The sequence below is a fragment of the Nocardioides sp. NPDC057767 genome (genome assembly GCF_042798275.1).
Lineage (GTDB): Bacteria > Actinomycetota > Actinomycetes > Propionibacteriales > Nocardioidaceae > Nocardioides.
Window position 1 is genome coordinate 1 of sequence record NZ_JBHVKJ010000015.1, and the last position, 101,474, is coordinate 101,474.

The 101,474-nt window shown below is 70.0% G+C and carries 97 protein-coding genes and 1 tRNA gene; 55 read left to right on the forward strand and 43 right to left on the reverse strand.

Annotated features, from left to right (window positions below):
- Positions 1-281: 281 nt before the first annotated feature.
- Positions 282-2,099: a hypothetical protein gene (locus ACFVDI_RS09830; RefSeq protein ID WP_378903613.1), complete on the reverse strand. Its 1,818-nt coding sequence runs from the start codon at positions 2,097-2,099 to the stop codon at positions 282-284.
- Positions 2,100-2,136: 37 nt separating this feature from the next.
- Between ACFVDI_RS09830 and nudC the strand changes: the two genes are divergently transcribed.
- Complete coding sequence (nudC, locus tag ACFVDI_RS09835; RefSeq protein ID WP_378903616.1) at positions 2,137-3,048, forward strand: NAD(+) diphosphatase; 912 nt, start codon at positions 2,137-2,139, stop codon at positions 3,046-3,048.
- An 18-nt stretch (positions 3,049-3,066) separates the two neighbouring features.
- On the opposite strand, the gene ACFVDI_RS09840 is transcribed toward nudC, so the two are convergent.
- Positions 3,067-3,312, reverse strand: coding sequence for a mycoredoxin (locus ACFVDI_RS09840; protein WP_045551315.1), 246 nt, complete (start codon positions 3,310-3,312; stop codon positions 3,067-3,069).
- Between the two features lie 90 nt (positions 3,313-3,402).
- Here ACFVDI_RS09840 and ACFVDI_RS09845 point away from each other — a divergent pair, with 90 nt between their 5' ends.
- From ACFVDI_RS09845 to ACFVDI_RS09860, 4 genes are all read left to right on the forward strand, one after another.
- A complete protein-coding gene (locus ACFVDI_RS09845) occupies positions 3,403-5,454 on the forward strand; it encodes an ATP-dependent DNA helicase UvrD2 (RefSeq protein WP_378903619.1) in 2,052 nt (683 codons plus the stop codon).
- A 139-nt stretch (positions 5,455-5,593) separates the two neighbouring features.
- On the forward strand, positions 5,594-5,809 hold the full coding sequence (locus ACFVDI_RS09850; protein WP_378903622.1) for a hypothetical protein: 216 nt from the start codon (positions 5,594-5,596) through the stop codon (positions 5,807-5,809).
- A gap of 104 nt (positions 5,810-5,913) precedes the next feature.
- Positions 5,914-6,231: a WhiB family transcriptional regulator gene (locus ACFVDI_RS09855; RefSeq protein ID WP_378903625.1), complete on the forward strand. Its 318-nt coding sequence runs from the start codon at positions 5,914-5,916 to the stop codon at positions 6,229-6,231.
- A 165-nt stretch (positions 6,232-6,396) separates the two neighbouring features.
- Positions 6,397-6,561, forward strand: a complete 165-nt coding sequence (locus tag ACFVDI_RS09860; RefSeq protein ID WP_229788002.1) for a hypothetical protein — start codon at positions 6,397-6,399, stop codon at positions 6,559-6,561.
- 109 nt (positions 6,562-6,670) lie between these two features.
- Here ACFVDI_RS09860 and ACFVDI_RS09865 read toward each other — a convergent pair whose 3' ends face one another.
- The gene (locus tag ACFVDI_RS09865) at positions 6,671-8,317 is read right to left on the reverse strand and encodes a GMC oxidoreductase (RefSeq protein ID WP_378903628.1); all 1,647 of its coding nucleotides are present in this window, start codon (positions 8,315-8,317) and stop codon (positions 6,671-6,673) included.
- Positions 8,318-8,419: 102 nt separating this feature from the next.
- On the opposite strand from ACFVDI_RS09865, the gene ACFVDI_RS09870 reads away from it, so the two are divergent.
- The 3 genes from ACFVDI_RS09870 to ACFVDI_RS09880 all read left to right on the forward strand — a co-directional run bounded on the left by ACFVDI_RS09870 (position 8,420) and on the right by ACFVDI_RS09880 (position 10,249).
- A complete protein-coding gene (locus ACFVDI_RS09870; protein ID WP_378903631.1) occupies positions 8,420-9,526 on the forward strand; it encodes a dihydrodipicolinate reductase in 1,107 nt (368 codons plus the stop codon).
- Positions 9,523-10,005: a carboxymuconolactone decarboxylase family protein gene (locus ACFVDI_RS09875; protein WP_378903634.1), complete on the forward strand. Its 483-nt coding sequence runs from the start codon at positions 9,523-9,525 to the stop codon at positions 10,003-10,005. The genes ACFVDI_RS09870 and ACFVDI_RS09875 overlap by 4 nt, the downstream gene beginning before the upstream one ends.
- A 79-nt stretch (positions 10,006-10,084) precedes the next feature.
- Positions 10,085-10,249 carry a hypothetical protein gene (locus ACFVDI_RS09880; RefSeq protein ID WP_186348934.1) on the forward strand — a complete coding sequence of 55 codons (165 nt, stop codon included), beginning with the start codon at positions 10,085-10,087 and terminating at the stop codon, positions 10,247-10,249.
- Between the two features lie 8 nt (positions 10,250-10,257).
- On the opposite strand, the gene argS is transcribed toward ACFVDI_RS09880, so the two are convergent.
- The 3 genes from argS to ACFVDI_RS09895 all read right to left on the reverse strand — a co-directional run bounded on the left by argS (position 10,258) and on the right by ACFVDI_RS09895 (position 13,379).
- Positions 10,258-11,967 (reverse strand): arginine--tRNA ligase, encoded by a 1,710-nt coding sequence (gene argS, locus ACFVDI_RS09885; protein ID WP_378903874.1) that lies wholly within the window; start codon positions 11,965-11,967, stop codon positions 10,258-10,260.
- Between the two features lie 146 nt (positions 11,968-12,113).
- A complete protein-coding gene (locus tag ACFVDI_RS09890; RefSeq protein ID WP_378903637.1) occupies positions 12,114-12,881 on the reverse strand; it encodes a hypothetical protein in 768 nt (255 codons plus the stop codon).
- A gap of 339 nt (positions 12,882-13,220) precedes the next feature.
- A complete protein-coding gene (locus ACFVDI_RS09895) occupies positions 13,221-13,379 on the reverse strand; it encodes a DUF5679 domain-containing protein (RefSeq protein ID WP_091051197.1) in 159 nt (52 codons plus the stop codon).
- Between the two features lie 544 nt (positions 13,380-13,923).
- On the opposite strand from ACFVDI_RS09895, the gene ACFVDI_RS09900 reads away from it, so the two are divergent.
- Both ACFVDI_RS09900 and ACFVDI_RS09905 read left to right on the forward strand, forming a co-directional pair.
- Complete coding sequence (locus ACFVDI_RS09900; RefSeq protein ID WP_378903640.1) at positions 13,924-14,949, forward strand: PHP domain-containing protein; 1,026 nt, start codon at positions 13,924-13,926, stop codon at positions 14,947-14,949.
- An 11-nt stretch (positions 14,950-14,960) separates the two neighbouring features.
- Positions 14,961-15,506, forward strand: coding sequence for a M48 family metallopeptidase (locus ACFVDI_RS09905; RefSeq protein ID WP_378903643.1), 546 nt, complete (start codon positions 14,961-14,963; stop codon positions 15,504-15,506).
- Here ACFVDI_RS09905 and ACFVDI_RS09910 read toward each other — a convergent pair.
- Positions 15,425-16,084, reverse strand: a complete 660-nt coding sequence (locus ACFVDI_RS09910) for a dihydrofolate reductase family protein (RefSeq protein ID WP_378903646.1) — start codon at positions 16,082-16,084, stop codon at positions 15,425-15,427. The genes ACFVDI_RS09905 and ACFVDI_RS09910 overlap by 82 nt on opposite strands.
- Positions 16,085-16,149: 65 nt before the next feature.
- On the opposite strand from ACFVDI_RS09910, the gene ACFVDI_RS09915 reads away from it, so the two are divergent.
- On the forward strand, positions 16,150-16,986 hold the full coding sequence (locus tag ACFVDI_RS09915; protein ID WP_378903649.1) for a helix-turn-helix domain-containing protein: 837 nt from the start codon (positions 16,150-16,152) through the stop codon (positions 16,984-16,986).
- On the opposite strand, the gene ACFVDI_RS09920 is transcribed toward ACFVDI_RS09915, so the two are convergent.
- The gene (locus tag ACFVDI_RS09920) at positions 16,983-17,522 is read right to left on the reverse strand and encodes an NUDIX hydrolase (RefSeq protein ID WP_378903652.1); all 540 of its coding nucleotides are present in this window, start codon (positions 17,520-17,522) and stop codon (positions 16,983-16,985) included. The genes ACFVDI_RS09915 and ACFVDI_RS09920 overlap by 4 nt on opposite strands.
- Complete coding sequence (locus ACFVDI_RS09925; protein ID WP_378903655.1) at positions 17,519-18,868, reverse strand: zinc-dependent metalloprotease; 1,350 nt, start codon at positions 18,866-18,868, stop codon at positions 17,519-17,521. Before ACFVDI_RS09925 ends, ACFVDI_RS09920 begins: the two co-directional genes overlap by 4 nt.
- A 56-nt stretch (positions 18,869-18,924) precedes the next feature.
- On the opposite strand from ACFVDI_RS09925, the gene ACFVDI_RS09930 reads away from it, so the two are divergent.
- The 6 genes from ACFVDI_RS09930 (at position 18,925) to ACFVDI_RS09955 (ending at position 24,498) form a co-directional block, all read left to right on the forward strand.
- On the forward strand, positions 18,925-19,362 hold the full coding sequence (locus ACFVDI_RS09930) for a molybdenum cofactor biosynthesis protein MoaE (RefSeq protein WP_378903658.1): 438 nt from the start codon (positions 18,925-18,927) through the stop codon (positions 19,360-19,362).
- 192 nt (positions 19,363-19,554) lie between these two features.
- Positions 19,555-19,791 (forward strand): hypothetical protein, encoded by a 237-nt coding sequence (locus ACFVDI_RS09935; RefSeq protein WP_160027430.1) that lies wholly within the window; start codon positions 19,555-19,557, stop codon positions 19,789-19,791.
- Positions 19,792-19,824: 33 nt separating this feature from the next.
- Positions 19,825-20,871, forward strand: coding sequence for a PDZ domain-containing protein (locus ACFVDI_RS09940; RefSeq protein ID WP_378903661.1), 1,047 nt, complete (start codon positions 19,825-19,827; stop codon positions 20,869-20,871).
- Positions 20,868-21,476, forward strand: coding sequence for a PPA1309 family protein (locus tag ACFVDI_RS09945; RefSeq protein WP_378903664.1), 609 nt, complete (start codon positions 20,868-20,870; stop codon positions 21,474-21,476). Before ACFVDI_RS09940 ends, ACFVDI_RS09945 begins: the two co-directional genes overlap by 4 nt.
- Complete coding sequence (locus ACFVDI_RS09950) at positions 21,473-24,370, forward strand: UPF0182 family protein (RefSeq protein ID WP_378903667.1); 2,898 nt, start codon at positions 21,473-21,475, stop codon at positions 24,368-24,370. Before ACFVDI_RS09945 ends, ACFVDI_RS09950 begins: the two co-directional genes overlap by 4 nt.
- Positions 24,371-24,424: 54 nt before the next feature.
- Positions 24,425-24,498 (forward strand) — tRNA-Met (locus ACFVDI_RS09955).
- A gap of 72 nt (positions 24,499-24,570) precedes the next feature.
- Here the strand turns inward: ACFVDI_RS09955 and ACFVDI_RS09960 are convergent.
- The 3 genes from ACFVDI_RS09960 to ACFVDI_RS09970 all read right to left on the reverse strand — a co-directional run bounded on the left by ACFVDI_RS09960 (position 24,571) and on the right by ACFVDI_RS09970 (position 28,913).
- Entirely contained in the window at positions 24,571-25,707 is a 1,137-nt protein-coding gene (locus ACFVDI_RS09960; RefSeq protein WP_378903670.1) for an alkaline phosphatase PhoX, read from the reverse strand.
- A 234-nt stretch (positions 25,708-25,941) separates the two neighbouring features.
- Positions 25,942-28,119: an alpha/beta fold hydrolase gene (locus ACFVDI_RS09965; RefSeq protein WP_378903673.1), complete on the reverse strand. Its 2,178-nt coding sequence runs from the start codon at positions 28,117-28,119 to the stop codon at positions 25,942-25,944.
- A complete protein-coding gene (locus ACFVDI_RS09970; RefSeq protein ID WP_378903676.1) occupies positions 28,116-28,913 on the reverse strand; it encodes an SGNH/GDSL hydrolase family protein in 798 nt (265 codons plus the stop codon). The genes ACFVDI_RS09965 and ACFVDI_RS09970 overlap by 4 nt, the downstream gene beginning before the upstream one ends.
- A gap of 153 nt (positions 28,914-29,066) precedes the next feature.
- On the opposite strand from ACFVDI_RS09970, the gene ACFVDI_RS09975 reads away from it, so the two are divergent.
- Positions 29,067-30,260: a PucR family transcriptional regulator gene (locus tag ACFVDI_RS09975; RefSeq protein WP_378903679.1), complete on the forward strand. Its 1,194-nt coding sequence runs from the start codon at positions 29,067-29,069 to the stop codon at positions 30,258-30,260.
- Positions 30,261-30,415: 155 nt separating this feature from the next.
- On the opposite strand, the gene ACFVDI_RS09980 is transcribed toward ACFVDI_RS09975, so the two are convergent.
- Both ACFVDI_RS09980 and ACFVDI_RS09985 read right to left on the reverse strand, forming a co-directional pair.
- Positions 30,416-31,075 (reverse strand): hypothetical protein, encoded by a 660-nt coding sequence (locus ACFVDI_RS09980; protein WP_378903682.1) that lies wholly within the window; start codon positions 31,073-31,075, stop codon positions 30,416-30,418.
- Between the two features lie 92 nt (positions 31,076-31,167).
- The gene (locus ACFVDI_RS09985; RefSeq protein WP_378903685.1) at positions 31,168-31,581 is read right to left on the reverse strand and encodes a hypothetical protein; all 414 of its coding nucleotides are present in this window, start codon (positions 31,579-31,581) and stop codon (positions 31,168-31,170) included.
- A gap of 177 nt (positions 31,582-31,758) precedes the next feature.
- Between ACFVDI_RS09985 and ACFVDI_RS09990 the strand changes: the two genes are divergently transcribed.
- The 4 genes from ACFVDI_RS09990 (at position 31,759) to ACFVDI_RS10005 (ending at position 35,971) form a co-directional block, all read left to right on the forward strand.
- A complete protein-coding gene (locus ACFVDI_RS09990) occupies positions 31,759-32,412 on the forward strand; it encodes a hypothetical protein (protein ID WP_378903688.1) in 654 nt (217 codons plus the stop codon).
- Positions 32,409-34,262, forward strand: coding sequence for a YhgE/Pip family protein (locus ACFVDI_RS09995; RefSeq protein WP_378903691.1), 1,854 nt, complete (start codon positions 32,409-32,411; stop codon positions 34,260-34,262). Before ACFVDI_RS09990 ends, ACFVDI_RS09995 begins: the two co-directional genes overlap by 4 nt.
- A 150-nt stretch (positions 34,263-34,412) precedes the next feature.
- A complete protein-coding gene (locus ACFVDI_RS10000; RefSeq protein ID WP_378903694.1) occupies positions 34,413-35,105 on the forward strand; it encodes a hypothetical protein in 693 nt (230 codons plus the stop codon).
- Positions 35,106-35,200: 95 nt separating this feature from the next.
- A complete protein-coding gene (locus ACFVDI_RS10005) occupies positions 35,201-35,971 on the forward strand; it encodes an enoyl-CoA hydratase/isomerase family protein (RefSeq protein ID WP_378903697.1) in 771 nt (256 codons plus the stop codon).
- Positions 35,972-35,985: 14 nt separating this feature from the next.
- Here ACFVDI_RS10005 and ACFVDI_RS10010 read toward each other — a convergent pair whose 3' ends face one another.
- Positions 35,986-36,570 carry a hypothetical protein gene (locus tag ACFVDI_RS10010; RefSeq protein ID WP_378903700.1) on the reverse strand — a complete coding sequence of 195 codons (585 nt, stop codon included), beginning with the start codon at positions 36,568-36,570 and terminating at the stop codon, positions 35,986-35,988.
- Positions 36,571-36,624: 54 nt separating this feature from the next.
- Between ACFVDI_RS10010 and ACFVDI_RS10015 the strand changes: the two genes are divergently transcribed.
- The gene (locus tag ACFVDI_RS10015; RefSeq protein WP_378903703.1) at positions 36,625-37,071 is read left to right on the forward strand and encodes a MarR family winged helix-turn-helix transcriptional regulator; all 447 of its coding nucleotides are present in this window, start codon (positions 36,625-36,627) and stop codon (positions 37,069-37,071) included.
- 7 nt (positions 37,072-37,078) lie between these two features.
- On the opposite strand, the gene ACFVDI_RS10020 is transcribed toward ACFVDI_RS10015, so the two are convergent.
- Positions 37,079-38,128 carry an Lrp/AsnC family transcriptional regulator gene (locus tag ACFVDI_RS10020; protein WP_378903706.1) on the reverse strand — a complete coding sequence of 350 codons (1,050 nt, stop codon included), beginning with the start codon at positions 38,126-38,128 and terminating at the stop codon, positions 37,079-37,081.
- Positions 38,129-38,261: 133 nt separating this feature from the next.
- On the opposite strand from ACFVDI_RS10020, the gene ACFVDI_RS10025 reads away from it, so the two are divergent.
- Positions 38,262-39,437: a dipeptidase gene (locus ACFVDI_RS10025; protein WP_378903709.1), complete on the forward strand. Its 1,176-nt coding sequence runs from the start codon at positions 38,262-38,264 to the stop codon at positions 39,435-39,437.
- 28 nt (positions 39,438-39,465) lie between these two features.
- Here the strand turns inward: ACFVDI_RS10025 and ACFVDI_RS10030 are convergent, their stop codons facing one another.
- Both ACFVDI_RS10030 and ACFVDI_RS10035 read right to left on the reverse strand, forming a co-directional pair.
- Positions 39,466-40,365, reverse strand: a complete 900-nt coding sequence (locus ACFVDI_RS10030; protein ID WP_378903712.1) for a MerR family transcriptional regulator — start codon at positions 40,363-40,365, stop codon at positions 39,466-39,468.
- 8 nt (positions 40,366-40,373) lie between these two features.
- Positions 40,374-40,811: an SRPBCC family protein gene (locus ACFVDI_RS10035; RefSeq protein ID WP_378903715.1), complete on the reverse strand. Its 438-nt coding sequence runs from the start codon at positions 40,809-40,811 to the stop codon at positions 40,374-40,376.
- A 103-nt stretch (positions 40,812-40,914) separates the two neighbouring features.
- On the opposite strand from ACFVDI_RS10035, the gene ACFVDI_RS10040 reads away from it, so the two are divergent.
- The 6 genes from ACFVDI_RS10040 to ACFVDI_RS10065 are packed head-to-tail and all read left to right on the forward strand — an operon-like array spanning position 40,915 to position 48,668.
- Entirely contained in the window at positions 40,915-42,186 is a 1,272-nt protein-coding gene (locus ACFVDI_RS10040; RefSeq protein WP_378903718.1) for an NAD(P)/FAD-dependent oxidoreductase, read from the forward strand.
- The gene (locus tag ACFVDI_RS10045) at positions 42,183-42,938 is read left to right on the forward strand and encodes a DUF1365 domain-containing protein (RefSeq protein ID WP_378903721.1); all 756 of its coding nucleotides are present in this window, start codon (positions 42,183-42,185) and stop codon (positions 42,936-42,938) included. The genes ACFVDI_RS10040 and ACFVDI_RS10045 overlap by 4 nt, the downstream gene beginning before the upstream one ends.
- Entirely contained in the window at positions 42,935-44,203 is a 1,269-nt protein-coding gene (locus ACFVDI_RS10050; RefSeq protein WP_378903724.1) for a class I SAM-dependent methyltransferase, read from the forward strand. Before ACFVDI_RS10045 ends, ACFVDI_RS10050 begins: the two co-directional genes overlap by 4 nt.
- Positions 44,200-45,540: a cryptochrome/photolyase family protein gene (locus ACFVDI_RS10055; RefSeq protein ID WP_378903727.1), complete on the forward strand. Its 1,341-nt coding sequence runs from the start codon at positions 44,200-44,202 to the stop codon at positions 45,538-45,540. The genes ACFVDI_RS10050 and ACFVDI_RS10055 overlap by 4 nt, the downstream gene beginning before the upstream one ends.
- Positions 45,537-46,541, forward strand: coding sequence for an SDR family NAD(P)-dependent oxidoreductase (locus tag ACFVDI_RS10060; protein WP_378903730.1), 1,005 nt, complete (start codon positions 45,537-45,539; stop codon positions 46,539-46,541). Before ACFVDI_RS10055 ends, ACFVDI_RS10060 begins: the two co-directional genes overlap by 4 nt.
- Positions 46,542-46,589: 48 nt before the next feature.
- Positions 46,590-48,668, forward strand: a complete 2,079-nt coding sequence (locus tag ACFVDI_RS10065) for an MMPL family transporter (RefSeq protein WP_378903733.1) — start codon at positions 46,590-46,592, stop codon at positions 48,666-48,668.
- On the opposite strand, the gene ACFVDI_RS10070 is transcribed toward ACFVDI_RS10065, so the two are convergent.
- From ACFVDI_RS10070 to ACFVDI_RS10095, 6 genes are all read right to left on the reverse strand, one after another.
- The gene (locus tag ACFVDI_RS10070; RefSeq protein ID WP_378903736.1) at positions 48,652-49,692 is read right to left on the reverse strand and encodes an isopenicillin N synthase family dioxygenase; all 1,041 of its coding nucleotides are present in this window, start codon (positions 49,690-49,692) and stop codon (positions 48,652-48,654) included. The genes ACFVDI_RS10065 and ACFVDI_RS10070 overlap by 17 nt on opposite strands.
- A gap of 122 nt (positions 49,693-49,814) precedes the next feature.
- A complete protein-coding gene (locus tag ACFVDI_RS10075; RefSeq protein WP_378903739.1) occupies positions 49,815-50,522 on the reverse strand; it encodes a dienelactone hydrolase family protein in 708 nt (235 codons plus the stop codon).
- A 49-nt stretch (positions 50,523-50,571) separates the two neighbouring features.
- A complete protein-coding gene (gene catC, locus ACFVDI_RS10080; RefSeq protein ID WP_355229621.1) occupies positions 50,572-50,850 on the reverse strand; it encodes a muconolactone Delta-isomerase in 279 nt (92 codons plus the stop codon).
- Positions 50,850-51,725 (reverse strand): catechol 1,2-dioxygenase, encoded by an 876-nt coding sequence (gene catA, locus ACFVDI_RS10085; RefSeq protein ID WP_378903743.1) that lies wholly within the window; start codon positions 51,723-51,725, stop codon positions 50,850-50,852. Before catA ends, catC begins: the two co-directional genes overlap by 1 nt.
- Before the next feature lie 38 nt (positions 51,726-51,763).
- On the reverse strand, positions 51,764-52,867 hold the full coding sequence (locus ACFVDI_RS10090) for a mandelate racemase/muconate lactonizing enzyme family protein (protein WP_378903747.1): 1,104 nt from the start codon (positions 52,865-52,867) through the stop codon (positions 51,764-51,766).
- The gene (locus tag ACFVDI_RS10095; RefSeq protein WP_378903749.1) at positions 52,864-53,775 is read right to left on the reverse strand and encodes a LysR substrate-binding domain-containing protein; all 912 of its coding nucleotides are present in this window, start codon (positions 53,773-53,775) and stop codon (positions 52,864-52,866) included. The genes ACFVDI_RS10090 and ACFVDI_RS10095 overlap by 4 nt, the downstream gene beginning before the upstream one ends.
- Before the next feature lie 194 nt (positions 53,776-53,969).
- Between ACFVDI_RS10095 and benA the strand changes: the two genes are divergently transcribed.
- The 7 genes from benA to ACFVDI_RS10130 all read left to right on the forward strand — a co-directional run bounded on the left by benA (position 53,970) and on the right by ACFVDI_RS10130 (position 64,551).
- Positions 53,970-55,337 carry a benzoate 1,2-dioxygenase large subunit gene (benA, locus tag ACFVDI_RS10100; RefSeq protein ID WP_196873071.1) on the forward strand — a complete coding sequence of 456 codons (1,368 nt, stop codon included), beginning with the start codon at positions 53,970-53,972 and terminating at the stop codon, positions 55,335-55,337.
- Between the two features lie 2 nt (positions 55,338-55,339).
- Positions 55,340-55,864, forward strand: coding sequence for a benzoate 1,2-dioxygenase small subunit (gene benB, locus ACFVDI_RS10105; protein ID WP_196873073.1), 525 nt, complete (start codon positions 55,340-55,342; stop codon positions 55,862-55,864).
- Between the two features lie 8 nt (positions 55,865-55,872).
- A complete protein-coding gene (gene benC / locus ACFVDI_RS10110; protein WP_378903753.1) occupies positions 55,873-58,572 on the forward strand; it encodes a benzoate 1,2-dioxygenase electron transfer component BenC in 2,700 nt (899 codons plus the stop codon).
- Between the two features lie 69 nt (positions 58,573-58,641).
- Entirely contained in the window at positions 58,642-59,928 is a 1,287-nt protein-coding gene (locus ACFVDI_RS10115) for an MFS transporter (protein ID WP_378903756.1), read from the forward strand.
- Between the two features lie 20 nt (positions 59,929-59,948).
- The gene (locus ACFVDI_RS10120; RefSeq protein ID WP_378903759.1) at positions 59,949-62,615 is read left to right on the forward strand and encodes a LuxR C-terminal-related transcriptional regulator; all 2,667 of its coding nucleotides are present in this window, start codon (positions 59,949-59,951) and stop codon (positions 62,613-62,615) included.
- Positions 62,612-63,823: a benzoate/H(+) symporter BenE family transporter gene (locus tag ACFVDI_RS10125; protein ID WP_378903761.1), complete on the forward strand. Its 1,212-nt coding sequence runs from the start codon at positions 62,612-62,614 to the stop codon at positions 63,821-63,823. The genes ACFVDI_RS10120 and ACFVDI_RS10125 overlap by 4 nt, the downstream gene beginning before the upstream one ends.
- Positions 63,820-64,551 (forward strand): alpha/beta hydrolase family protein, encoded by a 732-nt coding sequence (locus ACFVDI_RS10130; protein ID WP_378903764.1) that lies wholly within the window; start codon positions 63,820-63,822, stop codon positions 64,549-64,551. Before ACFVDI_RS10125 ends, ACFVDI_RS10130 begins: the two co-directional genes overlap by 4 nt.
- Here the strand turns inward: ACFVDI_RS10130 and chrA are convergent.
- Genes chrA through ACFVDI_RS10145 form a run of 3 tightly spaced genes read right to left on the reverse strand, consistent with a single transcriptional unit; the run spans position 64,538 to position 66,861 of the window.
- Positions 64,538-65,902 (reverse strand): chromate efflux transporter, encoded by a 1,365-nt coding sequence (gene chrA / locus ACFVDI_RS10135; protein WP_378903767.1) that lies wholly within the window; start codon positions 65,900-65,902, stop codon positions 64,538-64,540. The genes ACFVDI_RS10130 and chrA overlap by 14 nt on opposite strands.
- 34 nt (positions 65,903-65,936) lie before the next feature.
- Positions 65,937-66,650 (reverse strand): aquaporin, encoded by a 714-nt coding sequence (locus ACFVDI_RS10140; RefSeq protein WP_378903770.1) that lies wholly within the window; start codon positions 66,648-66,650, stop codon positions 65,937-65,939.
- 43 nt (positions 66,651-66,693) lie between these two features.
- Positions 66,694-66,861, reverse strand: a complete 168-nt coding sequence (locus ACFVDI_RS10145; RefSeq protein ID WP_378903773.1) for a hypothetical protein — start codon at positions 66,859-66,861, stop codon at positions 66,694-66,696.
- Positions 66,862-66,888: 27 nt separating this feature from the next.
- Here ACFVDI_RS10145 and ACFVDI_RS10150 point away from each other — a divergent pair, with 27 nt between their 5' ends.
- Complete coding sequence (locus tag ACFVDI_RS10150) at positions 66,889-67,368, forward strand: low molecular weight phosphatase family protein (protein ID WP_378903776.1); 480 nt, start codon at positions 66,889-66,891, stop codon at positions 67,366-67,368.
- Positions 67,369-67,409: 41 nt separating this feature from the next.
- Complete coding sequence (locus tag ACFVDI_RS10155; protein WP_378903781.1) at positions 67,410-67,859, forward strand: arsenate reductase ArsC; 450 nt, start codon at positions 67,410-67,412, stop codon at positions 67,857-67,859.
- On the opposite strand, the gene ACFVDI_RS10160 is transcribed toward ACFVDI_RS10155, so the two are convergent.
- On the reverse strand, positions 67,846-69,183 hold the full coding sequence (locus ACFVDI_RS10160) for an NAD(P)-binding domain-containing protein (protein WP_378903784.1): 1,338 nt from the start codon (positions 69,181-69,183) through the stop codon (positions 67,846-67,848). The two genes, ACFVDI_RS10155 and ACFVDI_RS10160, sit on opposite strands and share 14 nt — an antisense overlap.
- An 89-nt stretch (positions 69,184-69,272) precedes the next feature.
- Between ACFVDI_RS10160 and ACFVDI_RS10165 the strand changes: the two genes are divergently transcribed.
- On the forward strand, positions 69,273-69,626 hold the full coding sequence (locus tag ACFVDI_RS10165) for an ArsR/SmtB family transcription factor (protein WP_378903787.1): 354 nt from the start codon (positions 69,273-69,275) through the stop codon (positions 69,624-69,626).
- Positions 69,627-69,749: 123 nt separating this feature from the next.
- On the opposite strand, the gene ACFVDI_RS10170 is transcribed toward ACFVDI_RS10165, so the two are convergent.
- Positions 69,750-70,334, reverse strand: coding sequence for a TetR/AcrR family transcriptional regulator (locus tag ACFVDI_RS10170; protein ID WP_378903790.1), 585 nt, complete (start codon positions 70,332-70,334; stop codon positions 69,750-69,752).
- 51 nt (positions 70,335-70,385) lie between these two features.
- Between ACFVDI_RS10170 and ACFVDI_RS10175 the strand changes: the two genes are divergently transcribed.
- Together ACFVDI_RS10175 and ACFVDI_RS10180 are read left to right on the forward strand one after the other, a co-directional pair.
- Positions 70,386-71,129, forward strand: coding sequence for an ABC transporter ATP-binding protein (locus ACFVDI_RS10175; RefSeq protein ID WP_378903793.1), 744 nt, complete (start codon positions 70,386-70,388; stop codon positions 71,127-71,129).
- Complete coding sequence (locus ACFVDI_RS10180; RefSeq protein WP_378903796.1) at positions 71,126-71,890, forward strand: hypothetical protein; 765 nt, start codon at positions 71,126-71,128, stop codon at positions 71,888-71,890. Before ACFVDI_RS10175 ends, ACFVDI_RS10180 begins: the two co-directional genes overlap by 4 nt.
- A 6-nt stretch (positions 71,891-71,896) precedes the next feature.
- On the opposite strand, the gene ACFVDI_RS10185 is transcribed toward ACFVDI_RS10180, so the two are convergent.
- Entirely contained in the window at positions 71,897-72,355 is a 459-nt protein-coding gene (locus ACFVDI_RS10185) for a MarR family winged helix-turn-helix transcriptional regulator (RefSeq protein ID WP_378903799.1), read from the reverse strand.
- 57 nt (positions 72,356-72,412) lie between these two features.
- Between ACFVDI_RS10185 and ACFVDI_RS10190 the strand changes: the two genes are divergently transcribed.
- Positions 72,413-72,748, forward strand: coding sequence for a hypothetical protein (locus ACFVDI_RS10190; protein WP_378903802.1), 336 nt, complete (start codon positions 72,413-72,415; stop codon positions 72,746-72,748).
- Positions 72,749-72,799: 51 nt separating this feature from the next.
- On the opposite strand, the gene ACFVDI_RS10195 is transcribed toward ACFVDI_RS10190, so the two are convergent.
- Positions 72,800-74,383, reverse strand: coding sequence for a 4-hydroxyphenylacetate 3-hydroxylase family protein (locus ACFVDI_RS10195; protein ID WP_378903805.1), 1,584 nt, complete (start codon positions 74,381-74,383; stop codon positions 72,800-72,802).
- 35 nt (positions 74,384-74,418) lie between these two features.
- On the reverse strand, positions 74,419-74,994 hold the full coding sequence (locus ACFVDI_RS10200) for a flavin reductase family protein (protein ID WP_378903808.1): 576 nt from the start codon (positions 74,992-74,994) through the stop codon (positions 74,419-74,421).
- Between the two features lie 190 nt (positions 74,995-75,184).
- Between ACFVDI_RS10200 and ACFVDI_RS10205 the strand changes: the two genes are divergently transcribed.
- Entirely contained in the window at positions 75,185-76,147 is a 963-nt protein-coding gene (locus ACFVDI_RS10205) for an AraC family transcriptional regulator (RefSeq protein WP_378903811.1), read from the forward strand.
- Between the two features lie 20 nt (positions 76,148-76,167).
- On the opposite strand, the gene ACFVDI_RS10210 is transcribed toward ACFVDI_RS10205, so the two are convergent.
- The 9 genes from ACFVDI_RS10210 to ACFVDI_RS10250 form a co-directional block, all read right to left on the reverse strand.
- Positions 76,168-77,052, reverse strand: coding sequence for a LysR family transcriptional regulator (locus ACFVDI_RS10210; RefSeq protein WP_378903814.1), 885 nt, complete (start codon positions 77,050-77,052; stop codon positions 76,168-76,170).
- Between the two features lie 243 nt (positions 77,053-77,295).
- Positions 77,296-78,114, reverse strand: coding sequence for a YceI family protein (locus tag ACFVDI_RS10215; protein WP_378903817.1), 819 nt, complete (start codon positions 78,112-78,114; stop codon positions 77,296-77,298).
- 6 nt (positions 78,115-78,120) lie between these two features.
- The gene (locus tag ACFVDI_RS10220) at positions 78,121-80,559 is read right to left on the reverse strand and encodes an MFS transporter (RefSeq protein WP_378903820.1); all 2,439 of its coding nucleotides are present in this window, start codon (positions 80,557-80,559) and stop codon (positions 78,121-78,123) included.
- Between the two features lie 21 nt (positions 80,560-80,580).
- Positions 80,581-81,054 (reverse strand): MarR family winged helix-turn-helix transcriptional regulator, encoded by a 474-nt coding sequence (locus ACFVDI_RS10225; protein WP_378903822.1) that lies wholly within the window; start codon positions 81,052-81,054, stop codon positions 80,581-80,583.
- 98 nt (positions 81,055-81,152) lie between these two features.
- On the reverse strand, positions 81,153-81,908 hold the full coding sequence (locus ACFVDI_RS10230; protein ID WP_378903824.1) for a class I SAM-dependent methyltransferase: 756 nt from the start codon (positions 81,906-81,908) through the stop codon (positions 81,153-81,155).
- A 61-nt stretch (positions 81,909-81,969) separates the two neighbouring features.
- Entirely contained in the window at positions 81,970-83,427 is a 1,458-nt protein-coding gene (gndA, locus tag ACFVDI_RS10235; protein ID WP_378903827.1) for an NADP-dependent phosphogluconate dehydrogenase, read from the reverse strand.
- 43 nt (positions 83,428-83,470) lie between these two features.
- On the reverse strand, positions 83,471-84,511 hold the full coding sequence (locus tag ACFVDI_RS10240; RefSeq protein ID WP_378903830.1) for a diiron oxygenase: 1,041 nt from the start codon (positions 84,509-84,511) through the stop codon (positions 83,471-83,473).
- 84 nt (positions 84,512-84,595) lie between these two features.
- Positions 84,596-85,261 carry a DUF2470 domain-containing protein gene (locus tag ACFVDI_RS10245; protein ID WP_378903833.1) on the reverse strand — a complete coding sequence of 222 codons (666 nt, stop codon included), beginning with the start codon at positions 85,259-85,261 and terminating at the stop codon, positions 84,596-84,598.
- 62 nt (positions 85,262-85,323) lie between these two features.
- On the reverse strand, positions 85,324-86,499 hold the full coding sequence (locus ACFVDI_RS10250; RefSeq protein WP_378903836.1) for a 4-hydroxybenzoate 3-monooxygenase: 1,176 nt from the start codon (positions 86,497-86,499) through the stop codon (positions 85,324-85,326).
- 181 nt (positions 86,500-86,680) lie between these two features.
- On the opposite strand from ACFVDI_RS10250, the gene ACFVDI_RS10255 reads away from it, so the two are divergent.
- The 3 genes from ACFVDI_RS10255 to ACFVDI_RS10265 all read left to right on the forward strand — a co-directional run bounded on the left by ACFVDI_RS10255 (position 86,681) and on the right by ACFVDI_RS10265 (position 90,435).
- Complete coding sequence (locus ACFVDI_RS10255; protein WP_378903838.1) at positions 86,681-88,543, forward strand: AMP-dependent synthetase/ligase; 1,863 nt, start codon at positions 86,681-86,683, stop codon at positions 88,541-88,543.
- A 96-nt stretch (positions 88,544-88,639) separates the two neighbouring features.
- Positions 88,640-89,512 carry a ribonuclease HI gene (locus tag ACFVDI_RS10260; RefSeq protein ID WP_378903841.1) on the forward strand — a complete coding sequence of 291 codons (873 nt, stop codon included), beginning with the start codon at positions 88,640-88,642 and terminating at the stop codon, positions 89,510-89,512.
- 11 nt (positions 89,513-89,523) lie between these two features.
- Complete coding sequence (locus ACFVDI_RS10265) at positions 89,524-90,435, forward strand: amidohydrolase family protein (RefSeq protein ID WP_378903844.1); 912 nt, start codon at positions 89,524-89,526, stop codon at positions 90,433-90,435.
- On the opposite strand, the gene ACFVDI_RS10270 is transcribed toward ACFVDI_RS10265, so the two are convergent.
- Positions 90,324-91,484 (reverse strand): galactosyldiacylglycerol synthase, encoded by a 1,161-nt coding sequence (locus ACFVDI_RS10270; RefSeq protein WP_378903847.1) that lies wholly within the window; start codon positions 91,482-91,484, stop codon positions 90,324-90,326. The two genes, ACFVDI_RS10265 and ACFVDI_RS10270, sit on opposite strands and share 112 nt — an antisense overlap.
- 177 nt (positions 91,485-91,661) lie before the next feature.
- Here ACFVDI_RS10270 and ACFVDI_RS10275 point away from each other — a divergent pair, with 177 nt between their 5' ends.
- A complete protein-coding gene (locus tag ACFVDI_RS10275) occupies positions 91,662-93,845 on the forward strand; it encodes an Eco57I restriction-modification methylase domain-containing protein (RefSeq protein ID WP_378903850.1) in 2,184 nt (727 codons plus the stop codon).
- A gap of 96 nt (positions 93,846-93,941) precedes the next feature.
- Here ACFVDI_RS10275 and ACFVDI_RS10280 read toward each other — a convergent pair whose 3' ends face one another.
- Positions 93,942-94,790 (reverse strand): acyl-CoA thioesterase domain-containing protein, encoded by an 849-nt coding sequence (locus ACFVDI_RS10280; protein ID WP_378903853.1) that lies wholly within the window; start codon positions 94,788-94,790, stop codon positions 93,942-93,944.
- A 134-nt stretch (positions 94,791-94,924) separates the two neighbouring features.
- On the opposite strand from ACFVDI_RS10280, the gene ACFVDI_RS10285 reads away from it, so the two are divergent.
- From ACFVDI_RS10285 to ACFVDI_RS10315, 7 genes are all read left to right on the forward strand, one after another.
- Positions 94,925-96,307 (forward strand): NAD-dependent succinate-semialdehyde dehydrogenase, encoded by a 1,383-nt coding sequence (locus tag ACFVDI_RS10285; protein WP_378903856.1) that lies wholly within the window; start codon positions 94,925-94,927, stop codon positions 96,305-96,307.
- A 43-nt stretch (positions 96,308-96,350) separates the two neighbouring features.
- Entirely contained in the window at positions 96,351-97,109 is a 759-nt protein-coding gene (locus ACFVDI_RS10290) for an alpha/beta hydrolase family protein (RefSeq protein ID WP_378903859.1), read from the forward strand.
- 83 nt (positions 97,110-97,192) lie between these two features.
- Positions 97,193-97,882 (forward strand): hypothetical protein, encoded by a 690-nt coding sequence (locus tag ACFVDI_RS10295; protein WP_378903862.1) that lies wholly within the window; start codon positions 97,193-97,195, stop codon positions 97,880-97,882.
- Between the two features lie 282 nt (positions 97,883-98,164).
- The gene (locus ACFVDI_RS10300) at positions 98,165-100,372 is read left to right on the forward strand and encodes a DEAD/DEAH box helicase (protein WP_378903865.1); all 2,208 of its coding nucleotides are present in this window, start codon (positions 98,165-98,167) and stop codon (positions 100,370-100,372) included.
- 83 nt (positions 100,373-100,455) lie between these two features.
- Positions 100,456-100,596, forward strand: coding sequence for a hypothetical protein (locus ACFVDI_RS10305; RefSeq protein ID WP_328529202.1), 141 nt, complete (start codon positions 100,456-100,458; stop codon positions 100,594-100,596).
- Positions 100,597-100,703: 107 nt separating this feature from the next.
- Positions 100,704-101,072 carry a thioredoxin gene (gene trxA / locus ACFVDI_RS10310; protein ID WP_378903868.1) on the forward strand — a complete coding sequence of 123 codons (369 nt, stop codon included), beginning with the start codon at positions 100,704-100,706 and terminating at the stop codon, positions 101,070-101,072.
- A gap of 43 nt (positions 101,073-101,115) precedes the next feature.
- Positions 101,116-101,415: a chorismate mutase gene (locus ACFVDI_RS10315; RefSeq protein WP_378903871.1), complete on the forward strand. Its 300-nt coding sequence runs from the start codon at positions 101,116-101,118 to the stop codon at positions 101,413-101,415.
- Positions 101,416-101,474 lie beyond the last annotated feature (59 nt).

Genomic DNA, 101,474 nt, shown 5'->3' on the forward strand with positions numbered 1-101,474 from the left:
GTGCTATCGGCGTGGAGCAGCCCTCTCCCGTAGGTGATTGTGCCGCGGCCACACTGGGGCCGCCGCCCCTGATAGCCAGCCAAATCTTTCTCGACGTGGTCCGGTGTCAAGGATCGCCGAAGGCGACCGGCGAAGCCGGCGGCCGAAGGCCGTCCTTTACTCCGGGCCAGGTCGAGAAGACCCTCAAGGAAAGGGTCGGCGGCCCACTCCAGCCAGAAAGATCAGTCCTCTACCGACGCCAGACCCGACGCAAACTCGAAGACGACGCGATCAGCAAAAAGCTACTTCACCGTCCGAGCAACCTCAGGCAGCTCCCCGGACTCACGCAGCGAGTCGAGCAGATCACCGGGAAGGATCCAGACGGTGGCGTACGGGAAGGGCCGCTCTCGCAACATCACCGCGCCGGTGACGAAGGCGGGCTCGCCCTGCGGGCAGGAGAAGACGATGTCGTCGCCCCACTCCCACTCGCGCTCGACGATGGTGGGGAGCATCCACCACATCAACCAGTTGCGCTCGGAGTTCATCGCGGAGCGCCGTCGGGGGCAGTTGTCGTCGTAGGCCACGACCGCGTCGGGGTGCTCGGCGAGGATCGAGCGAAGGTCGTCGACCACCGGAGTGGCGTGGTCGAAGCGGTCGTGGAACTTGTCGGAGGCCACGTCGGCGACGGCAGAGCCGGCGGTGCCCACGGCCAGGACGAGGGCGGTGACGACCACCGAGCGCACCCGGTCGGAGAGCCACAAGCTGCGCCGGGAGAGGGCCGAAAGGAGCGTCCAGATCGCCAACGGCACCAGCGAGCAGAGGGTTGCGATCAGCCAGAAGCGGTTGTCGTTGGTGAAGGACGGGATCGGCCCGGGCTGCGGGAACTGGCCGCCGGGAAGTGCCCACCACCACGGGATCGCGCCCGGGATGTGCGCCGGGGTGGTGTAGGCCCAGGTGGGTGCGTCGGGGGCGACGACGAGGATGGTCACCAGCGAGATCCCGGCGACGATCACCCAGGTCCAGACGAGGACGGCCCGGGAGCGTACGGCCTGGATCGCCGCGCAGACCCCGGCCAGCACCAGGACCGCGAAGACCGGGTCGATGTAGCGCCCGTAGATCCAGTAGTCGAAGCGCCGCCACTCCATGGTGAACAGCGAGTACTCGTTGCCCCAGTTCAGGCAGCTGAGGACGTACATCGAGCCGGCCGCGATCAGCACGAACCCGGCAGGCCCCACCTGCCGCCCACGAAGCTCTTTCCAGAACGCCGCGGTCACCACGACCAGGCCGACGACCACGACGCCGAAGCTGCCGATCATCTGCGTCCAGGCCTCACCGGCGAAGGTGTCGACCCAGTACCGCGGGTTGGCCTGCGTGACCTTCTCGAAGAAGCCCTGCGCCTGGATGAACTTCCACGGCACCAGCTGCGCGTGGAACCAGAGCGCAGCCTTGTTGGCGACCACGGCGAGCCCACCGGTGGCGACCAGCCCGACGAGGGCGACGAGGGCGACCTGCCGCTTGCGTACGAGGAGGCCGTGCGCGAGGAGGCAGATCAGCCACAGCGCGACCGCGGCGACGAAGACCTGCATCCGGGCGTGGGAGAAGAGAGCCAGCGCGGTGACCAGGCTGAGCAGAAGTACGCCGCGGTAGGTCGGCTTCTCCCAGAGCCGGAACGCGACCAGCGTCGCCACGACGACGAGCAGCGTGACCAGCCGCTCGGAGAGGATGTAGTCGGCCTGGATGGCGCGCGGTGGCAGGGCGGTCACGATGGCGCCGGCGACCACGCCCTGCGCCGGGGTGACGCCGCTGAGCCGCACCGCGACCCGCGCCAGCGGCCAGATCGTGAGCATGCTGATCACCAGACCGACGACGATCGCCAGCTGGTAGAAGACGAAGACATTCGACGTGATCAGCCACAACGGTGCCAGCAGCACGCCCCAGCCGGGGTAGTAGCCGGGGGTGTTCAGCTGCGGCGAGTCGAGGCCCAGAACGGTCCGGCCGTGGATGACGGTGCCGATCTCGTCGTACATGAACGAGAGGTTCGAGCCCCAGGCGACGTAGACGTTGATCGCGAGAGCGACCACGACGGAGACGACAGCGGCGATGCGCCAGAACCGATCCACGCCGCGGAACATATACCCACCTCATAGGCTCTGACGGGTGGACTCCCCGAAGCTGCCCATCCATCTGAGAATCACCCAGGACCCCCACGACCGATCCGGCCATCTGCGTGCCGACGACGGCTGGGTCGAGAAGGCCTGGACGGACGAGACCACGAGGGTGCTCGTGGTCGCCGGCAACCGGGTCGAGCCGTCCGGCGAGACCGGAGTGAGGTGGCGTACGCCGGCGGAGTCTCCGGAGGGGATCCGGCTGCTCCTCGGAGACACCTCCGAAGGAGCCAGGTTCGCCGTGCTCACCGGACGCGAGGAGGCCGGGGAGAGCTGGCGCGACCTGCGCGGACTCTTCCCGGCGATGCTCGCCGACACCACCGAGGCGAGCTTCCTGATGCACGCGATCGGCCTGGCCGAGTGGCACCGGGCGACCCGGTTCTGCTCGCGGTGCGGCGGCAGCCTGATGCCCCGCGCGGCCGGTCACGAGCTGGCCTGCCCGGAGGGCCACCTGACCTTCCCGCGCACCGACCCGGCGGTGATCATGCTGGTGACGTCGGGGGAGCCCGGGACCGAGGAGGAGCGCTGCCTGCTCGGCAACCACACCCGTTGGCCCGCCCCCAACTTCTCCACCCTCGCCGGCTTCGTCGAGCCGGGGGAGTCGCTCGAGGACGCGGTCCGTCGCGAGGTCGCCGAGGAGGTCGGCGTACGAGTCGGGCAGGTCGACTACTTCGGCAACCAGCCGTGGCCGCTGCCGGCCAGCCTGATGCTCGGCTTCTTCGCACGTGCGGCGTCGACCGAGATCACGGTCGACGAGGACGAGATCCGCGAGGCGCGCTGGTTCACCCGCGCCGATCTCGCCGCGGTCGCGGAGAGCGGCGAGATCAAGCTGCCCAGCGGCATCTCGATCAGCCGGTCGCTGGTCGAGGCCTGGTACGGCGGCGAGCTGCCCGGGTCGTGGTGACGGGAGCCCGAGCAGGGATCAGACCAGCTCGGCGAGCTTCGCCTTGACCTGGGCGATCGACGGGTTGGTCATCGCGGTGCCGTCGGAGTAGACGAGGGTGGGGACGGTCTGGTTGCCGCCGTTGACCTGCTCGACGATCTGGGCGGCCTCGGGCACCTGCTCGATGTCGACCTCGTCGAAGGTGATGTCCTCACGGCCGAGCTGTCCCTTGAGTCGCTGGCAGTATCCACACCAGGGCGTGGTGTACATGGTGAAGCTACTCATCGGGACTCTCCTCATCAGAACTGTCGGTGCGAGCCAATAGTGTTGACCCGCAAGGCACAACGTTCCCACCCCGAGGAGTTCTTCCCGCCCATGACCCCCGAGTCCCTCCTCGCCGCCCTCGACCCCGAGCAACGCCGGGTGGCCGAGGCGCTGCGTGGTCCGGTCCGGGTGCTGGCGGGTGCGGGGACGGGCAAGACCCGGGCGATCACCCACCGGATCGCCTACGGCGTCGCCACCGGCGTCTACGCGCCGCAGGAGGTCCTCGCGGTCACCTTCACCACCCGGGCCGCGGGGGAGATGCGGCAGCGGCTGCGTGCCATGGGCGCCGGTGCGGTCCAGGCGCGCACCTTCCACTCCGCCGCCCTTCGCCAGCTGCGGTTCTTCTGGCCGAAGGTCTACGGCACCGAGCTGCCCACCCTGACCGAGTCGAAGATCCCGCTCATCCGCGCGGCCGCGCAGCGCCAGCGGGTCAATGTCGACCAGGCCCTAGCGCGCGACCTGGCCTCGGAGATCGAGTGGTCGAAGGTCTCCAACGTCCACCCCGACGACTACCCGAAGTCGGCCGAGGCGCGGGGCCGGGAGGTCGGCGGGCTGACCCCGTCGATGGTGGGACACATCTACGCGGCCTACGAGGACGTCAAGCGCACCCAGGCCCGCATGGACATGGAGGACGTGCTGCTGCTGACCGCCGGGCTCCTGGAGCACGACGAGCGGGTCGCGGCGCAGGTCAGGCGGCAATACAAGTGGTTCACCGTCGACGAGTTCCAGGACGTCTCGCCGCTGCAGTCGGCCCTGCTCGACCTGTGGCTGGGCGGACGCAACGAGATCTGCGTCGTCGGCGACCCGGCCCAGACGATCTACACCTTCGCCGGCGCCGACGCGGCCTATCTCCGTGACTTCCCGAAGAAGCATCCCGGCGCCACCTCGGTCGAGCTGGTCCGCAACTACCGCTCCTCGCCCCAGGTGGTGCGAGCGGCCAACAAGATCCTGGAAGGCACGCCCAGCGCCGGTGTCCAGCTGCAGGCGCAGCGCGACGCGGGACCGGCCGTGGAGCACGTCGAGCAGCCCGACGAGGTCGCCGAGGCCGAGGGCGTCGCCGCCGAGATCCTGCGTCTGCACCAGTCCGGCAAGCCCTACAACGAGATGGCGATCCTGTTCCGGATCAACGCCCAGTCCGAGGCCTACGAAGACGCCCTGACCGCCCGCCGGATCCCCTACGTCGTGCGCGGCGCCGCCAGGTTCTTCGACCGGCCCGAGGTCCGCGAGGCGGTGACCCGGATCCGAGGCGCGGCGCGAGGTGGCCAGGGAGCGGTGATCGGTGACGAGCTGCTGGAGTCGGTCCACGGGATCCTGGCCGGGATGGGCTGGACCTCGGAGCCGCCGGACGGCCGCGGCCAGACCCGGGACCGCTGGGAGTCGTGGCAGGCGCTGATCGACCAGGCGCGTGCCTTTGCCGCGGCCGGCGGCGACCTGGCGGGCCTCGTCGCCGAGCTCGATCGTCGCGCGGCCGAGCAGCATGCACCGGTGCCGTCGGGCGTGACCCTGGCGACCTTCCACGCCGCCAAGGGACTCGAGTGGGACTCGGTCTTCCTGGTAGGGCTCCAGGACGGCACGATGCCGTTCATCCTCCGCGGGGAGGAGCCGACGCCGGCCGAGATCGAGGAGGAGCGACGCCTGCTCTACGTCGGCCTCACCCGGGCGCGGGTGGACCTGACCCTGTCCTGGGCACTGGCGCGCCAGCCGGGCCAGGCCGCGCGGCGCCGGCCGTCGCGGTTCCTCGATCCGCTGCGCCCGGCGCGTTCCACGGCTCCGGCACGGCGCCCGGGCTCCGGGAAGGCCCGGATGTGCAAGGCCTGCGGCGGGCCGCTCGGCTCGGCCGCCGAGAAGCGGATGGGCCGACACGACGGCTGTGACGCGCCCTACGACGAGGAGCTCTACGGCCGACTGAAGCAGTGGCGCAAGGACACCGCCGAGGCGATCCGCAAGCCTGCCTTCGTGGTCTTCACCGACGCGACCCTGGAGCAGATCGCCGAGCAGAAGCCGGGCACGCTCCAGGATCTGCAGCGCATCGCCGGCATCGGCCGCGGCAAGGTGGAGGCGTACGGGTCGGAAGTCCTTGATGTGATCGCCGCCGAAGCCTGAAAACCCTCCAGAGAAATTCCTCGAAATCAACCGGTTTAATCGTTTGCGGCCGACCTGCCCGGCCGGTTACTGTTCTTTCATCAAGTAAAGCCCGCGTGCCTGTTGAGCGCGCCCGACAGCCCCGAAGGAGGTGGCCCCAGTGAAGATCAACACGATCCAGACGCCGATCAATGGCATCGCCATGTCCGCGTGCGGCCACCCCGAGCTGTCCGGTCCGACCTGGGCCACCCCGGCTACCGGTGCCTTTATGGGCGCCGGTTACGGCATGCGCGTCGAGGGACTCGTGTCCCCGCAGGCGGATGCCATCAAGGTCAAGTCCCACGGGATTCGAGCCTGGAGCTGTCCGACTACGTAGAACCACGTAGTCACAGCAGCCTCCAGGCCGCGGAACCCGAAACCCGGGATCCGCGGCCTTTCTGTTTCTCAAAACCCGCGATCAGTCACAAAGGAGGTGTACATATGACCAGCACTCTCGAACCATCGGTGCTCGAGCCCGTCGAGACCACTCTCGGTGTTCTCCATGACCGCGCCAACCGCTACGACGAGGACCTGCTGCCCTGCCGGGCCAACAACCCCGAACTGTGGTTCGCCGAGTCCCCTGCCGACGTCGAGTTCGCCAAGGCGCTCTGCGCGACCTGCCCCGTGCAGCCGCTCTGCCTCGCCGGCGCCCTCGACCGGCGTGAGCCCTGGGGCGTCTGGGGTGGCCAGCTGCTCCTGCAGGGGAAGGTGATCCCGCGCAAGCGGCCCCGTGGCCGGCCCCGCAAGGACGCCGCCTGATCGACCGAACAGCACCGAAGCACAGACCGCCGTTTCAACGACGAAAGGCAACAGCTATGAACACGATTGTGATGACCATGGGCGCAGGAGCCCGCTGACCAGCAGGTCGGCATTCGAAGAGGGACGACAACAGACATGAACACCAACCGAGTACGGAGCACTCAGATGAACTTGCTTTACGAAGACCTGGCGCGCGCGCAAATGTCCGCGCGCCTGGGAGAGGCGCGTGAACTGCGGCGAGGCCATGCCCTCGTCAAGGCCGCTCGCCTGGGCCGCAAGGCCGAGCGAGCCGCCGTCCAGGCGAAGCTGGCTCTTGCCCGCGCGCTGTAAGTCCCCCATGGGACATCAGGCCTCACCCCTCTGATCGCGGGTGTGGAAGATGACCGGCCAGTCCGAGAAACCCTCGGACTGGCCGGTCCTATATTTCAGCCGAGCCCCGTCAGAGGTCGGTCGCGATGATCCTCTCGATGTTCCGCTCCGCGAGGGCGGTGATCGTGACGAACGGGTTGACGCTCGTGTTGCCGGGGATGAGCGCGCCGTCGATGACGTAGAGCCCGTCATAGCCGTGCAGTCGGCCGTAGTTGTCGGTCGCCTTGTTCAGGACCGCACCGCCCAGCGGGTGATAGGTCAGGTGGTCGCCCCAGATCTTGTTCGTGCCGAACAGGTCGGTCCGGTAGATCGTCCCTTCGGTCTTGTTGATCTTGTCGAAGATCGTCTTCGCCATCGTGATCGAGTCCTGCTTCCAGGCGGTCTGCCAGGACAGGTCGACCTTGCCGCTCGTCGGGTTGTAGCTGAACGCGGCCCGCCGCTGGGTCTTGGTGATCGCGAGATAGAAGGACGCGAACGTCTCGAGACCGGCAGGCAGAGGCGCGACCTCGGCGAAGGCGCCGCCGGCGTCCCAGTTGTCGATGCCCGAGCACGGGATCGTCGACTGCACGTCACCGGTCGGGTCCCACATGTGGTTGGCGCGTCCGACCATCACGTTGCCGTTGTCGCCCCAGCCCTGGCCGATCTCGCCGTTCAGCGCGGGCAGCGCGCCGGTCGCCTTCAGCTTCACCAGCAGCTTGCTCGTACCGACGCTTCCGGCCGCGAAGAACACCTTCCCCGCGTTGACCGTCTTCGTCGTCACCACGTCGCCGGCGGTGTTGATCTGTTCCAGGACGACGTCGTACCCACCCGTCGCCGCGGGCCGAACCGATGTGGCCCGGTGCAGCGAGGAGATCGTGACCTTCCCGGTGGCGGCTGCCTGGGCGAGGTACGTCTTCGGCAGCGTCCTCTTGCCGTGGTTGTTTCCGTAGATGACCTCCTGGGCCAGCGCCGACTTCGGGACGCTGCCGTTGTCCTCGGCCATCATGTAGTTCCAGTCGTACACGTCCGGTACGAACGTCCACGCGAAACCCGAGCGCTGAGCATGCTTCCGGCCCACACGTGAGTACTGGTAGTACGAGGTCCGTTCGAACCAGTCGGGGTCGACCGATCCGACGCCGAGGGCTGCATTGGCGCGCGGGTAGTAGGTGGAGTACATCTCCGCGGCGTCCACCGAGGGCAGGACGGCTCCGAAGTTCTCCCGCTTCGGGGTGACGGCCATGCCTCCGTTGACGAGTGAGCCGCCGCCGACTCCTCGTCCCTGGTAGACGGAGATACCGGCGAAGTCCTCGGCGTCCAGGATGCCGGCGTACTTCGGGACGTCCTTGTCGATGGGAAACCCCAGGAAGTTGCTGAGTGGCTGCTTGGTCCGCGTACGCATCCAGAAGGACCGATAGTCCGGAGCGCTCACCTTCGGATGGATCTTGCCGTCCGGGCCGGGCGCGACCGTGGCCCAGTCCTGGCCCATCTCGACCATGTGGACGTTGATGCCTGCCTGGGCCAGACGCAGGGCGGCGACCGAGCCGCCGTAGCCGCTCCCGATGACCAGCACCGGCACCTGTGCGCCGTTGCCGATCGACGACGCGGCTGCCGACGCCCAGGTCGGGCTGGTTCCGAATGCTCCTCCCAGCATCCCGACCCCAGCCAGCGAGCCCGCGCCGAGCACGAATCCCCGGCGCGAGAGCCCGCGCGACCGGTCGTGTCGTGGTGTGTTGCTCAAGATGACCTCCCTTTTCATCACTGATTGCTAGAACATGTTCTAGTATGCCGGTGGGGGTGTCAGGGGTTTCGCAACATTCACGCAGAGCGACAGGGAGGTCGCATGGTCACCGCATGCGTATGGGGCACGGGAAACATCGGTCGACTCGCCATCCGGGCCGTCGATGCACATCCACGACTCGAGCTCACCGCCGTGCTCGTCCACGACCCTGCGAAGGTCGGTCGTGACGCGGGTGATCTCGGAGAGGTCGGCCGCGAAATCGGCGTCGCCGCCACCGACGACATCGACGCGGTGCTCGCGACGCGTCCGCAGGCCATCGTGTACGCCGCGTCGGGCGACATCCGTCCGGACGAGGCCCTCGCCGACATCGTGCGAGCGCTCCGGTCCGGCGCGGTGGTCGTCACCCCCGCTCTCTACGCGCTCTACGACCAGCGCAACGCCCCGGCGGAGATGCGCGAGCCGGTGCTGGCCGCGATCGCCGAGGGCGGCGGATCCCTCTTGGTCTCCGGGGTCGACCCCGGTTGGGCCAACGACGTGCTGCCGCTGCTGGTCAGCGGTCTGGGAAGCACCGTGGACGTCGTCCGGTGTCAGGAGATCTTCGACTACTCGACCTACGACCAACCCGACTCCGTCCGCTATCTCGTCGGGATGGGCCAACCGATGGACTACGACGCGCCGATGCTGGCCGAGACCGTGCCGACGATGGTGTGGGGCGGACAGGTCAGGCTGATCGCCCGCGGGCTCGAGGTCGAGCTCGACGAGATCCGGGAGACGGTCGAGCGGCTGCCGCTGGACGAGACCGTGACGACCGCGTCGATGGGGGCGTTCGAGAAGGGCACCCAAGGTGCGGTGCGCTTCGAGGTCCAGGGGATCGTCGGCGGCGAGCCGCTCATCGTCGTCGAGCACGTCACCCGCATCCATCCTTCCTGTGCCCCGCACTGGCCGACGCCGCCCGACGGCGACGGCGCCCACCGGGTGATCATCGAGGGCGACCCGCGGATCGAGGTGACGGTCGAGGCGACCGACAAGGCCGGCAACCGGGCGGCCGGCGGCAACGCCACCGCGGTCGGGCGGCTCGTCGGCGCGATCGAGTGGCTCATCGATGCAGGTCCCGGACTCTACGACGCGCTGGACGTGCCGCTGCGTCCGGCGACGGGCAGGCTCGGCGCGGCCAGGGCCGCCGCCGTTCAGGAAGGTGTGACCGCATGATCATCGACGTCCCCGAGGGGCAGGAGCCGATCGCGTACGTCTGGGGCCAGATGGTCCCCGGGATCGGCCCGGCTGCGGCCGGTCTCTCGCTCGCCGTCTACGAGCACACCACCCTCGGGCTCCGCGAGTTCGAGGCCGCCCGGCTGCGGATCGCGCAGATCAACGGCTGCGTCTTCTGCCTCGACTGGCGCACGGAGCGTGACGGGGAGAAGGTCGAGGAGTCGTTCGCCGAGGCGGTCGAGGAATGGCGTACGACCGACGCATTCGACGACCGCACCCGCCTCGCCGCCGAGTACGCCGAACGCTATGCGATCGACCATCACGGCATCGACCAGGACTTCTGGGACCGGATGTCGGCCCACTACACCGATGCCGAGATCGTCGAGCTCAGCATGTGCCTCGGATCGTGGCTGGCGTTCGGTCGGCTCAACCACGTCCTGGGCCTCGACACCGCCTGCATGCTGCCCGCCCGGAGGTAACACGGCCCTGACAATCAGGTGATGCAGAATTTCGGTGTTGCGCCCTCTGAACCGCAGGATCTCGACCTATCGTTGAGGCATGAAGACCTGCGATTTCTGCGGATGCTACGAGGCCGACCCCAACCGCCTCCTCGCATGGACCACCGCGGTTGAGCGTGGGCGCTCGAAGGCGTTCTGCGAGGCCTGCTCGCGACGTCACGTGCGCTCCATGGAAGCCAAGCTCGACTCCGACTGGTGGGCCTAGACACCCAGTCACAACCGTTGTGGCGCCTCGATGCCGAGGAGCCCGAGTCCCTCTGACAGCACTCGCCGGGTCGCCTCGCACAACGCGAGCCGGGTCTGCCTGACCTCACCGTCCGCCTTGAGCACGGGACAGTTCTCGTAGAAGGCGGTCAGCGCTGTCGCCAGACCGTAGAGGTACGCCGTGAGGTGATGCGGTTCCAACGTGTCCACGACCTTGGCGACCACGGCTGCGAACCCGGTCAGCTCCAGTGCGAGCCGCTGCTCGGCCGGGTGGGACAGGGTGCCGACGGCGCGATGTCCTGAGCTTGTCGAAGGGTACGTCTGCTGCGGTGTCTGCGCGAGGATGCTGCACACCCGGGCGTGGGCGTACTGCAGATACGGGCCGGTCTCGCCGGTGGTGGCCGACATCCGGGCGACGTCGAAGGCGTAGTCGCGGGCGAGGTGGTTGGAGAGGTCGGCGTACTTCACGGCGGCGTTGGCCACGGCGCGTACGGCCTCGGGGTTGTCGTAGCGCGCGGCGACGGCCTCCTCGGCGTCGTCGAGGAGCGAGGTGAGGGTGACCGTCTCACCCGAGCGGGTCTTGAAGGGCCGGCCGTCGGCGCCGAGCACGGTGCCGAAGCCGATGTGCTGGACGTCCACCGAGTCGGGCAGCCAGCCGGCGGCGCGGGCGACGGCGAAGACCATGTCGAAGTGGTGGCTCTGCCGGTGGTCGACCACGTAGACGACCCGGTCGACCGCCAGGTCGTCGATGCGGTGCCGGATCGTGGCGAGGTCGGTCGCGGCGTAGCCGAACCCGCCGCCGGCCTTCCGCACGATCAGCGGCAGCGGCGTGCCGTCGCGACCGGTGAAGCCGTCGGGGTAGACGACCTGGGCGCCGGCCGACTCGGTCAGCAGCCCCGCTGCCCGAAGGTCCTCGACGACGCCGGGAAGCCGTGGGTTGTAGCGGCTCTCGCCGTCGAAGTCGTCCCTGGTCAGCAGTACGCCGAGCCGGCTGTAGGTGGCGTCGAACTCGGTCAGCGACGCGTCCACGAGCGCCTGCCAGAGCGCGAGCGTGGTCGGGTCGCCGGACTGCAGCGCCACCACCCGACGCCGGGACGAGTCGGCGAAGCCCGGGTCGTCGTCGAAGCGCGCCTTGGCCCGCTGGTAGAGGGCGAGCAGCTCGCTCATCTCCAGGTCGGCGACGGCCGCAGGGTCGTGGAGCTCCTCGCCGAGCAGCTCCTCGACCAGCATCCCGAACTGGGTGCCCCAGTCGCCGAGATGGTTCTGTCGCACCACCTCGTGGCCGGCGTAGGCCAGCACCCTGGCCAGGGAGTCGCCGATGACGGTGGAACGCAGGTGGCCGACGTGCATCTGCTTGGCGACGTTGGGGGAGGAGTAGTCCACGACGACCCGCTGCGGGACCTGCGGCGTGGGTACGCCCAGCTGCGGGTCGGTCAGCATGTCCTCGACGGCCTCGCCGAGGACGGCGGGGGACCAGGTGAGGTTGAGGAACCCGGCACCGGCCAGCTCGAGGGTGGCGAGCTCGTCGACGTCGACGGCGTCGACGAGACGGGCGCCGATCTCCCGCGGCGGCAGGCCGAGCAGACCGGCCAGCCGGAGCGGGAGGTTGGACTGGAGGTGCCCGAACTCGGGCCGGGTGGTTGGTCGCAGCTCGGGATCGATGTCGGCGTAGGCGTCGCCGAAGCAGGCGACGACGGCGTTCTGAAGGTGTGCGGACAGGGCAAGGGTGTGCTCGTGCACGAGAGGGTCCTAGACGGTGAAGAGGGCAGGCTGACGCGAGGGCGGGGTCAGAGACCCATGCCTCGTCGTCGCAGCGCGCTCTTCGTGACCATGTCCGCAAGGGTGCCGGAGGGGTGAGTCGAAGGTCAAGCCGGTTCGCCCGTCTCCGCCCTGGCCGAGGCGATCAGGTCCCACGCACAGCCGCAGTAGGGATGTCGCAGCCACGGTCGCAGGGTGGGCTCGTCGTCGCGGGTGAGGACCACCGACGTCGACCACGATGCGGGGGTGCGCCCGGCCAAGTAGGTGCGGGCGTCGCGTACGGCCCAGGAGAGCGCCAGCGACTGCAGCAGGGCGTCGCTCGGCACCTCGTTGCCGACGAGCTGGCTCACCACCACCGCCCGTCGGTCGTCCTCCTCGGCGAGGGTCGCGTCGACGCAACGCAGGCAGGCGGTGACGCCGGGAACGACCAGCGGTCCCACGGTCCAGGTGTCGGGGCCGCTCTCGACGACAAGGTGTGCCCGGCCCGCGCGCACCATCTCATCGGTCCGCTCGCGGTCCAGCGGTCCGTCGGAGAAGAACACGACGAGGTCCGGCTGGGCGGTGAGGTCTGCCCCGATCAGCGCCCGCGCTGCCGAGACCAGCGTCGGCGGTCCGTCGAAGCCGACCCGTGGTGGCGGCTCGCTGCGCTCGGCGTCGATCACCAGTCCGGCGTTGGCAAGCTGCTGCATCGCATGCCGCCCGGGCAGATGATCGGGCTCGGTCGCTCGGCCGGCGGCGAGGTCGGTTAGCAGGCGGCGTACCTCCACGCTGTCCTGCACGATCGCCCGCCGAGGCGGGTCGATGCCGATCTGAAGTCGGGTCTCATCACGTCGTACGGCCACATACCCCGGCCGAATCCGGTAGCGCGTGCTCATGTCAGGGAGTCTCACACCGCCCGAGATTCCGCGCATCAACAATCCACAACCCCTGTGGATAACCTGCCGAGACGTCGCTCGCGTCGGTCGAGTCGGCACCAGCGTGACGCTTCGGCCGACGGGGCCGACGCCTCGGCAAAACGTGGCAGCGGCGCCGCCGGACATGCCGGGGGCGCCGCCGCCAGTCGTGCACTGGTAGGTCTCGAGCTGCGCTGGGCTAGCGCTCCGGGAAGCGTGGATCTCGACCCGCTTCGCGGGTTCGCAGGCTCACCCGCTGCGCTCGCTCGATCCCCTCGCGTTGCGACCCCGCTCCTTCGTCGCGGGGTCGCAGGCTCGGGCTCAGGCCTTACCGAGGATGCGGTTGAGGTTGGTGCTGCAGACGGGGCAGACGGCCTTGGCCATCTTGGTGCCCTTGTCGTTCACCCGGATCTCACCGGTCGCCTCGCGCTTCTCCTTGCACTTCACGCAGTAGAACTCGCCGCTCCAGGTCTCCGCCATGACGGCCTCCTTGCCTATGTGTCACTGGTCGTCGCGACGGGGTTGTCAGGGAAGCCCGTCGGAAGCTCGTCATGACGAGCCGACTCGACCCTACGACACGCGGCGCTTTCTGCGGCAACACGGGCTGTCGAGCGAGTGTCGGCGTGTTGGCGTCATACCGGGGGATTCGGGGGTTTCGAGGTTGCATCGAAGGCTCCCGCGAGGCCTGGGAGGCGATCGAAAACTGGAGGGACCCCCGGTGCCTGGATCGTCCTTCGCCTTCCCCTTGCGAAGGCCGTCCGGCGGCGCCGGGGGTCCCACTGACATCGAACTTAAAGAGGATGTGGGAGCCCGTCAACGTCCCACTCCGCGAGCCTTGTGGACAAGATGTGGACAACCCCGCTTTGCTTGGGGACAGCCGGTGGAAGACATGCCCGTTTCTGTGGGTAACCAGGGTGAACGGATGGAGAATGATCGGTTGAATACAGACCGTGACCTGCGAAAAGCATTCTCCACCGGCTGTGGAGGATAAAAATAGTTGGAGGAAGATTTGGTAGGCGAGGCGTTGTCCCCCGTCGCAGCCCTGCGACGGATCGCGTTCCTGCTCGAGCGCGGCCGTGAGGACAGCTACAAGGTGAAGGCCTTCCGCACCGCGGCGGCCGCGATCCTTCCGCTCCCCGAGGAGGAGGTACGCCGCCGCGCGGCCGAGGGCACCCTGACGGAGCTGAGCGGGGTCGGAGCGAGCACGGCCAAGGTCATCACCGAGGCCGCGCGTGGCGAGGTGCCGCAGCGGCTGGCGGACACCGAGCGGGTCCACGGCGGTCCGCTGACCGACGGCGGGGCGGGGGAGGGGCTGCGGACCAGGCTCCGCGGCGACCTGCACAGCCACTCCGACTGGTCCGACGGCGGCTCCCCGATCGAGGAGATGGCCTTCACCGCGATCGAGCTGGGCCACGAGTACCTCGTGCTCACCGACCACAGTCCGCGCCTGACCGTCGCCAACGGGCTCAGCGCCGCCCGCCTCGAACGCCAGCTCGGTGTCGTCGACGCGGTCAACGACCACCTCGCCGGGCGCGGGTTCACCCTGCTGAAGGGGATCGAGGTCGACATCCTCGACGACGGCAGCCTCGACCAGTCCGACGAGATGCTCGCGAAGCTCGAGCTCCGCGTCGCCAGCGTCCACTCCAAGCTCAAGATGGACAGGGAGCTGATGACCAGGCGGATGGTCACAGCGGTCTCCACGACGCGGATGAACGTCCTCGGCCACTGCACGGGCCGGCTGGTCACCGGCAACCGCGGCACCCGGCCCGGCAGCCAGTTCGATGCCCGCAAGGTCTTCGAGGCGTGCGCCGAGCACGAGGTCGCTGTCGAGATCAACTCCCGGCCCGAGCGGAGAGACCCGCCGACCAAGCTTCTCGAGCTCGCTCGCGACATCGGTTGCCTCTTCTCGATCGACTCGGACGCACACGCTCCGGGGCAGCTCGACTTCCTCGTTCTGGGGTGTGAACGAGCCGACGCGGCGGGTATCGAAGAGGAACGGATCATCAACACCTGGCCGCGGGACCGCCTGCTGGCCTGGGCGAACAGGTAGTTTTTTGAACTATGGACGGCCCGGAGATCGAGGTACGGCGCAGCAAGCGGCGTCGGCGTACGGTCTCTGCCTACCGTGACGGCGACCGCATCATCGTGATGATCCCGGCCGCGATGTCGCAGCGCGAGGAGGCCGAATGGGTCGAGCAGATGGTCGCACGGCTGGAGAAGGCCGAGCGGCGGCGCAAGCCCAGTGACGATGACCTGATGCGACGGTCGGCCGCCCTGAGCGACCAGTACTTCGGCGGTCTGGCCAAGCCCGACTCGGTCCGCTGGGTCGACAACCAGAACAGTCGCTGGGGTTCGTGCACCCCCGGCGACCGCTCGATCCGGCTGAGCGACCGGCTGCGGGGCATGCCGGGATGGGTCGTCGACTACGTGCTCGTCCACGAGCTCGCCCACCTCTTCGAGGCCAAGCACAACGACGCCTTCTGGGCCTGGGTCGACCGCTACCCCCAGGCCGAGCGCGCCAAGGGCTACCTGGCCGGCTGGTCCGCCGCCGCCAAGCTCCCCCCTCCTCCTGGCGAGGAGGAGGACGACGTCGAAGAGATCGACTGACCCACGGCATAGGTGAGCGCCACGGTCCCGAGGCTCGTCGAGGCGATGTCCACGAGCTGCAACGAGCTCGGCAGCGGCAGGCCGCCGAAGAGCCGCTTGCCGGTGCCGAGCAGCAGTGGGTGCAGGAACAGCCGCAGCTCGTCGACCAGCCCGGCTCCCATCAGTTGGCGGACGAGGTCACCGCTGCCGAGCACGACGACGCTGCCCGAGCCGTCGGCCTTGAGGTCGCCCACCGCCTCGAGGACGTCGGTGTCGAGCACGGTCGCCCCGCTCCAGGTCAGGTCGCGGAGCGTGCGAGTCGCGACGTACTTCGGGGTGGCGTTGAGACTCGCCGCCATCGGGTCCGTGTCGGGCTGGGCCGGCCAGAATGCGGCCATCTTCTCGTAGGTGCGCCGTCCGAAGAGGTAGGCCGACGTCTGGGCGCCGATGTCGGGGGAGAGGACCTCTCCGAGGGCGGCCCCGAACGGTCCGCCCCAGCCGCCGTGCTCGAAACCACCGTCCCGGTCCTCGTCAGGGGAGCCCAGCCCCTGCATCACTCCGTCGACGCTCAGGAACTCCACGATCGAAAGTCTTCGCATGACCACATCCTGCGCCGCGACCGAATCGACTGGCTTGAACGAAATCGACCGGCGATGATCGGTCCATGACGGGCGTGAACCATGAGCTCGTACGACTCCCCACCCACCCAGGCCTGCGGGGACTGGTGGCGGGTGTCGTCGGTTTCAGCGAGCAGTCGGACGTTCCGCTCGAGCGGCGCCAACCCGCCGGGACGCTGCTGCCGCTGCTGCTCTCCTTCGGCGACCCCTTCGAGATCGTCGACGTCGCCGCCGGGGTGGGGGAGGGGACGTACGGCTCCTTCCTCTCCGGCTTCATGCCCGGGCCGGTCTCGACCCGATCCGGCCGCAGCCACGCCTGCGTGCAGGTCTACCTGACGCCGCTCGGCGCCACCCGGCTGCTCGGCGTGCCGGGCCGGGAGATCGCGGCCAGCGTGGTGACGGTCGAGGACCTGGTCCCCGGACTCGGAACGTCGTTCTCGGAGCGGCTCGCCGAGGCCGGTACGTGGCGGCAGAGGTTCGATCTGGTCCAGTCTGCCCTGCTGGCGCGAGCCGGTGACCCGGCCGACCCGCTGGTGTCCTGGCTCTGGGACCGGATCGCCGAGTCCGGGGGCCAGGCGCGCATCCGCGACCTGGTGGCCGAGACCGGCTGGAGCCACCGCCACGTCACGACCCTGTTCCAGCGCAGCGTCGGGCTCACCCCGAAGGCCGCCGCGGGCGTCCTACGTTTCGAACGGGCCGCCGCCGATCTCGGCCGCCTGCCCGTCGCCGAGGTCGCGGCCCGCCATGGGTATGCCGACCAGAGCCATCTGACCCGCGACACGGTCAGGTACGCCGGCGAGCCGCCCGCCGTTCTCGCCGCCAGTCGGCGGCCGACCGCGCATACAGCGCTCGGGACCACCCCGGCCGGCTCGCGTGTGGGCTAGAGCCGAGCCTGCGCGAGCTTGATCAGCTCGATCAGGCTGTCCTCGGGATCGGGGATCGCGTCGACCGGCCACCAACGTACGTCCAGGGACTCCTCGCTCACCTCCGGAACCGCACCGGCAGGAGCGACGGCCATGAAGCGCACGTCGAGGTGATGGACGTCCCCTGACGGAGCGCAGAAGGGCACCGGGTGCTCGGAGAGCTGCACCAGCCCGGGCAACGGCACCAGGTCCGGCACGCCGGATTCCTCACGCAGTTCGCGGGCCGCGGCCGCCCACAGGGTCGGGTCGCCCTGCTCGAGATGACCACCGAACTGGAACCAGCGCCGCGCCTTGCGGTGATGGGTCAGCAGCACCGCGGAGCCGTCGTCGGAGAGCACCACGCACGAGGCGGTCAGGTGGTCGGGGACGCACGACTTGAAGACTCCGGTGGGCTCGGCCTCGAGGTGGGCGACGTAGCGCTTCCGCAAGGTCTCCTGCGGAGCCGACGGAGCAGCCCACGCCCGCAGGGCCGCGAGCGCGTCAGCGTGCAGGCTCACTCCTCGCCCGGGTTGTCGGAGTCGGTCCCGCCGAGCAGCTTCTTGAGCTCCTCGTCGAAGTCGATCGACTCGACGTCGGGGGCCTCGGCACCCTCACGGAAGCCGAGGGGGTCGTCGAGATCTGCCGAGGTGGGCAGCAGCGCCGGCGACATCCAGACGCCGTCGCGGGCCTCGATGCCCTGCCGGGTGCGCAGCGAGCCCCACAGCGCGGCCGCGTCCCGCAGGCGTCGCGGACGCAGCTCGAGCCCGACCAGGGTCGCGAAGGTCTGCTCGGCCGGACCGCCGGCAGCGCGGCGGCGGCGTACGGCCTCCTGCAGCTGCGCCGCGACCGGCATCCGCTCGGCGGTGGCCAGGGCGACGACCTCGTCGACCCAGCCCTCCACGAGCGCCAGCACGATCTCGAGCCGCTCCAGCGCGGCCTTCTGAACCGGCGAGTCGGGCACCTCGAACATGCCCTCCTCGAACATGTTCTGCAGCTGCGTGGGGTCCTGCATCGCGGAGAGGTCGAGGCCGCGCATCTGCTCCTCGATCCGCTGCTGCATGGCCTCCATGTTGAGCTCGACGCCCTGCGCGTAGTCGGTGACGGCGGTGACCACATGGTCGCGCAGCCACGGCACGCCGGCGAAGAGCCGCTGGTGGGCCGCCTCGCGCAGAGCCAGGAAGAGCAGCACGTCGTCGGTGCTGACCCCCAGACCCTCGGCGAAGGGCTCGACGTTGACCGGGAGCAGCGCCGCCTGGCCGGTCTCGGCCAGCGGGATGCCGATGTCGGAGACCGAGATGACCTCGCCGGCGAGGTGACCGAGGCCGGTGCCGGCCTGGTTCGCGTACAACGCGCCCATCGCCTTGCCGACGAACCCGATCATCGGGCCCATCTGCGCCTTCATCTCCTCGGGCAGCTGACCGCTCATCGCGGCCGCCGTCGAGGCCGCGACCGGCTCGATCAGCGGCTTCCACGCGTCCAGCGTGTTGACCAGCCACTCGGCCTTCGACCAAGCGGTGGCGGACTTCACGCCGGACGGGAAGGAGGTGGTGTCCTCCAACCAGTGGTCGGCCAGCTGGATCGCGTCGGCGACCGCGTCCTTCTGCTTCTGAGAAGGCGTCGGGTCGGGCGTGGACGCGGCGACCTTTCGGGCGAGGTCCATCGCGACGTCCCAGTTCAGCGGGCCGTCATAGGGCTGTAGCAGCGACTGGATCTGACCGAAGATCTGGCTCAGGTCAGGCATGCCGCCGGGGCCGCCGCCGACGCCGCCGATGGGGAAACCACCGAAGAACGCTTCAAAGGGCGTGCCCTTGAAGGGGTTCTCCGGCTCCTCCGGCTCGTCGGGGCCACCTGGGGTCTGACTCATGTGTCCAGCCTACGCGGTTACGGAAGCCCGCTGTCAGCAAGCACTACGCTGTTCCCATGGCTGAACCGAAGAAAGGCGCCGTCAAGCTTCTGGACATCCGGGAGACCCCTCTCGATGTCACCGAGGTGATGGACGCGCTCGACGACGACGCATCCGGCGGGGTGACTCTCTTCGTCGGCCGCGTACGTGACCACGACGGGGGCAAGGGCGTGACCGGCCTCGACTACCAGGCCCATCCCACCGCCCTCGCGCGCCTGGCCGAGGTCGCCGAGAAGGTCGCCGCCGACCACGGGGTCGCGGGTGTCGCCGCCGTCCACCGTGTCGGCCATCTCGACATCGGCGACATCGCCGTCATCGTCGCCACCGCCTCCGGCCACCGTGGCGAGGCCTTCGCCGCGTCTCGCGACCTCATCGACACCCTCAAGGCCGAGGTGCCCATCTGGAAGCATCAGGCCTTCACCGACGGCACCGACGAATGGGTCGGCACGCCGTAACTTTGCGATTGCTTCGCAATTCGCGAGCGCCTCTGCTTGATCCTCGTCTTCCTCCGCTGCGCTCAGTCGCTTCGCTCCCTCGCTCCGCTGCGTCCAGACGAGGACCGCTCCGGCGCTGGGATGTTGCGCTGGCGGGTCTTGGGTCGGCGCGCCATGGTGCGCGGCGTTGGGGCGACCAAATAGGCTGCGTACGTGGACATCCTGCTGTGGCTCGTGCCGTCCGCGGTCATCACCGTGCTGGCGATGGCGTGGGTCGCATTTCTCGGCCGTGAGGGGCGCGAGCAGGACCGCGAGGAGGTCGTACGCCGCCTCGGCATCGCGCTGGAGAAGGAGAAGACCCGCGAGCGCTCGAGAAGGTACGCAGCGCCTCAGCCGCCGCCCGACAGGTCGACCGGAGTCGCGGTCCGTGTCAACCGCGACGCCTCTTAGGATGCACTTGGTCTTGAATGAGAAGGTGACGCTATGACGCAGCGCACCTTGGCCGGCCTAGTCGCCCTGCCGCTCGTGGTCGCCCTGATCGTGATCGCCTGGGTGGTTCCGCTGCCCTACACGATCTACAGCCCCGGGCCGACGGTGAACGTCCTGGGCGAGTTCGACGGCAAGGACATCGTCCAGGTCGAGGGCCACGAGAGCTACCGCGACAAGGGGCAGCTGCGGATGACCACGGTCTCCGAGACCACCCGCGAGGCGCGGCTCGGACTGTGGACGCTGCTGGGCGCATGGATGAGCGATACCGAGGCGGTCTATCCGCGCGAGGTCGCCTACCCCGACCAGGGCACCGTCGAGGACGACCGCGAGGCCGGGCAGGTGCAGATGGCCAGCGCCCAGGACGCGGCGATCGCGGCGGCGCTGACCAAGCTCGGTGAGGACGTCGACGAGGTCTCGGTCGCCGCGGTCAGCGAGGATGCTCCCGCCGCGGGCAGGCTGAAGGCCGAGGACGTGGTCACCAAGGTCGGCGACAAGGCCGTCGACACCCCCGAGGAGGTCGTCGCCGAGGTGCAGAAGGTCGAGCCCGGCGACACGATCGAGCTGACCGTCGAGCGCAAGGGCAAGACGCGCACCGAGTCGATCAAGACCGGTGAGAAGGAGGGCAAGGCCTTCATCGGCGTCTCGCTGGGAGCGACCTACGACTTCCCCTACGACGTCAAGATCACGCTCGACCCCGCCATCGGCGGACCGAGCGCCGGGCTGATGATGGCGCTCTCGGTCTACGACACCCTCACCGAGGGCCCGCTGACCGGCGAGAAGAAGATCGCCGGCACCGGCACCATCGACGGCTCCGGCAACGTCGGCCCGATCGGCGGGATCCAGCAGAAGATCCCGGGTGCGGCCTCGGACGGAGCCAAGCTCTTCCTGGTGCCCGCCGGCAACTGCCAAGACGTCGAGGGCGCCGAGAACGGCGACATGCGTCTGACCCGTGTGGAGAACCTCGATGACGCCATCAAGGCCATCGAGACCTGGACCGAGGACCCGAATGCCAAGCTGCCGACCTGTGGGAGCACGAAGTGAACGACACCCCTGAGCCCACGCCCGGGCCCACCCCTGAGCTCAGCCGCGGTCTCGACCTGGAGACCGATCCGGCTCTGGCCGCGGCCGTCCTCGAGATCGAGGCCCACGTCGCGAGCGAGGGCTGGGACGGTCCGGCGAGGCTGTTCGCGCTCGTCGACACCGCCGCGCTGGTCAAGGCCGAGCCCGCGCTCGCCACGATGATGGGCCTGGACAACCCGGATCAGGATGGGTCGCTGACCCCGATCGAGCAGGACCAGGTGCCTGTCACGACCCAGCTGGAGGAGGTCCTCCAGACGACGGCCTGGCCCGCAGGGGTCACCGGCTGCGCCGCGGTGGTCGAGCGTCTGGTGCTGCCGCCCGACGCCGACGGCAAGATCCCCGAGGACGCCGAGGCGGCCGCGGAGTTCGCCAAGGCGCACCCCGACCGGCAGGAGGTACGCATCGTGGCCGGCGCGACACGTGCTGGTGCCACCTACTGTGCTCTGCGGTTGAAGGCGCACGACGACGACCAGTCGGTCATCGGCGGCGTCGACCTGGTCCCCGAGCTCCTCGAGCTGCTGCGTGTCACTCTCGAGGAGAACCCTGACAGCGAGGGTGAAGCATGAGTCTCTTTGACGACGACGACCCGGCGCAGGCGCCGGCTCGCACACAGAGCACCGGCCGCAACCGATGGCTGGCGATCGCGGCCGTCTCGGTCATCGTGCTCTTCTTCGGCATCAGCGCCTTCGCGGCGGTCTACACCGACGCGCTGTGGTACGACGCGATCGACTTCAGCAGCGTCTTCGGCACGGTCTTCTGGACGCGTACGGCACTCTTCGTGATCTTCGGCGTGCTGATGGCGATCATGATCGGGCTGCCGGCCGCGCTCGCCTACCGCACCCGCCCCTACTTCCACCCGGCCGACGACATCGGCGGCCTGGACCGCTACCGCGATGCGATCGCCCCGATCCGTACGTGGCTGCTGGTCGGCATCGCGGGAGTGTCGGGGATCTTCGCCGGCTTCTCCGGCGCGGGTCACTGGCGTACGTACCTGATGTGGCGCCACGGGCGCGACTTCGACAAGGTCGACGAGTTCTTCAAGAAGGACATCGGCTTCTACGTCTTCGACCTGCCGTGGTGGCACTACCTGGTCAACTTCGCGCTGACCGGGCTGATCCTCGGCACCATCGGCGCGATGATCGTGCACTACGTCTACGGCGGGATCCGGCTCACCGCGCAGCGTGACCGGTTCACCCGCTCGGCACAGGTCCAGCTCAGCGCCATGCTCGGGCTGATCCTGGTGGTCAAGGGGCTCGACTACTGGGTCGACCGCTACGACCTCGTCAACGGCTCCGGCCCACGACTGGACGGGATGACCTACACCGACGAGCACGCGGTGCTCCCGGCCAACCAGATCCTGCTCGCGATCGCCGTGATCTGCGGGATTCTGTTCCTGCTGAACATGTGGCGGCGCAGCTGGCAGCTGCCCTCGATCGCGATCTCGCTGTTCGCGATCTCGGTGCTGCTGATCGGGATGATCTGGCCCGCGGTCGTGCAGGGCTTCCAGGTCCGGCCGAGCGAGCAGGACAAGGAGAAGCCCTACCTCGCGGCCAACATCAAGGCCACCCAGGACGCCTACGGCATCTCCAAGGACAAGCTCGAGGTGACCGAGTACACCTCGCAGGCCGAGGCCGACGGCGCCTCGCCCGAGCAGCTCGACGAGACCGCGTCCTCGCTGCCGATCGTCGACCCGGCGGTCGTCCATCGCGAGTTCGAGCAGGTCCAGCAGGGTCGCTCCTACTACTCGGTGCACGAGCCGCTCGACATCTCCACCTACGAGGTCGGTGGCAAGGAGCGGGCGGTCGTGCTCGGCGTACGCGAGCTCAACCAGGCCGGCATCTCCGACTCCGACCGCACCTGGACCAACCTGCACACGGTCTACACCCACTCCAACGGCGTGATCGCCTCCTACGCCAACATGCGCGGCGCCGACGACAAGTCCGAGTCGAACCAGATGCAGTGGGCCGAGGGCGACCGCACCGGTCAGCACGACCTGACTTCGGGCCAGGGCGAGTTCCAGGACAAGGTCTACTTCGGCGAGGACTCGCCGGAGTACTCGATCGTCGGCAAGGTCGCCGGCGGCGCCGCTCGCGAGCTCGACTACAACTCCGAGGACGGCGAGACCAGGACGACGTACGAAGGTGCCGGCGGTGTCCCGATCGGCTCCAACTTCCGCCAGCTGATGTACGCCATCCAGTTCGGCTCCACGAACTTCCTGCTCTCGTCGAGTGTCAACGAGAACTCCGAGATCCTCTACGACCGCTCCCCGAAGGAGCGGGTGCAGAAGGTAGCGCCGTGGCTGACGCTCGACGATGACGTGTACCCCGCGGTGGTGGGCGGGCGAATCCAGTGGGTTGTCGACGGCTACACCACCACCGACCGCTACCCGCAGGCCGCGCGCGACTCGTTCGCCTCGATGACCGACGACGCCACCCAGAGCTCCACCGGGGTGCAGACGCTGCCGACCGACGAGATCAACTACATGCGCAACGCGGTGAAGGCGACCGTGGACGCCTACGACGGCACGGTCACCCTCTACGAGTGGGATGAGGCGGACCCGATCCTGCAGACGTGGGAGGCGGCCTTCCCCGGCACCGTGATGCCCAAGTCGTCGATCCCGAAGGAGCTCATGGAGCACCTTCGCTACCCCGAGGACCTCTACAAGGTGCAGCGCTACCAGTTGGCGCGCTACCACGTCTCCGACCCGGACGTCTTCTTCTCCGGCAACGAGCGCTGGGCCGTGCCCGAGGACCCGAACGACGACAACCACCAGCAGACGCCCTACCGGATGTTCCTCGACGACGGCTCGGGCACCGCTCGCTGGTCGCTGACGTCGGCCTTCGTGCCCTACAACCGCCCCAACCTGGCGGCGATGATGTCAGTCGACTCCGACGCCACCTCGGAGAACTACGGGAAGATCCGGATCACCACGGGCTTCCCCGACGACACCCAGGGCCCGGGCATGGTCTCCAACGAGTTCCGTACGGACAAGGCGATCGCCGACGAGGTCGCCTCGTTCAACCGCTCCGGATCGGCGCCGGTGTGGGGCCAGGTCATCACCTACCCGACCGCGAAGAACGGCATCCTGTACGTCGAGCCGATCTACGCCCGCCGGGCGACCGCCTCCACCTCCGGCTACGCCCAGCTCGCCTTCGTGCTGGTCTCCTACGACGGACGGGTCGGCTATGGAACGACGCTGAGCGAGGCCCTCGAGGTCGCGCTGACCGGCGCCTCGCCGACACCCCCGGCGGAAACCGATCCCGACGAGGAACCGGCCGAGACCCCGCCGTCCTCCGGTGACTCGCCGGGCGAGGTCGGCCAGCTCCTCGAGGACGCGCGCTCCCTGTTCGCCCAGGCGGACGAGGCCGGCAAGGCCGGCGACTACGCTGAGCGCGAGCGGCTCATCGCGGAGGCCCAGGACAAGGTCGACCAGGCCGCCGAGCTGATCTCGGGAGGCTGAGGACATCTCCGATTAGGGGTTCGTTTCCCCTCGCGTGTAATGTTCTTCTTGCGACGCGGGGTGGAGCAGCTCGGTAGCTCGCTGGGCTCATAACCCAGAGGTCACAGGTTCAAATCCTGTCCCCGCTACTCCAAGACGAAGGCCCGGACCGAAAGGTCCGGGCCTTCGTGATTCCCAGCTATGGCAGGCGGTTCTGCCGGCTACGCGCGGAAGGGACCGCTGATCTCGTAGGTGATGCCGCCGCTGGACGAACCGGTCGTGCCGCGCTGGGACGAGAAGTACATGCGGTTCCCGGCAGGGTTGAAGGCAACGCCGCACAGCTCCGAGGAGCTCTGTCCGGTGACCCGGAGGAAGGGCGCCACGACGTCGTCGGGGGTGATGATGCAGATCTCCATGTTGCCACCGTCCTCGGCGACGTACAGGTCTCCGGCCGCGGCGCCGGTGAGGTTGTCGACGCCGGTGAGCGGCGGGTTGCTGGTCAGGTTGTCGTCGTAGACCACGTCGAGGGTGCCGGCGGCGGCGTTGTAGGCCCACACCTTGTTGTCGCCCTTGGTGGTGAAGTAGCAGATGTCGTTGCGGTAGTAGGCGCCTTCACCGCCGTTGAAGAGCTTCATGTTCGACACCTGGTCGCGGGTGGGCGTCGGCGAGCCGTCGGGGTCGGGGACGTCGGCCCAGGTCAGATTCGTGGTGAGGACCTGCAGCTTTCCGGCGGAGAGGTCTCCCCAGGTGGTCGGGACGAAGCGGTAGAAGCCGCCGTCGCTCTTGTCCTCGGTCTGGTAGACGACCTTGCGGACCGGGTCGCAGGCTGCGGCCTCGTGCGTGAACCGGCCCATCGCGGCGCGGCGTACGGCGGGCTTGACGCCCCACGGGTCGGTCTCCCAGCTGTAGCCCGTGTCGTGCTCCTCGCACGAGATCCAGGTGTTCCACGGCGTCGGTCCACCTGCGCAGTTCCGGGTGGTGTTGCCGAGGATGCGGTAGGCGCTGGTGATGTTGGCGTTGCTGTCGAACTTGATGGCGCTCACGCCGCCGGCGCCGCTGCTCATCTCCGAGTTGGAGACGTAGATCCAGCCGGTTCCGTCGGCGAAGCAGACCCCGCCGTCGGGAGCGCTGTGCCAGGTGTACCCGGTGTTCGCCACCGTCCTCGTCGAGCGGGCGATCACCCGGCTGGTGAACCCTTGGGGCAGCATGATGCCGTTGGCGTCGGCGGCGAGCAGAGCGCCGTACGGGCTCGGGCCGGTCTTGGCGGGGTAGGCGATGGCGGGACGAGTGACGCTGAACCCGAAGGCGACGGTTCCAGCGCCGACAACGGCGGCACGGAGGAAGTTGCGACGATCCATGGGGGAGCCCTTCCGGAGTCTCGGCAGATGGAGATGTGCGCGACATACCCTAGTGATCAGGGCCCTCGTCGAGGCGTCTTCGGAACGAACAGTGCCCGACACCCGAATGCTGGCGGCGAAGGCGGGCAGGCGCTGGCCGGCGGCGACGACAAGGACTGGGATCACGTGCCGGCGAACCAGGACAGCACGCCGTGGCCGGGCCCCATGCTCGGGACCCGGCCACGGTCATCTGAGTCAGACTGTCGCGCAGCTGGATGCGGGTCCCTCGCCGCGGAACCGCCCGTCCAGGAAGTCCATCGCGTACGGGTAGAAGCCGAAGGCTCCACCGACGTGTCCTGGTGCCAGGCCGGCGCGGAACGACACCGTCGCGCCTTGGTCGCACCAGCGCTTCGCTGCGTCGCGACCGGCGGCGTACGCCACCACGTCATCCGTCTGGCTGTGATAGACGAAGGCGGGGATGACGGGCTTGCGCCCGTTGCCGATCTGCTGTTCGTCCAGCATCGTGGCGTACTGCGGGTCGCGCAGCGTCTGCGGCAGGCTGCGTCCGTCCTTCGTCAGGGTGCTCGACTGTACGAACGGGTGCTTCAACAGCGTCTCGATGACGCACTCCTCACGTACCGCCTGCATCAGCGCCGTCCCGCGATCGTTGAGGAACGAGCTCGTATCGATGCCGTAGGTGGCCTCACCGACACCGACCGTGGCGTAGGCGAGGAATCCGACCGCAAATGTGCCGTCGAGCTTGTCCGCCACCGTGAAGAGGTCACCGGGGATCCCGCCGGCGGCGACCCCGACCAGGTTCAGCTCCGGGGCGTAGCCGGCTGCGATCTCCGCGGCCGCGGCTGCCGCACCGCCGCCCTGGGAGTAGCCCATGACGGCGACCGGGGTGGAGTCGGTCACCCCTGAGCCGGACACGTTCCCGGCGGCCCGCACCGAGTCGAGGACCGCTCGGCCCTGGACCTCCCGGCTCATGTACGTGTGCAGCCCCGGGGTGCCCAGACCCTGGTAGTCGGTCACCACGACGGCGTAGCCCTTGGCGAGCAGGCCGGCGAGGAAGACGTTCTCGTACTCCAGGCCGCCACCGTCGGAGAGCCGCGAGGGCGCGCACTGGTCACCGAGTCCCTGGGTGCCGACGGCGTACGCGATCAGCGGCCGGGCTCCGCCTCCCGACCAGGCCTTGTTGGGCACCACGAGCTGACCGGTGACCGCGATCGGGGTGTCGTTGCGGTCCGTCGAGGTGTACATCAACCGGGTCACGGTGGCATCGACCGGGACGATCTTCAACGGCGTGACCCAGAACTGCGACGGTTCCGTGCGGACCAGGGTGCCTCTGCCGGCGGGCAGGATCGAGGGTGGGGTGTAGAAGGCCGTACCCGTGGCATCCGCGCCGCAGACCAGACGCGCGTCGGCCCAGTCCGCGTGGTCGTAGTCGACGCCGTCCCCGGTGTCGTCGACCAAGAGGTCGAGACGCCGTGCTCCGGCGGTCTGCGCGGAGATGGTCTTGGTGGCGGTGCCGTTGAGCATCTTGCCGGTGTCGGCCACTTCCACCCCGTCGGCGAACACCCGGAACCGGACGGAGCCGAGCCAGCCCTGTGAGTCGTCGACGCCGACCTTCGCGGTGAACGCGGAGCAGTTGCCGCCCAGGTGATAGCTCACCCACGATCCGGCGTGGACGCCGAGACCCTTGGCGTACGTGATGCCGTTGAGCCTCAGCTGGCCACCGTCGCCGGCGGCAGCCCCGCCGTTGGCCTGATTGCGCTCGACCGGCCCCCATCCGTTGGTCGGGGTGCCGAGGAACGGCCAGTCGCCGGCGTCGACGGACGTCGTCGGCGCTGCCGGGAGCGTCGCCGCGGATGCCACACCGTCGCCGGAGCAGCGGAACTTCGCGCTGGCCCAGTCGGCGTGGTCGTAATCGGCACCGCCCTCGGCCCGGGAGACGATGAGGTCGACGGTCTGCGCGCCGTCGATGCCTGCGTAGATCGTGATCGGCTCCATCGAACCGCTCACCGTCTTCGTCTGCGCGACCTGGATGCCGTCGGCCACCACCGAGAAGACCACGCTGCCCCGGTCGCCGACCTCGTCGTCGATGCCGACCTCGGATTGGAAGTACTCACAACTGCCGCCGATGTCGAAGCGGACCGCCGAGTCGGAGTGGACGCCCAGGCCTTTGCCGTGGCTGTCGCCGCCGACCGAGATCGTACGACCGTCGCCGCTGGCTGCTTCACCGTTGGACTCGTCACGCTCGACGGGTCCGTAGCCGTTGACGGCCGAGACGAAGGGCAGATCGGAGGCCCAGACCTGGCCGGTGAGCGTCGCTGCGGCCGCGGGGCCGGCGATCAGGGGAGTGGCCGGCGCCGCGACGACCAGGGCCAGCGCGGCGAGCACACCCGCGCGGCGGACCTTCCGGGGGCTCATCCGATCACTGCCCGGACCGCGGGTGCCATGGCCTCGGCGTAGCCGGCCCTGGTCGGGTGGTAGCCGTCAGCCGCGCTCCATGACTTGCCGTTGACGTACGGCGTGCTGGCGCACACGTCGTGCCGGGTGAAGGAGGCGATCGAGCTCTTGTAGGTGAATCCTGCGGCCCCCGCCCGGTCCGAGATGGTGGCGTCCAGCAGGTCGGCGACCTCGTTGGACCAGACCGCTTCCTGCGCGGTGATGCCGTCTGCGGCGGCGCAGGTGAGGTCGCTGCCGAAGAGGCGGGGGTAGCCGAGGACCGCCACCGTCGCGTTCGGCGCCTTCGCCCGGATCGCAGCGTAGGCGCGATCGAGCTTGGCAGGTAGCTCGTTGGTGATCTTCGCCTTCGTCTCGTTGGTCGCGTTCTCGCAGTTGAAGGAGAGGCTGCCGGCACAGTTGAAGATCAGGTTCGCGAAGCCGACATCGTTTCCGCCGATCGTGATCGACACATAGTCGGTTTCGGCGGTCAGCGAGTTGACCTGTGAGTTGACCACGTCGTCGGTGACCGCACCCTGGCAGGCGACGAAGGTGAGATGCGTGTTGAGACGGGACTGGGCGACGAGGTACGGGTAGGCGTACGTGTTGCGCCCACAACCCACGTTCAGGTTGGCGCTGAATGCGCCGTTCCCAGCGGAGTAGGAGTCGCCGAGACCGGCGTACTCGTCGGGGGTGGCAGCGCGGGCCGGCGACAGCTGCGTCGTCGTCAGTGCGAGTGCGGCCAGGGCGATCGCAGTGCGGATGAGGAATCTGAGCATGGCAGACCTCCAAAGAATGTGAGGGACGTCACAGAAAGGTAAGGACCGCCGACGTATTGGGGAATCGTCGCGCTTCCCCAACTTGGTCCCTGTGCCTTGTGACTGCTCACAACGTCGCTTGCGGGCGCCGTCCGGGTAGGCGACCATCCCGATATGCCTCGCGTGCTTTTCCGGTCACGGACGAATCTGCGTACCCGTCTGGCCGCCCACCTGCCCGGGATGGTGGATGCCACGCTCGAGCGGCTCGCGTCCGACGTGCCCATCTACCAGCAGCTGTCGCGTGACCAGCTGGAGAACGACGTCGCCGAGGTGGTCCGCCTCAACCTCGAGCTGTTCATGCGGTTGCTGCGGGAGGGGCGCGCTCCCGAGCGTGGCGACCTCGAAGCGATGCTGCGCTCGGCGCGGGTGCGGGCGGAGGAGCAGATCCCCCTGCCTGCCGTGCTGTCGGCGTACTACAACGGCTTCCGTGCCTGCTGGGAGGAGACCAACGGTTTGGTGGCCGCCGACGACGTCGAGGAGTTGATCGACATCGGGTCCCTCGTGCTGCGCTACCTGGAGCTCGTCACGACCGCGGTCACCGAGGTGTACGTCGAGACCGTCACGGCGATGACCGGTCGTGACCGAGCGGTGAAGGACCAGCTGCTCGCCAAGATCGTCGCCGGCGAGGAGACTCCGGCGTTGTGGCACGGTGCCGGCCTGGTCCCGTGGACGCACCGCACCCTGGTGCAGCTCCGGGTGCGTGCGCCTCGTCACCCCCACGACGTGACCGTGACGGTTGAAGCGAGGCGGAGGGTGCGGGCCCTTCGGGAGTCGCTTGCCGAGGTGAGCGGGCACGAGGTCCTCGACTCCCTCACCCTCACCGGCGGCCTGATCGTGCTGTGCGGGACCATCCCCGCCGTTGACATCCGTAAGGCCCTGGCCCGGGTGCTCCAGGGACGCTGGCATGCAGGGCTCGCGCATGCCGAGGGCGCCGCGGCGACGGCTGACGCTGCGTTGGCTGCAGAGAACTGCGCCGAGGTCGCCCACCGCCTCAGGCTGCCGACGGGCATCCATCAGATCGCGGACCTCGCCCTGGAGGTCCAGGTGACCCGGCCGGGTCCCGCCCGCGACGTTCTCGCGAACGTTCTCCGGCCGCTCGACGATCAGCCTGACCTTCTCGACACACTGAGGGCGTACGTCGCCGCGTCCGGGCGTCGGGCAGAGACCGCCGAAGCGCTGCACGTCCACCCCAACACGCTGGACTACCGGCTGCGGCGGGTCCACAAGCTCACCGGCGTCGATCCCACCCACCCCCAGGGAAGTCAACTGGTCCGTGCCGGTCTGGTGGTCAGGCGCTATCTCCGCTGACCCATTCCGTACGGCGACGGGCGATGACCAAGGACCTGGTCAGCGTCAAGCCGATCCTCGAGGCCTGACGAGTCCGGCTGCTCGCGGTCTCGACACCGCCCGGTGGCGCAGGGACCTGTCCTCGTGATGATCCGGACGGATCCCTGCGCCTTCGGTCAGTGGCCGTGCGAGGAGTGACCGTCGTCGGTCGGTTCGACGGGTGCCTCGGTCGGCCGCTCCTGATCGACGACCGGGTCGGTCGGCTCCACAGGCGTCTCGCTCGGGCTGTGGTCGTGGCTGTGTCCGTCGGAGGCGATGGTGCCGGCCAGGGCGGTCATCCCCAGCCAGGCGAGAGCGGCGACGAGGACGACGACTGCGGCGAACGGGCTGATCAGATGGTGCCAGCGGCCCTTGGAGTCCTTGGCGACGAACGCGGCGTACGACATGAGCAGACCGATCGGCGTCATCAGGGCGCTGCGCTCGGGGAACTGCTCGAAGTGCTGGATGCCGCCACCGACGAGACCGACGCCGAAGGAGAGCAGCAGCGAGAAGGTCACGAGCGGCAGAGCCTGGCTGAGAGCGGGGCGCTCGTCGGCGAGGAAGAACTCGTTGACGAGCGTGCCGAGCAGGAACACGAACGCACCCACTGCGCAGATGATCGTGTACAACGACGGGTTGACCGGGTAATGGACGACGGCGCCGGCGATCAGGGCGGCGCCCATGAAGTAGAGCATCTGGCCGCTGTATCGCGCAGGCAGGGACTGTTTGTCGAACGCCCGCCGGTGCGCCTTGGAGGGTCTGTTCTGCTGCACGTCGGGGTCGAGAACGGTGGTCATGGTCTGAATGGGTCCTTTCGGTTCTGGGTTGTGAGCGCAGGGCAGCACCGCGCCGGCACCAGGCGTGGTCGGCGTGACGCTGGGCCGGTCGCTCAGCAGCGCAGGGTCGAAAGACGGTGGAGACAGGGTGGGTCAGCGGTGCGGCCCGATGAGAAGGCTCGCGACTCGGCCCACCGAAGTGCGACGCAGAGGACGTGGCGTGGGATGCCACGTCGGAGCGCGAGGGCTATCAGCGCCGCCAGGAGGCACAACAGAGCCAGGCACAGGTCGCCGGCCCCGCCATCATGATCGGGCGAGGGAGCGGGGCTCTCCGGTGTCTCGCTGTCGAGCCCGTGACCCGTACCTGCATGGTCGTGCGCCGCCGTGTCCATCGCCAGCACCGTGGCAGCGTGCTCGCTGTGCGCCTGCTCATGGGAGGTGAGCCCATGCAGCGTGAAGACCGCGAAGACGACCCCGAAAAGGGTCGCGAGCAGCAGCACGCCGCGGGGCCCCCTGATCGAGATCATGGTCCGGCACCCTAGGCGGACAAGGTGGCGAATGGCCCAACGGAGGACGCCCAAAACCAGGAAATGCGACGAGCATCACATCGTCGCCTGGTCATGTGAACAGCACGGCAGCGCCCGTATCCCTCCGGATCGCTGCGCCTGACCGTGATCGGCTGCATTTGGTGACAGGGTTCGACCATGAGGGAAGACGCGGTCGACGAGGAGGCCACGACGCTGCGGGCCACCGGCGTACGTGTTCGGCAGGGGGCGCGGGATCTGCTTCCGCCCACGTCGTTGATGCTGCGCGGGGGAGAGGTCGCGGTGGCTGTCGGCCCGCCGGGGGGTGGCCACACGTCGCTGGCCCTGGCGCTGGCCGGGCGGCTGCGGCTGGATGCGGGCAGGGTCGCGCTGGACGGCGACGCGTCGCCACGGGTCCTGCAGGGCGCGGTGGCGCTCGTCGACGTGCCGGGAGTCTCAGAGCCGGACGAGATGGTGCCGTTCCGTACCATCCTCGGCGAGGAGCTCGCCATGGCGAGGCACAAGCCGAGCGCCGCCGCGATCGACCGCTGGCTGGGGGAGTACGACCTCGCGACCGACATCACCACGGAAGCCGTCCCGCCGAGACCACGGCTGGAGATCCTCGGCCGGATGGCGTCGCTGCGGCCCGGCACCCGCTTCCTCGTCCTCACCTATCCCGAGCGGCTCGGCCTGCCCGTCGGGGACTGGCTCGACATCGCCTCCGACCTCGCCGGGGCCGGGCCGAGGCCCGGCGTCCTGATCACCGCCAGTCGCGCTGCGGTGATCCCGAGCGGAGTGCGTACGTTCACCATCGGCCCGACGGAGGAAGCATGAACTCGCTGCGTATCGCTCTGACCGAGCTGCGCCGAATCACCGCCGGCCGGTTGGCGAAGCTCGTCATCGTCGCGCTGGTGATCGTGCCCACGCTCTACGCCGGGCTCTACCTCTACGCCAACCACGATCCGTACGCTCACTTCGACGAGCTCCCGGCGGCGCTGATCGTCGAGGACGCCGGCGCCACCACGACCGACGGCACCGAGATCGACGCGGGGCGCCAGGTCGCCGACAAGCTCCTGAAGTCCGGCGACTTCGACTGGACGGAGACCTCCACGGCCAAGGCGGAGAAGGACATCCGCGAGGGCGACTACTACTTCGCCCTGCGCATCCCGGAGGGCTTCTCCCGGACGCTGACCGGCGCGGAGCGGCTCGACCCGAAGCAGGCTCAGATCCAGGTCATCACCAACGACGCCAACTCCTATCTGTCCACCACGATCGCGACCAACGTCACCGACAAGGTCCGCGATGCCATCGCCAGCGAGGTCTCCGAGCAGGCCGCGGCCAACTTCCTGCTCGGCATCTCCGACCTCCGCGCGGGACTGGTCAAGGCCGCCGACGGCGCCGCGAAGCTGGAGAAGGGCGCGGTCTCGCTCCGCGACGGCGCCGGGAAGCTGGCCACCGGAGCGGGCGAGCTCGAGGACGGTCTGAACACCATCGAGGGCAAGGTCACCGACCTGCCCGCAAAGACCCGTGAGCTCGCCACCGGCGCCCGGAAGGTCGCCGACGCCAACGGCGAGATCGCCGCCACCGGGCAGCGTGCGGCGACCGCCGTCGACGACGCGGTCGCCGCCTACGAGGCGAATCGGGCAGACCTCGACGCCCGCCTCGAGGCGCAGGGCCTGGACGAGCAGCAGCGAGCCGAGGTGCTGGCGATCTACGACCGCGGGGCCGCCCCGCTCGATCGCGTCGACCAGCGCGTCGGGGACGTCTCCGGTCGGCTCGACGAGCTGGCCGCCGGTGCCGACCAGGTCGCCGACGGCAACGAGCAACTGGCCTCGGCGATGCCCGATCTCGTCGCCGGGATCTCCCAGGCCGCCGACGGGGCCGGTCGGCTGCGTACGGGAGCTACCGAGCTGCGTGACGGCGCCGCGAAGCTCGTCACCGGCGCCGGCGACCTGAAGAAGGGGCTGCAGGACGGCGTCGCGCAGGCACCGGCCACCGACGAGGAGCTCCGCGACCAGATCGCCTCGACGATCGCCGACCCGGTCGCGATCGACTCCGTCTCCGAGGCGAAGGCTTCCTCCTACGGCGCCGGGCTGGCGCCGTTCTTCCTCGCCCTGGGCGCGTGGATCGGCGGTTACGTCCTCTTCCTGCTCGTCCGGCCGATCTCGACCCGCGCACTGGCCGCCAACCAGACCCCGTTGCGGATCGCCCTGGGCGGCTGGCTCACCCCGGCGCTCATCGGCGTCGCCCAGATGGTCGTGGTGCTCGTGGTCGTCGGTCTCGCCGTCGACATCACCCCGGTGAACTGGCTCGGCACGCTGGGCTTCCTGCTGCTCACCTCCGCGACCTTCATCGCGATCGTGCACATGCTCAACGCGCTCCTCGGGGCGCCGGGCCAGTTCCTCGGTCTGGTCCTGATGGTGGTCCAGCTCGTCACCGCCGGCGGCACGTTTCCCTGGCAGACGATCCCCGAGCCGTTGCACCCGCTCCACCACGTACTGCCGATGAGCTATGCCGTCGACGGCCTGCGGCAGCTGATGTACGGCGGTCTGTCCGGGCGGGTCGTCTCCGACGTCCTGGTCCTGGCCGCCTTCCTCGTCGGCGCCCTGCTCCTGACCGCCTACGGCGCCCGCCGGCAGCGGGTCTGGACGCCCAAACGGGTCAGGCCCGAGATCGTCCTCTGACCTCGGTATGCCGCACGGCCACCACACCTGATCCCGGTATGTGCGGTGATAAGGCCTCCTTATGACCATGGTCGCTGCGTACCGCATCGACCTGGCCGACTACGGCAACGATCGCACCACCGACAGGCCGATGAGGTCTAGCCTGTGAAGATGAAGCCACCGCGTGAGTACGCCGAGGAGTCCGAGCGACACCCGGAGCTGCCGCCGGGGTCGGAGGAGCGGGTCGCCGGTTACGGCGTGATGGGTCAGACCTTCGAGTCGGGACATGTGCTCGGACTGCGTCGGTGGACGGCGTCGTCCGTGGGGGAGCAGTTCACCTCCATCTGGCACCGCGAGCCGGACGGTTCCTGGCACTTCTACGAGTCGGCCCAGCCGCAGTTCGCATGCTCGCGGTGGTTCGGCCATGGCGTCCAGGAGTCTGTGGTCGTCCCGATCGACGTGACCTGGGACGGGCCCACACAGCTGCACGTCGTAGCCGAGGGACGCGTCGACTGGCACCTCACCCTGGCGGCGTCGCCGATGACACGAGTGATGAACGCGATGGACGGCGGGATGCCGTTGGCAGCCTGGCGCTCGACCGCCATGCTCAAGGCCATGGGTGCGATGGCATCGGCCACCCTTGGAGTCGGCAAGGTCTCCATGACCGGACTCACCGCGAACGGTCTTCCGTTCGACGCCAATCCACTCCGGATCTGGCGGGTCGTCGACGCGGTAGCCACGATCGACGGCACCGATGCAGGTCCGCCGGCGCCGCTGCCGCAGCAGGCGCGCCTCGGCGACTTCTGGATCCCTCAGAGCGGCATCTTCGCCATGGGCCGCGTGTTCGTCGGCGCTCCCGGCTGACCTCGCCGGGCCATGATCGTGGGACCGGGGCAGGTCCTCTAGGTTGGTGACGCGTCGCTCGACGTACTCGTCTTCGAAGGGAAAACTGCGAAGCCATGAACGTGAACGATCCAGGTGTCGGTCTGAGCGTGGACGGAGCGGTGGCGACCGTGCTGCTGGATCGTCCTGACGTACGCAACGCACAGCATCCGGCGATGTGGGCGGCGATCGCGTCGTTCCTCGAGTCGCTCCCGGACGAGGTCCGGGTCGTCGTGGTGCGTGGGGCCGGCGGCACCTTCTCGGCAGGGCTGGATCTGTCGCTGGTCGACCCGGGGCAGGGCGAGGTGGAGGGCAGTCTGGTTGCGACGTTGGCGCGCAGCGACCAGGAGGTCGTCGATCTGATCGGCGACTACCAGCGGCCGTTCGTGGCGCTGGCTGATCCGCGGTTCATCTCGATCGCGGTCGTCGACGGGTACGCGATCGGAGCGGGTTTCCAGATGGCGCTGGCGTGCGACCTGCGGATCATGGCCGAGGACGCCTGGGTCTGCATGAAGGAGCCGGCGCTCGGGTTGGTTCCCGATCTGGCCGGCACCAAGCCGCTGGTCGAGGCTGTGGGCTACTCACGAGCCCTGGAGATCTGTGCCACCGCGCGCAAGGTGGGCGCGCACGAGGCCGAGCGGATCGGGCTGGCGCAGAGCGTGGTGCCGGCGGTCGAGCTGGACTCGACCCTCACCGAGCTGGTCGCGGCGCTCGTCGCCCACGACGCGACCGCGGTGCGGCGTACGCACGAGCTCCTGGCTTCCGCGCGCGGCCGGAGTCTCGACGAGCAGCGCCTCGCCGAGCGCACCGCTCAGGTGGGACGGCTCCGCGCGATGCTCGGTCGCTGAGTCGGCTACGCCGGCTAGGAGACCGGCCGGCCGTTGTCCACGAACTCGATCCCGAGGGCCAGTTGCCGCAATCGGGTGCCGAACCAGGCGGCTGCCAGGCAGATGACGAGGTACATCGAGACCGCCTGGGTCGCGTAGTTGGGGTAATGGAGCACCCAGACCACGTGGTCCTCGGGTGAGGCCGGGTCGGCCCAGATGTAGGGCATCATCCAGGCGATGAAACCGCCGGTCAGCTGCGACGCCACGAAGAGCAGCAGGGCCTCGCCGGCGCGCCCCCACCACTGACGGGGCACCTCGCGGCGGAGTGCGGGGCCGACCTTGCGGACGAGTCCCGGGCGCCATCCGGTGCCGGGTGCGACCCGCGCCGAGAGTCGTGGCGCGACCGCGATCAGCAGGAACGACAGGACCAGGAACGCCGCGATGCCGAACGAGGTGATCCCGGGCACCAGGGCGACCCGGCTGCGCATGAGCCCCGGGGTCAGCAGCAGCGCGGCCAGCGGAGCCCCCACGACCAGGGCGGCGAGATAGCACCGGAGCAGGGCGCCGGCGAAGGTGAGGGAACCAGCGGCCGTCCGGGGTGGCGAGAGCTCGATCTGCATGGAAGCAGGCTAGCCTGTTATTTCACTTTGGTGAAACAAATTTGAGAGGTTCACATGTCGGAGGACGGCGACCGGCTCGGCGTTGAGCTGAGCCTCCGTGTGGTGATGTTCCACGAGGCCATCGCCCGCCGGCTGGGTGTAAGCAACAGCGAGCACAAGATGCTCGATCTCGTCGCCCGCCACCCCGACGGCATCACCCCGGGCGAGCTCTCGGCCGCCACCGGTCTGAGCAATGCGGCGGTCACCAAGATCATCGACAAGCTGGTCGATGCGGACTACGTACGTCGCGAGCGCAGCGCCCGCGACCGCCGGTCGTTCCGGATCCACACCACCCTGCACTTCCAGCAGACCTCGCGTCCGACGGCGGCCGGGCTCGCCCGGCGGATCGAGCAGATGAACGAAGACTTCGACCAGGACGAGCTCGCCGCCATCGGGCGCTGGGTCGCGGGTGTCATCGACGCGCTACGGGTCGAGACCGAGCGCTTGGAGTCCGGCGACTGAGTAGGCGTCAGCCGGCGTCGGGCACGAAGCTGCCGGCGGGGTCGGGCGGGTAGGGGACCAGCGTCCCGGTGGAGCGGCCGAGCTCGTCGAGCTTCCAGCCGAGGCGCTTGATTTGGCGCAGGACGATCGCGGACTCGACCACCGTGAGGGCGAGGTCGCGCTGGAGGTGCTCGTGGAGGAGCATCGCGCTCTCGACCGAGCGCGTCCAGGTGCCGATCAGCAGGTTCGTCGGTCCGGGCAGGCCGACGACCTGGCGTACGCCTGGGGTGGCCCGTAGCCGGTTGACGCACTCCGTGACCGCGCCGACCGGCACCTTGCACCAGGTCTGCACGACGATCGGCAGCGGGGTCAGCCCCTGGGCGACCTCGCAACGGAAGGTGAGGGCGTCGGAGGCGAGCAGCTGGCCGAGCTGGCGGCGAGTGGTCGACAACGGTCGGCCGGTCTGGCGGGCGATGTCGGCGGCGCTGCTGCGTCCGTTCCGGATGAGGGCCTGGGTGAGGGCGGCGTACGGCTCGGCCCAGGGGTTGACCGAGGTGGGCCTGGCGTCGCCGGCGCCGCCGTGGTCGGGGATCCGGGCGACCGCCCGGGCGTGCTCGTGGTCGAGACCGCCGACCCGCCAGCTGCTCGCGTCGAGGTGGAGCCGGGCGACGTGATGGGCGCGGACGCCCAGGACGCCCGGCAGCGCGGACAGGTCGTCGAGCAGCAGCTTGGGCATGTCCCCGGGACCGAGGCCGACGGCCGTCACGATCAGGCCGTAGTCGCGGGCGGCCTCCTCGATGGTGATGATCATCGGCCAGGCGGCCAGCTCCTGGGCGAGCGTGCCGGCCCGTCCGCTGACGCAGGAGATCTCGGCGACGGCGAGGCTGGCTCCGTCGTGGCCGCGGACGCGCGGATGGGCCATGACCCAGGCACTGCCGTCGGCACGCAACCTCTCCCAGCGTCGGCTCAGGGTCGTCGGCGAGGTGCCGAGCGCGGTGGCGAGGTCCGCCCAGGAGGCCCGTGGCCTGATCTGCAGCGCGTGGATGAGCGAAAAGTCGTCCTCATCCAGTGTCGCCATGGTCACATCCTGTCCGATCGCCCCCTCGGGCGGGCGAATCGGGCCAATTCGCCGGCCGCCGGCGCAGCCGCCGTGATACTCGTCCCCGCCCGTGTGCTCGGTCTCCGAGCCTGCCCCGAGAGGACCTCGATAGATGACCCGCTGGACGAAGCCCCTGCTTCTGGCCGTAATCGCCGTGCTCCTCGTCGGCGGCGCCGGCTTCTTCGCCTTCGCACCCGGGATCGTGGAGAACGGCCAGAACAAGATCCGTCCGGCCAGTCTGCCGGAGGTCACGCCCGAGACGCGGCGCCTGCACGACTCGCTGCAGGTCATCGACATGCACAGCGACACCCTGATGTGGGACCGCGACATGCTGGAGCACTCGGACCGGGGTCACATGGACCTGCACCGGATGGAGGACGGCAACGTCGCGCTGCAGGTGTTCTCGTCGGTGTCGAAGTCGCCGAAGGGGCAGAACTACGACAGCAACACCGGCGACAGCGACAACATCACCCTGCTGACCTTCGCCCAGCTCCAGCCGCCCCGCACCTGGACCTCGCTCCTCGACCGCTCGCTCTACCACGCCCAGAAGCTCGACAAGGCGGCGGCGGACTCCGACGGCAAGCTGCGGCTGATCCGCACCCGCGCCGACCTGGACGCCCTCGTCGCCGATCGCGAGGCGGGGAAGCAGGTCACCGGTGCGCTCTTCTCGGTCGAGGGCCTCCAGAACCTCGAGGGTGAATTCGACAACCTGGACACGCTCTACGACGCCGGCATGCGGATGGCCGGGTTCACCCACTTCTTCGACAACGAGGTGGCGGGCTCCATGCACGGGGTCGAGAAGGGCGGCCTCACCGACCTCGGGCGCCGCGTGCTCGCCGAGATGGAACGTCGCGGCATCATCGTCGACATCGCCCACGCCAGCCACACCGCGGTCGCCGAGATGCTCGCGATGGCGACCAAGCCGGTGGTGCTCAGCCATGGCGGCGTACAGGCGACCTGCGACGTCAACCGGAACCTGACCGACGCGGAGGTGCGCGGGGTCGCCGCGACCGGTGGTGTCGTCGGCGTCGGCTACTGGGACGCCGCGGTGTGCGACCTGACCGTCGAGGCCGTCGTCGACGCCATCGACCACGTCGTCGAGGTGGGCGGTATCGAGACCGCGGCCCTCGGCAGCGACTACGACGGCGCGACCACCGTCGGCTGGGACGCCGGCGACCTCGCCGCCATCACCCAGGAGCTCGTCGACCGCGGCTATGACGAGACCGAGGTGGCCGCGATCATGGGCGGCAACACGCTGCGCGTGCTCCGGGCCACCCTGCCCGAGTAGGTCCGAGAAGCGGCCGTGCTCGGGCCGGTCAGCGCTGCTGCGCGATCATCGTGGCCAGCGCCTTCGCGCCGGCGGCGATGTCGTGGCCCAGGGGGACGGCGGGTTTGGGAGCATGGCTCTGCTGTGCGCCGCCGACGGCCACGACGAGATCGGAGCGGTGGTCACGCAGCGCGGTGATCACCGCGGCGGTGGCGGTGATGTCGGCGGTGGTCGGGATGGCGAGCACCACCGCGGCCAGAGTGGAATCGGCGACGACGCCGAGCCAGTCGTCGATCGGAAGATCGGCCCCCAGGTAGTCGGTGTCCAAGCCGTGCCGCCGGGCGGCGACGGCGAAGGCGAGAAGACCGATCTCGTGGCGGGTTCCGGGGGCCATCCCGAGGGCGACCCGGGGTCCGTGGCCGTGGGAAGCGGCCGCCTCGTAGGCGACCGCGAGGCGGCGCATCACCGCGTTCGAGGCCAGGTGCTCGCCGGCGATGCTGACCCTGCCGTCCGCCCAGGCGTCGCCGAGCTCCTCCAGTGCGGGGAAGACGTGGTCGGTCATCACCGTCTCGAAGCCGCCGAGGGTGAACACCTCGTCCAGGGTCGCCGCCAGGTCGGTGGTGTCGAGCGCTGCCGCGGCGGTGGCCATCCTTCCCCCGAGGTCGTGGGAGGGCAGAGTCCTGCTTCCGCTGTCCACGGCCTCCGCGGTCGCGTCGTGCACAGGTCGCGCATGGGCGAGCCGGATCGCCTCGGCCGCGGCCAGTCCGGCCGACCAGCCCTGGTCGACCAGATGCTTCATCGAGCGCAGCACGGCGACGTCGCGCTCGCCGTAGAGCCGGTAGCCGCTCTCGGACCGGTGCGGCGCGATGACTCCGTAGCGGCGCTCCCAGGCACGAAGTGTCGCGGTGGTGATGCCGACCCGCTCCGCCGCGTGCTTGATGGTGAACATCTGGTCGGCTACCGGCCCAGTCGGTCCAGGGTCGCGCGCAGCTGGGCGGACGCCTTGTCGCCCAGGCGGGTGAAGGCGGGGGTCAGCAGTGGGGCCACCATCCTGGCCATGCCTTTCAGCTCGAACTCGGCCACGTAGCGTACAGATGTTCCGCCCGTGGCTGTCGGTACGAAGGTCATCGTGTCATGGGCGACGACGGTCTTGTTCTCGCCACGTAGTGCGACCCGGGTGCCGGGCTCGTAGGCCTCCACCACATAGGTGAGATCGGTCTCGCGTCCGAGGAATCGAGAGGTGTTCGCGTACGCCGTCCCGACCCCGCCGTCGCCGGAGATGCGTTCGGTGCGCACGGTCCCCGGATCCCACTCCTCGGTGGTGGTGAAGTCGGCCAGGAAGTCGAAGACCTCGCTGGTCGATGCGGAGGTCTCCACGGTTCGATCGATCTTCATCATCTCGCGCCCTTTCAAACCTTTGACATACCTTGAACAAAGATTGTACATTCGATCACCGGAACTAGCCAGTGGAAACGCTGTTGCCTGACGAGGAGTACTCATGAGCCGAACGGCCCAGACCCAGCGGCCGAGCGTTGCCGTGATCGGGGGCGGTGTCTCCGGTCTGACCGCGGCCCATCTCCTCGGCCGCACCCACGACGTCACCCTCTTCGAGGCGGAGAGTCGCCTCGGCGGCCACGCGCACACGCACGACGTCTCGTCCGCCTCGGGAGCCCGCCTCCGCGTGGACAGCGGCTTCATCGTGATGAACGAGCGCACCTATCCGAACCTGCTCCGCCTGTTCGCGGAGCTCGGTGTCGAGACCCGGCCGACCGAGATGAGCATGAGCATCGTCTGCGACGACTGCGGCCTGTCCTACGCCGGTGGCAAGGGGCTGAGCGGCATCCTGGCCGACCCGCGTCGGCTCCGTGACCCACGCTTCGTCCGGATGCTGGCGCAGGTGCCGCGGTTCCACCGTCGTGCCCGTCGCCTGCTCGAGTCCGGGAGCGACCTGACCTGGGGCCGGTTCCTCGCCGAGGGCGGTTTCAGCGACTACTTCGTCCAGCACTTCGCGGTGCCGCTGGTCTCGTGCGTCTGGTCGTGCGGCGACGAGGACGCGGCCGCCTACCCGGCGAGGCATCTGTTCGCCTTCCTCGACCATCACGGGATGCTCCAGGTCACCGGGTCGCCCACCTGGCGCACGGTCGTGGGTGGCTCTCGCACCTATGTGGACAGGATCGCCGAACGGCTGGACGACGTCCGTGCCGGTGAGCCGGTCACCGCTGTCGAGCGGCACGCCGATGGTGTGGAGATACGCACCCAGGCCGGGTCCCGGCACTTCGACCGTGTGGTCGTGGCGACTCACGCGGACCAGGCCCTGCGGCTGCTGGTCGACGCCACCCCGGAGGAGAAGACGGACCTGGCCGCCATCAGGTACTCACGCAACGAGACCTGGCTGCACCGCGACGCCACCCTGCTGCCGGAATCGCCACGCGCCCGGGCATCGTGGAACTACCGCCTCGCCTCGTGCGGCGGTGGCGCCGACAAGGTGGTCGTGAGCTACTGGATGAACCGGCTCCAGGGTCTCGAGGATCGCGACGAGCACGTGGTGACGCTCAACGCGACCGAGCACGTCGACCCGGCCACGGTCACCGCGCGGATGACCTACGAGCACCCGGTCTTCACCACCGAGGCCGTCGCGGCGGCCGCGCGGCTGCGTACGGCCGGCGGGCCTCGGCTGGCCTTCGCGGGCGCCCACCTCGGCTGGGGCTTCCACGAGGACGGCTGTCGCTCCGGCGTGGAGGCAGCCGAGTCGTTCGGGGCGACGTGGTGATTCCGTCACCGGTCTTTCCCGAGGCGCCGGCGCTGGTCGTCGGCCACGTCAGCCACGCCCGAGAGGTGCCGTTGCGGCACTCCTTCCGCCACCGCAGCTACCACTGGCTCATCGATGTCGACGATCCGCCGCGGCTCCCGTTCTGGCTGCGTCCGCTGGCAGGGTTCCGGGTCGAGGACCACCTCGACGCAGGCGCGTCGGGTCGTGGCGTACGTGGCGATCTCGGTGTGTTCCTCGAACACCGCGGCGTCGACCTCGCGCCGACCGATCGGGTGCTGATGCTGGCGAACGCCCGCGTCCTGGGTCATGTCTTCAACCCCCTCACGGTCTACTGGGTGCAGTCCGACGACGGCGTGCTGCGCGCGGTCGTCTTCGAGGTGCACAACACCTACGGCGAACGCCACGCCTACCTGCTCGACGTCGATCGACGCGGACGTGCCCGCACCGGCAAGGCCTTCTACGTCTCGCCGTTCAACGACCTGACCGGCACCTACGAGATCCAGCTGCAGATCGACCCGGGACAGGTCGCGGTGACCGTCGGTCTCGACCGCGACGGTGCTCGTGTGCTGACGGCGACCACTCGGGGGACGCCGGAGCCCGCGACACGTCGCGCACTGGTGCGGGTGAGTCTCTCCCATCTGCTGATGCCTCATCGGGTCAGCGCTCTCATCCGGTTCCACGGGATCTGGCTGTGGCTGCGCAGGTTGCCCGTCGTCCCTCGTCCGGCCCCTCCGAAGGAGACCACATCATGACTGCAGAGCCTGTGACGCTCGATCTTCCGGCGCACAAGGCGCCGACCGCCACCAAGAGTCTGCGAGCAGGCGTCGCCAAGCAGATCCTGCGCCTGGCGACCCGGCAGGTCCCGGTCGATGTCGTGCTCCCGGACGGCAGCCTGCTCAACCGTCGTGCCGGCTCGCCCACCGCGGGAAGGCCGGGCATCGTGCTGAGGCGTCCCGAGTCGCTCTATGGCCGGCTCGCGGCGAACCCGAAGATCGGCCTGGGCGAGGGCTACACGGCGGGGGACTGGCACACCGCGGACGGCACCGATCTGGCCGATGCGCTGACTCCGTACGCCGAACGCCTCTCCGGGCTGCTCCCGGGCTGGATGCTGCGGCTGCGTCGTCTGGTCGACCAGCCCATACCCGCCGACCAGCACGGCGCCGTGGAGGACTCCCAGGAGAACATCTCCGCCCACTACGACCTGGGCAACGACATGTTCGCCGCCTTCCTCGACCCCAGCCTCAGCTACAGCTCGGCACTGTTCGACCGCAGCCGTCCGCTCGCCGAGCAGGACCTGGAGGAGGCGCAGCTGCGCAAGGTCGGCGCCGCCCTCGACCTGGCGGGCGTCGGTGCCGGTGACGACGTGCTGGAGATCGGCACCGGGTGGGGCACCCTTGCGATCGAGGCGGCCCGTCGCGGGGCCCGGGTCACCACCGTCACGCTGTCGGTCGAGCAGGCGGCGCTGGCCAGGCAGCGGATCGAGGAGGCCGGCTTCAGCGACCGGGTCGAGGTGCTGGTGCAGGACTACCGGCACGTCGTCGGCACCTTCGACGCCGTGGTCAGCGTGGAGATGATCGAGGCGGTCGGCGAACGCTACTGGCCTGAGTACTTCGCCGCCCTGTCGCGTCTGGTGCGTCCCGGCGGAGCCGTGGCCCTCCAGGCGATCGTGATGCCGCACCAGCGCTACCTGGCGACCCGCCGCTCCTACGGCTGGATCCAGAAGCACATCTTCCCCGGCGGGCTGATCCCGTCCGAGACCGTCATCTCCGAACAGGCCGCCGGTGTCGGGCTGAGCGTGACCCGCACCGACAGGTTCGGAACCGACTACGCCGAGACCCTGCGCCGCTGGCGCTCCGCCTTCCTGGCCGCGTGGCCGACGATCCGGTCGGAAACCTTCGACGAGGAGTTCCGACGCACCTGGGAGTTCTACCTGGCGTACTGCGAGGCGGGCTTCCGCACCGCGTGCATCGACGTCGCCCAGATCCGTCTGGAAACCGACGAGGGGAAGCGCACATGACGACGTCACTGATGTGGTTCCGGCGGGACCTGCGGCTGGGAGACCATCCTGCTCTGCAGGCGGCGGCAGCCGCCGGGCGCGTGGTCCCGCTGTTCGTGCTCGACCCGCGCCTGGCCGGCACCGGGCCACGGTGGGGGCGGCTCCTCGCCTCGCTCGCCGCGCTGCATGAGGAGACGGGTGGCGCGCTGGTCATCCGTCATGGCGACCCGGCCGAGATTGTGCCTCGGGTCGCCGCGGAGGCCGGGGCGAGCCAGGTGCACGTCTCGACCGAGACGACCCCTTACGGCCGGCGCCGCGACGCGGCCGTTGAGCAGCGGCTCGCGGCCGACGGCATCGAGATGATCGGCACCGGCAGCTCCTACGCCGTGACCCCGGGCAGGATCCGGAACACGTCCGGAGCGCCCTACCGCGTCTTCACCCCCTTTCTGCGGGCCTGGCGTGAGCACGGCTGGCGAGCGCCCGCCGGGGATCCCGAGGTCGAGTGGACGACCGAGATCGGATCGGACCCGCTGCCGGACCACCCCGACGAGGAGGCCGGCGAGCGCGCTGCACTCCAGCGCTGGGAGGACTTCTGCGAGGAGGACCTGGCCGGCTATGCCGAGGCCCGGGACCGACCCGACCTCGATCGGACCAGCCGCATCTCGACGGCACTGAAGTTCGGCGAGATCCATCCACGTACGCTCCTGGCGGATCTGGGCGAGCCCGCGCACGGCGCCTCCGGAGAGGATGTCGAGCGCTACGTCGCGGAGCTCGCCTGGCGCGAGTTCTACGCCGACGTGCTCTGGCACGATCCCCGATCGGCCTGGCGCGACCTGCGTGACGACCTGCGCGGTATGCGCTATGACGAGGATCAAGCGCTGCTGGAGGCCTGGAAGTCGGGCACCACCGGCTACCCGTTCGTCGACGCCGGCATGCGCCAGCTGCTCGCGGAGGGCTGGATGCACAACCGGGTGCGGATGGTCGTCGCGAGCTTCCTGGCCAAGGACCTGCACATGTGGTGGCCGCTCGGGGCCCGGCACTTCATGGACCACCTCCGCGACGGAGACCTGGCCTCCAACAGCCACGGCTGGCAGTGGGTCGCCGGCACCGGGACCGACGCCGCACCGTACTTCAGGGTCTTCAACCCGGTCACCCAAGGACGTCGGTTCGATCCGGACGGCGACTACGTCCGACGCTGGGTCCCCGAGCTTCGGCACCTTCCCGGCGCGGCGGCCCACGAACCCTGGCGCCACTCCGATGGAATGGCCAACGGCTATCCGGAACGCGTCGTGGACCATGCCGAGGAGCGTCGCGAGGCGCTCGCCCGGCTGGCAGAGGTGAAGGATGAACGCACATGAGTCAGGCATCTCCGGCACCGGACCACGGCATCGACCGTGTGCTCGACCGTACGGTCCTGCTCGGCTACTCCCGTCTCGGCTACGCGGTCCGGCGCCGCGGCTGGGCCGAGGGTGACCCTCGCCCGAAAGCGCTGACGGGGCGGACCGCCATCGTCACCGGCGGTGCCGGCGGACTCGGCGAGGCGACCGTGCTGGGGCTGGCCCGTCTCGGTGCACGCGTGCACGTCCTCGTGCGCTCACCCGAGCGTGCGACGCCCGCGGTGGCGAGGATCGAGCGGCTGCTGCGCGCCGAGGGACTGGCCCCCGATCTCCGGGTGGAGCACTGTGACGTCTCCGACCCGGCGATGATCGACGCGTTCGCCGACGACTTCTGTGCGCGTACGGACGGCACCACCGCGCTCGACGTGCTGGTGCACAACGCGGGGGTGATGCCGCCCGAGCGGACGGAGTCGGTCGACGGCCACGAACTGTCCGTCGCCACCCACGTGCTCGGACCGATCCGGCTGACCGAGCGCCTGCTGCCGGCGCTGCGCCGTTCGGAGCGCGGCGCCAGGGTGATCTTCGTCGCCTCCGGCGGGATGTACACCCAGCCGCTTCCGGTGGACGACCCCGAGTTCGAGCACGGCACCTACCAAGGTGCCGTGGCGTACGCGCGGTCCAAGCGCATGCAGGTGGAGCTAGCGCCGATCCTGGACCGGCGATGGTCCCCGGACCGGATCTCCACCTCGGTCATGCATCCCGGCTGGGCGGACACGCCGGGCCTGGCCCGATCGCTCCCGATCTTCCGTACGGCGACCCGGCTGCTGCTGCGTACGCCCGAGGCGGGCGCGGACACGACGGTGTGGCTCGCCGCCACGGATCCCGCTCCGCCGTCGGGCGCCTTCTGGCACGATCGCCGGCAGCGTCCCACGAGCTATCGGACGTCGACGCGTCCTGGTCGCAGCGAGACCGAGGGGCTGTGGAGGTGGGTGGCAGCGGCCGCCGACCTGGAGAGGCCCTAGCCACTGATGTCACCCGACGAATCCTCATCTCTACCGAAAGGCCCGACCATGCGGTCCGCGCTGGCACGTCTCGCCCACATCACCACGAGCAAGGCCTCGGCGTGGGTGGTCCTGGTGATCACGGTCGTCCTGACCGGCGTCGTGATGGCCCTGGGTTCGTCGCTGGGGTCCACCAGCTCGGCCCCCGACCCGCTGCCGGCGGATGCCGAGTCGGCCCGGGTCGCGGAGCTCCAGCAGAGCTTTCCGGGAGGGGACGTGCTGCCCGCGGTCGCCGTGGTCGAGCGTACGGGTGGGCTGAACGCGGATGACCGGGCCTGGATCGCCGAGGTGTCGCAGCGCTGGGCCGAGATCACGGGGAACGAGGTCTCCCCGCCGATCCCCGCGACGGACGGCGACGCGCTGATCGTCGCCATCGACGTCGACGCCGACGTCACCGGCCTCGACCTCACCGAGCTCGTCGGCGAGCTGCGGGACACGGTCGACGAGGACCGGCCCGAGGGCCTCGTGGTCGAGCTCACCGGCGGTGCCGCCTTCGCCGCCGACATCTCCTCGGCGTTCGAGGGAGCAGATCTGCGGCTGCTGCTCGTCACGGCCGGTGTCGTCGCTCTCCTGCTGATCCTGACCTACCGCTCGCCGGTGCTGTGGCTCGTGCCCCTGATCGTGGTCGCGGTGGCCGACCGCACCGCGTCGGTGGTCACCCAGATCGTCGCGGACTGGACAGGCAGCGGGCTCGACGGGTCGACCTCGGGGATCACCAGTGTGCTCGTCTTCGGTGCCGGCACGAACTACGCGCTGCTGCTGGTCTCGCGCTACCGCGAGGAGCTCCGTCGGCACGCGCACCACCGCGAGGCTCTCGCCGCGGCGGTCCGCGGTTCGGGCGAGGCGATCGTGGCCAGCAACCTCACCGTCGTGCTCGCGCTGCTGGTGCTCGTGTTCAGCGTCGCGCCCAACACCCGGTCCCTGGGGGTCTCGGCTGCGATCGGTCTGCTGGTCGCCCTGCTCTTCGCGCTCTTCGCTCTGCCCGCCGCGCTGTCGTTGTTCGGTCGTGGCCTCTTCTGGCCGTTCGTACCCCGCAACGGCGAGGACGAGAAGACCCGCGACGGGGTCTGGTTCCGGATCGCCCGCACCGTGGTGAGCCGCCCGGCAGCGGTGCTGGCGGTGGCCGCGGTGATCCTCGGGGTCCTCGCCTCCGGGCTCCTGGGCGTCAAGGTCGGGCTCTCGCAGACCGACCAGTTCCGTGTCGAGGCCGAGTCCGTCGACGGTCTGGACACCCTCTCGAAGCACTTCCCCCCGGGCGCCTCCGACCCGGTGACGATCGTGGTCGGAGCCGACGAGGCCAACGCCGTGCTCGCGCAGGTCAACCAGATGGACGGCGTCGACAGCGCGCGCCCGTCGGGCGAGAGCGGCGACCTGGTGAAGATCACCGCGACGCTTGATGACGCACCGGCCACACCGGAGAGCATCGAGACGATCGAGACGATGCGCAGCGAGCTGGCCGGGACCGGTGCTCTGGTCGGCGGCAGCGTGGCCAAGGACCTGGACAGCCGGAACGGTGCCGAGCGTGATCTGAAGGTCGTCGTGCCGATGATCCTGCTGGTGGTGCTGCTGGTGCTCTTCGCGGTGCTGCGGTCGATCGTGACGCCTCTGGTGCTCGTCACCATCAGCGTGATCGCCACCTTCTCCGCCCTCGGCCTGGGTGCATGGATGAGCACGCATGTCTTCGGGTTCCCCGCGCTCGACGTCAGCACACCGATCTACGCCTTCCTGTTCCTGGTGGCGCTCGGCGTCGACTACACCGTGTTCCTCGTCCTGCGTGCGAAGGAGGAGACCGCCGAGCACGACACCGTCGATGCGATGGTCATGGCGGTCGGGCTGACCGGTGGTGTCATCACCAGCGCCGGCATCGTGCTGGCCTCGGTGTTCGCGGTGCTGGGCGTGCTGCCCCTGATCACGCTGACTCAGGTGGGTTTGATCGTGGGTCTGGGCATCCTGCTGGACACCTTCCTCGTCCGCACCGTGGTCGTGCCCGCGGTCTTCGCGCTGGTCGGCGACAGGATCTGGTGGCCGGCGGCGATCGCGCGCCGGCACACCAAGAGGGCCGAGCCGCCGGTCAACGACCCGCGGTGAGCACCCTCGCGGCCTCGCGCCCGGCGGTGGCGTTGAGCACGCCGGCGCGCGAGCCCGCGAGCTTGGCGGCGATGTGCTCGTCGACGGTGACGTCGCGGTAGAGGCGCGGGTGCTCGTCGTCGACGAATCCCGGCAGCGGACCGATCACCGCCTCGGCGTCGCCGTCGAAGAAGTACGCAGCCGACCGGCGTCGCCGGATGGTGCCACCGACGATCGGCGGCTTGACCCGGTGCAGGGTCGAGAGCCACTGCTCGTTGGTCAGCCTGGTCGTGAGGTCGCCGAGGTTGACCAGGAGCGCCCCGTCGGCCGGGCTGACGTCGTGCCACTCGCCACCGTGCAGGACCTGCAGACCCTTGACCCGGTCGGCCCACAGGATCGTGACGATCCCGAAGTCGGTGTGCTCGCCCATCCCGATCATGTCCTCGTCGACCTCGACGCGGGTGCCCTCGGGCAGGGCGTAGTTGTTCATCCGCAGGACCTCGATCGGATGGGCCGCCAGGTCCGCGATCGTGCCGCGCTCCAGGTCGAGCGCGTCCTCGAAGATCGTGACCATGGTGCGCGCGACCCGGGCGGCCTCGGCGCGCCAGGCGTCGACGCGTTCCTGGAAGCCGGAGACCGTGGGCCAGGTGTTCTCCGCATAGTGCGCCTCGACGAGGTCGGCCTCGGGATGGTCGGAGACCGACGAGCCGACGTTGAACGCCTCGAAGAAGTCCTTCATCCGGGTCTCGGACTGCACGCCGGCGCTGAGCGCGAGCGTCTCCGACTTCGGCGGGGTGTAGCCACGGTTCTCGGCGGCGGGCCGGCGCCACCGGCTCTTCTCGGCCGACGGCAGGGCGAAGAAGTCGTCCATCGCCGAGGCGAGCCCGTCGGCCACGGACGGCGCGACGCCGTGACCGAGGATCTGGATGAAGCCGACCTCACGGCAGGCGGTGTCGATCGCGGCGGCCACGGCCGCCTTCTCCTCGGGCGTCCCGCCCCGGACGTACGCAGCGATGTCGACGGCGGGGACGTGAAAGGTGCTCATAGTGCTCTCCTGGCAAGGCGCAGACGGTTGGTCGTGCCCGGAGGTGTCCGCTTTCCCGGCCTGGAGGCCTCGCTGTCCGTTGAACTCGGGCCCGACCACAGTAGAGCGCCGAGGTTTCGGTGCTATTTCGGGCCGAGGTGCTCGTCGAAGAAGGCGAAGATGCGTCGCCAGGCATCCTCCGCCTCGGGCTCGGAGTAGTTGTAGCCGACCACCCGTTCCAGGGTGGGGACCGGGCGGGGGAAGCCCCATTCGTTCATGAAGCTGTGGCCGACGTTTGGGTACTCCTCGAGGTCGCGGGGCACGCCGCCCGCGGCGAGCGCCGCCTCGACCTTGTGCACGGCGCCGGGCAGCAGGCGGTCCTTGGCGCCGAAGCTCGCCACCATCGGGCACGAGGTGCTCAGCGCGGACAGGTCCCGCGGCAGCACCCCGTAGTTGGGTGCGGCCGCGTCGAAGATCCCCCGGGGAGCCAGCAGGAGCGTGAAGCCGCCGCCCATGCAGAAGCCGACGATGCCGACCTTGCCGGTGCAGCGGGGGTCGGCGGCGAGGTGGTCGCGGGCGGCGATCAGGTCGTCGACCGCGGTGCCCTTGCCGGTCACCAGCGACTTCATCGTGCTGACGACGCAGCCGACCTTCGGGCCGCGATGGTAGAGCGACGGGGTCAGCGCCAGGTATCCGTTGGCGGCGATCCGATCGCCGATCCGCTGGACGTCCGACCTCACGCCCATGAGGTCCTGCACGACGACCACCCCGGGCCACGGACCGTCGCCCTCGGGCACCGACAGGTGGCCACGGGTCGGCCCCGCGGGAGCCGCATAGTCGATCATCGACATCTCATCACCTCGGGCGCTCATCCTTGCAGGTCGAGCGCCCGAGGTGCGGTCAGTCCACCTTGGAGGGGTGCTTGGCCAGCGGGGTGACCTGCACGTCCATGTAGGGGAACAGCGGCAGGCCGGAGAGGATCTGGTGCAGCTCGTCGTGCGAGTCGACGTCGAAGACCGAGAAGTTCGCGTACTCCCCGGCGATGCGCCACAGGTGCGGCCACTTCCCGGCGCGCTGGAGCTCTTGGGCGTAGGCCTTCTCGCGGGCGATCGTGTCGTCGCGGACGTCCGGATCCAGGTCGTGCGGGATCCGGACGTCCATGCGTACGTGGTAGAGCATCAGCCGCGAACCGGGTCGAGCACGAAGCCGTAGTCGACGCTCACCGAGCCGTCCTCGTTGGCGACGGGCGCGAGCACGAGCTCGGGCTTGACCGCAGAGGCGATGTCGTCGTCGTTGTGCTCGTCACCGGGGAAGTAGAGCTGGGCGGTGAGGAGCTCGTGGCCCGGGGCCGACACCTTCACGTGCAGGTGGGCCGGACGCCAGGCGTGCCAGCCGGCGGCGGCGATGAGCTTGCCGCAGGAGCCGTCGGTCGGGATCTGGTAGGGCGCCGGCTGGATCGTGTGGATCTCGAAGGCGCCGTCGGCACCGACGGTGAAGCTGCCGCGCAGGTTCCACTCCGGGATGCCGGGAGCGAACTGGGAGTAGAAGCCGTCGGCGTCGGCGTGCCAGAGCTCGACCTTGGCGCCGTCGAGCGGGGTCCCGTCGGTCGAGGTGATCGTGCCGGTCCAGGTCAGCGGGGTGCCGGACTCGCCCTCGCGCATCGGGATGGTGCCGTTGGCACCCTGCTCCGGGGCGGCGGGGACGTAGTAGGGGCCCTCGATGGTGCCCTTGTTGCCCTCGCGGTGCTCGGTGGCGACCTTCTCGATCTCGTGCTCGACCCAGACGTCGAGGAAGAGCGGCCACTCGCCGTCCTTGCCGACCTGGATCAGCCACGCCTTGAGCGCGTTGTACTCGTCGTAGCTGACCTTCTCCTCGCGGATCGTGTCGTAGACGGCGTTGAGCACGCGCTTGGCGAGCCGGTCGACGCGCTCGGGCGGGGTGTCCTTGACGGCGTCGAAGGGCGACTTGTCGGCGGCGAACCGCTCGGTGGCGGAGGCGCCCGAGGCGGCCGCGGTGGCTGCCTCGGCGGACTCGAGGGTCTGGTCGGTGGTCATGAGTGTGTCCTCTCGTGTTGCGGTGTGGGGTCTGGTGTTCAGTTGTCGGTGCGGTAGTGATCGAGCTTCTCGGCATCGATCTCGACCCCGAGGCCGGCACCAGGACGTACGGCGAGCTCGCCGTCGCGGATCTCGAGCGGCTCGGTGAGCAGGTCATCGGCCATGTCGAGGAAGTTGGAGAGCTCGCCGGCCCGGCGGGAGGTGAGCCGGTGGGCAGCGCCGAACGCGATCGAGCAGGCGCTGCCGAGCTGGCCGTCGATCTGGTTGCCCATCACGACCTCCAGGCCGAGGCCCTCGGCGAGATGGAGCACCTGCTGCGAGCCGGTGAAGCCGGTACGCGCGGTCTTGATGCTGATCGCGGTGGCGGAGCCACCGAGCACCTCGCGGGTGACGTCGGCCGCCGTCGGCACCGACTCGTCGGCGATGAACGGCACGTCGACCTGGCTGACCAGCCAGCGTCGACCGAGCACGTCGTCGGCCGGGTTGAGCTCCTCGGCGAAGAGCAGGTCGAGGTCGGCCATCTGCCTCATCGCGCGGGCGGACTCGGCCGCGGTCCAGCCGCGGTTGCCGTCGACGTACAGCTCGATCTCGGCGCCGAAACGCTCGCGCAGCGCACGGACGACGGCGGTGTCGAGCTCGATGGGGGAGCGGCCGACCTTCACCTTGAACGTCGAGATCCCGTACGTCTCCCGCATCCGCTCCGCCTCGGCGACCATCGCCTCGGGGGTGTCGAAGCCGAGCATGTGCGAGACCCGCATCCGGTCGGTGAAGGCACCGAGGAGGTCGACGACCCGCAGGTCGAGGGTCTTGCCCAGCGCGTCCCACATCGCCATGTCGACGGCGGCCTTCGCGGTGGGGTTGCCGACGGTGCGCTCCATCAGGGCACGGGCGGTCTCGCGCTCGAGCAGGGTGAGTCCGGCCAGCTGCGGCGCGAAGAGCTGGTCGATGACGGCGATGATCCCGGCCTGGGTCTCGCCGTAGGTGAACGGTCTCGGCGGCGCCTCGGCGATGCCCACCACACCGTCGTCGGTGTGGACCCGGACCAGCACGTGCTGAGCGGTGTGGACCTCGCCGGAGGCGAAGCGCAGCGGTTTGCGGTAGGGGATGGCGAACGGGATCGCCTCGACCTTGGTGATCTTCATGACCGGGGAGCTTCCAGACGGGGTGCGGTGAACAGGTCGGCTGCCTCGAGGATCTCGATGACGGCGTCGACGACGGGGTTGTCGTCGTCGGTGCGGTAGGCGAGGGAGAGCTCGACGCTGCCCGCGTCGAGCAGGTCGCGGAAGACGACCCCCTCCAGCGGGAGGGAACGGACCGAGGCGGGGACGATCGCGACGCCGAGGCCCGCGGCGACCAGCGCCAGCAGGACCGCGGTGCTCGGCGCCTCGTGCTCGCGGCGCGGCACGAAGCCGGCCTCGCGGCAGCTGCGCAGGACAGCCTCGTTGACCGCCGAGTCGCGGGCGCTGTAGGCGATGAACGGCTCGGTGCGCAGGTCGGCCATCGCCACGACCGGCTCGACCGCGAGCCGGTGGTCGACGGGGATGGCGAGGGCGAGCGGCTCGACCTCGAGGGTGCGCAGGGTCAGGCCTTCGCCGACCGCGGGCGGCCGGAGTACGCCGAGGTCGAGCGCCCCGCTCCGCAGCCGTTCGCACTGGGCCGGGGTGAGCAGGTCGGCGTGGATCTCCAGCGCCACCTCGGGCAGCTCGCGCTTGACCACCCGGGCGATGCCGGGCAGGTGCGAGAACGAGGCGGTGCCGGTCAGCCCCAGGCGGATAAGGCCGTGGCGGCCGGCCCCGATGCGGCGTACGCCTCGGACACTGTCGTCGATGGCGGACAGCACCCGGGCGGCCTCGGTGCGCAGGAACTCGCCGGCCGGGGTGAGGGAGACCTGGCGGGTCGTCCGGGTGAACAGGGTGACGTCGAGCTCGGACTCGAGCTGGCGGATCGCCTGGGAGAGCGCCGGCTGGGCGATGTGCAGCTGCGCCGCGGCCTGTCCGAAGTGACAGGTCTCGGCGACCGCGGCGAAGTACCGCAGGTGGCGTAGCTCCATGGAAGCGCTCCTCAGAAGGTGGTGACGACCGCCACACTAGGCGGGCGATAGATAAACAACAAGGACGAAACAGACGCCTATTGATTGATCAGAATGATCAATGGATGCCTAGGTCGGAACTGGGCATTCGCCTGGTGTGACGGCCGCCACTCCTTGCGAAGGTGTGGTGACCGTCACCCGTTGGAGGCATAACCATGACCGCACCGCTCACCGAGAGCCTGGGCCACATCGAGAACGTCCTGTCGGACGCCGTGGTCGAGGACCGCGAGGCCGGGATCTACCGCGCCAACCGCCGGATCTTCACCGACGAGGAGATCTTCGAGCTGGAGATGAAGCACATCTTCGAGGGCAACTGGATCTATCTCGCCCACGAGAGCCAGGTGCCCAACCCCGGCGACTACCTCACCACCTACATCGGTCGGCAGCCGGTCGTGATCACCCGCGACAAGGACGGCGAGCTGCACTGCATGATCAACGCCTGTGCCCACCGTGGCGCGATGCTGTGCCGGCGCAAGACCGACAACCGGATGACGCTGACCTGCCCGTTCCACGGCTGGACGTTCCGCAACGACGGCACCCTGCTCAAGGTCAAGGACCCCGACGACGCCGGCTACCCGGAGAGCTTCAACACCGAGGGCTCCCACAACCTGACCCACGTGGCCCGCTTCGACAGCTACCGCGGCTTCCTGTTCGGCTCGCTCAACGAGGACGTCCTGCCGCTGGATGAGCACCTCGGCGACACCGTCAAGGTGATCGACATGCTCGTCGACCAGTCGCCCGACGGCCTGGAGGTGCTGCGCGGCGCCTCGACCTACACCTACGACGGCAACTGGAAGGTCCAGGCGGAGAACGGCGCCGACGGCTACCACGTCACCGCCACCCACTGGAACTACGCCGCCACCACCTCGCGCCGCAACACCGGCGAGTCGAAGAACACCACCAAGACCGTCGACGCCGGCAGCTGGGGCAAGGCCGGGGGTGGCTACTGGTCCTACCCGAACGGGCACCTGTGCCTGTGGACCTGGGCCGCCAACCCCGCCGACCGGCCGCTGTGGGACCAGATGGACACGCTCAAGGAGAAGTTCGGCGACGCCAAGGGCGAGTTCATGGTCAAGGGCTCCCGCAACCTGCTGCTCTACCCGAACGTGTATCTGATGGACCAGTTCTCGACCCAGATCCGGCACTTCCGGCCGATCTCGGTCGACAAGACCGAGGTCACCATCTACTGCATCGCCCCGAAGGGCGAGAGCCCCGAGTCACGGGCCTGGCGGATCCGGCAGTACGAGGACTTCTTCAACGCCTCCGGCATGGCCACGCCCGACGACCTGGAGGAGTTCCGCTCCTGCTACGTGACGTACCAGGCCTCCGCCGCGCCGTGGAACGACATGAGCCGTGGTGCCGAGCACTGGCTCACCGGGCCCGACGAGGTCGCCGAGGCGCTGGAGATGCCGGGCGTGATCTCGGCCGGTGCGAAGAACGAGGACGAGGGCCTCTACCCGGTCATGCACGCGCAGTGGGCCGAGCAGATGCGTACGGCCATCGCGAACGAGAAGGGGAAGTGACCATGACGCTCACGCAGAACGCGCCCGCCGGGGCGAAGCTGATCACGCAGAACGCGATCGAGCAGTTCCTCTACCGCGAGGCGCGCTTCCTCGACGACCGCGAGTTCGAGAAGTGGCTCGAGTGCTACGCCGACGACGTCGTCTACTGGATGCCCTGCTGGGACGACGCCGACCTCCTCACCGAGGACCCGCAGACCGAGATGTCGCTCATCTACTACCCCAACAAGGGTGGCCTGGAGGACCGCGTCTTCCGGATCCGTACGGAGCGGTCCTCGGCCACCTCGCTGCCCGAGCCGCGTACGTCCCACAACATCAGCAACGTCGAGGTCATCGAGCGCCGCGGCGACCTGGTCGACGTGCGCTTCAACTGGCACACCATGTACTTCCGCTACAAGACCGTCGACCCCTACTACGGCACGTCGTTCTACACCATCGACTTCTCCGGAGAGCAGCCGCTGATCCGCCGCAAGACCGTGGTGCTGAAGAACGACTACATCCACCACGTCGTCGACATCTACCACGTCTGAGGCACGCGATGACTGCAACAGAGACCGAGCCGACCACCGGGGTCGCGACCCACCAGGTCGCGCTGTCCTTCGAGGACGGGGTGACCCGCTTCATCACCGTCCGCGAGGACCAGACCGTCGCCGACGCCTCCTACCGGCAGCGGATCAACATCCCGCTGGACTGCCGCGACGGTGCCTGCGGGACGTGCAAGGCGCTGTGCGAGTCGGGGGAGTACGACGGCGGCACCTACATCGAGGACGCGCTGTCGGAGGCGGAGGCCGCCGAGGGGTACGCCCTGCCGTGCTCGATGAAGCCGCGCTCGGACCTCGCGCTGCAGATCGCCACCACCTCAGAGGTCGCCAAGACCGGGGCCGCGAGCTACACCGGCACCGTCGTCGGTCTGGACCGGCTGAGCCCGACCACGGTGGAGCTGTCCCTCGACATCCCCAACCGCGGCGAGCTCGCCTTCCTGCCGGGCCAGTACGTCAACATCGCCGTCCCGGGGACCGATGTGACCCGGTCGTACTCCTTCGCGAACGCCCCGCACGAGGAACGGCTCGTCTTCCTGGTCAAGCTGACCGAGGGCGGGGCGATGTCGACCTGGTTGACCGAGCGGGCCGCCGTCGGTGACGAGGTCACCTTCACCGGGCCGAACGGCTCCTTCTTCCTGCGCGAGGCGCGCCGGCCGGTGCTGATGCTGGCCGGTGGCACCGGGCTGGCGCCGGTGCTCTCGATGCTGCGCCAGCTCGAGGTCGACGGCTGCGACCGCGGCGGCCGTCTGGTCTACGGCGTCAGCACCGACGACGACCTGGTCAAGCTCGACGAGGTCGGCGAGCTGGTCTCGCGGCTGCCCGGGTTCACCTGGGACCACTGCGTCTCCGACCCCGCCTCGACGGCCGCCAACAAGGGCTATGTGACGAGCCTGATCGGCGAGGAGGACCTGCACGACGGCGACGCCGCGATCTACCTGTGCGGCCCGCCGCCGATGGTCGAGGCGGTGCGTACGCACGTCGCCGGTGCCGGCATCGAGCCCACCGGGTTCTACTACGAGAAGTTTGCCCTCGCCGTCCCCGCCGCTGCCGAGGCGTCAGCCCCGTCGGCCGAGACGTCGCCCGCGTCGGCCGAGACGTCACCCGTACGTATCGATCTGGAGACGCACCCTGAGGCACGCGCCGTCGCGGGGCAGCAGATGCTCCCGGCAGTCGACCTCGGTCCCGCGGGATACGCCGCCCCCGCGCGGGACGACGGAGATGTCGTACGCCGCATCGCCGGTCAGCTGGTCGCGCAGGCTGCGCTCGACGGAGCCAGCGGCGCGGTGGTCGAGGACGACAGCCTGAGCGTGGCCGGTGGCGGCCGCCGGATCGGTGGCCAGGAGGTCTTCCCGCCCCAGGGTGACCTCTCGACCGACGTACCTGACGCCTCGGCCGACGCGGGCGACGTCTCGACGACGGCCGACGGCTACACGATCGGTGAGGAGCACCCGGACATCTCCGCGTCGGATGCGATCTTCGAGGCCCGGGCGGCGCTGGAGGTGGGGGCGCTCGATCTGACCATCGGGCGGCTCGACTCCCAGCAGCTGGCCGGCTACCGGCTGCTCGCCGAGTCGACCCTCCCGTACGTCGACGGCGACCGCTTCCTCGACGCCCACGGTTACACCGAGTCGAACGCGGCCTTCCACGACTACCTGTTCACCCTCACCGGAAACGGCCACCTGCTGGCGGCCTACCAGGCGCTCGGGGTCAAGGGCCGGATGGAGGACGTGCTGCGCAACGCCACCTGGTGCCACCCGCAGTGCACCCAGGACCACCTCGACATCGTCGAGGCCTTCGAGCGCGGCGACCGGATCGCCGCCCGCGACCTCATCAAGGCCCACAGCGAGCGGTCCAAGGAGACGATGCGGCGCGCGATGGCCGAGACGGCCGCCGCGACGAGGCCGAGGTTCATCACCCCGGGCCGGTTCGCCGGCCAGGTCGTGGTGGTCACCGGAGCGGCCCAGGGCATCGGCGCCCAGGTCGCCCGCCGGGTGGCCGCCGAGGGCGGCAAGATCGTCCTCGCCGACCGCTCCCCGCTGGTCGCCGAGGTCACCGACGAGCTCACCGGCCAGGGCGCGAGCGCCAGCGCGGTCGAGTGCGACCTCGAGCACTACGAGGGCGCTGCCGCCCTCGTGGAGCGTGCGCTGGCGACGTACGGCCGGATCGACGTGCTCGTCAACAACGTCGGCGGCGCGATCAACTTCAAGCCCTTCACCGAGTTCACCGCCGAACAGATCGACGCCGAGATCACCCGCTCTCTGATGACGACGCTCTACGCGTGCCGGGCCGTGCTGCCGGGCATGGTCGAGCGTGGCCGCGGCGTGATCGTGAACGTGTCCTCGGCCGCGACCCGTGGCATCCACCGGATCCCGTACTCGGCCGCGAAGGGCGGGATCAACGCGATCACCGCCTCCCTCGCGCTGGAGTACGCCGGTGCCGGCATCCGGGTCACCGCGACGGCCCCGGGAGGTACGGAGGCACCGCCACGCCGGATCTCCCGGGGCACGCCGACGCCCCGGACCGATGCCGAGAAGGCGTGGTTCCAGGCCCACATCGACCAGACCCTCGAGACCTCACTGATGCACCGCTACGGCACGCTCGACGAGCAGGCCGCCGCGATCTGCTTCCTCGCCTCCGAGGAAGCCTCCTACATCACCGGCACGGTCCTTCCCGTCGCCGGCGGTGACCTCGGCTGAGCCACCAGGTTCCTCTCTCGGGGCCGTTCCCCCTTCGCGAGTGCGCTCGCGTCACCCATGGAGATCACCATGTCCGAAAACACCGACGAAACCGCCCGGGCCACCACCGGGCGCCAGCTGTCCTGGGTCGTCGCGCTCTCCGCGCTGGCCCTGATGTTCGACGGCTACGACCTCGTGGTCTACGGCACGGTGCTGCCGACGCTCATGGCCGACCCCACCCAGATCGGCCAGCTCTCCGCGGGCCAGGCGGGCACGCTGGGCAGCTACGCCCTGGTCGGCGTGCTCGTCGGTGCGCTGAGCGCGGGCGCGGTCAGCGACCGGATCGGGCGCCGCAAGGTCGTGCTCGCCAGCATCACCTGGTTCTCGCTCGGGATGGCCGCGACCGCGTTCGCGCAGTCGATCGCGGTCTTCGGCATCTTGCGCTTCCTCACCGGCATCGGGCTGGGCGCGATCCTGGCGACCGTCGGTGCCCTGGTCGCCGAGTTCGCGCCGCCGGAGCGGAAGAACCGGCTCAACGCGATCGTCTACAGCGGCATCCCCGCCGGTGGCGTGAGCGCCTCGCTGATGGCCCTGATCATCGACCCGAGCGGCTCCAACTGGCGGATCCTGATGGCGATCGGCGCCGCCCCGCTGGTCCTGCTGCTCCCGTTCGCCGTCGCCAAGCTGCCCGAGTCGCAGCTGTGGCTCGACTCCCGTGGCCGGGTCGCCGCGACCAGCACCGCCCAGGACGCGGTCGGCTTCGGTGCGCTGGCCCGCCGACCGCTCGCCTTCCCGACCCTGGTGCTCGGCCTGATGAGCTTCTCCGGCCTGCTGCTGACCTACGGCCTCAACACCTGGCTGCCGAAGATCATGGAGGACAACGGCTACGGCAAGGCGTACGCCCTCACCTTCCTGCTGGTGCTCAACGGCGGCGCCATCCTCGGTGGCCTCCTGGCTTCGTACGTCGCCGACCGGACCGGCGCCAAGAAGGTGGTCTCGACGACCTTCGTGCTCGCCGGCCTGATGCTCCTGCTGCTGCCTCTCGGGCTGCCCCTCGCCGTTCTGTTCCCGGCGGTCGCGATCGCCGGGGTCGGCACGATCGGCACCCAGGTGCTCATCTACGGGCTCGTCGCCAACTACTACCCGACCCGGGCCCGCGGCGCGGGCGTCGCCTGGTGCGCCGGCTTCGGGCGCCTCGGCGGCATCGTCGGACCGATCATCGGCGGTGCCCTGGTCGCCGCCGGTGTCGGAGGAACGACCGCCTTCCAGATCTTCGCGGGTGTCGCGGTGCTCGGTGCGGTGGTCACCGTCGCGGTGCCGCGCTCCCCGGAGGAGCCGGTCGTGACCGTCGCCCTCGACGAGGGCCTGCCGGCATGAAAGGGGCCTAGGGTGTGACCGTGCTCATCGAACGAGCTGGATGTGTCGGTCGCGAGGACGAGCTCGTCGAGCTCACCTCGCGGCTGGCCCTGGCTCGCACCGAAGGCTCCGCCGCCGTCCTGGTCCTCGGGGACCCGGGGCTGGGGAAGACCGCGCTGCTCCGCGGTCTGGCGGACCGGGTCGCCACGCCGGCCCTGAAGGCTCGCGCGGGTGCCTGGGAGCAGGACTGTCCCGGTTCGGTGCTCCGCCAGCTGCTCGGCGGGGCTCCGCCGGCCGACCCGGTCGCCGCGGCCGACGCGCTGATCGCGCGAGCCCTGGCCGATGGTGCCGAGGAGTCCGGTCTGGTCCTGGTCGACGACGCCGACCTCGCCGACACGCTCTCGCTGCAGGCGATCGCCTCAGCGCTGCGCCGACACCGCGGCGCCCCCGTGCTGGTGGTGCTGGCGGCCACTCGCAGCACCCCGTTCCTCGGCGAGATCGCCGCCGAGACCGTACGCATCGAGGGGCTGGACGCGGCCGCGGTCGGCGAGCTCGCCGCCCTGCGCGGACGGGTCCTGCACCCGGCGATGGCCGAGGTCCTCGCCCGCCACACGGCCGGCAGTCCGCGCGACGCGGTCGCCCTGCTCGACGAGCTCCCGCCGAGCCGCTGGGCTCGGCCGGACACCCAGCTGCCCGCCCCTGTCCACGTACGCGACGAGGTCCAGCTCGCGCTCGCCGGCTGCGGTGCCGACGGGCGTGCGCTCGCCGAGGCCTTCGCGATCCTGGGGGAGTACGCATCCCTGGGGCAGGCCGCTGCCCTCGCCGGGCTCGAGGACCCGCTGTCCGCCGTCGACGCCCTGGTCGCGGCCGGCCTCGTCGAGACGACCCGCGACCACCGCCCCCGCTGGCGTACGCCGCTGGTCGGTGTCGCCGTGCTCGGCACGATGGGCGCGCGCCGCGCCGCCGACGCGCACCAGCGCGCGGCAGCGATCGTCGACGACGAGGTCCGGCGGGCCCGGCATCTGGTCGCCGCGACCCCGGTGCCCGACGCCGCGCTCGCCGACGAGGTCGCCCGGCTGGCGCAGCGGCGCGGCGACGAGGGCGCCTGGGCGCAGGCCGCTGCGCTCTACCGCGACGCCAGCCGCCTCACCGAGGACCCGGTGCGGCGCGACGACCGGCTGATCCGCTCGGTCGACGCCCTGGTCGCGGCGGGCGACGGCATGGGTGCGGCGGCGCTGGTGCCGGTCGTCGAGAGTCTGCGCGAGACGCCGCTGCGCGACGCGGTGCTCGCCTACCTGGCGATCCTGCGCGGCCGCGCCACCGAGGCCGAGGTGCGGCTCACGCGCGCCTGGGACATCGTCAACGCCGACCGGGAGCCGGAGACTGCCGCCCTGATCGCCACCCGCCACGTGCTGCACTCGTTGGCCCTGTGCCGCGGCGAGGAGCTGGTCACCTGGGCCGACCGGGCGATCTCGCTCGCCGGCCGCGACTCGGCGGCGGGCGTCGAGGCCGCGGCGATCCGCGGGCTGGGGCTGGCGATGTCGGGCCGGTTCGGCGAGGCCCACGAGGCGTACGCCCTGGCCGCCCGCCGCGTCGGTCACGGCGCCCAGACCCAGCGGGTCACGATGGGCCGCGGCTGGCTCGGTGTCCTCACCGACGAGCCCGACGAGAGCCGCAGCCGCCTGGAGGGGGTCACCGACCCGCGGATCCTGGGCGGCTCGACCCGGATCGCGATGTGGGCGCTGGCCTGGCTGGCGCGGGTGCAGTTCCTGACCGGGGAGGGCGACGCCGCCCTGCAGACGGTCGCCGCCGGGCGGGCGCTCGCGACGACGTCGGGCATCGCCCTGGTCACGCCGTTGCTGGAGTGGACCGCCACCGAGACCCACCTGCTGCGCGGGAGCTGGGAGGACGCCGCCCGCACCGCCCGAGCTGCGGAGATCGGCGCCCAGGGCTACGAGATCATGCGGGTCCCCGCCCTGCTGGCCCGCGCTCACATCGCCGAGGCGCGCAGCGACTTCCGTGCCGTGCTCCGTATCCTCGAGCCGCTCACCCAGGCCCCGGCCGGCAGCGCGCTGACCGAGCCGGCGATCTGGCCCTGGGCCGAGACGTACGCCGCCGCCCTCGTCGCGGAGGGCCGCCTGGACGAGGCCGACGAGTTCCTGCGGCCGCACGAGACCCGAGCCCGCGAGGAGGAGCACCGCTCCGCCCAGGCCAGGCTCGCCACCGCTCGCGGGCGCTGGCACGGTGCGCGTGGCGACCTCGCCGGGGTCCGCGACACCTTCGACCGCGCCCTCGAGCTGCTCGACGGGCTGCCGTTGCGCTACGAGCGCGCCCGGATCACCTTCGCCTACGGCCAGGCGCTGCGCCGTGCCGGCCGCCGTCGCGACGCCGAGGCGCTGCTCTCGTCCGCGCGCGACCTGTGGGACGGTCTGGGCGCGTCGATGTACGTCGACGCCACCGAGCGCGAGCTGCGCGCCGGGGGAGTGCGGGCGCCGCGCGGCCAGCGCGGGCCGGCGGACCTGACGCCGCAGGAGGAGACCGTCGCGGAGATGGTCGCCTCGGGCCTCTCCAACCGGGAGGTCGCCGCGCAGCTGTTCGTCTCGCCCAAGACCGTGCAGTACCACCTGACCCGCATCTACGCGAAGCTCGGCGTCCGCAGCCGGACCGAGCTCGCCGCGCTGGCGGCCGAGCCGACGGAGGAGCCATGAGCACCGACCTCGACGTCCGCGACACATCGACAGGCCTGAGGCGAGACCTGGGCCGTCACGAGCTGGTCAACGGCTTCATCGGATTCCTGTTCTCCTGCACCGGGCCGGTCGCGGTGATCCTGGCCGTCGGCCAGGGCGCCGGGCTCTCCGCCGGGGTCGTCGCCTCCTGGGTGAGTGCGGTCTTCTGTCTCAACGGCGTGCTGACGATCGTCGCCTCGCGCTGGAGCCGGCAGCCGCTGGTCTACTTCTGGACCATCCCCGGCACCGTGGTCGTCGGCCAGGCGATGGCCGCCGGCACCACCTGGCCGGAGGCGGTCGGCGGGTTCCTCATGGCCGCGGCGCTGCTGGTCGCGCTGGCCCTGACCCGGCAGGTCGACCGGGTGATGCACCTGCTCCCGATGCCGATCGTGATGGCGATGGTGGCCGGCGTCTTCCTCCGCTTCGGCACCGACCTGGTCCTCGCCGTCGACCGCGACCTGGCGATCGCCGGACCGATGGTGGTCGCCTTCGTCGCCGTCAGCGCGATCCCACGGCTGGCCCGCTGGCTCCCCGCGGTGCTGGTGGCGCTGGCGGTCGGTGCGGTCGCGGTGAGCCTCGCCGACCGGCCCGCCGTCGAGGTCTCCGGCCGCTGGGTGATCGACCCGGTCTGGACCGCACCGACCTTCACCGGGTCGGCCTTCGTCGAGCTCACCATCCCGCTGCTGATCACCGTCCTCGTCGTCCAGAACGGCCAGGGCATGGCCGTCCTGCGCGCCGCCGGCCACGACCCGCGGATGAACCAGGTGACCGGCTGGTGCGGGGTGACCTCGCTGGTCGCGGCCCCGTTCGGCGGGGTCTCCACCTGCCTGGCCGGGCCGACCAACGCCCTGGTCACCGCCTCGGGGGAGCGGCGCCGGCACTATGCCGCGGCGGTGTGGTGCGGCGTACTCGCGATCGGGTTCGGGCTCCTCGCTCCCGGGATGGTCCGGGTCATCACCACCATGCCCGAGGCGTACGTCGCCGCGCTCGGCGGCCTCGCCATGCTCAAGCCGCTCCAGGGTGCCTTTCAGACCGCCTTCAGCGGCCCTCACGTCACCGGCGCGCTGGTCACCTTCCTGGTGACCGTCGCCGACATCACCGTCCTCAACATCGGCTCAGCCTTCTGGGGGCTGGTGGTCGGTGTCGCGGTCAGCGTCCTGCTCGACCGCAACAGCAAGGAGAAGCCATGACCACGACCGACACCACCTACCCCGACGCGACCATGCGCTACGGCGCCACCGCCCGCCAGGTCGCCGACGTCTTCGAGCCGGCGGAGGCGACCGACTCGCTCGTCCTGCTCCTCCACGGCGGGATGTGGCGCGACTCCGACCGGATGCGCACCTGGTCGGCCGGCCGGGCGCTGGCCGAGGCGGGCCACCTGACCGCGACGGTGGAGTACCGGCACGGCTCCGGGCAGTGGCGGCAGGCCTTCGAGGACGTCGAGACCGCGATCGAGTCGATCCAGCTCAGCGGCCGGGAGTGGACCGTCCACAACGACGCGCCCCGCCGGATCACGCTGGTCGGGCATTCCTCCGGCGGCCAGCTCGCCCTGTGGGCGGCCTCGCGTCCGGGCACCCTGGTCACCGGGGTCGTCGCCCTGGCTCCCGCCGCGGCGCTCGCCGCGATGAGCGAAGAGGGCCTCGGTGACGGAGCGGTCGAGGAGTTCCTCGGCGGCACCCCCGCCCGGGCCCCCGAAGCGTACGCCGCCGCCGACCCGCTCGGCCTCCCTCCTCAGATCCCGGTGCGGGTCCTCCACGGCGCCTCCGACACCGTGATCCCGGTCGCGATCTCCGAGCGCTACGCGGCAGCACACCCCGGCGTACGTCTCGAGGTGGTCGACGGCGTCGACCACGCTGCCTGGGGCGACCCGGCCTCGGCGGCCTGGCCGCACCTGGTCACCGCGGTCAGAGAGGGATGAGGGTCGAGGCCAGTCCGAGCAGCGCGCAGACACCGAGGGTGCGCAAGGTGGACCACTTGCGCCAGAACATGAGCGCCATCGCGACCGCCGTGATCGCGAACGCGACCGGGTCCCAGGACGACAGCACAGGGAGGTCGAGGTGGACCGGGCCCCAGGCCAGAGCACGGGAGCGGTCGAACAGGGTGTGCAGCGCGAAGAACAGCGCGAGGTTGGCGATCACGCCGACCACCGCCGCGGTGATGCCGGTGAGCGCCGCGGTGAGGTGGTGGTTGTTCCGGAGCCGCTCGACGTAGGGCGCGCCGAGGAAGATGAACAGGAAGCACGGCACGAAGGTCACCCAGGTCACCAGCAGCGAGGCGATCACGGCAGCGACCCAGGGGTCGAGCGAGCCGGGGTTGCGGTAGGCGCCCACGAAGGCGACGAACTGCACGACCATGATCAGCGGGCCCGGGGTGGTCTCGGCGAGCGCGAGACCGCGGACCATCTCGCCTGCCTTCAACCAGCCGAAGACGTTGACGGCCTGGTGGGCGACGTAGGCCAGAACGGCGTACGCCCCTCCGAAGGTGACGACGGCGGCGCCCGAGAAGAACAGGCCCATGTCCACGAAGACGCTCTCGCGGCTGAACACGATCGCCGCCAGTGCCACCGGAGCGAACCACAGCACCAGTCCGAGGACGAGTATCTTCAGGCCGCGGACCTTCGAGGGGGCGTCGTGGTGCAGCGCGTCGTCGCTGATCAGCGGCGCCGGCCCGTCGTCCGCGCTGCCGTGTCCCTTGCTCTGCACGAAGGCGGGCACCCGGGTGCCGACCAGCCAGCCGAGCAGGCCGGCGACGACGATCACGACGGGGAACGGAATCTTGAAGACGGTCAGCGCCAGGAACGAGGCGACCGCCATCGCCACCAGGATCGGATGGTGCAGGGCTCGCTTGCCGACCCGCTGCACGGCCTGGACCACGATCGCGATGACCGCTGGGGCGAGGCCGGCGAACAGTCCGGTCACGACGGCGGTCGATCCGGCGCCGACGTACAGCGCCGAGAGGGCGAGCAGGGCGACGACGCCGGGGAGCACGAACAGGATCCCGGCGATCAGCCCGCCGAGGGTGCCGTTGAGCAGCCAGCCGATGTAGATGGCCAGCTGCTGGGCCTCGGGACCGGGCAGCAGCATGCAGTAGTTCAGCGCGTGCAGGAATCGCTGCTGGCCGATCCAGCGCTTCTCGTCGACCAGCTTGTGCTGCATGACCGCGATCTGGCCGGCGGGTCCGCCGAAGGTCTGCAAGGAGATCGAGAACCAGGCGTGGGTCGCCTCCCGCAGCGGGATCACGTCACGGTTGCGGGTCTTCTCGGAGGTCATGGTGGTCCGTTCCGGTGATTGGGGGGTCTGTTGCTCAGCGATGCGGGACGACGACGTCGTCGGCACGGTCGCCGGCGTCGGGGTAGAGGGCCAGGACCAGGAGTATGCCGACAACCAGCCCACCGAGCTGGGCGAGGACGAACGGCGCGACCGAGCCCGGCGCGATGCCGGCGAAGGTGTCGGAGAAGACCCGGCCGATCGTGACAGCAGGGTTGGCGAACGAGGTGGAGCTGGTGAACCAGTAGGCCGCGCCGATGTAGCCGCCGACTGCGGGCGCCGCGAGGGCGCCGCGGTCGCTGCGTACGAGGGCGAAGATCAGCGCGACCAGGCCCGCGGTGGCGACGATCTCGGCCACGAGGTGACCGCCGGTGGCGCGGTCCTTGGTCGAGATCGCCTGGTCGACGTCGAACATGACGTTGGCGAGCAACGAACCCCCGATCGCTCCGAGGATCTGGGCGACCGCGTAGGCGCCGACCTCGGCGAGCGAGAGCCCCTTGCCGGCGCGGCGGCCGAGGAACCAGTCGGCGAGCGAGACGACCGGGTTGAAGTGTGCGCCGGAGACCGGGCCGAACATGAGGATCAGCGCGGCCAGCCCGAAGACGGTCGCCATCGAGTTCTCCAGGAGCTGCAGGCCGGTGTCGTCGGGGGAGAGCTGCTGCGCGGCGATGCCGGAGCCGACGACGACGGCGACGAGCAGCGCACTGCCCAGGAACTCGGCCAGCAGGCGGCGCGGAAGAGAAGAGGTCACCCCGGCATTCTTGACTTCCGGAGATTACTCAGTCAATATTGAGTCAATGGAGGTTGAAAGACAGGCCGAGCTGGAACGCCGGGCCAAGATACATGCCGCGCTCGGCGATCCTGTGCGGCTTCGCATCGTCGACAGCCTCCAGACGAGTGATGCCTCCCCCACAGAGCTCGCCGGGATGTTGTCCGTCCCGTCGAACTTGTTTGCTCATCATGTGCAGACCTTGATGAGCGCAGGCGTCGTGTCCCGTCATCGTTCCGAGGGCGACGGGAGACGCACGTACCTGCACCTCGAGCAGGACACGCTCGAGAGCCTGGGCACCGCGTCCCCCGTGGCGGTGCCCAGGCGTGTCCTGTTCGTCTGCACGGGCAACTCGGCGCGGTCCCATCTGGCCGCCGCGCTGTGGCGCCAGGTCAGCACGATCCCGGCCGCATCGGCCGGCACTCATCCCGCCGATCGCATCAATCCGGGGACGGTCGACGCCGCTGCTCGCCATCACCTGGACCTTCCGATCATCGAGCCCGCTCGGATGGACGACGTGCTCGCTCCCGAGGACCTGGTGGTCACCGTCTGCGACCGGGCGCACGAGACGGCGAAGGTCCCCGGTGAGCTGCACTGGTCGATCCCCGACCCGGTGGACAAGGGCCCCGAAGCCTTCGACGCCGCCTACCTCGAGCTGGAGCGCCGGGTCAGGGCCCTCGCCTCCCGCTTCGACTCCTGATCCCTGCTCGTCCCCACACCCCACCCGCAGGAGAAGCTCCGTTGAACGCTGATCGATCGACCCCCGACCACAAGCCGGCCGTCCTCTTCCTCTGTATCGAGAACGCCGGCCGCTCCCAGATGGCGCTCGGGTTCTTCCAGCACTACGCCGGCGACCAGGCGATCGGCTGGTCCGGCGGCTCTGCGCCGGCAGCGGCGATCAACCCGGTCGCCGTCGAGGTCATGTCCGAGCTCGGGATCGACATCTCCGGCGAGTTCCCCAAGCCCTGGACCGACGAGGTCGTACGCAGCGCCGACGCCGTCATCACCATGGGCTGCGGTGACGCCTGCCCGTACTACCCGGGCAAGCGCTACGAGGACTGGAAGGTCACCGACCCCAAGGGCGGTGGCATCGACCACGTACGCGGCATCCGGGACGAGATCGAGCAGCGGGTGCTCGGCCTGCTCGACGAGCTCGGCGTGACCCCTGCCCGCTCCGTCACGAGAGAGTGATCGGCGCCCGGGTGATCGTGAACAGCTCCTCGCTCGGAGCCGCCGGGCCGCAGCAGCCGCCACCGCTCTTCGTGCTGTCCGGGTCGTCGAAGACCCCGGCGCCGCCGCAGACCCCGGTGTCGGGGAGCTCCAGCTCGATGCGGGCTGCCGCGTCGTGGTCGCCGGCGAGCTCGGCCACCACGCTGCGTACCTGCTCGTAGCCGGTCATCGCCAGGAACGTCGGCGCACGGCCGTAGGACTTCATCCCCACCAGGTAGAGGTCGGGCTCGGGCTGGGCGAGGTCCTTGGCCCCGGTCGCGCTGACCGAGCCGCAGGAGTGGAGGTTGGGGTCGATCTGGACCGCGATGTTGCGCGGCGCCTCCAGCGTCGGGTCGAGGTCGAGCCGCATCTCGCTCAGGAAGCCGAGGTCGGGGCGGTAGCCCGTCAGGACGACCACCTGGTCGGCCTCGATCACGCGGCCGTCCTCGGCGGTGACCGCGGCGCCGTCGACGCGCCCGGTGATCTGCTCCGTGCGGAATCCGGTGACCAGCTCGACGGTGCCGTCCTGGACCGCCTTCTTCGCACGTACGCCGAGGGCGCCCCGCTCCGGGAGCTCGTCGGCCTCGCCGCCGCCGAAGGTGTTGGTCGAGACCGCGCGGCGGATCGCCCAGGTGACCTTGGTTCCGGGGTGGTCCTTGGCGATGGCGGTGAGCTCGTTGACGGCGTTGAAGGCGGAGTCACCCGCGCCGATCACGACCGTGTGCCTGGCGGCGTAGGTCGTGGCGTCGGCCCGGTCGGGAACCGCGTAGGTGACCGTGCCGGCCGCGTGGGCGGCGCGTTCGCCGAGCGCGGGAAGCCCGTCGGCCCCGGCCGGGTTGGGCCGGCGCCAGGTGCCGGAGGCGTCGATGACCGCCTGCGCCTCGATGCGCCCCTCGGAGCCGTCGGCACTGGTCACGTGGAGGACGAACGGCTGCTCGGCGCGGTCCGCGTCGACCAGCCGGTCACGCCCCTTGCGGGAGACTCCGGTGACCGTCGCGCCGTAGCGGACGTGTGCTCCGAGAGCGTCGGCGAGCGGGACGAGGTAGCGCTCGCGCCACTGCGCCCCGGTGGGATAGCCCGTCTCCGGCGCCTCCCAGCCGGTCGGCTCGAGGAGCCGGGCGGCGGCCTTGTCGACGAGCTCGGGCCAGGCCGAGAAGAGACGTACGTGGCCCCACTCCGCGACGGCCGCGGCAGGCTCACGCCCCTGCTCGAGCACGAGCGGGGTGAGGCCGCGCTCGAGCAGATGGGCGGCGGCCGCGAGGCCCTGGGGTCCGGCGCCGATGACGGCAACAGGCAGGTCGGTCATGATGCTCCTCAGATTCAAGAACGTCGATATGTCGGCGACCCTAGGTGACATATCGACGTTCGTCAATCTAATTCGCTACACTTCCTGCCATGACCGTCCTCCCCGTGCTCCCCTCCGCTGCCCTCGCGTGCTGCTCGCCCGTGACCGCAGGGGTTCTCGCCGACGACCAGGCCGAGGTGTTGGCGCGGATGTTCAAGGCGCTCGGTGATGCCAACCGGGTCAAGCTGCTCTCGATCATCGCCGCCTCCGAGGGTCAGGAGGCGTGCGTCTGTGACCTGATCGAGCCGGTCGGGCTGTCTCAGCCGACGGTCTCCCATCACATGAAGCTGCTCGTCGAGGCCGGACTGGTCACCCGCGAGCAGCGCGGCCGGTGGGCCTACTTCTCGATCGTTCCCGGTGTCCTCGACTCGCTCGCGGGTGCCCTCGTCTCCGTCAGTCCGTAGCGAACCGGTTGAGGCGGTACGCCCTTCCTGACTGCGTCCGCGACATGACGGGACTCGTCAGGAGCAGGGTGAGTGGGAGTCGGCGACCCGGCTGTGAAGGCTTCAGGTGCCTTTTCAGGGAGGTCAGCCGAGGTGTGGGGGTCGCGCTGCCGCTTGGCTGATCCCGTGGACCGCGGCGCGGATCCGTTCGGCCGCCGTGTCTGGGTCGGGCTGACCGCTGTCCAGCCAGGCGATGACCGCATCGGTGGTCATGGTCGGGATCAGCTGTGCTGCCCAGTCCAGCCAGGGCCCTGCTGGGATCTGCTTGGCGAGGTTGGAGCGGGCCACTGTCACCGCGGCGGCAGAGAGGCTGTCGGTCAGATCCTGGAATTCGCGCTCGCGCGTGGCGAAGCGGAAGAGCAGTCGAAACGCGTCCGGATCCTCGGCGGCTGCCCTGAGCAGCGCCGGGATCGCGTCGTCCTCGAAGTCGTCGGTGCCCACCTGCTCGGAGAGGCGTGCGCAGGCCTGGTCCAGGATCGTCCGATAGAGCTCGGCCTTGGAGTCGAAGTGCCGGTAGAGCACGACACGCGTGATGCCGGCTTCGTCGGCGATCTCATCGAGGCCGGTGTCGGCGAAGCCGTGCCTGGCGAAGGCGCGCGTCGCGGCCGCCAGGATCTGCGCTCGTCGTTCTGCGCGCGGCAACCGGGTCTTGGCTGCGGGCTGGGGCATGTTGCTCTTCCTCTCTTGTATAACTCAAAGTTTACATCTACGGTTGTATACATGCGAGTAAACATAAGCCGAGAGGCCCGTGCGCGGGTTGACGTCAGCGGACTGACGAAGCACTACGGAGGGATCGCGGCGGTCGATGACCTGAGCTTCACTGTCGAGCCTGGATCGGTGACGGGCTTCCTCGGTCCCAACGGCGCCGGCAAGACCACTACCCTGCGGATGATCCTGGGTCTGGTTCGCCCGGATCGTGGGGGAGCGACCATCGGCGGGATCGAGTACGCCGATCTGGCGACGCCCCTCGAGGTCGTCGGTGCGGCTCTCGAGGCCACCGGGTTCCACCCTGGGCGTACCGGCCTCGACCATCTCCGGATCTACGCGGCGGCGGCATCCTTGCCCTCGTCGCGGGCCGCTCGGGTGCTGGGCCAGGTCGGACTCGCCGATGCCGCCGGCCGCAAGGTCGGCGGATACTCGCTCGGCATGCGGCAGCGCCTCGCGCTCGCCGCCGCGCTTCTCGGTGATCCCGACGTCCTCATCCTCGATGAGCCGGCCAATGGCCTCGACCCTGAAGGCATCGTCTGGTTGCGCCGGTTCCTCAAGGAGTACGCCGACGCCGGACGGAGCGTGCTCGTCTCCAGTCATGTTCTGACCGAGATGCAGCAGCTGGTCGACCGCGTCGTGATCCTCCATCGTGGCCGCCTGGTCCGCCAGGCGACGCTCAAGGAGCTCTCCGGCGACCACGGTGACCTCGAGACCGCCTTCTTCGAGCTCACCACCACCCCGGAGGCCCAGGCATGAGACCGCTCGTCACCTCGGAGATCCGCAAGCTGTTCTCCACCAGGCTCTGGCTCTGGTTGCTCCTGGCCGCGATGGCACTGACCGCCCTCTATGCGGCCCTGCTGATCGGGTTCAGTGACGACCCTGACACCATGACGGCGCCGCTGGACAGTGCTGTCGGCCAACAGACCCTCTTCGCAGTGGCTTCAGGCGGCGCGAACACGCTCGTCGCCGTCCTGGCGGCGATCGGGGTCACCGGAGAATTCCGCCACCGCACCGCGACCGCGACGTTCCTCGCGACGCCTCGCCGCTGGAGAGTGGTCGCCGCCAAGCTGGCCGTCTACGCCGTGGTCGGGGCCGGATACGCAGTCATGTGCCTGCTGGTCGTCGCCTTGATCGCCTGGCCTTGGCTCGGCGCCAAGGGCATCGACGTGGCCCCCCTCGGCAACGCGCTCCCCGGCACGTACGCAGGCGTCGTCGCCGACGTGACGATCTTCGCCGTGCTGGGCGTCGGTCTGGGGGCACTGGTGCGCAACCAGGTTGCCGCCGTGGTCGGCCTTCTCGTCTACCGGTTCGTGGCCGAGCCCATCGTCACCGCCGTGCCGGCGCTGTCCGACTGGACCGCCTATCTCCCCGGATCGGCGTCTGCAGCGCTCACCCAGGTCTCGCTCAGCACCCAGGACTACCTCGATCCTTGGCTGGGCGGCCTCGTGCTCGCGGGGTACGGGCTGCTTCTCGCCGTCGTCGGCTCCCGTGTCTCCGTGGGCAGAGACGTCACCTGACCGGGCCTACCGGGTCGCGGCGGCGATGACCTCCAGTAGTCGGCGGTGGAGCTCCATGAGCTCGTCGACGCTCATGTCGAGGCGCTCGACGATCGCGGGCGGGATCTTCTCGGCGTCGTCGCGGAGTGCGCGGCCGCGATCGGTCAGCACGACGGCGAGCGAGCGCTCGTCGTGCTTGTTGCGCTCGCGCCGGACGTAGTCCTGGGCCTCGAGGCGTTTGAGCAGGGGGGAGAGGGTGCCGGGGTCGAGCTGGACCTTCCGACCGAGCTCGGAGACCCGCAACGACTCCTCCTCCCAGAGGGCGAGCATGACCAGATACTGCGGATGGGTGAGGCCCATCGGCTCGAGCAGCGGTCGGTAGAGGGCGATGACGCTGCGGGCGGCGACGGCGAGGCCGAAGCAGACCTGCTGATCGAGGGCCAGCGGGTTCTCGATCCCCGAGAGTGAGTCCTTCTTCGTCGACATGTGAGTTAGCGTACCAATAATTGGTGCACAAACCATTTGTCTGGTAAGTATTGTATCGTGAACGAGCAGCAGCGACGACCGCGACACCTGATGGACCCGGACAACCCGATCCGGCCCGTCAACGACAAGTCGCTCACCCACGTGAAGCAGTGGGTCGCCTCCGTCCTCGTCGTCTTCACCGTCGCCCACCTGGTGGTGGGGCTGGTCATCGGGGCGGTGGCGATCGACCCGGTCTACCAGAGCTCCCGCATCGGGCTGTGCGTCATCGCGGCGGGCTTCGGGGTGCTCGGTCTGGCCGGAGGGTTCCTCATCCACCGGCGCAACCCGCTCACGCCGTGGCTCGTCCTCGGTCTCCTGCCCTCGGCGGTCGGGCTCTGGCTCGTGCTGCGCTGAGGACGGCGCCCCCAGGGGAGCGCCGTCCTCGTCAGCGGTGAGGGTGGCTGGTCAGAACAGGTCCGGCACGGTCCAGCCGTCGAGGTCGTACTCGGCCAGGAACTCGTCGGCGAAGCCCTTCATCGCGTCCGCCCCGCCGCGGTTCTGGGCGGCGAAGAGGAGCTCGGCCTTCACGTTCTCGTGGTTGCCGGAGTAGTTGCGCTCGTAGAGCTCGTGGCGGCCGCCGAACTCGGAGCCGATCGAGTCCCACAGCGCCTTCATGACCTTCACCCGGTCGACGGCGGTGATGCCGTTGGAGCCACGGACGTACTTGTCCAGGTACGGCCGCACCTCGGGGCTCTTGAAGTCGGCGGCGCCGGAGGGCAGGTAGATCAGCCCGGAGGCGACGTCCTGCTCGATGATCTCCTTGACCCGCGGGTAGCCGTGGATCATGAACATCCGGTACGTCAGGCCGTACTCCAGCTTCGGGATGACCGCGTCGCCGACCCACGGCTCGGGGTCACGGGCCATCGACTCGGTCAGCGACCAGAACAGGTTGCGCCAGCCGATGACCTCGCCCACCCGGGTCTGTACGCCGCGGAAGCCGCCGGAGCCGGTGGCGTCGAGCGCCTTCATCAGCAGGCCGGCGATGAAGTCGAGCTTGACGGCCAGGCGCGTGCAGCCCTGGAAGGTGAACCGCGGCAGGAACCCCGACTGGGGGAAGAACGCGTTGATCCGGTCGACGTCGCCGTACATGAAGACGTTCTCCCAGGGCACGAGCACCTTGTCGAAGATGAAGATGGTGTCGTTCTCGTCCATCCGGCTCGACAGCGGGTAGTCGAACGGCTCGCCGTTCCTGGCGGCCTGCTCGGTGTAGGAGGAACGGCAGATCAGCTTGATCCCGGGGGCGTCCATCGGAACGGTGCAGATCAGCGCGAACTGCTTCTTGCGGATCGGCAGGCCGTAGTGGGCGATGAAGTTGTAGTTGGTGATCGCCGATCCCGTCGCGACGACCTTCGCGCCGGAGACGATCAGGCCGGCGTCGGTCTCCTTCTCGACCTTCATGTAGACGTCGCCCACCTCGTCCGGCGGCAGCTGGCGGTCGACCGGCGGGTTGATGATGGCGTGGTTCCAGTAGAGGACCTTCTCCTGGGACTCGCGATACCAGCGCTCGGCGTTGTCCTGGAAGGGGGCGTACAGCTCCTTGTTGGCGTGCAGGGTGCCGAGGAAGCTGGCCTTGTAGTCGGGGGAGCGGCCCATCCAGCCGTACGTCATCTTCGCCCAGCGCGCGATCGCGTCGCGCTCCTTGAGCAGGTCGGCCGAGGAGGTCGGGGTCTTGAAGAACGGCATCGTGACGCCGCCGTTGCCGGTGTCGGTCGGCACGGTGAGCTCGTCGACGTGCGGGCCGGTGTGGAGAGCGTCGTAGAGGCGCGCGGTCATCCGCACCGGGTTGCGGAAGGCCGGGTGGGTGGTGACGTCCTCGACCCGCTCGCCGTGCAGGTAGATCTCGCGGCCGTCGCGCAGGCTCTCGATGTACTCGTCGCCGGTCATCGGCCGGGAGGCGAAGTTGGTCTGCTTGTTGGCCGGCGACTCGGCGGCCGGGTTGACGGTCGGCGGACCGTCGGTCTGGGACTCGGGGGCGAGGGTGTCGGTCATGGTGTCTCTCCTTGGTCTGGTTGTTCGGTTTGGCGTCAGTAGTGGGTGGACCGCGGGATCGCGGGGGCCTCGACGGCGGTGAACGACGTGGTCGCGTCGAACCAGCCGGTGTGCGGGTCGTCCTGGCAGCCGAGCCAGACGACCTCGGAGGACGGGTTGCCGATGTGGTGGAAGGCGCTGTCGTGGAAGAGCAGCGGCTTGCGGTCGGTGGTGATCACCTCGACGACCTCCCCGAGGAACAGCAGGTGGTCCCCGCCGTCGTCGGTACGCCACGGGCGGCACACCAGCGTCGCGGCCGTCCCGCCGAGCCGCGGTGCCGTCGAGCCCTCGCGCCAGGGAAGCGGGTCGCCGCACGGGCGTCCGGCGAAGTGCATCGCGACATCGCTCTGGTCGGCCGCGAGCACGTTGACCGCGAAGGCCGAGCCCTCGAGATAGGCGGCCGCCTTGGACGTACGCGTCAGGGCGACCTGCACCAGCGGCGGGTCGAGCGAGATCGGGGTGAAGGCCGTGACCGTGGCGCCGTGGTGGGCGCCGTCGGGGGTGCGGCAGGTGATCACGGTGACGCCGGTCGCGAAGCGGCCGAAGGTCGACCGCAGGGTGCGTGGGTCCATGGAGCTCCTCCTTCGTCGGGCCGCAGGATGTGTGGCGGCGGTCACGTCGGAGGACGACGGTAGGTCTGGATCGCAAGGGCGGCGATCCGCTGGGCGAAGGGGTTGTCCGGATTGCGCACCCGGTTTCCAGACGCTCTCGGCGGGAGGCCGATGCGCTGTTAATGTGAACGACGTCACTAGGGGGTGGCAGATGAGCGTGACCGGCACTCTCACCGTTTCGTCGGGGTCGTCGGGGTCGTCGGGGTCGTCCGGCGACATGGAGACCTTCTCCGACGAGGTCTCCCAGGCCTACTTCCCGCATGCCCTGACCATGCGCGGCCGCCCGGCTCGCCCGGCCGAGCTGCGCGCGGTCGACCTCGGTCCGGTCCGGTTGACCCGGATCGGCTGGGGCGCGGAGGTGTCGGTGGAGTCCGACCACCCGGGGGCCTGGGCGGTCAACGTCCCGCGCAGCGGCGTCCTCGAGGCCAACGTCGGTGGCGCCCACGTGCTCTCCCTCGACGGTCAGGCGACCGTGTGTCCTCCCGACCGTCCGACCAAGATGACGCGCTGGTCGGCCGACTGCTCGATCGTCGGGATGCGGGTCGACCGCGACTACCTGGTCGAGGAGGTCGCCGCCCTGGTCGGCCTGCACACCGACCGGCTGCCCGCCCAGCTCGACCTGCGCGCCGACGGCGCCCGTGCCTGGATCGGCCTGCTGGGCTCACTCGGCACCGAGGCGATGCGCAACCCGGCGCTGGTGGGCGACGAGCGCGTACGTCACCGGCTGGCCGGGACGCTCACCGCGGCCTTCGTCGCGGCCTGCTTCCCCGAGGAGCCCGCCGTCGGCTCCGTCCAGCCCCGCATCGTCTCCCGGGTCGTGGAGGCCATGGAGGCCGACCCGGCCAGGGAGTGGACCGTCTCCGACCTGGCCCGCGAGGCCGACGTCGGCATTCGCCGACTCCAGCAGGGCTTCCAACGCTACCTCGGCCGCACCCCGACCCAGCGGCTGCAGGAGATCCGCCTCGAACGCGTCCACGCCGATCTCATCGCCAGCCGCGGCGACACCGTCGCCGAGGTCGCCTACCGCTGGGGCTTCACCCACCTCGGCCGCTTCGCCGCCGCCTACCGGCAGGCCTACGGCGTCGCCCCGTCACAGACGCTGCGTTGCCGCTAGCGCCCCGCCCGCCGAGTCGGCTAGGTGTTGCTGAGGCCGGCCAGGATGGTGAGCGCGCGGGCGAGCAGGGGGCTCTCGTCTCCGGCGCGGGTGGCGGCGACGAGCTCGACGCCGGGGGTGCCGGCCAAGGGGACGTAGACGACGTTGGGTACGGCCAGGGCAGCGGTCGGCTCGGGGACGATCGCGACGCCGAGGCCGGCGGCCACGAAGGTGACCAGGGTGGAGGTCTCGGCGACCTCGTGGGCGATGTGGGTGCTGATCCCGGCCTCGTCGAAGAGGTTCTGGATCATCGCGTTCATCGCCGAGCGGCCGCTGCCGGCGTGGATGACGAGGCCCTCGCCGTCGAGATCGGTGACACGTACGCGACGACGGGCGGCGAACCGGTGATCCTTCGGCATCGCCACCAGCAGGTCCTCCTGGCGCAGGTGGGTGATCGCCAGGCCGGGAGAGTCGGGGAGCGGACGGAGCAGGCCGAGGTCGAGGGTGCCGTCGACGAGCGCCGCGGCCTGGTCCGGCGAGAGCATCTCGCCCCGGAAGCCGAACTCCACCTCGGGCAGCTCCGCGCGCAGGGTGCGCGCGAGGGCAGGGAGCAGTGAGTACGTCGCCGACCCGACGCACCCGATCAGCAGCCGCCCGCGCCGACCGGAGGCGATGCTCGCGGCCTCGCGCGCGGCGGCGTCGACGGCGCCGAGGATCTCCCGCGCCCGTTCCAGGTACGCAGCCCCGGCCGGCGTCAGGTCGACTCGTCTCGTCGTCCTGGTGAGCAGGGTCAGCCCCAGCTCGGCCTCGAGCTGGCGGATCTGCTGCGACAGCGGCGGCTGCGCCATGTGGAGCCGCTGCGCCGCCCGCCCGAAGTGGCGCTCCTCGGCGACGGCGACGAAGTAGCGAAGATGGCGCAGCTCCATGCACTCATACTCGCAGAGTCTCAGTCTGGCGTCAGTGATCTGTCTGCCGAGGCGTCGCCCCGGTCGGCCGAGGCGTCACGTACGTCGGCCGAGCCGGCACGGAACTGCCAACTCGGCCGACGCAACTGACGTCTCGGGCGACGCGGCTGACGTCTCGGGCGACGCGGCTGACGTCTCGGGCGACGCGGCTGACGCCTCGGGCGACGCGGCTGACGCCTCGGGCGACGCGGCTGACGTCTCGGCTCAGCCCGGCAGCGAGTCGCCCTGGACTGCTTGGATGTCCAGCTCGATCTTGAGCGTCGTACCGATGGCGGCGATGCCGGCGGCGACGGCCTGGTTGTAGTTCATCGCGAAGTCCTCGCGCCGCAGCTGGGCGGTCGCACGGAAGGCGGCGCGGGTGCCGCCCCAGGCGTCCGGTCCGGTGCCGAGGTAGGCGACGTCGAGGCCGACAGGGCGGGTCTGGCCGTGCATCGTGAGGTCACCGTGGACGGTCCAGCGGTCCGCGCCGGCGGGGGTGAGGCCGGTGGAACGGTAGACGATCTCGGGGAACGCGTCGACGTCGAGGAAGTCGCCGCTGCGGAGGTGGTCGTCGCGCATCCGGTTGCCGGTGTCGATCGAGGCGGCGCGGATGACCGCCTCGACGCGGGACTTCTCCAGATGATCGGGCGCGACCTCGACGACGCCGGAGAAGTCGGTGAACCGGCCGCGCACGCTCGAGATGCCCAGGTGCTGCGCGACCGCGCCGACGCTCGAGTGGGCGGGATCGATGGTCCACGGGCCGGGAGGCGGCAGCGAGGTGTCACCCTGACGGGTCAGCGTGACGGTCCCGAGGGAAGCGAGACCGGAGCCGGTCACCAGCACGGTCGCCGCGGTGGGGGACCAGCCGATGGCAGTGACGATCGCGACGTACGGCCCGGGGGCGAGGACGGTGTCGTCGGTGACGACACCGTCCTCGTCGGCCTCGGCGCGCAGCACCTGACCGCCGGCCGTGTCGGTGAGGGTGAGGACCGCGTGCGCCACGGGCCAGCCGTCGCTGGTGCGGATCTGTGCGGTCAGTGCCATCGCCGATCAGTCCTCGGGGTGGGCGAGGACGATCTCGTGGCTGTCGACACCGTGGCCGGTGAGGCTCACGGCACCGGCCACCGGCGGATAGCTGGTCGCCAGGACGGTGTAGTCGCCGCTGTCGAGATCGGCGAAGGCGTACGCCCCGTCCGGGCCGGTCGTCGCGGTCCCGGCCACGTTGCCGGCGGCGTCGACCAGCGTCACCCGGGCGTCGGCGAGCGGCCCGAAAGCGGCTCGGACGACGCCGGTCAGCCGGGCGCCGGTGACCATCTCCACCTCGATCCGGGTCACCCCGGTGGCACCGATCTCGATCGGCACCGCGTGCGGGCGGAAGCCCTCGGCGTTGACCGCGACCGTCGCCGGCCCCGGGACCAGCTCGTCGATGAAGAAGGTGCCGTCCGCGACGGTGGTGCCGGTGGCGAGCAGGTCGCCGCGTACGTCGGTCACGATCACCATCGCGTCCTTGATCGGCGCACCGTCCTCGCCGCCGCGCACGATGCCCTTGAGGCCGGTGGTGCCGCTGAGCAGGAGGTCGTACGCCACCGGCTCACCGCCCACGACCACCGTGGAGGCCTGCGGCTGGAAGCCGTCGGCCGAGGCGATGAGGACGTACGTCCCCGAGCCGGGCGCGTCCACCGAGTAGGAGCCGTCGGCGTGGGCGACCGAGCGGCCGAGCTGACGCCCGGAGAGCGAGATCAGCGTGACCGCGGCGTGCGGGACCGGGATGTTCCCGGACCCGCGGACGGCCCCGTGCAGCGGGATCCCGGTGGAGACCGGCGTGGAGGCGGGCGCCGCGTGCTGCTCCGGCACCCCGGCGACACCTTCGGCGACCGCGGCCGGCCCGTCGACCGAGGCAGCCTCCTCGGCGGCCTGGGCGAGCCCGCCCTTGGTCTTCAGCGGCACCTCCTTGATGAACACCACGAACAGCAGCGCGATCACGGCTGCGCCGGCGGCGACCAGGAAGATGTCGGCGATGCCGTGGCCGTAGGCACTCTCCAGCACCGTCCGCAGCGGCTCGGGCACCTTGTCCATGTCCGGGATCTCTCCCGAGGTGCCCTGGGCGAGCGTGGCATAGCGCGGGCCGAGGTCCGCGAGACCGTCCGAGACGTAGTCGGTGACCCGGTGGGCCATCAGCGCGCCGAGCGCGGAGACGCCCATCGCGCCGCCGAGGCTGCGGAAGAAGGTCACCATGGAGCTGGCCGCACCGAGGTCGGCGGGGGCGACCTGGTTCTGGGTGGAGAGGACCAGGTTCTGCATCGTCATGCCGACGCCGAGGCCGAGGACGGCCATGAAGACGGCGACGTGCCAGTACTCGGTGTCGTAGCGGATCGTGCCGAGCAGACCCAGCCCGCCGACGATGAGGAGGGCGCCGACGACCAGCCAGGCCTTCCACCTCCCGGTGCGGGTGATGACCTGACCGGAGATGGTCGAGGAGAGGAACAGTCCGGCGATCATCGGGATCGTCATCACGCCGGCCATCGTCGGCGACTCGCCGCGAGCCAGCTGGAAGTACTGGCTGAAGAAGATCGTGCCGGCGAACATCGCCACGCCGACGAAGAGCGAGGCGAGCGAGGAGAGCGTGATCGTGCGGTTGGCGAAGAGGCGCAGCGGGATGATCGGCTCCTTGGCCCGGGACTCGACGAGCACGAAGATCAGCAGGAGCAGCACGGAGCCGCCGACCATGGCCGCGGTCTCCCAGGAGGCCCAGTCGTACTTGTCGCCGGCGAAGGTGACCCAGATGAGCAGCAGGGAGACGCCGGCGGCCATGAAGAACGCGCCGGCCCAGTCGACCTTGACGCCCTCGCGCCTGATGACGGGCAGGTGCAGGGTCTTCTGCAGGACGATGAACGCGATGACCGCGAACGGGATGCCGACGTAGAAGCACCAGCGCCAGCCGAGCGAGTCGGCGTCGGTGATGACGCCGCCGATCAGCGGGCCGCCGACGGTGGCGACCGCGAAGACGGCGCCGAGGTAGCCCGAGTAGCGGCCACGCTCGCGCGGCGAGATCATCGCCGCCATGATGATCTGGGCGAGTGCGGTCAGGCCGCCCATGCCGATGCCCTGGACCGCGCGGGCGGCGATCAGCTCGCCCGGGTTCTGGGCCAGGCCGGCGACGGCCGAGGCCGCCACGAACAGGACCAGCGCGATCTGCATGAGCAGCTTCTTGCTGAACAGGTCGGCCATCTTGCCCCACAGCGGGGTGGTGGCCGTCATGGTCAGCAGGGAGGCCGTGACCACCCAGGTGTAGGCCGACTGCCCGCCGCCGATGTCGGCGATGATCTCCGGCAGGGCGTTGGAGACGATCGTGGAGGAGATCATCGCCACGAACATGCCGAGCAGCAGGCCCGAGAGCGCCTCCATGATCTCGCGGTGAGACATGTGGAAGCTGTCGCCGGCGCCTCCCGGCGGACCGGCTTGAGTCCGCTCGGCTGTCGTCGTTGCCATGGACTTCCCTTCTGTGTGAGCTCAGCGGGGTTGAGCGAAGTGCTGGTTGCGTACGTGGGTGAGGGGGTGCGCCGGGCAGGCGAGGCTGTCGTGCAGCTTGGCCATCAGCCGGATCAGCTCGTGCACCTCGTCGTCGTCCCAGTCGCTGAGCCGCTCGGCGAGCAGCTCGGTGATGTGGTCGGCGAAGCCGGCGAGCAGGTCGCTCCCGGAGTCGGTCAGACGCAGCAGGCGCGAGCGCCCGTCGGCCGGGTTGGGGGAGCGCTCCAGCCAGCCCTGGTCGGCGAGGTACGACACGTGGCGGCTGGTCACCGAGATGTCGATGGCGAGCAGATCGGTGAGCTCGCTGATCGTCATCTCGCCGTGTCGGCTCAGCAGACCCAGCACGCCCGCGGACCCGGCCGGTAGGTCGGGCGGGAGGCTGCGGGCGAGGCCCTTCTTGACGGCCCCGACCTCGCTGAGTCGATGCATCAGGTCGCGGTAGATCGCCTGCTCCATCATCGCCCCTCTGAATGGTTGACTTTTACAACCTTATGGAGGATAGGGGAGCGATGCAAATTGGCGCGCCGGGCGACGGCGTGGTCCGAAGGCGGGCCTCAGGCGACGGTGCCGCGGGCGGCCCAGGCCGTGGCGGTCACCGTGATCGGGCCGTTCCCGAGCCGGCGCCGGGCGACCTCCTCGAGGGCCGTACGGCCGGCGTCGTCGAGGGACGCCACGTAGTCACCCGCCGGGCCGACGCCGAGGGTGTAGGGGTCCCACCAGTCCTCGAAGGTCGGGTGGGTGACGCGGATGACCAGGCCACTTGCCTCGACCTTGCGAAGGCCAAGCTTCTTGAACAGCTTCTCGAGGTCACCCAGCCGGGAGCCGGCGAGAAGGGCCTCGTCCTCGGCCTCTGGGTCGATCTCGTGCACGCACGCCCAGAACGGCGCGACGGCACCGGTGTCGCCGTCCCACACGCACGCGGCGACGGTGCCCCCGGGACGGGTGACCCGGATCATCTCCTTGATCCCCGCCTCCGGGTCGGTCATGAAGTGCACGACCAGCTGTGCCAGCGAGACGTCGAACCAGTTGTCGGCGAAGGGGAGCGCCTCGGCCACGCCGGTGTGCACGTCCACCCTGGCCAGCTGCCGTGCGACCGCCTCGATGAAAGGAGGCGAGGGGTCGACGGCGGCGACCAGGTGGGCCTCGGTGAGGGTCACGAGGACACGGGTGAGCGTGCCCGGCCCGCAGCCGACGTCGAGCACGCGCTGGCCCATGCTGACTCGGGCGAAGTCGGCGAAGTGCGGCGCAAGCGGTTCGGCGTAGCGCCCCATGAAGCGGGCATACCTCTCAGCGGCGACGTCGAAGCCCATGCTTCAGGCTAGGACCGCCGCTCGCCACGCCGACAGACCCAAGTTCGGTATCTCCTCTTGGTCAGTGCGTCGAGGGCGTCGTCGCGATCTCCGAGCGATTGTCGGACCACAGCGTGTGGAAGGTGCCGTCCTTGTCGATGCGCTTGTAGGTGTGCGCGCCGAAGAAGTCCCGCTGGCCCTGGATGAGCGCGGCCGGGAGCCGGTCGGCGGCGAGCGAGTCGAAGTAGGCCAGGGCCGAGGAGAACCCGGGAGCGGGTACGCCCGAGGCGGCCGCGATCCCGACGACGCGGCGCCACGCTTCCTCGCCGGACGCGACCGCGTCGGCGAAGTAGGGGTCGACCAGCAGCGTCTCCAGGTCGGGCGCGGTGGCGTAGGCGTCCACGATCCGGTTGAGGAACCGCGCCCGGATGATGCAGCCGGCCCGCCAGATCTTGGCGAGCGCGCCGAGATCGATGTCCCAGCCGTACTCCTTCGCACCGGCCACGATCAGGTCGAACCCCTGCGCGTAGGCGACCACCTTCGAGGCGTACAGAGCAGCGCGTACGTCGTCGACGAACGTGTCGGGCACCTCGGCGGGCTTGGGGCGGTTGGTCACCGAGGCCCGCATCGCGCCGCGCTGCGCCGGCTTGGAGGAGACCGCCCGGGCGAAGACCGCCTCGCCGATGCCCGAGACCGGGATGCCGAGGCCGAGGGCGTTCTGCACCGTCCAGACGCCGGTGCCCTTCGAGCCGGCCTCGTCGAGGATGACGTCCACGAGCGGGGTGCCGGTCTCGGCGTCCTTCTGCGCCAGCACCTCGGCGGTGATCTCGATCAGGTAGGACTCCAGGTCGCCCGAGTTCCACTCCCGGAAGACGTCGACCAGCTGCTCCACCGAGAGCCCGCCCACCCGCCGCAGGAGGTCGTAGGCCTCCGCGATCAGCTGCATGTCGGCGTACTCGATGCCGTTGTGGACCATCTTCACGAAGTGGCCGGCGCCGTCGGTGCCGACATGGGTCACGCACGGCTCGCCCTCCGCGACCGCGGCGATCGACTTCAGGATCGGGCCGAGCGTCTCCCAGGCCTCGGCCGAGCCGCCGGGCATGATCGAGGGGCCGTTGAGGGCACCCTCCTCGCCGCCGGAGATGCCGGTGCCGACGAAGTTCAGGCCGCGCTCGCGCAGCTCGCGCTCGCGGCGGATGGTGTCGTTGAAGTTGGCGTTGCCGCCGTCGACGATGATGTCGCCCGGCTCGAACCGCTCGGCCAGCTGCTCGATCACCGCATCCGTCCCGGCACCCGCCTGGACCATGATGATCGCCGTGCGCGGCTTGGCCAGCGTCGCCACGAAGTCGTCGATCGTCTCGGAGGCGATGAACCCGGCCTCGGGATGATCGGTGACGAGCTCCTCGGTGCGGGCGTAGGTGCGGTTGTAGACCGCCACCGTGTTGCCCTCGCGGGAGGCGAGGTTGCGGGCCAGGTTGGACCCCATCACGGCCAGGCCCACCACGCCGATGTTCGCGCGGCCACTGTCGTTGTTCGGCATCGTGCTCCTCGGTTGAGTCGGTGATGCCATTCAACTCCGCTCGTCAAGCAGCGACGCCGGGCGGCTCGGCGCGGAAGCGCGCCGGCCTGCCGTCGACGCCGAGCACCCGCCAGGACCACCGTGTCAGCGGCGTACGCAGCCCCAGGTTGTCGAAGAGCATCCGGACGTCGGCGAAGAGGTGGCGGCGGAACGCGGCGGCCTCGGGACCGGTGCCCCAGACCTCGCGTACGACCTCGTCCGGGAGGCCCATGAGCTCCCGGTCGGCGCGGGACGGGATGATGATCGCGTCGGAGCCCAGGCGCATCGCGAGCGGCGTGAGGATACCGAGGGCGAGGCGCGAGACCGGGTTGAGCGAGGGAGCGTGCTCCTCGAGCCAGGCGTGCGCGAAGCCGATGTGCCGCGCCTCCTCGGCGATGTGGATGGCCATGATCCGGTCCAGGAGCGGGTGGGTGCCGCCGCCGCGCATGGCCTCCTTCTGCACGTGGTCGATCGGCTCCTCGCCGGCCAGGATGATCGCGAAGAAGAGGGCCGGGTAGAGCGCGCCGAGATGACCCACGAGCGGGATGGACCGCATCAGCCAGCCGGGTGCGCCCACGACGTCGGGGCAGACCCGGTTGGTGAACTCCTGGAACATCTGGATGTGGTGGGTCTCCTCGGTGAGCTCGTGCATGAAGTAGCGGAACTCGGGGTCGCCGTTCTCGACGCCCATCAGGAACTGGGTGCCGCCGAGGAGCAGCAGCTGCTCGAACTGGGAGCCGGTCTTGACCATCGCGGTGAGCCGGTGCCGGCCGACCTCGATCTGCCGCGCCTTGGGCAGCGACTGGTACCACGGGTGCGCGCCGAGCAGGTCGAGCGTGGGCAGGATCCAGCGCTCGTCGTCCTCCTCGACGGCCATCTCCGGCGCGTCCCAGTCGACGTCCTTGAACGCGTTGAAGTACTTCTCGACCGACGCCTCCGACAACGTACGCAGCGTCTCGTCGTACTCCCGGCGGGCCACCGGCCTGGCCGGCGTGATCATCCGGACCGGAGTGCCGGCGACCGCACCCACGTAGCCACCGATCGAGCGAAGTGTCTGCACAACCATCCGAGCCTCCTTGCGACGTTGGTCTGTCAACCAATGTACATGGGATTTGCGTCCCGGGAACCCCGGATGGAGCGTGTTTCTCGATCAGCAGATCTCGGCGGCGAGCGCCTTCCGGACGCCGGCGACCAGATCCTCCGGTGTCCGGGCGGGGCGGTCGAAGGTGGTGCGCGCGCTGTGCGCGCCCCGCTCGTCGACCCACTGGAACTCGAACCCGTCGGCACAGAGCCCGGTGATCTGGGCAGCGAGGATGGTGTCGACCGGGATGTAGGAGCGGGTCGCCACCGCCTCACGGAGCTCGTTGCCGTGGTGGTTGTTGAGGTGGTCCTGGTTGCGGTGGAGCACGCCGTCGTTGAGGTCGAGGTCGCGGTCGGTGAAGGCGTCGAGGGGGACCGGGACCGCCTCACCGCTGGGCCGGACCAGCATGACGTTGGAGACGTCCATGACGACCTCCTCCCACTCCGTCTCGCAGCACGTGCAGGCATCCGTACGCAGCCACCGCAGCGTGCCGGTCAGCCGGACCGCCTCGCGGTTGCCGAGCGCGCCCTGGAGGACCAGCACGACGTGGCTGCCGCGACGGCCGGCGTACGCCATCCGCCGCTCGGGCGGGCACAGGAACGTCGGCCGCCCGCCGTCGTCGGCGAACCCCTGCATCTCGAGCTCCTCCATCGAGTAGGGGATGCCGTCGATCACCACGCTGCCCCCGCGAGGGCAGGACAGGATGCTGCGGGCAATGCGGGGAGTCGACTCCATGACACCTCCATGTTTAGGTAAGGCTTACCTAAACATGGATCGACTGGAGGGACAAGTGGTCCTCAGAATCCGATCGGCAGACCGGCGTAGTTCTCCGCGAGCCCGGCGGCTGCGTGCTCGCTGGAGGTCACCCAGCGCAGCTGGGACAGCTGGAGCTGGGTGTCGAAGGGGTCCGCGGCGGTGTGCAGCATCGTCGTCATCCACCAGGAGAAGTGGGTGCAGCGCCAGACGCGGCGCAGCGCGGTCTCGGAGTAGTCGTCGGCCAGGCGCGGGTCGCCCTTGAGCAGCGCGGTGAGCGCGGGGGCCAGCAGCGCGACGTCGGCGACGGCGAGGTTGAGACCCTTGGCGCCGGTCGGCGGGACGATGTGGGCGGCGTCGCCGGCAAGGAAGAGCCGGCCGTGGCGCATCGGCGTGGAGACGTGCGAGCGCATCGGCAGGACGCTGCGGTCGGTGATCTGGCCGGACTCCAGCGTCCAGCCGTTCTGGCCGTGGCCGAGCCGCGTGGCGAGCGCGTCCCAGATCCGGTCGTCGGACCAGGTCGCCGGGTCGGTGCCGTTCGGCACCTGGAGGTAGAACCGGGAGACGCTCTCTGAGCGCATCGAGTGCAGTGCGAAGCCGTCGGGGTGCCAGGCGTAGATCAGTTCGTCGGTCGAGGGCGCGACGTCGGCGAGGATGCCGAACCAGCTGTAGGGATAGGTGCGGTCCCAGCTCTCCCGGGCCGGGATCGCGCCGCGGCTGGGGCCGAAGGAGCCGTCGCAGCCGACGATCACGTCGGCTCGGATCCGCCGTGCGACCCCGTCGGCGTCGGTGAAGGTGACCGAGGGCTGGTCGGACTCGATGTCGTGCAGTGCGGTGTCGGCGACCTCGTAGTGGACGACCTGCCCGGCGGCCCTGCGGGCATCGATCAGGTCCTTCTGCACCTCGGTCTGGCCGTAGACGTAGACCGCCCGGCCGACCAGGTCGACGAAGTCGAGATGGTGGCGCTCTTCGGGCCACTGCAGGTAGATCCCGCGGTGCTCGTCGGCCTCGCGGGCCAGCCGGTCGCCGAGGCCGACCTCGGTGAGCAGGTCGACGCTCGACTGCTCCAGGATCCCGGCGCGGATCCGGGCCGCGACGTACTCCTCCGACCGGGTCTCCACCACGACCGAGTCGACCCCGTCGGCGGCGAGGAGATGGCTCAGCAGCATCCCTGCGGGGCCGGCGCCGACGATCACAACCTGCGTACGTTCTTCTGTCATGGGGCCGAGTCAACTCCGGTTCGGGTGATCGTCGCCACCGCTGCTTTCCGTCGAGTGGAAACCCGGAACGTCGACGGATTATCAACTGATGCGGACGTGCTCTTGTGTCCACGCCGGTGCATCCCTACCGTCGAGGCAACTCAACTGTGACCCCAGTCACAACCTATGAAGGAGCGCCCTGATGCCCGACGTCCTCGCCGACCGCGCCGCCCTCGAGTCCCAGATCGGCGACCAGACCATGGTCGACGTGCTTGCGAAGGTGGTCGCCGAGCGCGGCGCCGAGCCGGCCTTCTCCGACCGGCACACCGCCGACGGCACCGGCTGGCGCACCCTGACCTGGGGCGAGCTGCACCAGCGCGCCCGCGAGCTGGCCGCGGCCTACGTCAAGGCCGGTCTCCAGCCGGGCGAGTCGGTCGCGATCATGGCCGCCAACCGCATCGAGCACATCATCGCCGACCTGGCGGCCGTGCTCGCGGGAGGTGTGCCGATCAGCATCTACAACACCCTCGCGCCCGACCAGGTGGGCTACGTCGCCGAGCACGCGGACCCGCGGATCGTGGTGCTGGAGACCGACGACCACGTCGCCCGCTGGGCGCTCGGGCTGAAGCGGGAGGAGATCTCCCGTGTCGTCACCATCGACACCGCGGTGCCCGACGACCCGCGGGCGATCGGGTGGGACGACTTCGTGGCTTCGGGCGCGGAGGCCCTCGACGCGGTCGACGGGGTCGGGGAGGAGCTGGACGCGCGCAGTGCTGCGGTGACCCCCGACGACACCGTCACGATGCTCTACACCTCGGGCACCACCGGGCAGCCCAAGGGAGTGGTGCTCACCCACCGCAACATCGTCTTCGAGACCACCAGCTCGCTGTCGACCTCGGGGATCGAGGAGCCGGGGATCCTGGTCTCCTACCTGCCGTTCGCGCACATCGCCGAGCGGGTGCTCAGCCTCTACATCCCGCAGTTCAACGGCGGCCACGTCTACCTCATCCAGGACCCCACGCTGCTGCTCAGCACGCTGCAGGAGGTGCACCCGACCAGCTTCTTCGGCGTCCCGCGGGTGTGGGAGAAGATCCGCACCGGCGTGACCGCGCTGCTCGCCGCCGAGACCGACGACGCCAAGCGGGAGGCCGTGGAGAAGGCGATGGCGGTCGGCCTTGCCTACGTCGAGTCGCAGCAGACCGGGCAGACCACCTCGCCCGAGCTGCAGGCTCAGTTCGAGCAGGCGGACGCCGCGGTCCTCTCGACCATGCGTGCCCTGCTCGGGCTCGACAAGGTCGAGTGGGCGGCGAGCGCGGCCGCGCCGATGCCGCTCGAGGTCGCGAAGTTCTTCGCCGGGCTGGGGATCAAGGTCTACGACGTCTACGGGATGACCGAGACCACCGGTGCCGCGACCGCCAACGGGCCCGACGGCTTCCGGCTCGGCACGGTCGGCCGGGCTCATCCCGGGATCGAGGTGCGCATCGCGGAGGACGGCGAGATCCTGTTCCGCGGTCCCATCACGACCCCTGGCTACGTACGCCGGCCGGAGGCGACCGCAGCGCTCCTCGACGACGACGGCTGGCTGCACACCGGCGACATCGGCTCGCTCGACGAGGACGGCTTCCTCAGCGTCGTCGACCGCAAGAAGGAGATGATCATCAACTCCGCGGGGAAGAACATCGCCCCGTCCAACATCGAGAACCTCCTCAAGGAGAGCCCGCTGGTCGGCCACGCGATGGTGGTCGGTGACGGCCGTTCGTACGTCGTCGCCGTGCTCACCCTCGACGGGGAGATCGCTCCCGTGGTCGCCCAGAAGCTCGGCGTCGAGGCCGGCTCGCTCGCCGAGCTGGCTCAGCACCCGGTCATCCGCGGCGCGGTGGGTCAGGCGGTCGAGGCGGCCAACGCCCGGCTGTCGCGGCCCGAGCAGGTCAAGGCCTTCGAGCTGCTCGGCGAGGAGTGGACCGCCGAGTCCGAGGAGCTCACCCCGACCCTGAAGCTCAAGCGGCGCGTGGTGAGCAAGAAGTACGCCGACATCATCGACGGGCTCTACGCCGCCGAGCAGTAAGAGGTCGGCGTCCGGATCCTGACGCCGACCTCTCGTCCTCAGGACCCGCCCGGTAACGTCGAGATCGACTTGTTCGGGCGGGTCAGGAGGTCTGCAATGCGTTGCTTCATCGTCGTCAAGGAGCGTAGCGACGCCGAGAGGTGGGACTGGGTTCTGGCCGGTCCGGGGCTGCGCGAGGCGGGATCGCTGGGGGCACGCGGGACGGAGGACGCGATCATCGCGGCGGTCGGGGCTGCGTACGACTCCCTCATCCGGCTCGCTCCGGTGCAGATCGTGGTCGCGCTGCCGTCCAACTCGCGGTTCTGGATGCTGACCGACGAGATCGCGGACGCCTATCCAGGGGTCAGCGTGGTGCCGTTCGTCGAGGACGACGCGGACATCCGTGCCGAGGCCGTGGAGGCGCTGGCGGTCCACCGGGCCGGCCCGCTGCCGCCGCTGGTGGTCGCGACCGACGGCTCGGCGCATCGTGGGTTCATCGGATGGGGATGGCTCGCCGGCGACGGTCAGCACGGCTTCGGGCGGCAGGTGCCCAACGCCCGGATCCGGGACCCGCACTCCCTGGTGGTCCTGGCCGAGCTGCAGGCGATCGCGGAGGCGGTGCGGGCGCTGCCGCGGCGCACGCTGACCATCAGGACCGACTCGCGCGTCGCGCTCGCGCTGATCGAGGACTGGCTGCGTGGCGAGGTGTCGATGCCGAAGGGCTACGAGACCGAGCACCGCGCCGAGCTCGCCGGCCTGACCCGGATGCACGACGAGCTGTGTCGCGAGTCTGAGCGGCTCTCCTTCGAGTGGGTACGCGGCCATGTCGGCGAGGCGCTCAACGAGGGCGCCGACTCGCTGGCGAAGCTGGCCCGGCGCTTCGCCGAGGGCACCTGGGGGCTGACCGCCGACGAGATCCCCGGCAGGGCGCAGGCGATCGCGGAGACCTTCGCCGCACCGTTGGCCTCGGGGTCTGCCTCAGCCGGGTAGGTTCGGCCGGTGTGAATTCTCCGACGGTCACCATCGCCCCGGACGAGCCCGCGCAGATCCGCGCGCGGCTCGATGCGCTGGGCCTGGACGGCATCTTCGACGTACACACCCACTTCCTGCCACAGCGGATGCTCGACAAGGTGTGGGCCTACTTCGACTCGGCCGGGCCGCTGACCGGCCGGGCGTGGCCGATCGCCTACCGGCACTCCGAGGAAGAGCGGCTCCGCGTGCTGCGGGACCTCGGCGTACGTCGCTTCTCGGCGCTCACCTATCCGCACAAGCCGGGAATGGCGGCGTGGCTGAACGAGTGGGCCGCGGAGTTCGCGGCGGACAAGCCGGACTGCCTGCAGTCGGCGACGTTCTACCCGGAGCCAGGCGCCGGGGACTACGTGCGGGAGGCGGTCGAGGCGGGCGCGCAGATCTTCAAGGCGCACGTCCAGGTCGGTGACTACGACCCCAACTCGCCGCTCCTGGACCCGGTCTGGGAGGTGCTGTCGGAGTCGCGTACGCCGCTGGTGATCCACTCCGGACACGGGCCCGCTCCGGGGCGGTTCACCGGGCCGGCCGGGATGGAGGCGCTGCTCGGCCGCTATCCCGACCTGGTGCTGATCATCGCTCACATGGGGCTGCCGGACTACACGCGGTTCCTCGACCTCGCGGAGAAGTACGACGGGGTGCACCTGGACACGACGATGGCCTTCACCGCCTTCACCGAGGCGACCACGCCGTTCCCGGGCTCGGAGCTGTCGCGGCTGGGGGCGTTGGGGGAGCGGGTGCTGTTCGGGAGCGACTTCCCGAACATCCCCTACCCCTACCTCGAGGCGGTCGACGGGGTGCTCGGCCTCGGGCTCGGGGACGAGTGGGCGCGCGGGGTGCTCCACGAGAACGCAGCCAGGCTCTTCGGGCTGTCCTCGGGCCGCTGAGCCGGCTCGGTCTCCTCGTGGCTGCCGGTGAGGAGCTGGACGATGTCGGGGACGCCGAGTGCGAGCCGGTTGAACCGGGGCGACTCGGCGGCGACGACCAGGTGCTTGGCGAGCTCGATCTCGTCGCGGGCCCACGGGATCAGCCCGGCGCGGTCCAGGTTGGCGGAGTTGGCGGCGCCGTGGCCGGAGATCGAGCGGTAGGTGATCACCGGGGTGCCCGAGGCCAGGGCCTCGAGCGAGGTGAAGCCGCCGGCGTTCTGGACGACGCAGTCGCTGGTCGCCATCAGGGCGCGTACGTCGGTGCGCCAGCCGAGCGCCACCACACCGGGGATCCGCTCCAGGCGGCGCTTGAGGCAGGGGTCGGTCGCGCAGAGGACGATCGGGGTCATGTCGCTGTGCTCGAGGATGTCGAGGGCGGTCTGCTCGAGCGCGCCGGCGCCCAGCGAGCCACCGGTGACCAGCGCCCGCGGGCCCGTCAGGTGGAGGTCGGCCAGGGGGTCGGGGAAGACCTGCCCCGGGACGTACGCCGCCCCCGGTGGGACGAGCGGCTGGACCACCGCCGCGTTGCCGCCGAGCATGCGCGCCTCGCGGGCGGCGACCTCGTGGATGGCGAGGTTGAGGTCGATGCCGGGGTTGATCCACAGCGCCGGGACCGCGGCGTCGGTGAGGTAGGTGACGGCGGGGACGTCGAGCTGCCCGGTGGAGCGCAGATGTCCGATGACCTGGGAGCTGAACGGGTGGGTGGAGATGACCAGGTCCGCGCCGCGCACGGCCTCGGTGATCTTGCGCGTGGAGAGCCGGAGGAAGCGGTTGAAGGGCTTGTGGAGCGGGCGCCCCGGCATGACCAGGCTCATCGTGGTGCCCCAGGAGTCGGGGCTGACCTGGAGCTGCATCTTGTAGCCGACCTTCAGGCTCCGCCCGAGCCGCCAGGGCATCAGGTCGACGAAGTCGAAGATCTCGACGTCGCATCCGGCCTCTCCGAGTGCTCGTGAGATCTCCCGGGAGGCCGAGTTGTGGCCGGCGCCGTAGCTCGCCGAGATGATCGCCACGCGAGGTGTCGCGCCTGGCCCGATTTGGAGGAGGGGCCTGGGCCGCTCCGAGTCGATGGACATGCGCCGGATTCTGTACTCATGGTGTGACGTCGTGGTGAACGGGGGCATCCCGGCGCGTCACTCTTCACCATCGGTTCGCCTCCCCGAACCTGCGGGCGTTCTAAGGTTCATCCTGTGATCACGGCCCGAGAACTGCGCACGCGTGCGCGGTCGGCGGTGGTCGAGCTGGGCGGAGGCCCCTCGGCGGTGGCCGCGGTGATGCGCCGGGTCGTGGCGGCTTTCGCGGAGGCGCGGGGCATGGTGCTCACCGACGCGGCTCTGGACGAGGCGGCGCTGCTGTCGGCTGTCGCGGACGGTTCGATGCCGGATCATCTGCTGTCGAACCATCTGTTCCCGGACGGGATGGTAGCGGATGATCTGGTCCTGGAGGAGATCGGCTACGTCTACGAGGCGCTGCTCGAGGACTCCTCCCGGCGCGACAACGGCGCCCACTACACCCCGCCCGAGCTCGCCGACGAGGTCGTCGCGCACACCCTGGCGCCGATCGCGGCCCCCGACACGACCGTGGTCGACATCGCCTCCGGGACCGGCGTCTTCCTCCTCGCCTCTGCCCGCTACCTGGCGGAGGCGTGCCAGGTGCCGATGGCCGAGGTCGTCGGCCGGTGCCTCTACGGTGCCGACATCGACCCGGTCGCGGTAGACATCGCCAAGCTGTCGCTCTGGCTCCTCTGCGAAGACCCCTCGCTGCCGTTGACCTTCCTCGACGACCGGATCCTGTGCGGCAACTCGCTGGTCGGGCTCGTCGACGCCGAAGGGCTGCCGGCCGGCCTCGCCGACCCGCTGGCCCACGCCGACGCGATGGTCGCGGTCGCGCTGCCACTGGGCGGCCGCCCGGGAAAGCGGCTGGAGGAGGCGTACGCAGCGCTGGGCCGCGCCCGGCGCCTGCCCGTTCCCGTGGTCCGTCCGATCCACTGGGCGCTGGTCGCGCCCGAGGTGATGGCGCGCGGCGGCTTCGACGCGGTGGTCGGCAACCCGCCCTACCTCGGGGTCAAGCGAGTCCGCGACGCGATCGGCCAGCAGCTGCGTGACTATCTCGCGCACACGCTCGCCGCCGGTACGACGAGGCGGGCCGACTACGTCATCTACTTCCTGCTCCGGGCCGCTGCGCTCAGCCGAGGCGAGATCGGGCTGATCACGACTGACTCGATCAGCGAGGGTGACACCGCGCGGTTCGGGCTCGGCGCGCTCCTCGACCGCGGCTGGCAGGTCGCCCGGGCGGAGCGGTCGGCCCCGTGGCCGACGGCAGGCGTGCGGTTCGCGAAGATCTGGCTCACCACCCGGCCGCTCGACAGCGCGTGGCTCGACGGCCGCTCGGTCCCCGCGATCACGGGAACGCTCGAGGACGGTTTCTCGCTCCCGGAGCCGGCGCGGCTGGACCTCGACGTCCCGTTGCCGCACGGCTACCAGGGCACGATCGTGCTCGGGCGCTCGCTCGTGCTGACCCCGTCCGACGCGCAGAAGCTCGGCGGCGGCCCCCTCGGTCACACCGTGCGGCCGTATCTGAGCGGCGAGGACCTGGTCACTCCGTGCGGCTCGACCGCCTCCCGCTTCGTGCTCGACCTGGGCAAGCTCGGCCTCGAGGAGCTCGCCGAGGACCGCGCGCTCGCACGCCTGGTGCGGTCCAAGGTGCGGGCCGAGCGCCGCCGCCAGTTCGTGAAGTACCCCCAGCTGAAGGAGCGCTGGTGGGGCTTCCTCAGCCCGGTCGACGAGCTCTACCGCGACGCCGCCGGGCTCTCGCACGTCATCGCGTTCAGCAAGCACAGCAAGCACCTGTGGCCCGTGCTGGTCGGTGCCGACCATGTGTTCTCCAACGGTCTGGTCGTCTACCCGACGCAGGATGCGGCTGCGTACGCCTTCCTGGCCTCCGACCTCCATCGCGTCTGGGCGATGCGCGCCGGCGGCACCATGCTCAACACCGCCTACCGCTACAACCCCTCGCGCCTGCGCGCCACTTACCCGTTCCCGGTCGATCTCGCGCCGCTCGGACCTGCCGGCGAGGCGCTCCTGGCAGCCCTGGACCGGGTCGGCGCCGAGCGCCGGCTCGGCATCACCGGCGTACTCAACCTCGTCGGCGACCCCGGCGCCCACGACCCCGCCACCATCGACCTCCGGCAGGCCATCACCGACGTCAACCACGCCACCGCCCGCCTGCACGGCATCGACGAGTCCCTGGCCACCCCCGACCTGACCCCGTCCGGCTTCGGCCTCACCCCGATCCGCCAGCGAGCCCTCATGGCCGAGCTCGTCGCCCAGAACCTAGCCCTCGCGGAATCTGCAGAAATGGCGGCCGAGAAGTGAGTCCTGGTGGCCGAGAACGTAGAAGTGGGCGACGAAACCAGAGTTTCGTCGCCCACAAGTGCGGACTCGGCCACCACAACTGCAGTCTCGGCAGGGTCAGACGGGGGTCGCCGGCCCGCCCTCGACAGGAGCGGTGAAGTCGACGGTGCGCTTGGCGTTGGCGAGCGCGGTGACGGTGGCGGTGCCGATGGTGCCCTCGCGGTCGAAGACCTCTGCGGTGCCTACGGAGATGCCTTCGTGGGCGACGTGGTCGATGGTGGCGAGGCCGACCTCCATGCCGGCGGGGCGGCGGGCGAGTGCGAGGGAGATGTCGGTGTTGATCCACTCGACGCCGTTGCTGCCCCAGTTGGTGACCATCGAGGTGGCGTCGGCGATGGAGGCCACGGTCTGGAACGGGGTCATCGGCTCGCCGGCCACGGTGGGGACCGCGACCTGCCAGGTGACGTGGCGCCCGGCGTTCTGGTGCTTGCCGAAGTCGTCGGACCAGGGGTTGTCGGAGACGAAGAAAGGTACGTGGGGCTCGGAGGTGGGCGGCGCCACCGACAGCGGCGGGGGAGTGGCGCGCTCGGTGGCCGACCAGACCTCCCCGGCCGGGTTCTCGCCGGCGAGCAGGTAGGTGCAGGTCGCCCGCGCGACGACCTGTTCCGAGCCGTCCCCGGCAGGCTGGACCATCTCGGCGTCGAGCAGCGCGATGCGGGGGCCGTTGCGTACGACGCTCGTCCGGATCCTCGTCAAGACCATCCGCGGCGGCCGGAACAGGTCGACGTGATAGCGCGCCGGCACCAGCTCGGAGGCGCGGCCGAGGTCCTCGATCTGGTCCTCGAGGCCGCGGGCGATCAGGCCGCTGGCGGCCACGCCGTGCATGTGGTCGTCGGCCCACATGCTGCGAGCCATCAGCGTAGGCTCGAAGCCGTCATCGGTGCGCCGGAAGAATGCGAGATCCATGGGGACATTCTAGAACGTGTCCTAACTTCGGATTCAGTTGCGAAAACCAGCAAATAGTAACGGTTCCGTCATTACAAGCGGTCTAAAACCACGTACCATCGCACCCAAAGCAGCCCCGATCGAAGAGGACGACGATGAGCACCACGCCTCCCTACCAGGTGACCGACCCTGCCACGGGTGAAGTGATCGAGACCTTCCCGTTCGCCACCGACACCGAGGTGGAGGAGGCGCTGGCGCGGTCCCAGGAGGCGTACGCAGCCTGGCGCTCGACCCCGATCGAGGAGCGTTCCGCGATCGTGAAGCGCGCGGCCGACCTCTTCACCGAGCGCGCCGCGGAGCTCGGTGCGATCATCCGGACCGAGATGGGCAAGAAGACCTCCTCGGGGGCGGGTGAGGCCGAGTTCTCGGGCGAGATCACCGCCTACTACGCCGACCACGGCCCCGAGCTGCTCGCCGAGACCGACCTGCCCGGCCACGAGGGCAAGGCGGTCATCCAGCGCCTCCCGCTCGGCCCGGTGCTCGGTGTGATGCCGTGGAACTACCCCTACTACCAGGTCGCCCGCTTCGCTGCGCCCAACCTGGTTGCCGGCAACACCGTCATCCTCAAGCATGCCGAGAACTGCCCGCGCTCCTCGGCCGCGATCGCCAAGATCTTCGCGGACGCCGGCCTGCCGGAGGGCGTCTACCAGAACCTCTACGCCACCCATGAGCAGATCGCCACGATGATCGCCGACCCGCGAGTGCGCGCCGTGTCGCTGACCGGCTCCGAGCGCGCCGGCACCGCGGTCGCGGAGGCCGCCGGCCGCAACCTGAAGAAGGTCGTCCTCGAGCTGGGCGGCTCCGACCCCTACATCATCCTCGACTCCGACGACATCGACGAGGCCGCCGAGACCGCCTGGGCCACCCGGATGGAGAACGTCGGTCAGGTCTGCAACGGCAACAAGCGGATGATCGTGAACGAGGGCGTCTACGACGACTTCGTCGCGGCCCTCACCAAGCGCGCCGCCGCGATGAAGCCGCTCGAGGGCGAGGACGGCGACGACACGGTCTACTCCCCGCTGGTGGCCCGCAAGGCCGCCGAGGCGCTGCGCGCGCAGATCCAGGATGCCGTCGACAAGGGCGCCACGCTGCACGCCGGCGGCGAGATCTCCGACGGCCCCGACGCCTTCTTCGCCCCCGCGGTCCTCACCGGCGTCACACCGGAGATGCGCGCCTACACCGAGGAGCTCTTCGGCCCGGTCGCCGTCGTCTACAAGGTGAGCACGGACGAGGAGGCCGTCGAGCTGGCCAACGCGGTCGAGTACGGCCTCGGCGGAGCCGTCTTCTCCACCGACGAGGCCCGCGCGATCGCCGTCGCCCAGCAGCTCGACGTCGGCATGGCCAACGTCAACACCCCGGCCGGCGAGGGCGCCGACGTGCCCTTCGGCGGCACCAAGCGCTCCGGCTTCGGCCGCGAGCTCGGCCCGCTGGGGATCGACGAGTTCCTCAACAAGCGCCTGTTCTACGTCGAGCGCTGAGCGGACCCGATCGGTCACCTCGGATTCTGAGAGAATCCTGGGCGTGGCTGAGAAGGTGACCTTCAAGAGTACGTCCGGACCCATGCTGGCCGGTCTCATCGACCTGCCCGAGGGTGAGGTGCGTGGCTGGGGAGTGTTCAGCCACGGCTTCACTCTCGGGAAGGACTCTCCGGCCGCCGCGCGGATCTGCAAGCAGCTGGCCGCCGAGGGGATCGGGATGCTCCGCTTCGACAACCTCGGGCTGGGTGACTCCGAGGGTGACTGGGGCGACGGCTCCTTCACCCACAAGGTCGCCGACACCGTCGAGGCCACCCGCTTCATGGCCGAGCGCGGCACCCCTGCCGAGCTGCTCGTCGGCCACTCCTTCGGCGGCGCCGCGGTCCTTGCCGCGGCCAACGAGTCGGTCGGGGTCGACGCGGTGGCCACCGTCGGCGCCCCGTTCCAGCCGGCCCACGTCGAGCACAACTACGACGCCGTGCTCTCCCGGGTGATGGAGGACGGCGAGTCGCCGTGGATGGCAGGCGGCAAGTCGCTGACCCTGCGCAAGGCCTTCGTCCATGACGTACGCCGCGCCGACCTGCGCCACAAGATCATGCAGCTCAAGAAGCCGCTCCTGGTCATGCACAGCCCCACCGACACCACGGTCGGCATCGAGAACGCCTCCGACATCTTCAACACCGCCCGCCACCCGCGCTCCTTCGTGGCGCTCGAGGGCTCCGACCACCTCCTCACGAAGCGGGGCCAGGCCCAGCGTGCGGCCCGGATCATCTCGGCCTGGGTGGACCAGTACCTGAACGACTGAGTCGTAACGCCGGACCGGGCCCTGCCTCGGATAGGTTCTGCTCATCAGGAGGCGACACCGTCGTCGAGCGACGCGGAGGGCAGATGAGCAAGAAGCCGAAGTTCCCGGTCAAGGAGCTGATCAAGGCCGGTCCGGCGGCACCGCAGGTGCTGGTCGGGCACATGGTGGCCACCCAGGGCCCGGAGATCGCCACGAAGGTGGCCGCGGACCGCGAGGAGCCCGGCTTCGACCCCGAGGCGTACGTCGACGAGCTGATCAGGAAGCACCGCCGGCTCGCCCGCCTGCAGGGTGCCGGCGGCGGCGCGATGATCGCGGTCGCCGAGGTGCCGGCACTCATCGGTGGCCCTGCCGCGGTCGTCGCGGCGGCCGGAACCGCCATCCTCGGAGACCTGGTCGCGCTGGCGTGGATCGAGCAGCGCATGGTGATGCACATCGCCGCCGCGTACGGGCACGACCTGAAGGATCCCGCCCGGATCGACGAGTTCCTCAGGTTGGCCGGAGTGGATCTGCTCTTCGACGGCGGCGGCACCGCGGCGGGGGCCGCGGGCAGCCGGTTCGGCGTCCGCGCCGCCACTCAGTGGGCGACGAGGAAGACCGTCCAGGCCACCCGGTCGATGGCGCAGCTCGTCGGTGCGCGGGTGGCCCGGCGTGTCGTCCTGCGCGGCATCCCGGTGCTCAACATCCCGATCGGCGTGGTGCTCTCGGACACCGCCACCAAGCGGCTCGGTCGGCGCGCACGCGAGTTCTACCGGGCGCGTCCGCGGCCTGCCTGACACGCATGTTTGATCAATTGACAGAAAACACCGAACGAGACTTCCACTAACCGGTGTGGGTGGGGTTACACTCGCTGCAAGCGCCCGGCTCGTGGACGTTCGTCGTGGGGACCGAACGAGTCACTGCCCGGTCGATGAGGCGCCGATCTCGCGTATCCGCTGTTTGTACGCGGTCGTCAGTCGTCAGCCATCGACCTGCGCGAGCCCTGGGAGGGCGACCGGCCGATGAGGGTCGGCATTTGGACATGCCACTCACCCGTGCGTGGCCCAAGGAGGATTCAGTTGGCTCAGGGAGCCGCTACCCGGCGCAACAACCGGTCCGGCCGTTCGCGTAGCAACGGCAATGCCGGCAGGTCCGGGCAGAACGGTCGCCGCAAGGGCGTCCACAAGGACAACGAGGGCATCATCCCGGTGCTCGCCCAGGTCGTCCGCGAGGTCGAGTCGGCCGTGCAGCGCCGATCGGCGATGCCCGACGTACGCACCAAGTTCCAGGTCGTCGCGCTGCTCGCCCGAGACGAGCGCCACCGTGTGCTCGAGGACGAGACCCTCAACGACGGGCGCCGGGCCGAGCAGCTCAAGCGTCTGGACGGGATCGCCACGATCCTGGCCAAGACCGCGACCATGGACTCGCGCCTGTTCGAGCTCCTCGCCGAGGACGCCGAGATCTCCGAGGCCGCGCTCGACCTCAAGCACGAGCTGATGGCCCGCGGTGGCGTCGACGTGCCCGAGGACGAGGAGGAGGACGAGGACGAGACCCCCGCCGTCGCCGTCCCCGACAAGCGCGTGGTGCCGACGAGTGTCATCCAGCGCCAGCTCTCCAACCCGTTCCTGGCGCCCGACTTCACCAACGCCCGCCCGCCGGTGCACGCTCGCCGGCTCTCCGGCTGGGAGCTGCTCGGGCCGCTGTTCCGCAGCTTCGAGTACGCCGACTCCGGCCCCTCCTGCATGCCGCTGCCCGAGCCGCCCGCCTACGGGCCCGGCCACGTCGAGGCGCCCGGCACCCGCGAGCTCATGCACCACCAGGCGCAGCTGGTCGCCTCCGCGGCCGAGGGACACCGCTCCTACCTGCTGGCCGACGAGCCCGGTCTCGGCAAGACCGCCCAGGCGCTGCTCGCCGCCGAGGCGGCCAACGCCTACCCGCTGCTGGTCGTCGTGCCCAACGTCGTCAAGGCCAACTGGGCCCGCGAGGTCAGCCTCTGGACGCCGTCCAAGAAGGCGACCGTCGTGCACGGCAACGGCGAGGACATCGACGGCTTCGCCGACATCATCGTGGTCAACTACGAGATCCTCGACCGCCACGTCGGCTGGCTCGGTGAGTTCGGCTTCAAGGGCATGGTCGTCGACGAGGCCCACTTCATCAAGAACAAGTCCTCCCAGCGCTCCCAGCACGTGCTGGCCCTCTCGGAGAAGATCCGGCAGCGTACGGCCAACCCGCTGCTGATGGCCCTGACCGGCACCCCGCTGATCAACGACATCGAGGACTTCCGGGCGATCTGGCAGTTCCTGGGCTGGATCGACGACGTCAAGCCGCTCAACGGGCTGCTCGAGGGGCTCGAGGAGACCGGGCTGACGCCGCAGGACAACAGCTTCTACGGCGCAGCCCGCCGTGTGGTCGTCAACCAGGGCATCGTGCGCCGGCGCAAGATCGACGTCGCCAGCGACATCCCGGCGCGTCGCGTGGCCGACCTCCCGGTCGAGCTCGACGACGCCGAGGGCCGCTCGATCCGGGCGGCCGAGGCCGAGCTGGCCAAGCGGATGATGCAGCGTTACGACACCGCGATCGAGACCCGGGTGACGGGCGCCAAGCCGGCTCCGGGCGAGCTCGACCTCGAGCTGATCCGTCGGGTCGCCACCTGGGAGCGCGAGGACCAGGACGCCTCCACCGGCGAGAACGTCTTCGGCATGATGCGCCGCATCGGTCGCGCCAAGGCGTCGCTGGCCGCCGACTACGCCGCCCAGCTGGCGCGCAACGTCGGCAAGGTCGTCTTCTTCGCCAAGCACATCGAGGTCATGGACACCGCGCAGAAGCTCTTCGAGGAGCGCGGCATCCGCTACTCCACGATCCGCGGCGACCAGACCTCGAAGGCGCGCGAGAAGGCCATCGACGAGTTCATGAACGACCCCGAGGTCGAGGTCATCGTCTGCTCGCTCACCGCCGCCGGCGTCGGCGTCAACCTGCAGGCCGCCTCCAACCTGGTCCTGGCCGAGCTCTCCTGGACCGACGCCGAGCAGACCCAGGCCATCGACCGGGTCCACCGCATCGGCCAGACCGAGCCGGTCACCGCCTGGCGCATCATCGCGAGCCAGACCATCGACACCCGGATCGCCGAGCTGATCGACTCCAAGGCCGGCCTGGCGGCTCGCGCCCTGGACGGCTCCGACGAGGAGATCACCGACTCCGCCGACGTGCAGCTCGAGGCCCTGGTCTCGCTGCTCACCGACGCGCTTCGCAAGCGTGAGTCGGGTCGCCGGGGTCGCCGCGCGGCCTGACCGGGTTCCCGGGCTCGATCCAGGCCCCATCTCAGGGAGAATCCTGAGGTGGGGCCTGGGTGCTGCGGCGTACGCTTGCTCACATGTTCTGGATCATTCTCCTCGTCATCGCGGCGGCTGTTGGTGGCTACGTGTTCCGGGTGCCGATCGTCGCCAAGCTGACCGGGCAGCCACGCAGCCGCATCGAGCGGCACATCGGACCGAAGACCAAGCGCCTTCCCTGACCTGACCAGCCCTGACCCGAGGGAATCCCTGGCAGGGGACGTACGTTGAGACGTACGTGCCCGCCGATCCGGCGCGCACGAGACTCCAGACCGGAAGTGAGAGCCCCATGCCCACCGTCGAGCTCGGCGCAGAGAACTTCGAGAGCACCGTCACCGACAACGAGATCGTTCTCGTCGACTTCTGGGCGTCCTGGTGCGGCCCGTGCCGCCAGTTCAGCCCGATCTACGACGCCGCCTCCGAGCAGCACCCGGAGATCGTCTTCGGCAAGGTCGACACCGAGGCCGAGCAGGCGCTCGCCGGTGCCGCCAACATCACCTCCATCCCGACGCTGATGGCCTTCAAGAAGGGCAACCTCGTCTTCTCGCAGCCCGGTGCGCTGCCCGCGCCTGCGCTGAAGCAGGTCATCGACGCGGTCGTCGACCTCGACATCGACAAGGCGCTGGCCGAGCAGTCGGCGAAGGAGTCCGGCGAGTAAGACTCGTCGCGGCTCCGGGGAAGACATCAGGTTTGATAGCGCTGTGACCGAACCCGACAGCGCAGCCCACGATGAGCTCCTGCGCCTGCGTGGCAGCATCGACAACCTCGACGCCGCCCTCGTCCACCTTCTCGCCGAGCGCTTCAAGTGCACCGAGCAGGTCGGCCGGCTGAAGGCGCGCGCGGGATTCCCGCCGGCCGACCCCAACCGCGAGGCGATCCAGATCGAGCGCCTCCGCCGCCTCTCCGACGATGCCGGGCTCGACCCCGAGTTCGCCGAGAAGATCCTCAACGTGATCATCGCCGAGGTGATCCGCAACCACCGCCAGTTCGTCGAGGACTGAGGACGTCTGTCGGGTAGTCCGGTAGCGAACTGCCCATATACCCGCCGGTAATAGGCCTG

What these genes read in the sequence shown, in the direction of transcription:
- ACFVDI_RS09845 (WP_378903619.1), top strand. Translation starts at nt 3,403, where the DNA reads ATGACCCCCGAGTCCCTCCTCGCCGCCCTCGACCCCGAGCAACGCCGG.
- ACFVDI_RS10255 (WP_378903838.1), top strand. Translation starts at nt 86,681, where the DNA reads ATGCCCGACGTCCTCGCCGACCGCGCCGCCCTCGAGTCCCAGATCGGC.
- ACFVDI_RS10035 (WP_378903715.1), bottom strand. Translation starts at nt 40,811, where the DNA reads ATGAAGATCGATCGAACCGTGGAGACCTCCGCATCGACCAGCGAGGTC.
- ACFVDI_RS09990 (WP_378903688.1), top strand. Translation starts at nt 31,759, where the DNA reads ATGAGGGAAGACGCGGTCGACGAGGAGGCCACGACGCTGCGGGCCACC.
- ACFVDI_RS10025 (WP_378903709.1), top strand. Translation starts at nt 38,262, where the DNA reads ATGACCCGCTGGACGAAGCCCCTGCTTCTGGCCGTAATCGCCGTGCTC.
- ACFVDI_RS09915 (WP_378903649.1), top strand. Translation starts at nt 16,150, where the DNA reads ATGACGGGCGTGAACCATGAGCTCGTACGACTCCCCACCCACCCAGGC.
- ACFVDI_RS09840 (WP_045551315.1), bottom strand. Translation starts at nt 3,312, where the DNA reads ATGAGTAGCTTCACCATGTACACCACGCCCTGGTGTGGATACTGCCAG.
- ACFVDI_RS09960 (WP_378903670.1), bottom strand. Translation starts at nt 25,707, where the DNA reads ATGGATCGTCGCAACTTCCTCCGTGCCGCCGTTGTCGGCGCTGGAACC.
- ACFVDI_RS10180 (WP_378903796.1), top strand. Translation starts at nt 71,126, where the DNA reads ATGAGACCGCTCGTCACCTCGGAGATCCGCAAGCTGTTCTCCACCAGG.
- ACFVDI_RS10160 (WP_378903784.1), bottom strand. Translation starts at nt 69,183, where the DNA reads ATGACCGACCTGCCTGTTGCCGTCATCGGCGCCGGACCCCAGGGCCTC.
- ACFVDI_RS10230 (WP_378903824.1), bottom strand. Translation starts at nt 81,908, where the DNA reads ATGGGCTTCGACGTCGCCGCTGAGAGGTATGCCCGCTTCATGGGGCGC.
- ACFVDI_RS09855 (WP_378903625.1), top strand. Translation starts at nt 5,914, where the DNA reads ATGACCAGCACTCTCGAACCATCGGTGCTCGAGCCCGTCGAGACCACT.
- ACFVDI_RS09985 (WP_378903685.1), bottom strand. Translation starts at nt 31,581, where the DNA reads ATGATCTCGATCAGGGGGCCCCGCGGCGTGCTGCTGCTCGCGACCCTT.
- ACFVDI_RS09880 (WP_186348934.1), top strand. Translation starts at nt 10,085, where the DNA reads ATGAAGACCTGCGATTTCTGCGGATGCTACGAGGCCGACCCCAACCGC.
- benA (WP_196873071.1), top strand. Translation starts at nt 53,970, where the DNA reads ATGACCGCACCGCTCACCGAGAGCCTGGGCCACATCGAGAACGTCCTG.
- ACFVDI_RS09905 (WP_378903643.1), top strand. Translation starts at nt 14,961, where the DNA reads ATGGACGGCCCGGAGATCGAGGTACGGCGCAGCAAGCGGCGTCGGCGT.
- ACFVDI_RS10090 (WP_378903747.1), bottom strand. Translation starts at nt 52,867, where the DNA reads ATGAAGATCACCAAGGTCGAGGCGATCCCGTTCGCCATCCCCTACCGC.
- ACFVDI_RS10125 (WP_378903761.1), top strand. Translation starts at nt 62,612, where the DNA reads ATGAGCACCGACCTCGACGTCCGCGACACATCGACAGGCCTGAGGCGA.
- gndA (WP_378903827.1), bottom strand. Translation starts at nt 83,427, where the DNA reads ATGCCGAACAACGACAGTGGCCGCGCGAACATCGGCGTGGTGGGCCTG.
- ACFVDI_RS10070 (WP_378903736.1), bottom strand. Translation starts at nt 49,692, where the DNA reads ATGAGCACCTTTCACGTCCCCGCCGTCGACATCGCTGCGTACGTCCGG.
- ACFVDI_RS09970 (WP_378903676.1), bottom strand. Translation starts at nt 28,913, where the DNA reads ATGCTCAGATTCCTCATCCGCACTGCGATCGCCCTGGCCGCACTCGCA.
- ACFVDI_RS09925 (WP_378903655.1), bottom strand. Translation starts at nt 18,868, where the DNA reads ATGAGTCAGACCCCAGGTGGCCCCGACGAGCCGGAGGAGCCGGAGAAC.
- ACFVDI_RS10200 (WP_378903808.1), bottom strand. Translation starts at nt 74,994, where the DNA reads ATGGACCCACGCACCCTGCGGTCGACCTTCGGCCGCTTCGCGACCGGC.
- ACFVDI_RS10030 (WP_378903712.1), bottom strand. Translation starts at nt 40,365, where the DNA reads ATGTTCACCATCAAGCACGCGGCGGAGCGGGTCGGCATCACCACCGCG.
- ACFVDI_RS10060 (WP_378903730.1), top strand. Translation starts at nt 45,537, where the DNA reads ATGAGTCAGGCATCTCCGGCACCGGACCACGGCATCGACCGTGTGCTC.
- ACFVDI_RS10165 (WP_378903787.1), top strand. Translation starts at nt 69,273, where the DNA reads ATGACCGTCCTCCCCGTGCTCCCCTCCGCTGCCCTCGCGTGCTGCTCG.
- ACFVDI_RS09940 (WP_378903661.1), top strand. Translation starts at nt 19,825, where the DNA reads ATGACGCAGCGCACCTTGGCCGGCCTAGTCGCCCTGCCGCTCGTGGTC.
- ACFVDI_RS10075 (WP_378903739.1), bottom strand. Translation starts at nt 50,522, where the DNA reads ATGTCGATGATCGACTATGCGGCTCCCGCGGGGCCGACCCGTGGCCAC.
- ACFVDI_RS10285 (WP_378903856.1), top strand. Translation starts at nt 94,925, where the DNA reads ATGAGCACCACGCCTCCCTACCAGGTGACCGACCCTGCCACGGGTGAA.
- ACFVDI_RS10210 (WP_378903814.1), bottom strand. Translation starts at nt 77,052, where the DNA reads ATGGAGCTGCGCCATCTTCGCTACTTCGTCGCCGTCGCCGAGGAGCGC.
- ACFVDI_RS09975 (WP_378903679.1), top strand. Translation starts at nt 29,067, where the DNA reads ATGCCTCGCGTGCTTTTCCGGTCACGGACGAATCTGCGTACCCGTCTG.
- ACFVDI_RS10250 (WP_378903836.1), bottom strand. Translation starts at nt 86,499, where the DNA reads ATGACAGAAGAACGTACGCAGGTTGTGATCGTCGGCGCCGGCCCCGCA.
- ACFVDI_RS10130 (WP_378903764.1), top strand. Translation starts at nt 63,820, where the DNA reads ATGACCACGACCGACACCACCTACCCCGACGCGACCATGCGCTACGGC.
- ACFVDI_RS10295 (WP_378903862.1), top strand. Translation starts at nt 97,193, where the DNA reads ATGAGCAAGAAGCCGAAGTTCCCGGTCAAGGAGCTGATCAAGGCCGGT.
- catA (WP_378903743.1), bottom strand. Translation starts at nt 51,725, where the DNA reads ATGACCACCGACCAGACCCTCGAGTCCGCCGAGGCAGCCACCGCGGCC.
- ACFVDI_RS09870 (WP_378903631.1), top strand. Translation starts at nt 8,420, where the DNA reads ATGGTCACCGCATGCGTATGGGGCACGGGAAACATCGGTCGACTCGCC.
- ACFVDI_RS10215 (WP_378903817.1), bottom strand. Translation starts at nt 78,114, where the DNA reads ATGGCACTGACCGCACAGATCCGCACCAGCGACGGCTGGCCCGTGGCG.
- ACFVDI_RS10065 (WP_378903733.1), top strand. Translation starts at nt 46,590, where the DNA reads ATGCGGTCCGCGCTGGCACGTCTCGCCCACATCACCACGAGCAAGGCC.
- ACFVDI_RS09875 (WP_378903634.1), top strand. Translation starts at nt 9,523, where the DNA reads ATGATCATCGACGTCCCCGAGGGGCAGGAGCCGATCGCGTACGTCTGG.
- ACFVDI_RS10050 (WP_378903724.1), top strand. Translation starts at nt 42,935, where the DNA reads ATGACTGCAGAGCCTGTGACGCTCGATCTTCCGGCGCACAAGGCGCCG.
- benB (WP_196873073.1), top strand. Translation starts at nt 55,340, where the DNA reads ATGACGCTCACGCAGAACGCGCCCGCCGGGGCGAAGCTGATCACGCAG.
- ACFVDI_RS10145 (WP_378903773.1), bottom strand. Translation starts at nt 66,861, where the DNA reads ATGATGAGCAAACAAGTTCGACGGGACGGACAACATCCCGGCGAGCTC.
- ACFVDI_RS10185 (WP_378903799.1), bottom strand. Translation starts at nt 72,355, where the DNA reads ATGTCGACGAAGAAGGACTCACTCTCGGGGATCGAGAACCCGCTGGCC.
- ACFVDI_RS09910 (WP_378903646.1), bottom strand. Translation starts at nt 16,084, where the DNA reads ATGCGAAGACTTTCGATCGTGGAGTTCCTGAGCGTCGACGGAGTGATG.
- ACFVDI_RS10010 (WP_378903700.1), bottom strand. Translation starts at nt 36,570, where the DNA reads ATGCAGATCGAGCTCTCGCCACCCCGGACGGCCGCTGGTTCCCTCACC.
- ACFVDI_RS09950 (WP_378903667.1), top strand. Translation starts at nt 21,473, where the DNA reads ATGAGTCTCTTTGACGACGACGACCCGGCGCAGGCGCCGGCTCGCACA.
- ACFVDI_RS10095 (WP_378903749.1), bottom strand. Translation starts at nt 53,775, where the DNA reads ATGGAGCTACGCCACCTGCGGTACTTCGCCGCGGTCGCCGAGACCTGT.
- ACFVDI_RS10205 (WP_378903811.1), top strand. Translation starts at nt 75,185, where the DNA reads ATGAGCGTGACCGGCACTCTCACCGTTTCGTCGGGGTCGTCGGGGTCG.
- ACFVDI_RS10000 (WP_378903694.1), top strand. Translation starts at nt 34,413, where the DNA reads ATGAAGCCACCGCGTGAGTACGCCGAGGAGTCCGAGCGACACCCGGAG.
- ACFVDI_RS09995 (WP_378903691.1), top strand. Translation starts at nt 32,409, where the DNA reads ATGAACTCGCTGCGTATCGCTCTGACCGAGCTGCGCCGAATCACCGCC.
- trxA (WP_378903868.1), top strand. Translation starts at nt 100,704, where the DNA reads ATGCCCACCGTCGAGCTCGGCGCAGAGAACTTCGAGAGCACCGTCACC.
- ACFVDI_RS10055 (WP_378903727.1), top strand. Translation starts at nt 44,200, where the DNA reads ATGACGACGTCACTGATGTGGTTCCGGCGGGACCTGCGGCTGGGAGAC.
- ACFVDI_RS09895 (WP_091051197.1), bottom strand. Translation starts at nt 13,379, where the DNA reads ATGGCGGAGACCTGGAGCGGCGAGTTCTACTGCGTGAAGTGCAAGGAG.
- ACFVDI_RS10260 (WP_378903841.1), top strand. Translation starts at nt 88,640, where the DNA reads ATGCGTTGCTTCATCGTCGTCAAGGAGCGTAGCGACGCCGAGAGGTGG.
- ACFVDI_RS10005 (WP_378903697.1), top strand. Translation starts at nt 35,201, where the DNA reads ATGAACGTGAACGATCCAGGTGTCGGTCTGAGCGTGGACGGAGCGGTG.
- ACFVDI_RS09980 (WP_378903682.1), bottom strand. Translation starts at nt 31,075, where the DNA reads ATGACCACCGTTCTCGACCCCGACGTGCAGCAGAACAGACCCTCCAAG.
- catC (WP_355229621.1), bottom strand. Translation starts at nt 50,850, where the DNA reads ATGCTCTACCACGTACGCATGGACGTCCGGATCCCGCACGACCTGGAT.
- ACFVDI_RS10245 (WP_378903833.1), bottom strand. Translation starts at nt 85,261, where the DNA reads ATGGAGTCGACTCCCCGCATTGCCCGCAGCATCCTGTCCTGCCCTCGC.
- ACFVDI_RS10170 (WP_378903790.1), bottom strand. Translation starts at nt 70,334, where the DNA reads ATGCCCCAGCCCGCAGCCAAGACCCGGTTGCCGCGCGCAGAACGACGA.
- ACFVDI_RS10305 (WP_328529202.1), top strand. Translation starts at nt 100,456, where the DNA reads ATGTTCTGGATCATTCTCCTCGTCATCGCGGCGGCTGTTGGTGGCTAC.
- ACFVDI_RS10115 (WP_378903756.1), top strand. Translation starts at nt 58,642, where the DNA reads ATGTCCGAAAACACCGACGAAACCGCCCGGGCCACCACCGGGCGCCAG.
- ACFVDI_RS10225 (WP_378903822.1), bottom strand. Translation starts at nt 81,054, where the DNA reads ATGGAGCAGGCGATCTACCGCGACCTGATGCATCGACTCAGCGAGGTC.
- ACFVDI_RS10195 (WP_378903805.1), bottom strand. Translation starts at nt 74,383, where the DNA reads ATGACCGACACCCTCGCCCCCGAGTCCCAGACCGACGGTCCGCCGACC.
- ACFVDI_RS10240 (WP_378903830.1), bottom strand. Translation starts at nt 84,511, where the DNA reads ATGGTTGTGCAGACACTTCGCTCGATCGGTGGCTACGTGGGTGCGGTC.
- ACFVDI_RS10220 (WP_378903820.1), bottom strand. Translation starts at nt 80,559, where the DNA reads ATGGCAACGACGACAGCCGAGCGGACTCAAGCCGGTCCGCCGGGAGGC.
- ACFVDI_RS10040 (WP_378903718.1), top strand. Translation starts at nt 40,915, where the DNA reads ATGAGCCGAACGGCCCAGACCCAGCGGCCGAGCGTTGCCGTGATCGGG.
- ACFVDI_RS10280 (WP_378903853.1), bottom strand. Translation starts at nt 94,790, where the DNA reads ATGGATCTCGCATTCTTCCGGCGCACCGATGACGGCTTCGAGCCTACG.
- ACFVDI_RS10015 (WP_378903703.1), top strand. Translation starts at nt 36,625, where the DNA reads ATGTCGGAGGACGGCGACCGGCTCGGCGTTGAGCTGAGCCTCCGTGTG.
- ACFVDI_RS10020 (WP_378903706.1), bottom strand. Translation starts at nt 38,128, where the DNA reads ATGGCGACACTGGATGAGGACGACTTTTCGCTCATCCACGCGCTGCAG.
- ACFVDI_RS09860 (WP_229788002.1), top strand. Translation starts at nt 6,397, where the DNA reads ATGAACTTGCTTTACGAAGACCTGGCGCGCGCGCAAATGTCCGCGCGC.
- benC (WP_378903753.1), top strand. Translation starts at nt 55,873, where the DNA reads ATGACTGCAACAGAGACCGAGCCGACCACCGGGGTCGCGACCCACCAG.
- ACFVDI_RS09930 (WP_378903658.1), top strand. Translation starts at nt 18,925, where the DNA reads ATGGCTGAACCGAAGAAAGGCGCCGTCAAGCTTCTGGACATCCGGGAG.
- ACFVDI_RS09890 (WP_378903637.1), bottom strand. Translation starts at nt 12,881, where the DNA reads ATGAGCACGCGCTACCGGATTCGGCCGGGGTATGTGGCCGTACGACGT.
- ACFVDI_RS10175 (WP_378903793.1), top strand. Translation starts at nt 70,386, where the DNA reads ATGCGAGTAAACATAAGCCGAGAGGCCCGTGCGCGGGTTGACGTCAGC.
- ACFVDI_RS09965 (WP_378903673.1), bottom strand. Translation starts at nt 28,119, where the DNA reads ATGAGCCCCCGGAAGGTCCGCCGCGCGGGTGTGCTCGCCGCGCTGGCC.
- chrA (WP_378903767.1), bottom strand. Translation starts at nt 65,902, where the DNA reads ATGACCTCCGAGAAGACCCGCAACCGTGACGTGATCCCGCTGCGGGAG.